The organism is Enterobacter cloacae complex sp. SHL009 (assembly GCF_049237205.1).
In the GTDB taxonomy this organism is placed as follows: Bacteria; Pseudomonadota; Gammaproteobacteria; order Enterobacterales; family Enterobacteriaceae; genus Enterobacter; species Enterobacter cloacae_M.
The window spans coordinates 229287-344629 of record NZ_JBMKIW010000005.1 but is presented as its reverse complement, the minus strand read 5'-3'; the positions used below and the strand labels follow the sequence as shown (position 1 = coordinate 344629).

The following is a 115343-nucleotide window of genomic DNA, read 5'->3' as shown; positions in this document are numbered from 1 at the left end:
CGATACCGAACTGAAGGCCGCGCAGGATTACGACATCTTCCTGCGGATGGTGGTGGAGTATGGCGAGCCGTGGAAAGTGGAAGAGGCCACGCAGATCCTGCACATCAACCACGGGGAGATGCAGATCACCTCGTCGCCGAAGAAGTTCTCGGGCTACTTCCATTTTTACCGCAAGCACAAGGACAAATTTGACCGTGCCAGCCGTAAATATCAGCTCTTTACCCTCTATCAGATCCGCAATAAGCGCATGAACTGGCGCACGCTGCTGACGCTGCTGTCCGTGCGTAACGGCAAGCGCCTGGCTGATGGACTTCGGGGGAAATAATGTTTCTGGAAGATTGCCGCGCTAACAGTTGGAGCCTGCGTCCGTGCTGCATGGTTCTGGCGTACCGCATCGCGCACTTTTGCTCGGTGTGGCGTAAGAAAAGTGTGCTGAACAATATCTGGGCGGCGCCCGTGCTGGTGCTGTACCGCATCATTACCGAATGCTTTTTTGGCTATGAAATTCAGGCCGCTGCCACCATTGGCCGCCGCTTTACCATCCATCACGGCTATGCGGTGGTGATCAACAAGTTTGTGGTCGCCGGGGATGATTTCACCATTCGTCATGCGGTCACCATTGGCAACCGCGGGCCTGACAGCCTGGCCTGCCCGGTCATCGGCAATAACGTCGAGCTGGGGGCGAACGTGGTAATCATCGGTGACATTACGATTGGTAATAACGTCACGATTGGTGCTGGCAGCGTAGTGCTGGACAGCATTCCGGATAACGCGCTGGTGGTGGGAGAAAAAGCCCGCGTGAAGGTGATTAAATGAACATTCTGCAATTTAACGTACGCCTCGCAGAAGGCGGAGCGGCTGGCGTGGCCCTGGATCTGCACCAGCGCGCGCTGCAAAAAGGACTACAGTCTCGTTTTATTTACGGCTACGGCAAAGGCGGCAAGAAAAGCGTCAGCCACGATAACTTCCCGCAGGTGCACAAGCACACGCCGCGTCTGACCTCGGTTGCCAACATTGCGCTGTTCCGCCTGTTTAACCGCGATCTGTTTGGCAACCTGAACAACCTTTACCGCACCGTGACGCGCACGACCGGCCCGGTTGTGCTGCATTTTCACGTGCTGCACAGCTACTGGCTGAATCTGGAAGAGGTGGTGGCGTTTTGTCAGAAGGTGCAAGCCCACAAGCCCGACACCCGATTCGTCTGGACGCTGCACGATCACTGGAGCGTGACCGGACGCTGCGCGTTTACCGACGGCTGCGAAGGCTGGAAAGATAACTGCCAGAAGTGCCCGACGTTAAGCAACTACCCGCCGGTGAAGGTGGATCGCGCGCATCAGCTGGTGGCCGGAAAGCGTCAGCTGTTCCGCGACATGCTCTCGCTCGGCTGTACGTTTATCTCCCCGAGCCAGCACGTGGCCGATGCCTTCAACAGCCTGTACGGGGCAGGGCGTTGTCAGATTATCAACAACGGCATCGACGTAGCGACGGAAGCCATTCTTGCCGAGCTGACTCCGGTGGCCGAAACCGCGGGCAAACCGAAAATTGCTATCGTTGCGCATGACCTGCGTTACGACGGTAAAACCAACCAGCAGCTGGTGCGCGACATGATGGCGCTGGGTGACAAGATAGAGCTTCACACCTTCGGCAAGTTTTCACCGTTCGAAGGGGCCAACGTGGTGAACCACGGGTTTGAGACCGACAAGCGCAAGCTGATGAGCGCGCTGAATGAAATGGACGCGCTGGTGTTCAGCTCCCGCGTGGATAATTACCCGCTGATCCTCTGCGAAGCGCTCTCTATCGGCGTGCCGGTGATCGCCACCCACAGCGATGCGGCGCGCGAAGTGCTGGAAAAGTCCGGCGGGAAAACCTTCACGGAGCAGGAGGTCCTGCCGCTGGTACAGCTGCCGAAGGCGCAGATTGCTGAGATCGTTTTTGGCACAGACCTGGAATCGTTCCGCAACCGCAGCCGCAAGGCCTACAGTGGACAACAGATGCTGGAGGAATATGTCTCGTTCTATCAGAATCTGTAGTTATCTGCTGCTGCCGCTGATCTACCTGCTGGTCAACGTCAAAATTGCCCAGCTCGGCGAAAGCTTCCCGATAACCATCGTAACCTTCCTGCCCGTTCTGCTTCTGTTGTATGTCGATAAAATCAACCTCAAGAAGCTGATGATTGCCTTAGGTCTGGGCACGGGCCTGACGCTGTTTAACTACATCTTTGGCCAGTCGCTGGATGCGAGTAAATACGTCACGTCGACCATGCTGTTTGTTTATATTGTTATTATTATCGGAATGGTCTGGAGTATTCGGTTTAAAACTATTTCTCCGCACAATTATCGGAAAATCCTTAGGTTCTTTTATATTGCCGTTGCGTTAATTGTTATGCTTGCCGCACTGGAGATGGCGCAAATTATTCTCACCGGCGGCAGCAGCCTGATGGAGATAATTTCGAAATATCTCATTTACAGTAACAGCTATGTATTGAACTTCATCAAGTTTGGCGGGAAGCGTACTACGGCCCTCTATTTTGAACCGGCGTTTTTCGCTCTGGCGTTAATCTCAATTTGGCTCAGCATCAAACAGTTTGGTATCAAAACGCCTAAGACCGATGCTATGATTCTTGCAGGAATTGTTCTGTCTGGATCGTTCTCAGGGGTAATGACATTTATCCTGTTTTACCTGCTGGAGTGGGCGTTCCAGTACCTGAACAAAGATGCGATTAAGAACAAACTGCCGCTGGCGATTATCTCCCTGACGGTATTTATGGTAGGCGTGATATTTGCCTTCCCGTACATCTCAGAACGTCTGGGTGATTTGGGAACGGAAGGGTCTTCGTCCTATTATCGCATCATTGGGCCACTGGTGATGGTGGGTTATTCCTTAACCCATATTGATGGGGTAGTAAGATTCGGCTCACTTTACGAATATGTTGCATCATTCGGAATCTTTAACGGTGCGGATGTCGGTAAAACCATAGACAATGGTCTGTATCTGTTAATTATTTATTTTTCGTGGTTCGCCGTACTGTTGACCCTGTGGTATCTGTTTAAAGTTTTCAAAATGATGATTAACGCGTTTGGTGATAACCAGAACTTTCGCGTTCAGCTTTATCTGTTTACTCCGGTGTCGCTGTTTTTTACCGGGTCAATATTTAGCCCGGAATATGCTTTCTTGATTGTCTGTCCGTTTATTCTGCGCAAGGCGCTTAATATTACGAACGTATGACGAAATGAGGTGATTTATGTTTCTTAGCGTCATTACTGTCGCTTTTCGTAATTACGAAGGGGTGGTAAAAACCTGGCGCTCGCTGCGCAACCTGGCGCGCGATCCAAGCCTCACCTTTGAGTGGATTGTGGTCGACGGCGGCTCGAACGATGGCACGGCGGAGTTTCTGGAAAAACTCAACGGTGAGTTCAACTTACGCTACATCAGCGAGAAAGATAAAGGCATCTATGATGCGATGAATAAAGGCATCAACATGGCGCAAGGCCGTTATGCCATCTTCCTGAACTCGGGCGATATTTTCCATGAAGACGTGGCGCTGTTTGCCCGTCAGCTGGCTCGCCAGAAAGAGGACGCCATGTATATTGGCGATGCGCTGCTCGATTTTGGCGACGGACATAAAGTGTGCCGCAGCGCGAAGCCAGGCTGGTATATCTATCACAGCTTGCCGGCCAGCCATCAGGCCATTTTCTTCCCGGTAAAGGGGCTGAAAAAACAGCCTTACGATTTACAGTATAAAGTGTCTTCCGATTATGCGCTGGCAGCCAGCCTGTATAAATCAGGTTATCCGTTCCGTCGAATTAAAGGGCTGGTGTCTGAATTCTCAATGGGCGGCGTGTCAACGTCTAATAATCTGGAATTGTGCCAGGACGCCAAAAACGTACAGCGTAAAATATTACGCGTGCCGGGGTTTTGGGCGGAATTGTCTTATTTATTACGCCTGCGTACCACAGGCAAAACGAAAACCTTATATAACAAAGCCTGAATATAAGGAAACGCAATGCAGGATTTAAAAGGTTTCTCCGTGCCGAAAGGTTTTCGGGGCGGGAACGGTATTAAGGTACAGCTGTGGTGGGCCGTTCAGGCAACGTTATTTGCCTGGTCGCCGCAAATAATGTATCGCTGGCGAGCTTTTTTATTGCGCCTGTTTGGCGCAAAAATCGGAAAAAACGTAGTCATCCGACCTTCTGTGAAAATTACCTATCCGTGGAAATTAACGCTTGGGGATTACGCATGGGTTGGGGATGACGCGGTGTTATATACCCTTGGCGAAATAACGATTGGTGCAAATTCGGTGGTTTCACAGAAGTGTTATTTGTGCACCGGCAGCCACGATTTTATGAGTAAGCATTTTGATATTACCGCTTCGCCTGTTGCGATAGGTGAAAAATGCTGGCTGGCAACGGATGTTTTTGTTGCACCGGGTGTTTCTGTTGGCGATGGCACGGTAGTCGGTGCCCGCAGCAGCGTTTTTAAATCGCTACCGGCAAATAAAATTTGCCGTGGCAACCCCGCAGTGGTGATACGCGAACGCGTTGAAACTGATTAAATTCATAAGTAGAGGAATATAAACATGTCTAAAGTCGCTCTCATCACCGGCGTTACCGGGCAGGATGGTTCTTACCTGGCAGAGTTCCTGCTGGAAAAAGGGTATGAAGTACACGGTATTAAACGTCGTGCATCTTCTTTCAACACCGAACGTGTGGATCATATTTATCAGGATCCTCACGCGGCGAACCCGAAATTCCACCTGCACTACGGCGACCTGACCGATACCTCCAACCTGACCCGTATCCTGCAGGAAGTTCAGCCGGATGAAGTCTACAACCTGGGCGCGATGAGCCACGTAGCGGTCTCCTTCGAATCCCCGGAATACACCGCCGACGTTGATGCCATGGGTACGCTGCGTCTGCTGGAAGCAATCCGCTTCCTCGGCCTTGAGAAGAAAACTCGCTTTTACCAGGCATCCACCTCTGAGCTGTACGGTCTGGTGCAGGAAATCCCACAGAAAGAGACCACGCCATTCTACCCGCGCTCTCCGTATGCGGTAGCCAAACTCTACGCCTACTGGATCACCGTGAACTACCGTGAATCCTACGGCATGTACGCCTGTAACGGCATCCTGTTCAACCACGAATCTCCGCGTCGCGGCGAAACCTTCGTGACCCGCAAAATCACCCGCGCTATCGCCAACATTGCGCAGGGTCTGGAGTCTTGCCTGCACCTCGGCAACATGGATTCCCTGCGTGACTGGGGCCATGCCAAAGACTACGTGAAAATGCAGTGGATGATGCTGCAGCAGGAACAGCCAGAAGACTTCGTGATCGCGACCGGCGTGCAGTACTCCGTACGTCAGTTCGTTGAAATGGCCGCGGCACAGCTGGGCATCAAACTGCGCTTCGAAGGTACCGGCGTGGAAGAGAAAGGTATCGTTGTTTCCGTGACCGGCCACGACGCTCCGGGCGTGAAGCCAGGCGACGTGATTGTGCAGGTTGACCCGCGCTACTTCCGTCCTGCTGAAGTGGAAACTCTGCTGGGCGACCCAACCAAAGCGCACGAGAAGCTGGGCTGGAAACCAGAAACCACTCTGCAGGAGATGGTTTCCGAGATGGTAGCCAAAGATCTTGAAGCAGCGAAAAAACACTCCCTGCTCAAGTCTCATGGCTACGAGGTTGCCATCGCGCTGGAGTCCTGAGAATGACAAAACAACGTATTTTTGTCGCCGGTCATCGCGGAATGGTGGGTTCCGCGATTGTTCGCCAGCTCGAACAGCGCGGTGACGTCGAAGTGGTTGTCCGCACCCGCGACGAGCTGAACCTGCTCGACAGCCGCGCGGTACAGGACTTCTTTGCTAACGAACGCATTGACCAGGTGTATCTGGCCGCGGCGAAGGTGGGCGGCATTGTCGCTAACAACACCTACCCGGCGGATTTCATCTACGAAAACATGATGATCGAGAGCAACATCATTCACGCCGCGCATCTGCACAACGTGAATAAGCTGCTGTTCCTCGGGTCGTCCTGTATTTACCCGAAAATGGCGAAACAGCCGATCGCCGAGAGCGAACTGCTGCAGGGCACGCTTGAAGCGACCAACGAGCCGTACGCGATTGCCAAGATTGCCGGGATCAAGCTGTGCGAGTCCTACAACCGTCAGTACAACCGCGACTATCGTTCGGTGATGCCGACCAACCTGTACGGACCGCACGACAACTTCCACCCGAGCAACTCGCACGTGATCCCGGCGCTGCTGCGCCGCTTCCACGAGGCGACCGCCGAGAACGCGCCGGACGTGGTGGTGTGGGGCAGCGGTACGCCGATGCGCGAATTCCTGCACGTGGACGACATGGCTGCCGCCAGCATTCACGTGATGGAGCTGGATCGCGAGGTGTGGCAGGAGAACACCGAGCCGATGCTGTCGCACATCAACGTCGGTACCGGTGTGGACTGCACCATTCGCGAGCTGGCGCAAACCATCGCGCAGGTAGTGGGCTACAAGGGCCGCGTGGTGTTTGACGCGACGAAACCGGACGGCACGCCGCGCAAGCTGCTGGACGTGACCCGTCTGCATCAGCTGGGCTGGTATCACGAGGTGTCACTGGAGCAGGGTCTGGCCAGTACCTACCAGTGGTTTCTGGAAAACCAGCACCGCTTCCGGGGGTAACGATGTTTTTAAGTCAGGAAGATTTTGCCACGGTAGTGCGTTCCACTCCGCTCATCTCAATTGATTTGATCGTGGAGAACGAACGCGGCGAGTTCTTGCTGGGGAAACGAACCAACCGTCCTGCACAGGGCTTCTGGTTCGTGCCCGGCGGGCGCGTACAGAAGGATGAGACGCTGAGCGATGCGTTTGAGCGTCTCACTCTGGCGGAACTGGGCCTGCAGCTGCCGATGGCAGCGGGCCAGTTTTACGGGGTCTGGCAGCACTTCTATGACGATAACTTTTCAGGCACCGGGTTCACCACGCACTACATCGTGCTGGGGTTCCGCCTGAAGGTGAGTGAGGCAGACCTGCATCTGCCTGATTCTCAGCATGACGACTACCGCTGGCAGACGCCAGAGGCGCTGCTGGCCAGCGACAATGTGCATGACAACAGTCGTGCCTATTTCCTGGCTGAACGTCAGGCCGAGGTGCCGGGCATATGAAGATCCTCGTATACGGAATCAACTACTCGCCGGAATTAACCGGCATCGGGAAATACACCGGCGAGATGGTCGAATGGATGGCGAGCCAGGGACATGACGTGCGGGTCATTACCGCGCCGCCGTACTACCCGGAGTGGAAAGTCGGGGAGCGCTACTCAAGCTGGCGCTACCGTCGCGAAGAGGGTGCAGCGACCGTCTGGCGCTGCCCGCTGTATGTGCCTAAGCAGCCCTCAACGCTGAAACGGTTACTTCATCTGGGCAGCTTTGCCCTGAGCAGCTTCTTCCCGCTGATGGCGCAGCGTCGCTGGAAGCCGGATCGCATCATCGGCGTGGTGCCAACGCTGTTTTGCACGCCGGGCATGCGCCTGCTGGGCAAACTCTCCGGCGCGCGCACTCTGCTGCACATACAGGATTACGAAGTTGACGCCATGCTGGGCCTGGGGATGGCAGGCAAAAGCAAGGGCGGCAAGGTCGCGAAGCTCGCCAGCGCGTTTGAGCGCAGCGGCCTGCACAACGTTGATTACGTCTCGACTATCTCGCGCTCGATGATGAACAAGGCGCAGGAGAAGGGCGTCCCGGCGGAGAAAGTCATTTTCTTCCCGAACTGGTCAGAAGTGGCGCGTTTTCGCGATGTAACTGAGCAGGATGCTCATGCCCTGCGCGCGCAGCTCGGTTTGCCTGAAGATCAAAAAATCATTCTTTACTCAGGCAACATCGGCGAAAAGCAGGGGCTGGAAAGCGTGATTGAAGCGGCCCAGCTGCTGAGTGAACATCCGTGGACGTTTGTGATTGTCGGGCAGGGCGGTGGAAAGGCGCGGCTGGAAAAAATGGCCGGGGAACGCGGCCTGACCAACGTGAAATTTTTCCCGCTTCAGTCTTACGAGGCACTGCCTGCGCTGCTGAAGATGGGCGACTGCCATCTGGTGGTGCAAAAACGCGGCGCCGCGGACGCGGTGCTGCCGTCCAAGCTGACCAACATTCTGGCAGTGGGCGGTAACGCGGTGATCACGGCAGAAGCCGAAACAGAATTAGGCCAGCTGTGTGACAGCTATCCGGGGATTGCCGTGTGCGTGGAGCCGGAATCGGTCCCGGCGCTGGTAACCGGAATTGAGCAGGCGCTTGCCATGCCAAAAGTGAACACGGTGGCACGTGAATATGCCGAACGCACGCTCGAAAAAGAGAACGTGCTGAGCCAATTTATTACAGATATACGGGGATAAATCATGAGTCAAACCACTTTGTATCCGGTTGTGATGGCTGGTGGCTCTGGTAGCCGGTTGTGGCCGCTGTCCCGCGTGCTCTATCCAAAACAGTTCCTCTGCCTGAAAGGGGATCTCACCATGCTGCAGACGACGGTAAACCGTCTGCACGGCGTGGAGTGTGAAAGCCCGGTGGTGATCTGTAACGAACAGCACCGCTTTATTGTTGCCGAGCAGCTGCGCCAGCTGAATAAGCTCACCGAAAACATCATCCTGGAGCCTGCCGGACGCAATACCGCGCCCGCGATCGCCCTGGCGGCGCTGGCGGCAAAACGCAGCAGCCCGGACTGTGACCCGCTGATGCTGGTCCTGGCGGCAGACCACGTTATCCAGCAGGAAGACGCCTTCCGCGACGCGGTGCGTGCGGCGATCCCTTACGCCGAGAGCGGCAAGCTGGTGACCTTCGGCATCGTGCCGGATCTGCCGGAAACCGGATATGGCTATATTCGTCGCGGCAGCGTGACGCCGGGTGAAGGTGACAGCGTGGCGTTTGACGTGGCGCAGTTTGTTGAAAAACCGAATCTGGAAACCGCGCAGGCGTATGTCGCCAGCGGTGAGTATTACTGGAACAGCGGGATGTTCCTGTTCCGCGCCGGACGCTATCTGGAAGAGCTGCGCAAATACCGCCCGGATATTCTGGACGCCTGCGAGAAAGCGATGGCGGTGGTGGACCCGGATCTCGACTTCATCCGCGTGGATGAAGAGGCGTTCCTCGCCTGCCCGGAAGAGTCCATTGACTATGCGGTGATGGAACGTACGGCGGACGCCGTCGTGGTACCGATGGATGCGGGCTGGAGCGATGTCGGCTCCTGGTCCTCCCTGTGGGAGATCAGCGCCCATACCCCGGAGGGTAACGTCCACCACGGCGATGTTATTAGCCACAAAACGGAAAACAGCTACGTCTACGCCGAATCCGGCCTGGTGACCACGGTCGGGGTGAAGGATCTGGTGGTTGTCCAGACAAAGGACGCCGTGCTGATTGCCGACCGTAACGCCGTGCAGGACGTTAAAAAAGTGGTTGAACAAATTAAGGCCGATGGCCGTCACGAGCACCATATTCACCGCGAAGTCTACCGTCCGTGGGGGAAATATGACTCCATCGACGCAGGCGACCGCTATCAGGTGAAACGCATCACCGTGAAGCCGGGCGAGGGGCTGTCGGTGCAGATGCACCATCACCGCGCCGAGCACTGGGTGGTGGTTGCGGGTACCGCTAAAGTCACTATCGACGGTGAAGTCAAACTGCTGGGTGAAAACGAGTCCATTTATATTCCGCTGGGGGCGACACACTGTCTGGAGAACCCGGGGAAAATTCCTCTCGACTTAATTGAGGTGCGCTCCGGCTCGTATCTGGAAGAGGACGATATCGTGCGCTTCCAGGACCGCTACGGGCGGGTGTAGCACTCTGCATTATGCCCGGTGGCGCTGCGCTTACCGGGCCTGCGAATGACAAAAAAATCAATTTGGCCATTAAGTGGTCAGGGCCGACTGTTGCCTGAAAAAGGGGTCATCATGGAAAAATTAACCTGTTTTAAAGCCTACGATATTCGCGGCAAGCTGGGCGAAGAGCTGAATGAAGACATCGCGTGGCGCATTGGCCGCGCGTACGGCGAATATTTAAAACCGCAGACCATCGTGCTGGGCGGTGACGTGCGTCTGACCAGTGAATCCCTCAAGCTGGCCCTGGCGAAAGGGCTGCAGGACGCGGGCGTGGACGTGCTGGACATCGGTCTTTCCGGGACCGAAGAGATTTACTTTGCCACCTTCCACCTGGGCGTGGACGGCGGTATCGAAGTGACGGCCAGCCACAACCCGATGGACTATAACGGCATGAAGCTGGTGCGCAAGGGCGCGCGCCCTATCAGCGGCGACACCGGCCTGCGCGAGGTGCAACGTCTGGCGGAAGCCAACGACTTCCCGCCAGTGAACGAGGCGAAGCGCGGCAGCTACAAAAAAATCAACCTGCAGAAAGAGTACATCGACCACCTGCTGGGCTACATCAACGTGGCGAACCTCAAGCCGCTGAAGCTGGTCATCAACTCCGGTAACGGCGCGGCCGGCCCGGTGGTGGACGCGCTGGAAGCCCGCTTTAAGGTGCTGAACGTGCCGGTAACCTTCGTCAAGGTGCACAACACCCCGGACGGCAACTTCCCGAACGGTATTCCTAACCCGCTGCTGCCGGAGTGCCGCGACGACACCCGCAACGCGGTGATTGAGCACGGCGCGGACATGGGCATCGCCTTTGACGGTGACTTCGACCGCTGCTTCCTGTTCGACGAGAAAGGGCAGTTTATCGAGGGCTACTACATTGTCGGCCTGCTGGCAGAAGCGTTCCTCGAGAAAAACCCGGGCGCGAAAATCATTCATGACCCGCGCCTTTCCTGGAACACCGTCGACGTGGTCTCCGCGGCGGGCGGCACGCCGGTGATGTCCAAAACCGGCCACGCCTTCATCAAAGAGCGCATGCGCGAAGAAGACGCCATCTACGGCGGCGAGATGAGCGCCCACCACTACTTCCGTGATTTTGCCTACTGCGACAGCGGGATGATCCCGTGGCTGCTGGTGACCGAGCTGCTGTGCCTGAAGGGACAGACGCTGGGCGAGCTGGTACGCGACCGTATGGCGGCGTTCCCGGCGAGCGGGGAGATCAACAGCAAGCTGGCGGAGCCGGCCAGGGCGATTGCGCGCGTGGAGCAGCACTTTGCGATTCACGCGCTGGAAATTGACCGTACGGACGGCATCAGCATGGCGTTCCCGCAGTGGCGCTTTAACCTGCGCTCGTCCAATACCGAGCCGGTGGTGCGCCTGAACGTGGAGTCCCGTGCTGACACCGCGCTGATGGAAGCCCGAACGAAGGACATTCTGGCGCTGTTGAATCAGTAATACTTGCCCCTCCCGGTGGGAGGGGGAACCGAATACAGGAACAACGATGACGAATCTAAAAAAACGCGAACGAGCGAGAACGAATGCATCGTTAATCTCTATGGTGCAGCGTTTTTCTGATATCACCATCATGGTCGGTGGATTGTGGGCGGTGTGTCGGATCGGCGGGCTGCCGTTCTTATACATGCATCTGCTGATGGCCCTGATTGCGCTGGTCGTGTTTCAGATGATTGGCGGAATGACCGATTTCTACCGCTCGTGGCGCGGCGTGAAAGTGACCACCGAACTGATGCTGTTGCTGCAGAACTGGACCCTCAGCCTGATCTTCAGCGCAGGCCTGGTGGCGTTCAGCCATGATTTTGATAATCGCCTCGTCACCTATCTCTGCTGGTATTTAATAAGCAGCGTCGGCATGGTGGTGTGCCGTTCTCTGATCCGCTTCGGTGCGGGCTGGCTGCGCAACCGGGGCTATAACCGTCGCTTCGTTGCCGTAGCGGGCGATCTGCCGGTTGGTAAGGTCCTGCTCGACAGCTTCCGCAAAGAGCCGTGGTTAGGGTTTGAAGTGGTCGGGATTTACCACGACGCGAAGCCGGGCGGCGTGCCGTCGGACTGGGCGGGCAATTACGAACAGCTTATTGAAGACGCGAAAGCCGGCAAAATTCATAACGTCTACATCGCCATGCAGATGAAAGACGAATCCCGCATCAAGCAGCTGATGCGCGAGCTGGCGGACACCACCTGTTCGGTGATCCTGATCCCGGACGTCTTTACCTTTAACATCCTCCATTCACGCATTGAAGAAGTGAACGGCGTGCCGGTGGTACCGCTGTACGACACCCCGCTGTCGGGCATTAACCGCGTGCTGAAGCGCGCGGAAGATATAGTGCTCTCTTCGCTGATTTTACTGCTCATCTCCCCGGTGCTGTGCTGCATTGCCCTCGCGGTGAAGCTGAGCTCTCCCGGCCCGGTTATCTTCCGCCAGACCCGCTACGGTATGGACGGTAAGCCGATTATGGTGTGGAAATTCCGCTCCATGAAGGTGATGGAAAACGACAAGGTGGTGACTCAGGCGACGCAGAACGATCCGCGCGTCACCCGCGTGGGGAACTTCCTGCGCCGCACCTCTCTGGACGAGCTCCCGCAGTTTATCAACGTCTTCACCGGTGGGATGTCGATTGTTGGCCCGCGTCCGCACGCGGTGGCGCACAACGAGCAGTATCGCTCGCTGATTGAAGGCTACATGCTGCGCCATAAGGTGAAGCCGGGCATTACCGGCTGGGCGCAGATCAACGGCTGGCGCGGCGAAACCGACACGCTGGAAAAAATGGAAAAACGTATCGAATTCGATCTGGAGTACATCCGTGAATGGAGTATCTGGTTCGATATCAAGATTGTTTTTCTGACCATCTTCAAAGGTTTCGTGAACAAAGCGGCGTACTAAGATGAGCTTACGTGAAAAAACCATCAGCGGGGCGAAGTGGTCAGCGATGGCGACCATCGTCATCATTGGCCTCGGTCTGGTGCAGATGACCGTGCTGGCGCGCATTATTGATAATCACCAGTTCGGCCTTTTGACCGTCTCGCTGGTGATTATCGCGCTGGCCGATACGCTGTCTGATTTTGGTATCGCCAATTCGATTATCCAGCGCAAAGAGATCAGCCATCTGGAGCTAACCACGCTCTACTGGCTGAACGTGGGGCTGGGGATTTTCGTGTTCGTGCTGGTGTTCCTGCTGAGCGATACCATCGCCAGCGTGCTGCACAACCCGGATCTGGCTCCGCTGATGCGCACGCTGTCGTTTGCTTTCGTGGTGATCCCGCACGGGCAGCAGTTCCGCGCGCTGATGCAGAAAGAGCTGGAATTCAACAAGATCGGCATGATCGAGACCAGTGCCGTGCTGGCGGGCTTTACCTTTACCGTGGTGAGCGCCCATTTCTGGCCGCTGGCGATGACCGCTATCCTCGGTTACCTGGTTAACTCTGCCGTGCGTACGCTGCTGTTCGGCTACTTTGGCCGCAAGATCTACCGTCCCGGGCTGCATTTCTCTCTCGCATCCGTCTCGTCCAACCTGCGCTTTGGCGCGTGGCTGACGGCGGACAGCATTATCAACTATGTGAATACCAACCTGTCGACGCTGGTGCTGGCGCGTATTCTTGGCGCGAGCGTGGCGGGGGGCTACAACCTGGCCTACAACGTCGCGGTGGTGCCGCCGATGAAGCTGAACCCGATCATCACCCGCGTCCTGTTCCCGGCCTTCGCCAAGATCCAGGACGACACCGAGAAGCTGCGCGTAAACTTCTACAAGCTGCTTTCCGTGGTGGGGATTATCAACTTCCCGGTGCTGCTGGGGCTGATGGTGGTTTCCAGCAACTTCGTGCCGCTGGTGTTTGGCGAGAAGTGGATCGGCATCATCCCGATCCTGCAGCTGCTGTGCGTGGTGGGGCTCTTGCGCTCCGTGGGGAATCCGATTGGTTCCCTGCTGATGGCAAAAGCGCGCGTCGATATTAGCTTTAAGTTCAACGTGTTCAAAACCTTCCTGTTTATTCCGGCAATTATCGTCGGCGGGCATATGGCAGGCGCCATCGGCGTCACGCTGGGCTTCCTGCTGGTGCAGGTAGTCAATACCGTTCTGAGCTACTTCATCATGATCAAGCCGGTACTGGGCTCCAGCTACCGTCAGTACATCCTGAGCCTGTGGCTGCCGTTCTATCTCTCCTTGCCGACTCTGGTGGTGAGCTACGGCCTGGGCATTATTCTCAGCGTTCACCTGCCGCTGGCCGCGTTGCTGGCGGTGCAGGTTGCCGCGGGCGCGCTGGCATTTGGCGTGATGATTGTGCTGTCGCGCAATGCGCTGGTGGTGGAGATGAAGCGCCAGTTTTGCCGTAACGAAAAAATGAAAACGCTGCTTCGCGCAGGCTAGTTATTTAAGAGGCCATTATGAAATTATTAATTCTTGGCAACCATACCTGCGGCAACCGTGGCGACAGCGCCATCCTGCGCGGTTTACTGGATGCAATTAACACCCTTAAGCCTGAGACCGAAGTGGACGTGATGAGCCGTTATCCGGTCAGCTCATCCTGGTTACTGAACCGCCCGGTGATGGGTGACCCGCTTTACAGCCAGATGAAACAGCACAATAACGCCGCGGGCGTGATGGGCCGCGTGAAGAAAGTGCTGCGTCGTCGCTACCAGCACCAGGTGCTGCTTTCCCGCGTGACCGATACCGGCAAGCTGCGCAACATCGCGATCGCGCAGGGCTTTACCGATTTTGTCCGTCTGCTGTCCGGCTACGACGCCATTATTCAGGTCGGCGGATCGTTCTTCGTCGATCTCTACGGCGTGCCGCAGTTTGAGCATGCGCTCTGTACCTTTATGGCGAAAAAGCCGCTGTTTATGATTGGCCACAGCGTCGGGCCATTCCAGGATCCGCAGTTTAACCAGCTCGCAAACTACGTCTTCGGCCACTGCGACGCGCTGATCCTGCGCGAGTCGGTCAGCCTCGACATGATGAAGCGCAGCGAAATTGACACCTCAAAAGTTGAGCACGGCGTGGACACCGCGTGGCTGGTGGATCACCAGGACGACAGCTTCCAGCCGAGCTACGCGGTGCAGCACTGGCTCGACGTGACGTCGAAACAGAAAACCGTCGCAATAACCCTGCGCGAGCTGGCGCCCTTTGATAAACGTTTAGGTACGACCCAGGCGGCGTATGAGAAAGCCTTCGCCGACGTGGTGAACCGCGTGCTGGACAGCGGGTACCAGGTGCTGGCGCTCTCCACCTGCACCGGCATCGACAGCTACAACAAAGACGACCGCATGGTGGCGCTGAACCTGCGCAGCCTGGTTAACGATCCGTCCCGCTATCATGTGGTGATGGACGAACTGAACGACCTGGAGATGGGCAAGCTGCTCTCCGCCTGCGACCTGACCGTCGGCACGCGGCTGCACTCCGCCATTATCTCCATGAACTTTGGCACGCCGGCCATTGCCATCAACTACGAACACAAATCAGCAGGCATCATGCAGCAGCTCGGTATGCCGGAAATGGCCGTGGATATTCGTCATCTCCTGGATGGTTCCCTTGGCGCGATGGTGGGGGATACGCTCGGCCAGCTGCCTGCGATCAATGAACGCCTGGCCGTGGCGGTGAAAGCCGAGCGCGAGAAGGGCATTGGGATGGTGAAATCGGTACTTGACCGCGTGCGGGAGGGGAAATGAAGGTTGGTTTCTTCTTACTGAAATTTCCGCTGTCGTCTGAAACGTTTGTCCTGAACCAAATCACCGCGTTTATCGATATGGGATATGACGTGGAGATTATCGCCCTGCAAAAGGGCGATACCAAAAATACCCATGCGGCGTATACCCAGTATGGGCTGGAGGCGAAAACCCGCTGGCTGCAGGATGAGCCGTCCGGAAAGCTGAGCAAGCTGCGCCACCGGGCCAGCCAGACGTTGCGCGGGATCCACCGCGCGTCGACGTGGCGGGCGCTGAATGTTTCCCGCTATGGGTCCGAATCCCGCAATCTGATCCTGTCGGCCATCTGCGGGCAAACCGCCCAGCCGTATCGTGCCGACGTGTTTATCGCCCACTTTGGCCCGGCAGGCGTCACAGCCGCGAAGCTGCGCGAGCTGGGCGTGATTGACGGCAAAATTGCGACCATCTTCCACGGTATCGATATCTCCAGCCGCGAAGTGCTGAACCACTACACGCCGGAGTATCAGCAGCTGTTCAGGCGCGGCGACATGATGCTGCCTATCAGCGACCTGTGGGCCGGACGCCTGAAAAACATGGGCTGCCCGGGAGAGAAAATTGCCGTTTCGCGTATGGGCGTGGATTTAACGCGCTTCACACGCCGTCCTGTCAAGGTGCCGGGAAAACCGCTGCAGATCATCTCCGTTGCTCGCCTGACCGAGAAGAAAGGCCTCCATGTAGCCATTGAAGCCTGCCGCCAGCTGAAAGCGCGCGGGGTAGATTTCCACTATCGCATTCTCGGCATTGGGCCGTGGGAGCGTCGTCTGCGCACGCTTATCGAACAGTATCAGCTGGAAGATGTCGTAGAGATGCCGGGCTTCAAGCCGAGCCACGAGGTCAAGGCCATGCTCGACGAGGCGGATGTGTTTCTGCTGCCCTCGGTAACGGGCGCCGATGGCGATATGGAAGGCATTCCGGTGGCGCTGATGGAGGCGATGGCCGTGGGTATTCCGGTGGTATCAACCCTGCACAGTGGGATCCCGGAGCTGATTAAGTCTGACCATTCCGGCTGGCTGGTGCCGGAGAATAACGCGATGGCCCTTGCGGACCGATTAGCAGCCTTCAGCGATATTGACCAGCAGGAGCTGGAGCCCGTGCTCCAGAACGCCCGACAAAAAGTGGAAACCGATTTTAACCAGCAGGTGATTAACCGCCAGTTAGCGAGCCTGCTGCAAACGTTGTAACGCCGAGGATGTATGCTGAAAAAGATTACCCGACGCACTTTTGTCTCTTCTCTCTCCGTTCTGGCGGCCACGCCGCTGCTGTCGTCACGCATCGCGCGGGCGGCAAGCGGCAGAACGGTCTCTGTTAATCAGTACAATAACAACGACTGGATCGCCGCCTTTAAGCAGGCGTTCAATGACGGCGACATCGTCGTGGTCCCCGCCGGGCTCACCTGCGAAAACATCAATACGGGCATTTTCATTCCCGACGGTAAAACGCTGCTGATCCGCGGGGCGTTAACCGGCAACGGGCGCGGCCGCTTTGTTCTGCAGGAAGGTAGCAAAGTGATAGGCGAAGGTGCCGGTCGCACGGAGAACATTACGCTCGACGTTCGCGGCTCTGACTGCGTCATCAAAGGGCTGGCCATGAGCGGTTTTGGCCCGGTGACGCAGATCTACATCGGCGGCAAGAAACCGAGCGTGATGCGTAATTTGCTGATTGATAACATCAGCGTGAGTCAGGCCAACTACGCCATCCTGCGCCAGGGGTTCCACAACCAGGTGGACGGTGCCCGCATCACCAACAGTAAATTTAGCCATCTGCAGGGGGATGCGATCGAATGGAACGTCGCCATCAACGATCGCAATATCCTGATCTCCGATCATGTCATCGACAACATCAACTGCACCAACGGCAAGATCAACTGGGGCATTGGCATTGGCCTCGCCGGCAGCACCTACGATAATGACTATCCGGAGAAGCAAACCGTCAAGAACTTCGTGGTGGCCAACATCACCGGCAGCAACTGTCGCCAGCTGGTGCACGTTGAAAACGGTAAGCATTTTGTTATCCGCAATATCAAAGCCAAAAATATTACCCCCGATTTCAGTAAAAAGGCGGGAATAGATAACGCCACGGTGGCCATTTATGGCTGTGATAATTTCATTATTGATAATGTCGATATGGTGAACAGCGCCGGAATGTTAATCGGCTATGGGGTGATAAAAGGCGATTATTTGTCCATCCCGCAGAACTTCAAGCTCAACAATATTCATCTCGATAATCGACAGCTTGCGTATAAATTGCGCGGAATACAGATTTCATCCGGTAACGCCACATCGTTTGTGGCGATAACCAACGTGGAAATGCAGCGTGCTACGCTTGAACTGCACAACAAGCCGCAGCATCTTTTTTTACGCAACATCAATGTGATGCAGGAAGCCGCTGTGGGTCCCGCCCTGAAGATTAACTTCGACCTGCGCAAGGATGTTCGGGGTAAATTTATGGCTAAAGATGAGACCTTGCTGTCGCTGGCGAACATTAAAGCGGTGAATGAGAAGGGGCAAAGCTCGGTGGATATTGACCGGGTCGACCAGCAGGTGGTGAACGTGGAAAAGCTTAACTTTGCGCTTCCGCACAGATAATCGACAATTAGCTGTTTTGAGACTATTCCTGGGAAAGAAGCGTGATCTATTCAGATTACAACTACAGAAATTTGTAGGGCTAAGGCGTAACATTACCTGAGGATTACGGCAAATCATGCTGGCGAAAACAGGTTTAAGAGCTATAATTCGTCAACCATTTTAAGGTGGAAGAAATAATGATTAATTTGAAAGCAGTCATTCCGGTAGCAGGCTTGGGCATGCATATGCTGCCAGCCACAAAAGCCATTCCTAAAGAGATGCTGCCGATCGTCGACAAGCCAATGATTCAGTACATTGTCGACGAGATTGTTGCTGCAGGGATCAAAGAAATCGTCCTGGTTACGCACTCCTCCAAGAATGCGGTAGAAAACCACTTCGACACCTCTTACGAACTCGAAGCGTTGCTTGAGCAGCGCGTTAAGCGACAGCTGCTGGCGGAAGTGCAGTCTATTTGCCCCCCTGGCGTGACCATCATGAACGTGCGTCAGGCGCAGCCGCTGGGCCTGGGCCACTCTATCCTGTGTGCCCGTCCGGTTGTGGGTGATAACCCATTCATCGTCGTGCTGCCGGACATCATTATTGATACGGCATCTGCCGATCCGCTGCGTTACAACCTGGCGGCAATGGTGGCTCGTTTCAATGAAACGGGTCGTAGCCAGGTGCTGGCGAAACGCATGAAGGGCGATCTCTCCGAGTACTCTGTGATCCAGACTAAAGAACCGCTGGAGACGGAAGGGCAGGTGAGCCGCATCGTTGAGTTCATCGAAAAACCGGATCAGCCACAGACGCTGGATTCGGACCTGATGGCGGTGGGGCGTTATGTTCTGAACGCGGATATCTGGGCCGAGCTGGAAAAAACCGAGCCAGGCGCCTGGGACCGTATTCAGCTGACCGACGCGATTGCCGAGCTGGCGAAGAAGCAGTCCGTAGACGCTATGTTGATGACCGGCGACAGCTATGACTGCGGTAAGAAAATGGGGTATATGCAGGCGTTCGTGAATTATGGACTGCGTAACCTCAAGGAAGGGGCGAAGTTCAGAACCCGTATTGAGAAGTTGCTCGCAAACGACTGATATTCCAGCCACGACTTGAACAAGCGGCAGTCATTATTTTGGTTAGATTTCATCACACCAAAATAATGACTGCCGCTTTTTGTTATTAATTCCATGATTACAGTGGGTTACAGGGTATAAATACGGATCGCTTTGTAGCGATTTGTGCTTGTTTCTGAGGTCATTTAGGACGACAATTAACGCCAGTTTTTGTCTGTATCCAGACAAGAAAAATCATTTAATCAGACATCGCTCAGTGCACTGGTAGCTGTTAAGCCAGGGGCGGTAGCGTGCCTTGTATTCGCAATTGAATATAGAACGGGCAGTCGTGGCCTATACAGTTTCTCGCGATCCTGCACTCTTCGCAGGCAAAAAATATCAGATAGAGCAGATAGGGGAGATCAATGAAAGTATTGGTGACGGGCGGAACCGGGTTTCTTGGTACTGCTTTAGTCCGGACGTTGAAATCATCAGGACACGAGGTGATATTAACAACGCGCAAGCAGGAGAACACTGAACAGGGAATTTACAACCTGGGTGATATCTCAGCCGATACCAACTGGATAAATCTTCTTCAGGGATGCGACACTGTCATTCATACTGCGGGAAGAGCGCATATCCTTAATGATGATGCTCAGGACGCTTTAGCGGAATTTCGCCGTGTCAATCACGACGCGACGATGAAATTAGCGAGAGATGCTGCGACCAGTGGGGTTAAACATTTTATATTTGTAAGCTCAATCGGCGTTAACGGTAATGCCACCTCAGGGATCCCATTTACTGAGGCCTCGGAGCCACAACCCACTTCCGATTACGCCATTTCCAAGCGAGAAGCTGAGCAGAGTCTACTTAATCAATTTGCAGAAAGCGATATGGCGATCACCATTGTCCGCCCTGCATTGATTTGTGGTGAAAATGCACCGGGTAATATACAGCGTCTTTTAAAAATGGTTTCTAAAAACCTACCGTTGCCATTTAAAAATGTTAGGAACAAGCGAGCGCTGGCGTCTCTGGATAATGTCGTCAGTTTCATCAGCGAATGCGTGGTGAATGAGAAATCTAAAAATCAACTCTATTTACTTGCAGATGCAGAACGTCCTTCAACTAAAGATATGATTAATGCCTTTGCTTCAGGAATGGGCATTAAAGCGAAACTGATCTCTTTCCCAACGGGTATCTTCAGGTTATTACTTTCTACTGTTGGTAAACGAGGTATTTACGATCAGCTGTTTGGCGATCTGGAAGTCGATGCCTCTAAATCTCGGGAACATTTAAACTGGACGCCCCCGATAACGCTTTATGAAACGATGAAAAAAACGGCGAAATATTATATCGAAGGTAATAAATAATGATGAATTTTGGGATGGTGATATTCGCTTTTTTTGTCTCATACGCACTGACTTGGGGATTGCGGGGGTATGCCTTAAAGCATAATGTTATTGACCGCCCTAACCAGCGAAGTTCTCATTCTGTACCCACCCCGCGAGGTGGTGGGGTAGCGATCGTCCTGACGTTCCTGGCTGCTTTAGTAGGATTTTATCTTAATCATACGCTTACGTTGGAGAGCTTCCTGGGGTTGTTTATTCCAGGGGGAATTGTTGCCATCATCGGTTTCCTTGACGATCATGGTCATATTGCGGCACGCTGGCGTCTATTGATGCATTTCCTGGCAGCAGCAATTGGCATCTATTTCCTGGGATCCTTCCCTGTCATTACGCTGTTTGGTTACGATCTTTCCTTATCCTGGATTGGTATGATTCTGGGCTGTGTTTATCTGGTCTGGATGTTGAATTTGTATAATTTCATGGATGGAATTAATGGATTAGCCAGCGCTGAAGCAATAACATTTGCCGCATGTAGTGCAATGTTGATTGCTGTAAACCAGTACACGGACGCGCCTGGAAGTATTTTTCCGATAACGCTTGCTCTTATCGGTGCCGCGGCTGGCTTTATTGTCTGGAACTTTCCGAAAGCAAAAATCTTCATGGGCGATGCCGGAAGTGGTTTTCTAGGGATAACCATCGGGCTGATGATCCTGCACATTGCGAAAGTTGACTCGCATTTCTTTATTGCTGAGTTGTGCTTGCTGGGCGTATTTATCGTCGATGCCACAACAACTTTGATGAGGAGGCTCGTAGCAGGTAAAAAGGTCTATGAAGCACATGCCAGCCATGGCTACCAAATCCTCGCAAGAAAATATGGCAGCCACGTTCCGGTGACATCATTGGCGATTGCCGTCAATCTGCTGTGGCTCTTCCCCATTGCCTTTTTTATTGCCTCAGGCAAAATTGATGGTCTTGTGGGGCTGCTCATCGCCTGGTTCCCGCTTCTCGTTGTTGCACTAATATGTGGTGCAGGCGTTAAAGACAAAGAGAGCAACGTCAATGCATGACTTATTGATTTTGGGCGCAGGTGGTCATGGTCGTACGCTGTACGAGACAGCGAGACTGCTGGGATATAGGGATATCGTTTTCCTCGACGATAATACCTCTGCCTGCCAGGAAATTAACCAGCTGATTGTCGGAAAAATTTCCGAGCTTCAGTTACATATCGGTAAGGTCAGTCATGTCGCTATTGGCATCGGAAACAATAAAGTCAGAGAGCAGCTCTATCAGCAACTGCTCGACTTAGGTATTCATCCTGTAACGCTTATACATCCCTTTGCCTTTGTCAGTCCATCGGCGACCCTTGCTGAGGGAACTGTTGTGTTAGCGGGAGCTGTAGTGGGTGCCAACGCAAAATTAGGTTTGGCGACGATTGTGAATAGCCACTCGACAATAGATCACGATTCCATTCTTGGTGATTTCGCTCATTTAGGTGTTGGTGTCCATCTTGCGGGCAGCGCTGTGATTGGGAAATCAGCGTTTCTCCAGGCGGGGACAGTGGGCGGTTATAATACTAAAGTAGACGATTACTCAGTGTGTCCTGCTGGTACTATTTTATAAACTGAATGCAAGCTTTAGTGAGGCGACCAGTTTTTAGTATGCTAAATTATTTAATATCTTTACCCAGAGCAATCAAACGAATTATTACTCTTTCCATAGATATTGTACTGCTCTTATGTGCATTTTGGTTTGCATTTTGGGTACGTATCGATTCAATGACTCCAATATATAGTACGGCGCATTGGTTATTTATATTTTCAATAATTTTCGTCACTCTGGCGATATTTGTTAAATTAGGACTGTATCGGGCCGTAATCCGTTATATTACTGCCAAGATATTATTAGTAGTAACGATGGGGATGGTCATATCGTCCATTTTGCTTATTATCGCAGCGTTCTATACCAACCTCTATTTGCCGAGAACGATTCCTTTTATCTATTTCTCATTCGGTCTGCTGCTTATTGCCGGATCACGGCTTGGAATGAGGATGTTGGTGAATCGTGGGTTGAATCTGGGCACTCGGGTAGTTATTTATGGTGCAGGTGCTTCGGGTCGTCAATTACTGCCTGCGCTGAGCCAGATGGACGAATATTACCCCGTTGCTTTTGTCGACGATAATCGCGCCCTGCAAGGTCAGGTGATTCACGGAGTAAGCGTCTTCGCACCAGAAAAACTGCCCTGGCTGGTTGAGAAATACGAAGCGAAGAAAATTCTGCTGGCCATGCCAAGCGCAAGCCGGGCCAGAAAAAACGAAGTCATTAAAACCCTGGAAGGTCTGCCGTGTGAAGTGCTCTCGATCCCGGGAATGGTCGATCTGGTGGAAGGGAAGGCAAGTATTGATTCCTTGCGGAAAGTCGTTATTACAGACCTGCTGGGCCGCGATCCTGTCTCACCCATTCCGGAACTGATATCCCGTAATATCAACGGGAAAACAGTGATGGTTACCGGGGCAGGGGGGTCTATAGGGTCTGAACTATGCCGACAGATAATTAAAAATAAGCCAAACCAGCTTATTCTGTTCGAATTGTCCGAATTCTCCCTCTATTCCATTGATTCCGAACTGCGTAACCTGAATCTGGGTCAGGATTTTAAAGTTAAAATCTATCCAATCCTCGGAAACGTTCAGGATAAAGAGCATCTCGAAAGGTTAATCAGAGCATTCAACGTCGACACAATTTATCATGCTGCGGCGTACAAGCATGTACCGCTTGTCGAGTTCAACGTACTTGATGGCGTGCGCAATAATATCTTTGGTACGTTGAGTTGCGCTCAGGCCGCGGCAAGTTGCGGTGTTGAAAACTTTGTCTTAATTTCGACTGATAAAGCCGTTCGCCCTACCAACACCATGGGGGCGACCAAGCGCATGGCGGAGCTGGTGCTGCAAGCGCTGGCGAAGGAATCCAGTAAAACCTGCTTCAGTATGGTTCGTTTCGGCAACGTGTTAGGCTCATCAGGCTCAGTTGTGCCGTTATTTGAAAAACAGATTGCTGCAGGTGGACCGGTGACGCTGACTCACGAAGATATCACGCGTTACTTTATGACTATTCCTGAAGCGGCTCAATTGGTTATCCAGGCGGGAGCCATGGGCACGGGCGGCGATGTTTTTGTTCTGGATATGGGGGAACCCGTCAAGATCATCGACCTTGCGCATCGCATGATTACGTTGCAAGGGCTTACCGTTCGCGATGATAAAAACCCTTATGGTGATATCGCGATAAAAACAACGGGTCTGCGGCCTGGTGAGAAACTGTATGAAGAGTTACTTATCGGCGACAATGTATCCGTTACGCAGCACCCGCGTATCAGGACTGCTAACGAGGTGATGTTGCCGTGGAGTGAGATGAGCATTATTCTCCGTGACCTCGACAACGCCTGCTGTCAGTTCGACTACGAGCGCGTGCGAGAGATACTTTTACAGGCACCTGCAGCATTTAATCCAACCGACGGTATCTGCGATTTACTTTGGAATGTAAAGGTAAGTTAAAATAGCAGATTGTCAGTTTCTCCGCCCTGGAAGCTTATCAATAGTTACCTGGGCGACAGCAACTAATTAATTGTTTCTGATAACATTAAGAGCGAAATAAACGTGAAAATTCTGGTCACTGGTGGAGCAGGCTTTATTGGGTCTGCGGTGGTACGACACATTATTAATGATACGCAAGATTCTGTTATTAACGTCGATAAACTGACTTATGCAGGGAATCTTGAATCGCTGGCCGAAGTCTCGCACAGCGAACGTTATCATTTTGAACATGCCGATATCTGCGACAGCAATGCCATGGCGCGTATTTTTGCAGAGCACCAGCCGGATGCGGTGATGCACCTGGCCGCCGAAAGCCACGTTGATCGCTCGATCACCGGCCCGGCAGCCTTTATTGAGACTAACATTGTTGGTACCTATGTACTGCTGGAAGCAAGCCGCCAATACTGGTCAGCGTTAGATGCTGATAAAAAAGCGTCTTTCCGTTTCCACCATATCTCAACAGATGAAGTCTATGGCGATCTTCCGCATCCGGATGAAATGGCCAAGGGAGCTGAACTGCCGCTGTTTACTGAAAAAACGGCCTATGCCCCAAGCAGTCCCTATTCTGCTTCTAAAGCGTCCAGCGATCATTTGGTCCGTGCCTGGCTGCGTACCTATGGTTTCCCTACCATTGTGACTAACTGTTCTAACAATTACGGTCCATATCACTTCCCGGAAAAACTTATCCCGCTGGTCATTCTCAATGCCCTGGAGGGTAAAGCCCTGCCTGTTTACGGTAAAGGAGACCAAATCCGCGACTGGCTGTACGTAGAAGATCACGCCCGTGCGTTATACACCGTGGTAACCCAGGGCAAGATTGGCGAAACCTATAACATCGGCGGCCACAATGAGAAGCAGAACCTTGATGTGGTAAATACCATCTGCTCATTGCTGGATGAAATCGTGCCGAAGGAAGGTTCCTATCGTGACCAGATAACGTATGTGGCTGACCGCCCGGGTCACGATCGCCGCTACGCGATTGATGCAGAGAAAATTGGTCAGGAGTTGGGCTGGAAGCCTCAGGAAACTTTCGAAAGTGGCATTCGTAAAACCGTAGAATGGTACCTGGCGAACACAAAATGGGTAGAGAACGTGAAAAGCGGCAGCTACAAGTCCTGGATTGAAGAAAACTATGGAGATCGCGCCTGATGAATATTCTTCTGTTCGGTAAAACCGGTCAGGTGGGTTGGGAGCTACAGCGTGCTCTGGCACCGCTGGGCAATTTGATTGCGGTTGACGTCCATTCGCAGGAATATTGCGGTGATTTCAGCAACCCTGAAGGCATTGCAGAAACGGTGCGCCGCATTAAGCCTGATGTCATCGTCAACGCGGCTGCACATACCGCCGTCGATAAGGCCGAGTCAGAACCTGAATTTGCTCAGTTGCTGAATGCCACGAGTGTCGAGGCGATTGCCAAAGAGGCCCAAATATTGGGGGCCTGGGTTGTTCACTACTCTACAGATTACGTTTTCCCGGGTAATGGCGATACGCCGTGGCTTGAGACGGACGCCACAGCGCCGCTTAATGTGTATGGCGAGACCAAACTTGCGGGTGAAAAAGCCTTAAGTGAAAATTGCTCACGCCATTTGATCTTTCGGACTAGCTGGGTTTATGCCGGTAAAGGGAATAATTTTGCGCGTACCATGCTGCGACTGGCAAAAGAGCGTTCTGAGCTGTCTGTTATTAACGACCAATTCGGGGCCCCTACGGGTGCTGAATTATTAGCAGACTGCACAGCTCATGCTATTCGGGTTGCCCTTAATAAACCTGAGGTGGCAGGAATTTATCATCTGGTTGCCAGTGGCACGACAACCTGGTATGACTATGCCTCGCTGGTATTTGAAGAAGCGCGTAAAGCAGGAATGGAACTGGCATTAACCCAGCTTCATGGGGTGCCAACAAGCGCGTACCCGACACCTGCAAAACGTCCGGCAAACTCGCGCCTCAATACGTTAAAGTTCCAGCAGAATTTCAACCTCGTACTGCCTCAGTGGGACGTGGGGGTTAAGCGTATGCTGACTGAGTGGTTTACAGCCACAGCGATTTAATAATGATCGGGATGCCTGGGAGTGGGCATCTTATGACTATAGAGATGATGAAATGAAAACGCGTAAAGGTATTATTCTGGCGGGTGGCTCTGGCACTCGTCTGTATCCAGTGACAATGGCTGTTAGTAAACAATTATTGCCTATTTATGATAAGCCGATGATTTACTATCCGCTTTCAACGCTAATGCTGGCTGGTATTCGAGATATTTTAATTATTAGTACTCCGCAGGATACACCGCGTTTTGAACAACTTCTGGGTGATGGAAGCCAGTGGGGGCTGAATCTGCAATATAAAATCCAGCCAAGCCCGGATGGTCTGGCGCAGGCTTTCATTATTGGCGAAGAATTCATTGGTAACGATGATTGCGCCCTGGTGTTGGGGGATAACATTTTCTATGGTCACGACCTTCCTAAATTGATGGATGCAGCGGTTAATAAAGAAAATGGTGCAACGGTTTTTGCCTATCACGTGAACGATCCTGAGCGTTACGGTGTTGTCGAGTTTGATAAAAATGGTACCGCCATCAGCCTCGAAGAAAAACCGCTGGAACCGAAGAGTAATTATGCAGTGACGGGACTCTATTTCTACGATAACAGTGTCGTTGAGATGGCGAAGAATTTAAAACCGTCAGCACGTGGTGAACTGGAAATCACGGATATTAACCGTATTTACATGGAGCAAGGAAAGCTTTCCGTGGCTATGATGGGCCGTGGCTTTGCCTGGCTTGATACAGGGACTCACCAGAGCCTGATTGAAGCGAGTAACTTCATTGCAACTATTGAAGAGCGCCAGGGGCTGAAAGTGGCTTGTCCTGAAGAAATTGCTTACCGCAAAGGATTTATTGATGATGAGCAGGTTAAAAAACTCGCTGCTCCGTTGTCAAAAAACCAATACGGACAATATTTACTGAAAATGATCAAAGGTTATTAATTAATGAATATCATTAAAACAGAAATACCCGATGTGCTAATTTTTGAGCCGAAAGTTTTTGGTGATGATCGTGGTTTCTTTATGGAAAGTTTCAATCAGCGAATTTTCAACGAAGCCGTTGGTAAAGAAGTGAATTTTATTCAGGATAATCACTCTAAATCCAGCAAAAATGTACTTCGTGGTTTGCACTACCAACTACAGCCCTATGCTCAAGGTAAATTAGTCCGTTGTGTCGTCGGTGAAGTTTTCGATGTCGCTGTCGATATTCGTAAAGACTCACCCTATTATGGGAAATGGGTTGGCGTACATTTATCTGCAGAAAATAAAAAACAATTATGGATCCCTGAGGGATTTGCTCATGGATTTTATGTTCTGAGCGATACAGCAGAATTTGTGTATAAAACAACTAATTATTATTCTCCTGAACATGAGCGTTCAATCTTATGGTCAGACAGCGAACTGAACATTGCATGGCCTGTCAGCCACGATTGTTCACCGAGTTTGTCTTCGAAAGATCTTGCTGGTAAAGCTTTTAAAGATTCAGACTATTAATTTCTACTCAGGCCTGTAAATAGCATACAGGCTTTTTTCACATTACTGAGTGTATCATACCAGTGAAAAAAAACATTATACTGCTATTTTTTGTTCAGGCTTCAAACTATTTATTCCCTTTGTTAACCCTCCCATATTTAATGCGAGTGTTAGGGGCTGAAAATTTTGGAATTGTAGCTATGGTCCAGGCGTGGCTACAATACATTATAATTTTTGTTGATTATGGCTTTAACTTTAGTGCGACGTTACTGGTTTCAGTTAATAAGAATAATCAATCCAAAATTGATTCTATTTATACAGCAGTAACTGCTGCTAAGTTAGCGTTATTACTGATAGTTTCATGTATTTTTGCTTTATATGTAATTATTAATGGTACGAGTATATACTCTTATCTGATCCTGTTAGGGATGATATCCGTAATAGGTACAGTTTTATTCCCTGTATGGTTATTTCAAGGGATTGAAAAAATGCAGGGTATTGCAATATGTACAACCATTGCAAAATTCGTATCCCTTATTCTGATTTTCCTTTTAGTAAAAACGCCTGAAGATATGAATATGGCCGTTATAAGCCAATCATCAGGGATGTTTATCTCAGGTATTTTGGCTTGTTTCTTTATAAAAAAACAAAAATTGGCCAAATTTACAAGAGTTCCAATAAAAGAAATCTATTCGGTTTTATCTAAGGGATTTGACCTTTTTGTATCTAATATAACTATAAGTTTTTATACGACTTTAAATATATTAATTATAGGATATTTTGGTGGCCCGACGTTGGCAGGTTATTTCTCAGCAGCAGATAAAATCCGAACTGCAGCGCAAGGTTTGATGAGTCCTGTTCAGCAAGCGATGTTCCCAAGAGTCAGTTCATTGATTAGTGAAGGAAAAACACTCAATGAAATCTGGCACTTGTATGGCAAGAAGTTTATTGCGTTCGGATTGTTAATATCGGTCGCAATGGCTGTCATAGGATACCCTGTATCACTTTATTATTACAGTGAAGAATATCGAATATCGTCGATGATATTGTTGATGATGTCTCCTTTGCCATTTATCGTTTCAGTGGGCGTTGTATATGGACAATGGTGGTTAATACCTAATCATTTCACAAAAGTTGTCAGGAAAACATATCTTGCTGTGAGTTTTATGCATATTATAGTTTCTATACTATTAATGCATCTGACTCCAACATATGGCGTGACAATTAGCGTGATTATTACAGAAATAATTGTTTCGGCTATTTTTGTCTTGGTGAGTTTTAATAGCGAAAAGAATTCAAGATGATTAAACGAAGACCTAGAAATCCATCTTTTTATTTATGCCTGTATGTTGTCTTTGCATTAGTATTATGGGGTTCACAAAGTAGTCTCTACATCACATTTGATTCTGGTTTGATGATCCTAACTGTTTCTTATTTATATTTTTTCTTAGGATGCTATATAGGTAATAAAACAACAAGATTTTATCAGCAAGATAATCTAATAAATAATCAATCGCTCTTTAATATTTCCTTGCAGGTAAAAATTTTACTTGCAATCAACTTCTTCATATTGATTTATCTGGCGTTCCTGTTTAAAAATATAGTGACGAGTGGTATTTCGTTCGCAGAATACAGAGAAAGTTTATTTAAAGATCAATCAATAAAAGAATACTATGGAGCATTTGCAGCTTATTTATTTGTATTTGCAACTCTGGTGCCGCTTTTTGGCATTAGTTATGGTTTGTATTTGAAGATTAATAAAAATAAATCTGCAATCTTATTTTTCTCATTTTTAATGTTGGTAGGAAAAGAAAGTATCTTGATTTCAAGATACTATGTTTTCGCCCCGGTGCTGGCAGCAATATTAATATTATATTGCTATGATAGCAAAATGACTCTGAAGAAGGTTATTTTTGCGCTGGCTGTATTTTTAATTTTGTTATTAGCCATATTCACTTTTAGAGGTGATAGCGACTTAAGTCAAAGCCTTATTAATACTCGCAATTATGCGATTGCAGGTTACTCACTTTTTACTCATGCAATTGATAGCGGTGATACTGATATCTTGTATGAGCTTTCTAGTCCATTTTCATTCTTAGGTATACTTGGCGCTAAGTTTTATGACCAAAGCGCTTTCTTCACAAAAGTACAAGATTTCGTTCTGCTAGGTAGTGCTGGTTATTTTAATGCCTTTTATACATCCTTGTTATTACCCTTCCTGTATTTCGGCAGTATAGGGTTAGCTGTACTCAGTATGTTGTTTGGATATATTGTATCGAGAAATCACAATTGCTTTATCAATAAGAACTCATTCCTTAACTTCAACTCCCTGTTTGCTTTGATTGTTATTTTCTTTTCTCATCAGTTTTTGCCGGTGCAGTTATCCTTCTTTTGGGATTATTTCCTGATTTCGTTATCAGTTCATTTGTTTGTAGTTTGTTATAGAAATATAAGGAGCAATTTTTGAAAACGTTAGCATTTTATCTTCCGCAATTTCATGAGATTGAAGAAAATAATAAATGGTGGGGAGAAGGTTTTACCGAATGGGTCAATGTTAAAAAGGCTACGCCTCTTTTTAAAAATCATAACCAGCCCAGAGAACCTCTGAACGATTATTATTATAATTTGCTCGATGTAGAAACATTAAAATGGCAATCGGAACTTGCAAAAAAGCATAATATTGATGGTTTTTGTTTTTATCATTACTGGTTTAATGGTAAGCGTTTACTGGACAAACCAGCTGAACTTTTACTGGAGAACAAAGATATACATCTCCCGTTCCTTTTTTCATGGGCTAACGAGCCATGGACGCGTAGTTGGGATGGTAGTCATCGAGATGTTATCATGCCCCAAAGTTATGGTGACGAATCAGACTGGCTAAATCACTTTAACTATCTTAAGCCATTTTTCGAAGACGAAAGATACATTAAACATAATGGTAAGCCTGTATTTCTGTTATATCGTTCTGCTAGCTTTGAAAAGTGTAATGAGTGGATTCAGTATTGGCGGAAACTAGCAAAAGAAACGTCTTTCGGTGATATACATTTTGTGTCAACACTTACCTCATTCGCTCAAGATCATCGTAAGCTAGATTTTGATGCCGAGTTAAATTTTGAACCAATGTGTACTTTTGAACACAATATGGGGAAACTTAAACCGATATTGCGAAAAGTGATCGGAAGAATAAAACGTATTTCTAATGAAAAATTAAAAACAAATTACGTTGAGCAGATATTATCTTATCAATCAATTTGGGATAAAATCCTTGAAAAGGATTTTAGTGAAACACATTATTCAGGTGCATTCGTTGATTGGGATAATACGCCAAGGAAAAAAACTAAATCACTCGTGATGAAAGGAAGTAATCCTCAGGTATTTAAGAATAATTTCGATAAACTTTATAAAAAATCTATTGCTGCTAATGTTCCATTCTTATTCATAAATGCATGGAATGAATGGGCTGAGGGTACGTATCTTGAGCCGGATAAAAAAAATGGATATGGTTATTTGAATGCAGTAAAAGATACTGTTGAAAAATACAAAAAAAATTAATAGGTGATTGGTCGTGATTAGTTCTGTAACTGTAACATTTAATCCTGATATACTTTGCTTAGAAAAGCAATTTCTTTCTTTGCAAGGCCAAATAGACAGTGCTGTTATAATTGATAACGGCTCTCGAAATTACGAAGAGATAAAAGATTTAGCAGAAAAATTTAATTTCGTCCTGATCAGTTTTCCCGAGAATATGGGTCTTTCGCATGCGCAAAACATTGGGATAGAAAATGCTATATCTCTCGGTGCCGAATATTTATTACTTCTTGATCAAGACAGTGTATTAGGTGCTAATTTCATCAGTGCCATGAGTAAGATGTACACCCAGAATAACGTTGGTATCCTGGGTCCTTCTTTTTATGATCCGCACACAAACGAATTTTATTGGGGCACTAATTACATCGGTCCATTTATTAAACGAACGCCAATAGAAGAAATAACAGATGTCACCTACGTTATTGCATCTGGCTCTTTCTTTTCTTCTGAAGTTTACGAGAAAGTTGGTAAAATGGAAGAAGCATTGTTCGTGGATTATATTGATGTGGAGTGGGCTCTGCGTGCTAAAAAATTAGGGTATCGCGTTGCAATGACTAATCAGGCGTCAATGGCTCACACGATTGGTGATTCAAGGCTGAATCTGTTAGGACGTAAAATATCTGTTCATAGCCCAATGCGACGTTACTTTTTGGTCAGAAATAGCTTCTTTATGATCAGAAAGTCATATATTCCAGTGGGTTATAAAGTTCGTGAGGTTTTCCTGAATTTTGCTCGTGCTGCAATATCTTTAATTCTTAATAAAGAAAAAAAGAAAACGTTGATGATGATCTTTTACGGTATTTCTGATGGTCTTTCTGGAAGATTTGGACCATTCAAAAGACATTAATACCAGGTGTAGCTGTCTCGTTGCAAGTTAATGAGCGTTAGTAACGATATACTTATCGGACTGTTTCAAAAACTATGAAAATTCTTTATATAATTACACGCGCGAATGAAATCGGTGGGGCTCAGACTCATTTGCGTGATATGACATCTGGTTTAGTAAAGGATGGTCATCAAGTTGAGTTAATCGTTGGAGAGCAAGGCGCTCTGGTTGATGATGTTCGCGCATTAAATGTGAAAGTTCACATTATCCCTGAGCTGGTAAGGGAAATATCGCCTTATAAAGATATTAAATGCGCTTTAATTATACGCAAGATTATAAAAGAATTTTCTCCGGATGTTATTGCACTTCATTCTTCTAAAGCTGGAATTGTAGGGAGGTTGGCAGCTCTTTTTCTGAAAATTCCTGTTGTTTTCACCGTACACGGTTGGTCATTCGCAAATGGTGTTCATGATAAGAAACGTCGCTTGTACATTGTTATTGAACGATTATTCAGTAAAATTACTGATGAAATAATCACAGTCTCTGCTCAAGATAAACAACTTGCAATCGAACATAACGTTGCGTCTGCCAGTCAGCAAACGGTGATCCATAATGGCGTGCCGTTAAAAAGTGCTGCTCCTCATGTTTACCATACTCATGACGTAGTGAAGTTGATTTCGGTAGCTCGTTTTTCAGAACAAAAAGATCATGAAAGCCTATTGAAAGCGTTGAGTCGATTAGAAACAAGAAACTGGGCGTTGACGCTGGTAGGAAAAGGCCCCAGGTTAGATGAGATGAAACAGCTTTCACAGGATCTTGGAATTAGCGAAAATGTACTGTTTACAGGCGAACGTTTAGACGTTGATGCCTTGCTGGCAGACAGTGATATTTTCCTGTTAATTTCTAACTGGGAAGGTTTTCCTATCAGTATTCTCGAGGCTATGCGTGCAGGCTTGCCTGTTTTAGCATCAGACGTTGGTGGCGTTTCTGAATCTGTCATTGATGGCAAAACGGGATATCTCGTTCCTCGTGCAGATATTGATGCTATCAAAAACAGACTCGCTGACTTAATTAATGATAGTGCTTTACGTGTTGAATTAGGCAAGTCAGGGAATGAATTTTTCCTTGAAAACTTCTCATTCAACGCAATGTATAATAAAACGGTTGAACTTTATCAAAAAGCAATTAATAAAAAACATAATACGTAATAGAGTTTATTATATATTGTGACTTAGTTCATTTATAAATAAAATATACCTGCACCTTTTGTGTGGATTTGATATATCCCGTTTTGTGTCGTCTGGCGTGATCAAGGCCACAAATGCCTACCTCTGTCCCTGATTTATGAGTTAAGATTCTTGCAAATTATATCTGTCGGGGTTACCCGACAGTGACCACACCTGACAGGAGTATGTAATGTCCAAGCAACAGATCGGCGTTGTCGGTATGGCTGTGATGGGGCGCAACCTGGCGCTCAACATCGAAAGCCGTGGTTATACCGTCTCCGTTTTCAACCGCTCCCGTGATAAGACTGAAGAAGTAATTGCCGAAAACCCAGGCAAGAAACTCGTTCCTTTCTATACGGTAAAAGAATTTGTTGAGTCTCTGGAAACGCCCCGTCGTATCCTGTTAATGGTCAAAGCAGGCGCGGGTACCGATGCTGCAATTGACTCCCTAAAGCCTTACCTTGAAAAAGGCGATATCATCATTGATGGCGGTAACACCTTCTTCCAGGACACCATTCGTCGTAACCGTGAGCTGTCCGCTGAAGGCTTCAACTTCATCGGTACCGGCGTTTCCGGCGGTGAAGAGGGCGCGCTGAAAGGCCCATCTATCATGCCTGGCGGCCAGAAAGAAGCATACGAACTGGTAGCGCCTATTCTGACCAAAATCGCTGCTGTTGCTGAAGATGGCGAGCCGTGTGTGACCTATATCGGTCCAGACGGTGCGGGTCACTATGTCAAAATGGTGCACAACGGCATCGAATACGGCGATATGCAGCTGATTGCAGAAGCATACTCCCTGCTGAAAGGCGGCCTGAATCTCTCTAACGAAGAGCTGGCTGAAACCTTTACCGAATGGAATAAAGGCGAGCTGAACAGCTACCTGATCGACATCACCAAAGATATCTTCACGAAGAAAGATGAAGAAGGTAAATACCTGGTTGATGTGATCCTGGATGAAGCAGCGAACAAAGGTACCGGTAAATGGACCAGCCAGAGCTCTCTGGATCTGGGCGAGCCGCTGTCTCTGATCACCGAATCCGTCTTTGCGCGTTATATCTCTTCTCTGAAAGAGCAGCGCGTTGCGGCTTCTAAAGTGCTGTCAGGCCCACAGGCTAAACCAGCCGGTGACAAAGCTGAGTTCGTCGAGAAAGTTCGTCGCGCCCTGTACCTGGGTAAAATCGTCTCCTACGCCCAGGGCTTCTCACAGCTGCGTGCGGCGTCTGACGAGAATAACTGGGACCTGAACTACGGCGAGATCGCGAAGATCTTCCGCGCGGGTTGCATCATTCGTGCGCAGTTCCTGCAGAAAATCACCGATGCCTATGCTGAAAACGCAGGTATCGCTAACCTTCTGCTGGCACCGTACTTTAAGAAGATTGCAGACGAGTACCAGCAGGCGCTGCGTGACGTGGTTGCCTACGCTGTACAGAACGGTATCCCGGTTCCAACCTTCTCCGCTGCGGTGGCGTATTACGATAGCTACCGCGCTGCCGTTCTGCCTGCCAACCTGATTCAGGCACAGCGTGACTATTTCGGCGCGCATACTTACAAGCGCACGGATAAAGAAGGCGTGTTCCACACCGAATGGATGGAATAAGTTAACTTACTCGCTTTCATCAAACCCGGAGCCTGTCTCCGGGTTTTTTTATGCAAAAAATGCCGCGCATTATTCGAAGTAGTCTGAATCTCATCCCCCTCGTTGTGATTACTCCTGGTTTGCCTTGACAGTGCTGTTTGCCAGGAGGTACAAAGCCCAACAGTTATGTTTATCGCGATGGTCTGCCGGCCATCAATACAGTTAACTAAAAGAAGTCATTAGCGAATGAAAATAACAATTTCCGGAACAGGGTATGTCGGTCTTTCTAACGGCATTCTGATTGCTCAGAACCATGAAGTGGTTGCGCTGGATATCGTGCAGGCCAAAGTGGATATGCTCAATCAGAAGAAATCGCCGATTGTCGACAAAGAAATCCAGGACTATCTCAGCAACAAACCGCTGAATTTCCGCGCCACGACAGATAAAGAAGATGCATACCGCGATGCGGATTACGTCATCATTGCGACGCCTACTGACTACGATCCAAAAACCAATTACTTCAACACCTCAACCGTAGAAGCGGTTATCAAAGATGTTATTGCGATTAATCCTGATGCGGTGATGGTTATTAAATCGACCATTCCTGTCGGCTTTACCAAATCCATCAAAGAAAAGTTTGGTATTGATAATATCTTCTTCTCGCCAGAGTTCCTGCGTGAGGGGAGAGCGCTTTACGATAACCTGCATCCTTCCCGTATCGTTATTGGCGAACGTTCTGAGCGCGCTGAACGCTTTGCCGCACTGCTGCAGGAAGGCGCAGTGAAGAAAGATATTCCGGTGCTGTTTACGGACTCCACCGAAGCGGAGGCGATTAAGCTTTTCGCAAACACCTATCTGGCAATGCGAGTCGCGTACTTCAATGAGCTCGACAGCTACGCAGAAAGTCTTGGGCTGAACACCCGCCAGATTATTGAAGGGGTTTGCCTCGACCCGCGTATTGGCAACCACTATAACAACCCGTCATTTGGCTACGGTGGCTATTGCCTGCCAAAAGATACCAAGCAGCTGCTGGCAAACTACCAGGCTGTGCCGAATAACCTGATATCGGCGATTGTTGACGCTAACCGGACGCGTAAAGATTTCATCTCCGATTCTATTCTTGCGCGCCAGCCGAAAGTGGTCGGCGTGTACCGTCTGATCATGAAGAGCGGTTCCGATAACTTCCGCGCCTCTTCCATTCAGGGGATCATGAAGCGCATCAAGGCGAAAGGCGTTGAGGTTATTATTTATGAACCGGCCATGCAGGAAGATCAGTTCTTCAATTCCCGCCTGATCCGCGATCTGGATGCTTTTAAGAAGGAAGCGGATGTCATCATCTCGAACCGCATGGCCGAAGAGCTGGCTGACGTCGCTGACAAAGTCTATACCCGCGATCTGTTCGGTAGCGACTAATTCTATTACGTTAAAATAAAAAACCCGGCTGATTTGCCGGGTTTTTTATTTTCAGACCTTATAAAACTCGCGGTACCAGTCAACGAAGTTCTTCACGCCGTCTTTAACCGAGGTTTGCGGTTTGAAACCGATCACGTCATAGAGCGCTTTAGTATCTGCGCTGGTTTCCAGTACGTCCCCTGGCTGGAGAGGCAGCATGTTTTTCTCCGCTTTTTTACCCAGCGCGTCTTCCAGCGCGGTAATGTAATCCATAAGTTCTACTGGCGAACTGTTACCGATGTTGTAAACGCGGTAAGGTGCTGAACTGGTTGCCGGTGAGCCAGTCTCGACGGTCCAGTTTGCGTCAGGATGGGGAATAACATCCTGCAGGCGGATAATTGCTTCAGCGATATCATCGATGTAGGTGAAATCGCGCTTCATCTTGCCGTAGTTATAGACATCGATGCTTTTGCCTTCAATCATCGCCTTAGTAAACTTAAACAGCGCCATGTCCGGGCGTCCCCACGGACCGTATACGGTAAAGAAGCGCAGTCCGGTGGTCGGCAGGTTGTAGAGATGCGAATAGGTGTGCGACATCAGCTCATTGGCTTTTTTGGTCGCGGCATAGAGTGAAACCGGGTGATCTACGGAATCGTCAGTGGAGAAGGGCATCTTACGGTTGAGGCCATATACGGAGCTGGATGAGGCATACAGCAAATGCTGAACGTGGTTATGGCGGCAGCCTTCCAGCACGTTGAGGTGGCCAATAAGGTTGGCATCGGCGTACGCATGCGGATTTTCCAGGGAGTAGCGTACGCCTGCCTGTGCGGCCAGGTGAATAACGCGATCGAACTTCTCGTCAGCGAAAAGCGCAGCCATACCTTCCCGGTCAGCTAATTCCATCTTGTGGAAGGTGAATCGCTCAGATTGTAGCCGTTCCAGACGTGCCAGCTTTAAATTAACATCGTAATAGTCGTTCAGGTTATCAATACCGACAACCTCATGACCGCCCTCAATGAGGCGTTTGCTGACATTCGAACCGATAAAACCCGCTGCACCCGTTACCAGAAATTTCATATCTTTCCTCAAATACCCAACGCTTACAGATGCGATAACGCATCACATGGTGACTATGATAGCGCGAAGGGGGTGAGTTACATAACGCATCTTTCCGATATAACTCATCGGATTCTTATAGAAAAATCCCCAGCAATAGATAAACTATGAAAACACAATTATGTTTGCCCTTTTTCATCTGTTAGGGAATGTATGACGCACAACAACAATAGCCAGGTCATCCGAAGCAATGACCCTGAGCAAATTGATTTACTTGATTTAATGCTGCAGCTGTGGCGTGGGAAGTGGATGATAGCAACGTTTGTTGTTGTTTTTATTACACTTGCTGTCGGTTATCTTACTTTCGCGAAAGAAAAGTGGACCTCAAGCGCAATTATTGCGCAACCTGATGTCGCTCAAATTGCAACATATTCTAATGCGTTGAATATCCTCTACGGTAGCGCTGCACCCTCAATGCTTGATGTTCAAACACGCGCTATTGGTCGTTTCAATTCTTCCTTCTCTGCATTGGCACAGGCACTGGAAAATCAGGACGAACCTGAAAAACTGACAATCGAGCCTGCTGTTAAAGGGGAATCGCTCCCGTTGAGTGTTTCCTATACCAGTACTTCCGCAGAAGCGGCGCAGAAGCAGCTTGCGCAATATATCCAGCAGGTTGATGAGCAAACTTCCAAAGAGCTCACGGTTGACCTGCAAAACAGCATCAAAGAGCAGATTAAAACCCTGAACGATTCTCTGGTAAACCAGGAGAAGGTCGCTCAGGAGCAGAAAGACCTGCGTATTAAACAAATTACCGAAGCGCTGAAAAACGCTGAGGCGGCGAAAATCTCCTCGCCACAGATTCAACAAACTCAGGATGTGACACAGGAAACAATGTTCCTCCTGGGAAGCGTAGGGCTGAAATCGATGATTGAAAACGAAGCCTCTCGTCCCCTGGTCTTTTCTGCTGCATACTATCAGACCAGGCAAAACCTGCTGGACATCCAAAACCTGAACGTAAAGCCGGACACAATACACGTCTACCGTTACGTCATGAAACCGGATCTGCCCGTTCGTCGTGACAGCCCGAAAAAAGCCATTGTGCTGATCCTTGCCGTGCTGCTGGGCGGAATGATTGGTTCCGGTGTGGTATTAGGGCGTAACGCATTACGCAACTATAAGCCAAAAGCCTGATTTGCAGATTAAAAAAAACCGGGGAAAATCCCCGGTTTTTTATTTATGACGCTTTCTAAGATTCTCAATCACCGCCGTCAAATCCAGTTCCTGATCCTGCAGCAGCACCAGCAGGTGATACATCAAATCAGACGCTTCATTCGTCAGTTCCTCGCGGTCATGCACGGTCGCGGCCAGCGCGGTCTCAACGCCTTCTTCACCCACCTTCTGCGCAATACGCTTGGTTCCGCTGGCGTACAACTTCGCGGTGTAGGAACTCTCCGGATCCGCCGTTTTACGCTCTGCCAGCAGCTGTTCCAGTTGATACAGGAACAACCACTGGTGGCTCGTCTCACCGAAGCAGCTGCTGGTGCCCTTATGGCAGGTCGGACCGATTGGGTTTGCCAGCACCAGCAGAGTGTCGTTGTCGCAGTCAGGCGCCATGCTGACCACGTTCAGGAAATGACCCGAGGTCTCGCCTTTGGTCCACAGGCGCTGTTTCGTGCGCGAGTAGAAGGTCACTTTGCCGCTGTCGATTGTTTTCGCCAGCGCGTCCTGGTTCATATACCCCAGCATCAGCACTTCGCCTGAGACGGCATGCTGGACAACCACCGGCAGTAATCCGTCAGTTTTTTCCCAGTCCAGCTGCGCCTGTTGTTGCTCTGTTAACATACCCTGATCTCCACGCCCTGGCCGGCCAGGTACGTTTTTAACTCACCAATATTAATAATCTGTTTGTGGAACACGGACGCGGCCAGCGCGCCGTCCACGTTGGCGTCGCGGAAGGCTTCAAGGAAGTGCTCCATGGTGCCCGCGCCGCCGGAGGCAATCAGCGGAACGTGGCAGACCGCACGGACTTTTTTCAACTGCCCGAGGTCATACCCGTTACGCACGCCGTCCTGGTTCATCATGTTGAGGACAATCTCGCCCGCGCCACGCTTCTGCACTTCCTGCACCCAGTCGAGCGTTTCCCACTGCGTCACGCGCGTGCGGCTTTCATCCCCGGTGTACTGGTTTACGTGGTACTTGCCCGTTGCGGCGTCATACCAGGTGTCGATCCCAACCACAATGCACTGCACGCCAAAACGATCTGCAAGGCGGGTAATGAGCTCCGGGTCGGCCAGGGCAGGGGAGTTGATAGAAATCTTATCGGCGCCAAAGGAGAGAATTTTGGCGGCGTCGTCAGCGGACTTAATCCCGCCCGCCACGCAGAATGGAATGTCGATCACTTCCGCCACGCGTGCCACCCAGCTTTTGTCGACCACGCGGCCATCGCTGGAAGCGGTGATATCATAAAAGACCAGCTCGTCGGCGCCTTCATCGGCATAGCGTTTTGCCAGCGGAACGATGTCGCCAATGATCTCGTGGTTGCGGAACTGCACGCCTTTCACCACCTGGCCGTCACGCACGTCCAGGCAAGGGATTATCCGTTTTGCCAGCATTGAATCGCCTCCGTCACCGTAAATTTGCCTTCCAGTAAGGCCCGTCCCACAATCACGCCCTGCACACCGGTACCGCGCAGCGCGGCCACGTCGCCAATATCACCGATACCGCCAGAAGACTGGAATGCCACCTGCGGATAACGCGCACAGACCTCTTCGTACAGCGAAACGTTAGAACCGGCCAGCGTGCCATCGCGGGAGATATCCGTGCACAGCACGTGCTTCAGGCCGACGGGAAGATAAATATCGACCAGCTCTTCCAGCGTTACGCCGGAGTTTTCCTGCCAACCGCTAACGGCCACCTGCTTGTTACCCTGTTCATCAATACGAACGTCCAGCGCCAGGACCAGGGCATCGGCGCCAAAGCGGCGGAACCAGCCTTTCACGGCCTCAGGATCTTTCACGGCGGTTGAACCCACCACTACGCGGGCCACGCCAGCGTCCAGCAGTGCCGCAACGTCATCTTCCGTACGCACGCCGCCGCCGACCTGGACGGGCACATCAACACCCGCAACAAGTTGTTTAAGCAGCGGGATCTGGCGTTTCGCCGGGTCTTTCGCGCCCGTTAAATCCACCAGGTGCAGTACCTGCGCACCCTGAGCGGCATAATCCTGCAGACGCGGCAGCGGGTCGTTTCCGTAGTCGCGCTGCTGGCCGTAATCGCCCTGATGCAGACGGACAACCGTACCGTCAATTAAATCTAATGCGGGAATAATCATCACATCTCCAGGAAGTTTTTCAGCAGCTGCGCGCCTGCGGCGCCAGAGCGCTCCGGGTGAAACTGCACGCCGAAGAAATTGTCTTTCTGTACGGCCGCCGTGAACGCCTCGCCGTAGGTGCACTGAGCGATCGTATTCACGTTCACCGGCATGGCGTAGCTGTGCACGAAGTAAAAATACGCGCCGTCTTCGATGCCGCGAAACAGCCGGTCGCCCGCTTTGGCGTAAACGCGGTTCCAGCCCATATGCGGCAGAGGCAGGCCGCGATCGGTCATTTTCGGCACGTCTTCATCAATAATGCCCAGCAGGTCGACGCCGTTGCTCTCTTCGCTGCGGCGGCCCAGGATCTGCATGCCCAGACAAATGCCCAGCACCGGCTGGGTACAGGCTTTGATCAGGTCGACCAGCTCGCGTTCGCGAATCTGATCCATCGCCGCCTGCGCGGTGCCCACGCCCGGTAAAAAGAGTTTGTCGGCGCGCAGCACCACGTCCGGGTCACGGCTCACCGCCGGCTCATAGCCGTGGCGCGCAATCGCCGATTTGACGGAGTTCAGGTTGGCGCATCCGGTATCCAGAATGACCACGTTCATTACAGCACTCCTTTCGACGAGGGAAGGGCGTCACCTTCTACGCGAATTGCCTGACGAAGGGTACGGCCAAAGGCTTTGAAGAGGCTCTCCACGCGGTGGTGGTCGTTCTTGCCCTTGGTCTTCAGGTGCAGCGTCAGGCCCATGGTGTAGGACAGTGAGCGGAAGAAGTGCTCCACCATTTCGGTGCTCAGATCGCCCACGCGCTGGTAGGTGAAATCAGCTTTGTATTCCAGGTGCGGACGGCCGGAGATGTCCATCGCGCAGCGCGCCAGACACTCATCCATCGGCAGGACAAAGCCGAAACGGTTAATGCCGCGCTTGTCGCCGAGCGCCAGCTTCAGGGCTTCACCCAGCGCCAGGCCGGTATCTTCTACGGTGTGGTGATCGTCTATATAGAGATCGCCTTTTACCGTAATTTCCATGCGGAAACCGCCGTGGGTGGCAATCTGGTCCAGCATGTGATCGAAGAAACCGACGCCGGTGTGGATCTTGCTGCCGCCTTCACGGTCCAGCCAGACCTTCACGTCAATCTGCGTCTCTTTGGTGTTGCGCTCAACGTGGGAATAGCGGTCGCGTTTTGTCAGCTGTTCGCCAATCTTCGCCCAGTTAAGGTTGTTACGGTCGTAGCGCAGCCCCGCGATGCCCATGTTTTCCGCCAGCGTAATATCGGTGATGCGATCGCCGATAACATAGCTGTTGGTTTTATCAAGCGCATCTTCAGCCAGATAGCGCTCTACCAGCTTCACCTTTGGCTTACGGCAGTCACACTCGTCGGCCGGCATGTGCGGGCAAATCAGCACTTCATCAAATACCACGCCCTGAGAGGTCAGCACCTGCATCATCAGATTATGCGGGCCGTCAAAGTCCACCTGTGGGAAGCTGTCGGTACCCAGACCATCCTGGTTGGTGATCATTACCAGCTTAAAGCCTGCTTTTTGCAGCTTGAGCAGCACCGGGATCACGTCCGGCTCAAAAGCCAGCTTGTCGAATCGGTCGACCTGAAAATCGGCTGGTGGCTCCGAAATAAGGGTGCCGTCACGATCGATGAAAAGGATCTTCTGGGTCATACTTTCTCCGCTTTCAGGGCGTCAATCACGCGCTGGCTCTCTGCACGGGTGCCTACGGTAATGCGCAGGCACCCGCTCAGAGAAGGTTGTTTATTCTGGTCTCGTAAGATAATGCCCTGATCCCATAAAGATTTAAATACGGCACTCGATGCGGTGAAGCGCACCAGGATGTAGTTAGTTTCCGAGTCGAATACCTGCTCCACGCAAGGGATATCCTTCAGGGCGGTCACCAGAAACTGACGTTCCTCCAGGATTTGCGCCACGCGCTTGCGCATCGCATTGATCCCCTGTGGCGTCAGCGCCTGTGCCGCAATATCGGCAACCGGCGTTGAGAGCGGGTACGGGGCGATCACTTTCAGCAGCAGGTCGATGACCTCTTTATTCGCCAGGGTGAATCCGCAGCGCAGACCCGCAAGGGCAAAGGCTTTTGACAGCGTACGCAGCACGACCAGGTGCGGATACTCTTCCAGCCAGCCTGCCAGCGTCGCCTGCGGGCAGAACTCGATGTAGGCTTCGTCGGCAACCACCAGCGCTTTACCGCGCGTCATCTCCAGCAGGGTGCGAATATCCTGCGGGTTGATAATCTGTCCGGTCGGGTTGTTCGGGCTACAGACAAAGACAACTTTTACGCCATCGAGATTGTCGGCAATGCCCTGCAGATCCAGCTGCCAGTTCTCCAGCGCCTGCACGTTGCGGCACGCCACGCCGAAGGTTTCCGCGCTGACGCTGTACATACCGTAGGTCGGCTGGCAGTACATCACCGCGTCTTTGCCCGGTTCGCAGAAGGCGCGGATCAGTAGTTCAATGCCCTCATCAGCGCCGCGACTGACCAGCACCTGCTCCGGCTTCACGCCAGCATACTGCGCGTAGTTTTCAATCACGGCCTTCGGCTGACACTCCGGATAGCGGTTCAGCGTTTGCTGCGACAGCTCAAACTGCACCGCCGTCGGGAATTCGTTGGCGTTCAGCCAGACATCTCCTTTGCCTCCCAGACGACGCGCGGACTGATAAGGCGTCAGGCGACGGACATTTTCGCGGGCTAACTCTTCAATGTTCATGCTTGCTCCTTCAGGGCTGCAACGCGCAGCGTAACGGCATTTTTGTGGGCGGTCAGCCGCTCGGCGGCGGCCAGGGTTTCAATAGTAGACGCCAGTGACGCAAAACCTTCGCGGGAGAGCTCCTGCACGGTCATGCGTTTCTGGAAATCCGCCAGGCCCAGGCTCGAACAGGTAGAGGTGTAGCCATACGTAGGCAGCACGTGGTTGGTGCCGGAGGCGTAATCGCCCGCGGACTCCGGTGACCAGTCGCCGAGGAACACCGAGCCCGCGCTGGTAATGCTGTCAACCAGGTCGCGCGCGTTGCGGGTCTGAATGATCAGGTGTTCCGGGCCGTACTGGTTGGAGATGGTAATACACTGGTCAATGTCGCGCGCCACAATCAGGCGGCTGGCCGCTAGCGCCTGGCGTGCCGTGTCGGCGCGGGGCAGGTCGGCAAGCTGACGCTCCACGGCTTCGCCCACGCGTTTCGCCATATCGGCATCCGGCGTCAGCAGGATGACCTGCGAGTCCGGACCGTGTTCCGCCTGAGAAAGCAGGTCGGAGGCGACGAAGTCCGGCGTTGCGCCGCTGTCGGCAATCACCAGCACCTCAGACGGACCGGCAGGCATATCGATGGCCGCGCCGTCCAGACGCTGGCTGACCTGGCGCTTGGCTTCGGTTACATACGCATTGCCTGGACCAAAAATTTTGTCGACCTTCGGAATGGATTCCGTGCCGAACGCCAGGGCCGAAATCGCCTGCGCCCCACCCACTTTATAGACCGCCTGCACGCCGCACAGTTTCGCCGCGTAGAGGATCTCGTCGGCAATCGGTGGCGGCGAGCACAGCACCACTTTCTGACACCCGGCAATCCGCGCGGGAGTCGCCAGCATCAGTACGGTGGAGAAAAGCGGCGCAGAGCCGCCGGGAATATAGAGGCCGACGGACGCAACCGGGCGCGTTACCTGCTGACAACGCACGCCGGGTAGGGTTTCGACATCCACGGTCTGCAGCTTTTGCGCGTTGTGGAAGGTATCAATGTTTTTCACCGCAACAGCCATGGCCTGCTTGATGTCGTCACCCAGACGATTGCTGGCATCAATGATTTCCTGCTCGGTAACCTGTAATGCACCGACTTCCGTCTTATCAAACTTCGCGCTGTATTCACGCAGCGCGTCATCGCCGCGGGCTTTGACGTTATCCAGGATCTCCGCCACGGTGCGTGAGATGCTTTCTGAGGCGGAAATCGCCGGGCGCATCAGCAGCTCGCGCTTCTGTGCGTCGCTACAGTTGTTCCAGTCGATGATTGTGTTAAAGCTCATGGCCATTACTCCATCATCTTCTCAATAGGCAGCACCAGGATGGAGCTTGCGCCCAGCGCTTTCAGTTTTTCCATGGTTTCCCAGAACAGGGTTTCGCTGCTCACCATGTGCATCGCCACGCGCTGCTGATCGCCCGCCAGCGGCAGGATGGTTGGGCGCTCGGCGCCCGGCAGGAGGGCAATCACTTCATCCAGACGCTCGGTTGGGGCGTGCATCATGATGTATTTAGACTCACGCGCCTGAATCACGCCCTGAATACGGGTCAGCAATTTGTCGATCAGCTGCTGTTTGGCGTCGGCCATCTCGCCGTCACGCTGAATCAGGCACGCTTTAGAGCGGTAGATCACTTCCACTTCGCGCAGACCATTCGCTTCCAGCGTCGCCCCGGTAGAGACGAGGTCACAGATGGCGTCCGCCAGACCCGCACGCGGCGCCACTTCAACGGAGCCGTTCAGCAGGCAGGATTTAAACTGCACGCCTTTCTGGTCGAGATAACGCTTTAACAGGTGAGGGTAAGAGGTGGCAATACGTTTGCCGTTCAGCGCGGCCGGGCCGTCCCACGCTTCGTCAACCGGCGTAGCCAGGGACAGGCGGCAGCCGCCGAAGTCCAGACGACGCAGTGTGAAGTAACGCGGATCTTCGCCCTGCGCGCGGCGGGTCAGCAGCTCTTCTTCCAGCACGTTTTCCCCGATAATGCCGAGGTCAACGACGCCATCCATGACCAGGCCTGGAATATCGTCATCACGCACGCGCAGAATGTCGATGGGCATGTTTTCAGCCAGAGCAATCAGGCGCTGGGTGTGCAGGTTAATTTTAATCCCGCAGCGGGCCAGCAGTTCGCGTGAATCGTCGCTCAAACGGCCTGATTTTTGAATAGCTATGCGTAAACGTGAGTTATCTAACATTCTTTATTCCTCGTTAACCTGTTTTAACCTGTCTGAATTCGGTCCAAAAAAAAGCCCCCGGAAGAAGATCTTCCGGGGGCTTTTTCATGCGTTCATGCACCACTGGAAGATCCAAACGTCTTCCAGCACACATCGCCTGAAAGACTAGTCAGGATGATGGTGATGATGGTGGTGTTTAAATTGAACGCGTGTCATATAAATTCTCGATGAATGCTTATTCATTTGATGTCTTTTAACCTAAACCAGTTGTACGACATATTGCAAGGGCTTTTTTTGATCATTAATTCATTTCATATTGATGCTATGAATTGTGTGTTCTGCCGGGCTGGCGTAGCCTTATAAAAGACGAGTGAGAGTCAGGAGAATTCGCATGAAAAAGGTCGCGATTGTCGGTTTAGGATGGCTGGGAATGCCGCTGGCGATGTCATTAGCCGCGAAAGGCTGGCAGGTGACCGGGAGCAAAACCACGGCGGATGGGGTAGAGGCAGCGCGCATGTGCGGTATTGACGGCGTTGAGCTGCGCCTTGAACCGGAGCTGGTGTGTGATGCTGACGATCTGGACACCCTGATGAACGTCGATGCGCTGGTGATCACGCTCCCCGCGCGGCGCAGTGGCCCGGGCGAGTCGTTTTATCTGCAGGCGATGCAGGAGATCGTCGACAGCGCGCTGGCGCACCATGTTCCGCGTATCATTTTTACCAGCTCGACGTCGGTGTATGGCGAAGTTGAGGGCGTGGTGAAAGAGAGTTCCGAGCGCCGTCCAGTGACGGCGAGCGGTCAGGTTCTGAAAGAGCTGGAAGACTGGCTGCATAATCTTCCCGGCACGCAGGTCGATATTGTACGTCTGGCGGGGCTGGTGGGTCCAGGCCGCCATCCGGGACGCTTTTTTGCCGGTAAGTCTGCGCCAGACGGCCAGCATGTCGTCAATCTTGTACATCTTGACGATGTTGTAGGCGCGATTGAGCTACTCTTACAGGCTCCGAAAGGTGGACACATCTATAATATATGTGCACCTTCTCATCCGGCGCGCAGCACGTTTTACCCGCTGATGGCACGTCAGCTGGGCCTGGCGGCGCCGGTTTTCGGTGAGGCAAAGGATGACAGTAAAGGCAAAATTGTTGATGGCAATCGCATTTGTCATGAGCTGGGGTTTGAGTATCAGTATCCCGATCCGCTGGTGATGCCCATGGAATAAGACCCGCAGCGGAGACGATCGCGCACCAGAAGGGGGCGAGCATGAAACCGCTGCTGGATGTTCTTATTATTCTGGATGCTCTGGAAAAAGAGGGGAGCTTTGCCGCTGCGTCAGCAAAGCTCTACAAAACCCCATCTGCGCTGAGCTATACCGTTCAAAAACTGGAAAGCGATCTCAATATCCAGATCCTCGATCGCTCCGGACACCGCGCACGTTTCACCCGTACCGGACAGATGCTGCTGGAAAAAGGCCGTGAAGTCCTCCATACCGTTCGTGAGCTCGAAAAACAGGCCGTAAAACTCCATCAGGGTTGGGAAAACGAGTTGGTTATTGGCGTGGATGATACCTTTCCGTTTTCACTCCTGACGCCGCTGATTGAAGCCTTCTATCAACACCACAGCGTGACCCGGCTTATCTTTATCAACGGTGTGCTGGGTGGCTCCTGGGATGCCTTAACGCAGGGCAGGGCGGACATTTTCGTCGGTGCACTCCATGAGCCTCCCCAGCTGAGTGATTTTGGTTTTGCCCGGCTGGGCGTGCTGGAGCAGGTATTTGCCGTGGCGCCCCATCACCCGCTGGCTCAGGAACCCGAGCCGCTTAACCGTCGCGTGATTAAAGGCTACCGCGCAATCGTGGTCGGGGACAGCTCTCGTCCGGAATGCTCGGTCTCCTCGCAGCTGCTTGATGAGCAGGAAGCCATTACCGTTTTCGACTTTAAAACCAAGCTGGAACTGCAAATAAGCGGCCTGGGCTGCGGCTATTTACCTCGCTATCTGGCGCAGCGGTTTATTGACAGCGGCGCGCTTGTTGAAAAACAGGTACTTGCTCAAAGCAATAATGAATCGGTGTGGGTAGGCTGGAATGAACAAACTGCCGGGCTTGCAAGCGCCTGGTGGCGAGACGAGATTTTAGCAAATAGTGCTATCGCCGCCGTTTACTCTCAGCCCGGCGTCCAGAAATCAGCCAGTTAGTAAAAAGAAAATTGTCCCATGCTTTGCAAAGTATTGCCTTTTGTATCCGATGTGGGGCAAAATGCGGCCGCTGCAACCAAATGAATAATCGACGATATAAAAGGCGTCGGTTATTTTTTTTTGCATGTACGAAACGAAACTAAAAACCAAGAGGCCGGGCTTCGTACCGGATAGATATTTACTAAAATCCGACAGTTGTTGTCGCTGAGGAAGAAAGAAATGGGGCAATTTTTCGCTTACGTGGCGGTTATCACCGTAAAGGAGAATAACTATGTCGCATAACGCAACTCCAAACACCTCTCGCGTGGAATTACGTAAAACGCTTACGTTGATTCCGGTTGTTATGATGGGCCTTGCCTATATGCAACCGATGACGCTGTTCGATACATTCGGTATCGTATCAGGCCTCACAGACGGTCATGTGCCGACGGCTTATGGCTTCGCGCTGATTGCGATCCTCTTTACCGCGCTGAGCTACGGTAAACTGGTGCGTCGCTATCCGTCTGCCGGTTCCGCCTACACCTATGCCCAGAAATCCATCAGCCCGACAGTTGGCTTTATGGTGGGCTGGTCTTCGCTGCTCGACTATCTGTTCGCGCCGATGATCAACATTCTGCTGGCAAAAATTTATTTTGAAGCGCTGGTGCCGTCGATTCCATCCTGGATGTTCGTCGTGGCGCTGGTGGCCTTTATGACTGCCTTTAACCTGCGCAGCATTAAGTCCGTTGCCAACTTTAACTCCGTGATCGTTGTGCTTCAGGTTGTCCTGATTGCCGTTATTCTTGGCATGGTGATTTACGGTGTGTTCCACGGTGAAGGTGCCGGCACTCTGGCGAGCAGCAAACCGTTCTGGTCTGGTGATGCCCATGTGATCCCGATGATTACCGGGGCAACCATTCTGTGCTTCTCCTTTACCGGTTTTGACGGCATCAGCAACCTGTCTGAAGAAACGAAAGATGCAGAGCGCGTGATCCCTCGTGCAATCTTCCTGACAGCGCTGATTGGCGGTCTGATCTTTATTTTCTCGACCTATTTCCTGCAGCTGTACTTCCCGGATATCTCCCGCTTCAAGGATCCGGATGCGTCTCAGCCGGAAATCATGCTCTATGTGGCGGGTAAAGCGTTCCAGGTTGGCGCGCTGATCTTCTCCACTATTACCGTACTGGCGTCCGGTATGGCCGCGCATGCAGGCGTTGCGCGTCTGATGTACGTGATGGGCCGCGATGGCGTATTCCCGAAAAGCTTCTTCGGCTACGTTCATCCAACCTGGCGAACCCCGGCGATGAACATCATCCTGGTCGGTGCCATTGCGCTGCTGGCGATTAACTTTGACCTGGTGATGGCAACGGCGCTGATTAACTTCGGTGCGCTGGTGGCGTTCACCTTTGTTAACCTGTCGGTTATCTCTCAGTTCTGGATCCGTGAAAAGCGTAACAAGACGCTGAAAGATCACTTCCAGTATCTGTTCCTGCCGATGTGCGGTGCCCTGACCGTGGGCGCGCTGTGGGTTAACCTGGAAGAGAGCTCGATGGTGCTTGGCCTGATTTGGGCGGGTATCGGCCTGATTTACCTGGCCTGCGTCACGAAGAGCTTCCGTAACCCGGTTCCACAGTACGAAGACGTCGCGTAATGACTCGCCGGGTGGCGCTAGCGCTTGCCCGGCCTACAAAACGACACACCCGTAGGCCTTTGCCAGCGGGCAAAAAAGCCGGAGACATCGCCTCCGGCTTTTTTTATACCCCTCGCTCAGACAATCTCTTGAGCGTACTGGAACAGGGATTTCAACAGCGCCTGTTTCTCAGCATTCCCTTCATACTGGCCATAAAGCATTTCCAGCTCCTGGGCATAGCTGTTAAGAAACTCCTGGGTAAAGACATTGCGACGATGCTGCAGCCAGCGATCCTGCTCTGCCTCGTCCAGCGTGCCGGGGAAGTTACGCGCGCGGTAGTTAAACATCAGCTTTTCGATGCGTTTATCGGCGAAAGTAATATCCAGCGCCGGTAAGTTACGCGGCTCGGTTTGCAGAACGATATTCATCGCCGCGCGGTCGGCATCGCTGAAGAAGCCGTTGTAGAGCTGGGCATCCACGTTTTCAGACGGCACGAACGGCTCCGCCTCGGCAAAGATAGCAACCACTTTCTCGCGCACCTGCGGGTTTTCGCGCAGCACTTTCAGGTTATCAAGGCAGTGCTGACGGTTAATGCCCAGTCTGTCCGCATCTTCCGGGCGCAGCGTATTCGCCTGCGCCAGTACCGGACATTTATTGATATGCACCAGTTTGACCGGCACCGCAGGCAGATCGCCGAGCTCATTTTTCGGGGTGTAAAGCCGTTCGCGCAGGCTGTCGCTGTCGAGCTCCAGCAGCGGCGAAATATCGCCGGCTAAATCCACCATGATGACCGCATTACGGTTGTCCGGATGCCAGGCCAGCGGGGCAACCCAGCTGGTATTACCGCGCCAGGCGCCAAACATGCCGGAAATATGCACCAGGGGTTTCATCTGCGGCACGTCGATAAGGGTCATGAGCTTCTGCTTGCTGCGGTGGCTCAGCAGATACTCAAACAGCCGGGGCTGCGCGTTTTTCACCAGCTTCGCCATGGCAATGGTGGCATAGACGTCCGCCATCGCGTCGTGGGCATTGCTGTGATCGATGCCGTTGGCGCGCGTCAGGTGTTCCAGCCGGAAGCTGGTCAGCCCTTCCTCATTTTCAGGCCAGTTAATGCCCTCAGGACGCAGGGCATAACAGGCGCGCATGATGTCGAGCAAATCCCAGCGTGAATTGCGGTTCTGCCAGCTCCAGGCATAGGGATCGTAGAAGTTGCGATAAAAAACGTTGCGCGTCACTTCGTCATCGAAGCGGATGTTGTTGTAACCGACCACGCAGGTATTGGGGACGGTAAACAGATCGTGGATGCGTCGGGCGAATTCTGCCTCGTTAACGCCTTTCTCGCGCGCTTCCTGAGGAGTGATCCCGGTGACCATGACCGCCCCGGGCTGCGGCAGGTAGTCATCAGCCGGTTTGCAGTAAAAGACCTCAGGCTCGCCAATAATGTTGAATTCGTCGTCGGTACGAATGGCGGCAAACTGCGCCGGTCGGTCCAGCGCCGGGTGCGTGCCAAAGGTTTCGTAGTCATGAAATAAAAAAGTCGGGCGAGCGGCAGAGTCAGACACCAGTAATACCATCCTGTTAAAAAATGACGTCACTATGGTAAACGATCGTGCGGTTCAGACCGAATAAAAAGCACCGCCGTGACGCAAATTTGCGCGCCAGCTTCAGAGAAAAATCTGCGTTCTGTCACATTTTTTTGCAATTAAGCCAGGTAACGACATCAGAACTCCCGTAAAAAGGTCATCGATTTTTAATGACCTGAGGATATACCGTTGAAACGCCGTCTGTTTATTGCTGTTTCTTTACTCGCTTCGAGTGTCTCATCTGCTTTTGCGGCCGAACCACTGGATTTTTCGCCGCAGCCTCCGGCCATTCAGGCTGGCTCCTGGGTGCTGATGGACTACACGACTGGTCAGATCTTAACGGCGGGCAACGAACATCAACAACGCAATCCGGCGAGCCTGACCAAGCTGATGACGGGGTATGTGGTTGATCGGGCCATTGATAGCCATCGCATTACGCCGGACGACATTGTCACCGTCGGGCGTGACGCGTGGGCAAAAGGCAACCCGGTTTTTGACGGCTCGTCGCTGATGTTCCTGAAAGAGGGCGATCGCGTCTCGGTGCGTGATTTAAGCCGCGGTCTGATCGTCGATTCCGGCAATGACGCCTGCGTGGCGCTGGCCGATCACGTGGCGGGCGGTCAGCCGCAGTTTGTGAAGATGATGAACGACTACGTGCAGAAGCTGAACCTGCGCGATACGCACTTTGAAACCGTCCACGGGCTGGACGCGCCGGGCCAGCACAGCTCGGCCTATGACCTGGCCGTACTTTCCCGGGCCATCATTCACGGCGAGCCTGAGTTTTACCATATGTACAGCGAAAAGAGCCTGACCTGGAACGGGATCACCCAGCAAAACCGTAACGGCCTGCTGTGGGATAAAACCATGAACGTGGACGGGCTTAAAACGGGGCACACCTCGGGAGCGGGCTTTAACCTGATTGCCTCCGCCGTTGACGGGGAGCGTCGTTTAATCGCGGTGGTGATGGGGGCGGACAGCCCGAAGGGGCGTGAGGACCAGGCCCGGAAACTGCTGCACTGGGGGCAGCAGAACTTCGATACGGTGCAAATCCTGCACAACGGTAAAAAAGTGGGGACAGAGCGTATCTGGTACGGCGATAAGGAGCAGGTAAAACTGGGTACCGACCAGGACTTCTGGCTGGCCCTGCCGAAAGCGGAAGTGCCGAACATCAAAGCCAAATACGTGCTGGATAAAAAAGAGCTGGAAGCGCCGATTGCTGCGCATCAGCGGGTCGGGGAGATCCAGCTCTATGACCGTGACAAGGTGGTGGCGCACTGGCCGCTGGTGACGCTGGAAGCCGTTGATAAAGGTGGACTGTTCTCTCGCATGAGCGATTATCTCCACCACACGCTTTAACCGCTGATGGGCAGACTGGCAGGGTTGCGAGTCTGCTCACATAATAAACACTCCTCGTTTGCCGATAATAGTAATCCAGCCTTATAGTGTATAAATATACAGTAATAAATGGAGGCAGCATGGACTACAGCATCAAGCAGCAACATAAACGTAAGATTGCCGGTTTTCATTTGGTCGGACCGTGGGAACAAACGGTAAAACAGGGCTTTGAACAGCTGGTGATGTGGGTGGACGGGCGCCACATTGAGCCGCTGGAGTGGGTTGCGGTCTATTACGATAACCCCGATGAGGTCCCGGCAGAAAAACTGCGCTGCGATACGGCCGTTACGGTGCCGGACGATTTCGTTATTCCGGAAAACAGCGAGGGCGTCATGATGACGGAAATCGCGGCCGGGGATTATGCCGTGGCGACGGCGCGCGTGGAAAACTACGACTTCGCCACGCCGTGGTATCAGTTCTTTAATTCCCTGCTGCAGGACAATAAGTACCAGATGGCGCTCAAACCCTGCTTCGAGCGCTATCTTAATGACGGCAATGCAGACGGCTACTGGGATATCGAAATGTATATCGCGGTAGAGCATAAAACGGCTTAAGCCTGCTAAATGAAGGGTTTTTCAGCCGGGAGCGATCCGCCCGGCTGAAAACACAGTACAATTGTGATTTGCCGTGTAGCTGGAGAGCGGGTGTGCGTCCCGACAAATCATTAACCCCTTTTGAAATTCGGTTGTACAAACATTACCGCGTGGTGCACGGATGTCGCATCGCGCTGGCGTTTGTATTGACGTTTGTACTGGTCCGTTTGCTGGATGTTCCGGAAGGGACGTGGCCGCTGATCACCCTGGTAGTGGTAATGGGGCCCATCTCGTTTTGGGGGAACGTTGTTCCGCGCGCCTTCGAGCGAATTGGCGGGACGGTTTTAGGCTCGGCCCTTGGGCTTATTGCCCTTAAGCTGGAGCTTATCTCGTTTCCGGTGATGCTGGCATGGTGCGGTGCCGCCATGTTCCTGTGCGGCTGGCTGGCGTTGGGCAAAAGACCGTATCAGGCCTTGCTGATTGGGATTACTCTCGCGGTGGTTGTCGGTGCGCCCGCCGGGGATATGACCACGGCGCTGTGGCGAAGCGGGGATGTCATCCTGGGGTCACTGCTGGCCATGCTCTTCACCGGTATCTGGCCGCAGCGGGCTTTTCTGCACTGGCGTATTCAGATGGCGAACTACGTCACCGCCTTTAACCGCGTCTATCAGGCCGGTTTTTCCCCGAATCTGGTCGAACGTCCCCGGCTGGAAAAGCATCTGCAAACGATCCTCAACGATGTGGTCAAAATGCGCGGCCTGATCACGCCTGCCAGCAAAGAAACCCATATTCAGAAATCGATTTTCGAAGCCATCCAGACGGTAAGCCGCAACCTGGTCTGCATGCTTGAACTGCAGATCAACGCGCACTGGGCCTCGCGTCCCAGTCATCTGTTGATGCTTAATGCACAGACTCTCAAAGAGACCCAGCAGATGACGCAGCAAACGCTGTTGACCATTGCCCATGCGCTCTATGAAGGGAACCCGCAGCCGATACTGGCCAACAGCGAGCGGCTGAATGAGATCGTCGCGGAGCTGAAGCAGTTAATCAATGAACGCCAGAGCGATAACGTGGCGGAAACGCCTATTCATGGCTACGTCTGGCTGAGCATGGAACTGGCGCGGCAGCTTGAGCTGTTATCGCACCTTATTTGCCGGGCGCTGCGCAAATAAAAGGCTTATGTGACGCCTGCTGCTTCGATTCAGCAGCAATTGGGGTTATGATAGCTTTAAACGATATACTCATTGTCATTCGCAGCCGCTGTCAGTAAGGTTATTGTTACAACGGTTGCCTTAACGAATCCGAATCTCACATTATCAGGGGTGTAAAAATGGAAACTACCAAGCCTTCGTTCCAGGATGTTCTGGAATTCGTCCGCCTGTTCCGCCGCAAAAACAAGCTGCAGCGTGAAATCCAGGACGTTGAGAAGAAGATCCGTGACAACCAGAAACGTGTTCTGCTGCTCGACAACCTGAGCGACTACATCAAGCCAGGTATGAGCGTTGAAGCTATTCAGGGCATCATCGCCAGCATGAAGAGCGACTATGAAGACCGCGTTGATGACTACATCATCAAAAATGCTGAGCTGTCCAAAGAGCGTCGTGACATCTCTAAAAAGCTGAAAGTGATGGGCGAAATCAAAAACGGCGAAGCAAAAAGCGAGTAATCGCAGCGAATAGTGAAAAAGGCTCTCTGATGACAGAGAGCCTTTTTTTATGATTCAGAACGCGGCTGTAGCTGATAAATCCAGGCCTGAACCTGCTTGCCTTCAAGAGTGGTCACCGTGACCTCAACCCGATCGTAGCCGTCTTCAAATTCGTCCAGCATTTGCCAGTTTGCGGCAAGGTTATCCGAGATAAACAGATAGCCTTCGACGCGGGGGCCGTCAGGGTGGAGCACAATTCCCGGGAAGTCCGCCGCGGCGCCCCAGCCGCGTTCGTAAAACGTGCCGGATACGGAACCGGCCAGCCATTCGCCGCCGATGTTTTCAAGAATATGCGCATTAGAGTGGCCCGGGCGCAGCGTGCCGTAGACAAACAGAGCGTTCATTTTCCCTCATCCGCAAAGCAAAAAGCCTGCTTTAAAAGCAGGCTTTTTAAATTTGGCTCCTCTGACTGGACTCGAACCAGTGACATACGGATTAACAGTCCGCCGTTCTACCGACTGAACTACAGAGGAATCGTTGTGGAGGCTTATCTTAGCGGCGAAAAAAGTTTTGTCAAACCTGATCTTAGGGAAAATCGACTGATTGCTGATTCTGTCGTCAGTTTGTTGTAAATCCACACATCTTTTTCTGGAAAATACTTTGCAGGATTAGCATTTGTCCCCCATCATTTGAAATGGAGTTTCAACTTTTCTCGCTAAGGTCCATTTTGAACGTCACTGCCTCCTTACGCCAGGCGATAACTCGCACGCCATGGTATGCAAAACGTAAAAGCTATCGTGTCCTGTTCTGGCGTGAAATCACCCCTCTTGCCGTGCCTATCTTCCTGGAAAATACCTGCGTTCTGCTGATGGGGGTTTTGAGCACCTTCCTGGTGAGCTGGCTGGGAAAAGAGGCGATGGCTGGGGTTGGGCTAGCGGACAGCTTTAACATGGTGGTGATCTCGTTCTTTGCCGCCATAGACCTGGGGACGACGGTGGTGGTGGCCTTTAGCCTCGGCAAGCTTGATCCCAAACGTGCACGCGAGGCGGCCCGCCAGTCGCTGATGATCATGACCATTTTTTCGATCGTTCTGGCGGCGGTGATCCACTATTTCGGTAAAGAGATTATCGATTTTGTCGCCGGGGAGGCCACGAACGAGGTTAAAGACCTGGCGCTGACCTACCTGGAAATGACTGTCTTAAGCTATCCGGCGGCGGCCATTGCGCTGATTGGCAGCGGCGCGCTGCGCGGGGCGGGCAACACCAAAATTCCGCTGCTGATCAACGGCGGGATGAATATCCTGAATATCATTATCAGCAGCGTGCTTATCTATGGCGTGTTCTCGTGGGAGGGGCTGGGGTTCGTCGGTGCCGGACTGGGATTAACAATTTCACGCTATATCGGTGCGGCAGCCATCATCGGGGTACTGATGGCGGGGATTACCCCCTCGCTGCGTCTGACGCTGAAAAGCTATTTCCGCCCCTTTAATTTCGCCATTATCTGGGAAGTGATGGGGATCGGCATTCCCGCCAGCATTGAATCGGTGTTATTCAACGGCGGGAAGCTGCTCACGCAGATGTTTGTCGCCGGGATGGGCACCGACGTTATCGCCGGTAACTTTATAGCCTTCTCTATTGCCTCGCTGATTAACCTGCCGGGTAACGCGTTGGGTTCGGCATCGACCATTATTACGGGTAAGCGGCTCGGGAAAGGGCAGATAGGCCAGGCGGAGCGGCAGCTGCGGCACGTGTTCTGGCTGTCGACCATTGGGCTGACGCTGATCGCCTGGGGAACCGCGCCGTTTGCCGGGCTGATGGCCTCGTTCTATACCCACGAAGACGACGTTAAAGAGGTTGTTAAGATCCTCATCTGGCTCAACGCGGCCTTTATGCCCATCTGGGCGGCCTCATGGGTATTGCCCGCCGGGCTGAAAGGAGCGCGCGATGCCCGCTTTGCGATGTGGGTATCGATGCTCGGCATGTGGGGATGTCGCGTTGTCGCGGGGTATACGCTCGGGGTGATGCTCGGATGGGGGGTGGTCGGCGTCTGGCTGGGGATGTTCCTCGACTGGGCCGTGCGGGGCGCGCTGTTCTACTGGCGGATGGTTAGCGGGCGCTGGCTGTGGAAATATCCGCGAAAGAATGCCTGACAATTGCGCGAAGTGGAGAATAATTCGGCAAACGATCGGAAATATGCATTCTGCCTTTGACATCATGGGGGAGCATCGATAATATGCGCCCCGTTCACACGATTCCTCTGTAGTTCAGTCGGTAGAACGGCGGACTGTTAATCCGTATGTCACTGGTTCGAGTCCAGTCAGAGGAGCCAAATTTAAAAAGCCTGCTTTTAAAGCAGGCTTTTTGCTTTTCTGCGCAAGGGAAATGCAAAACGGCAACCTTGTTGCCGTTTTTAGTGTGTGCACCCTCTCCCGTGGGAGAGGGTTGGGGTGAGGGCACCAGACCGCACGAAATTACACACCAATCGGCGCTGTCGCTTCCACCAGCCACGGACGCGCATCGCTATTCACCAGAGGTGAAAGCACCTCGCGTACCTGCCGGTGATACGCATCCAGCCACTGCTTTTCCTGCTCGCTCAGCAGATGCAGCTCAACCTGACTTAAGTCGATCGGGATCAGCGTCAGCGAGGCAAATTTGCAGAACCCCGGACGGCTCTCCACAATCTCAACCTGGTTTTCAATACGAATACCGTGGCTGTCGCCCAGATAGTAGCCCGGCTCGATAGTCATGATATTGCCCGCCACCAGCGGCCACGAATTGACCTTTTTGGCGATGCGATGCGGGTTCTCGTGGATCAGCAGCTGGTGCCCCACGCCGTGTCCCGTACCGTGATCGTAATCCAGCCCCATCTCCCACAGCGGGCGACGCGCAAACGCATCCAGCTGATGCCCCTGAGTCCCGGAAGGGAACTGCAGAGTAATGAGCGACAGAAAGCCTCTCAGCACGGCGGTGTAGTGCAGGCGCTGCTGCGGATCGACTTTCCCCCACGCCAGCGTGCGCGTGGCGTCAGTGGTGCCGTTAACATACTGGCCGCCGGAATCGTTCAGGTAAAAATGGTCATGGCCGATGGGCTTATTGCTGGCCTCGCTCGAGTGATAGTGGCACATCGCCGCATTGCTCGAAGAGGCGGAGATGGTTGCAAAACTCTGCTCGATGAACCCGGGCTGCTGTTGACGGAACGCAAGCTGCTGCGCCTGCGCGTCCAGCTCGGTGAGCGGTTTTCCTGCCGCCTCGCGCCGCGGCACTTCACGGCTCAGCCAGGCGAGGAAGTTGACCCACGCGGCCCCGTCCTGGTGATGGCACTCGCGATAGCCTGCCAGCTCGACCGGATTTTTAGTCGCTTTCATCAGGGTGATGGGGTCAGTCCGCCAGACAATTTCTCCCCGTGGCTCAACGGCGAAGCGCAGGGCCACCGGCGCGGAATCGGCATCAATCATCACCCGTTTGCCTTCAGCAATCTGCTGGCAGCGTTCAATAAAGGTATCCTGCGGGGCAACGGCGAACGCACTGCGCACACCGTCAGGCAGTGCGCTGAGCTTATTGTCGTTAACAAACCACTCAACGCTACCATCACGGCTGAGCAGCGCGAAGGAAAGAGGAACCGGGCTAAAGGGGATATCTGATCCACGCACGTTTAGCAGCCAGGCGATGTTATCCGGCAGCGTCACGGCGAGGAAATCAGCATTGTGTTCTGCCAGCACGGCGGCGACGCGCTGACGTTTGTCCGCGCTGCGTTCACCGCTGTGTTCAACCGGCATCTCACGGATAAGCCCCGCCGGTGCGGCAGGGCGATCGGTCCACAAGGTGTCAAACGGCGAGGCCTTCAGAGGCACCAGCTCGCACGACGTGGCTGACAGCTGCTCAAACTCTGAATTGGTCATCAGCAGCGCGTCAAAACCGATGCGCGTTCCTGCCTCAACGTTTTCTGCCAGCCATTCTGCCAGCGGCTCGTTGTGCAGATGGTGGATCTCAACCTCATCCGTATTGACCTGAACGCGTGCCTGAACCTGATAGCGCCCGTCGACGAACAGCAGCGCTTTGTTTTTCAACACTAGCGCCACGCCGGCCGAACCGTCAAAGCCCGTCAGCCAGGCCAGCTTTTCGTCGTAGGGCGCGCAGTATTCGCTCTGCCAGGCATCCGCGCGCGGGACGATCATCCCGTCGAGTTGACTGGCTTTAAGCCAGTGGCGCAGGGCAGAGAGCGGTGATGTGCTGGACATTGTTTTTCCTTATCGTTATTAGCGGAACGGCGGCTCGTTGAAGGTGCGCAGCTTGCGCGAATGCAGCTTGTCGCCCTCCGCGCGAAGTAAATCAATCGCACGAATACCAATCTGCAGGTGCTCTGAGATAGCCCCTTCGTAGAAACGGTTGGCCTGGCCCGGCAGCTTAATTTCGCCGTGCAGCGGCTTATCGGAGACGCACAGCAGCGTGCCGTAAGGGACGCGGAAGCGATACCCCTGCGCGGCGATGGTGGCGCTCTCCATATCGATCGCCACCGCGCGGCTCAGGTTGAACCGCAGCGCGGAGGCGGAGTAGCGCAGCTCCCAGTTGCGGTCATCCGTTGTGACGACCGTACCGGTGCGCAGGCGCTGTTTAACCTCTTCACCCGGCATGCCGCTGACCTCTTTGGTCGCGTCATACAGCGCGCGCTGTACTTCGGCGATGCTCGGGATTGGGATATCCGGCGGCAGCACCGCATCAAGCACGTGGTCATCGCGCAGATAGGCGTGGGCCAGCACGTAGTCGCCAATCAGCTGGCTTTCGCGCAGGCCGCCGCAGTGGCCAATCATCAGCCACACGTCCGGGCGCAGTACCGCCAGATGGTCGCAGATGGTCTTGGCATTTGACGGGCCAACGCCGATGTTAATCAGGGTGATGCCCTGACCGTCTGCGGTGATCAGGTGCCAGGCGGGCATCTGGTGCTTTTTCCACGCCAGGTCGGAGATCGCCTGCTCGGGGGCTTCGGTTTCAGCGGTGATCCAGATCCCGCCCGCGCAGGACAGCGCGATATACGGGCTTTCCGGGTCGAGGATCTGGCTGCAGCCCCAGCGGACAAACTCATCGACGTAACGGGTGTAGTTGGTAAAGAGCACGAACGGCTGGAAATGTTCGACTGGCGTACCGGTGTAGTGGCGCAGGCGCGCCAGGGAGAAATCGACCCGGCGGGCATCAAAATGCGACAGGGGAGAAAATTCTGCCGGATGATAAATCCCGTCGGCCGTCTCATCGCCAATCTGTGAAAGCTCGGTGGTCGGGAAGTGGCGGGTCAGCCCCGCGCTCATGGAGCGGTCAAGAGTTAACGCCGAACCGTCAATCACGTAGGGATAGGGGATCTCATGCTGGGAGGGCTCAACGGCAATGTGCGCGCCGTAATCCTGGTACAGCAGCGTGAGTTGTTCTTCAAGATACGGGCGGAACAGCGCAGGGCGGGTGACGGTGGTGCTGTAGCAGCCGGAGTGGGTAAAGCGCGCGTAGGCGCGGGTTTTGGGATTACTGCTGGCGCTGCCGTCCCAGGTCACAGAGAGCGATGGATAAACAAAAAGGCCCTCGGTTCTGGCCTTTTGGTCGGGAAGTTTCCCTGTTTCGATATATTCGCTGATGGCGCCGCGCAGCGCGTTGACGGACTGTTCATACAGCGCGTCGAGTTTTTCCAGCGCCTGAGCCGGGGTCAGGCTGGAGCCCTTATTATTCATCTCTGTCTCCTTGTTCCACAGGTGTGCGACTCTACCCGATAGTATGTCACACGCCTGTGAAACAAAAGGGAGATCAGCGGTGGCTCGTCTCTTTCATCAGCAGCGCCGTTGCCGCCGACAGCAGGCAGCCGGCGAGCAGATAAATCGCCACGCTGTGCCAGTTGCCGCCGGAGAAGGTCACCAGCGCGGCGGCAATAAACGGCGTAAATCCGCCGCCGACCACGCTTGCCACCTGGTAGCCCACTCCCGCGCCGCTGTAGCGGTAGCTTGCGCCAAACAGCTCGGTGAACATCGGCTGCTGCACGCACACCACCATGTCGTGAGCGATGTTGGCGAGCATGATGGCGAAGAAGACAATCCAGAAGATCGACTGCGCCTCCAGCGCCATAAAGAATGGCCAGGCGCTGAGGGTGCCAATCAGCGCCCCGGTGATGTAAACGCGACGGCGGCCAAACCTGTCCGCCAGCCACGCGAAGCAGGGGATTGTCAGGCAGCTGATCCCGCCGACCAGCAGGCCGATATTCAGGAACAGCTCGCGCGGCAGACCGAGATTCTGCGTCGAGTAGTTCAGGGCAAACGCGGTGACGATATACATCGTCAGCAGCTCGCACAGGCGCAGGGCGATAATTTTCAGAAAAGCGCCAGGGTGCTGAACCAGCGCTTCCATCACAGGCAGACGCTTTTTGGCGAGCGGTTTTTCCAGCTGTTGTTTTTCAAACTCAGCCGACTCCTCCATCCCGTTACGGATCCACAGCGCAGCGATGACCAGCACGATGCTGAAGATGAACGGAATGCGCCAGCCCCAGCTCAGGAACTGCTCGTCGGTAGTAAGCTGGCTGATTAGCGATACCAGCCCGGTGGAAAGCAGAAGGCCTACGCCGTACCCGACCTGTACGCCGCTGCTGTAAAACGCTTTTCTGTGCTTCGGCGCGCTCTCAACGGACAGCAGCGCCGCACCGCCCCATTCGCCGCCTACGGCGAAGCCCTGGATGGCGCGCAGGGTGACCAGCAGTACCGGTGCCCACCAGCCGATAGAGGCAAACGAGGGGAGAATACCGATAAGCGCGGTGGCGATCCCCATCATCCAGACGGTGAGCATCAGCATGCGCTTGCGGCCGAGACGGTCGCCGAAGTGGCCGAAGATCACACCCCCCAGCGGGCGAAACAGAAAGCCAACGCCGAAGGTGGCAAACGCGGCGAGCGTGCCCATCGCAGGGCTGACCTGGGGGAAGAATTCGCGGTTAAACACCAGCGCGGCGGTAATGCCGTAAAGCAGAAAATCATACCAGTCGACGACGGCACCCGCGAAGCTGCCGAGTGCGGCGCGGCGGGCACGATTGAGCGAAGGGGTCTCCTCGTTGGGACGATCGGAGATGAGGGTGGAGTCCATAGTTGTCCTGTCCGTACTAATTTTTAATTATTGGTATAAGAAAAGGTCACTCACATTGCGCCGTTATATAAACGGAACCTATGAGACTACCGCGACAAAACGCCCGAGAAAACGTTTTTATCTTTCCTGAAGGTGCTGAATAAATAAATTTCATCTTCGCCTGCAGCGAGATAATTGTGTCTTCTGGCTCCGTTACAGGCTGAATGGTTTACAGTAATAGTGACCGCGCGTGAGTTAAGCTGAGGGAATAACGATGCAACGCACCTTTTCGGCATTCTGGATGATTCTGTTTTTATTCGTCGCACCGCTTCATGCGGAGCCCAACGTCTATGGTGAACAGCGTATCAGCGGCTGGTGGAACGCGCTGACGGACGATATTTCGCAAACCTGGGAGCAGCCTCAACGTTACGATCTGTACCTGCCGTTTCTGAGCTGGCACGCTCGCTTTATGTACGACAAAGAAAAAACCGATAAGTACAACGAAATGCCGTGGGGCGGTGGCCTGGGCGTTTCCCGCTATAACGAAGAGGGCAACTGGAGCGCGCTTTTCGCGATGATGTTCAAGGACTCGCACAACGAATGGCAGCCCGCGATGGGCTATGGCTGGGAGAAGGGCTGGTATCTGGATAATGCCAAAGATTTCCGCCTTGGGCTCGGTGCTGCAGCGGGAATCACGGCGCGAGATGATTTTGCAAACTATGTACCGCTACCGTTCATTTTCCCGCTGTTCTCTGCCGGCTACAAGCGCGTTACCGTCCAGTTCACCTATATTCCTGGAACCTATAACAACGGCAACGTGCTTTTTGCCTGGCTGCGCTTAGGCTTTTAAAGGGTGATCACCTTTTTTGCCACGGCGTTAGACAATACCAGCATGGAGAAGAGAACAGAGGTGACGAACGTAAGCACAATCAGCGCCAGCTTCATACCGAGAGAGGTCACCGGTATGAGCGCCGTCAGCAGATGAAACACCGAGTAATGCACAATGTACACGCCGGTCATCGTTTTGCTGATGGCGGCCAGAATGGACTCTTTAAATTCAGCATTGCGGCGAAAGCGCACGCCGTTTGCCGCAATCACCAGCGCGATGATCAAAATGTAAATTTGAGAGCCGGTGAGAATAAAGGCGTTTCTGTCCGCCTTGAACAGCGCGAAGAAGAAGTGGCGCTCGTAAAACCAGGTGAAGAGGTAGATAAACGGGATGGCGACAACCGCCGCCCTGACCACATTTTTGCGGCTAATCCACTCGGCGACTTTCGGGTCGCAGAAGAGTTGCCCCGTCAGATAAAACAGCAGCCACGTCCACAGCCGATACTGTGGTGAAAGAGAAAGGACATGCGTTTCAGGATAAAGCGCCGATAGCAGATCGTATCCGTAGGAAAAGAGCAGCAGGGCGGCAATCGCGCCGCAGAACAGCGCTCGCCGCTGGCTGAGCCACTCCACCGCCGGGTGGAAGGTGTAAATCACCACAAACGCAAACACGAACCAGGGCTGGATTAAATAGCCGCGCTGATAGGGCTCCCACAGGTAGTAGATCGTTATCCAGAACAGAAAAACAATCACCAGGCTTTTAATTTTACCCAGCTGCCAGCGGGTGCCGTGCCGGGATTGTCCGTCGAGATAGCCCGCAACCACAAAAAACAGCGGCGTGGCAATTGTCGAGATAAAGGTTAAAAACCCCAGGATCCAGTGATAGTCATAATCATAATGATCCCAGGTATTATAGATGGTGAAGAAGGTGACCGCCGTCATACAGCCCAGCGTTTTGATAATGTTCAGCCCTGTCGCATTCATTGTTGTTTGGCTTCGTCCTTACGATGGAAACACGCATAAATCACGGGGAGTACCAGCAGCGTCAGGATTGTAGCAAATCCCAGTCCAAACATAATGACAACGGCCATGCTCTGGAAGAAAACGTCCAGCAGCAGCGGAGCCAGGCCCAGTACGGTCGTGAAAGCGGTGAGCAGGATAGGGCGCAGGCGCGAGGTGGCGGCGTACACGATCGCCTCGTGCTGGTCCTTTTGCGTTTTCTGCTGTTCGATCTCTTCCACCAGCACGATGCCGTTACGGATGAGCATGCCGCTCAGGCTCAGCAGGCCAATCAGCGCCATAAAGCCGAACGGGATACCGGTAATCAAGAATCCAGGCGTGACGCCAATCAACGCCAGCGGCACGGTCAGCCAGATGGCGACGGCATTTTTTACCGAGCTGAACATCAGTACGGTGATAACAAACATCACCAGATACCCGAGAGGTAGCGTAGTGAATAGCCCCTGCTGCGCTTCGCTGGAGTTTTCCGCGTCGCCCCCCCACTCGATGCTGTAGCCGTGTGGCAGGCTAAGGGCATCAATCTGCGGCTTCACGCGGGCGAGAATGTCCCCGGAGGTTTGCTGGCTCAGCGGGTCCGGGTCCGTCTGCACCGTCAGCACCCTCGAGCGGTCGCGTCGAAGGATGAGCGGATCTTCCCACTCCAGCGAGAAGCGGCTGACGACGTTACTCAGCGGGATATACTGCTGCCGCGTCTGGCTCCACACCAGCACGTTGTTCAGGTGATTGGCGTCCAGCCGTTCGCTCTCAGGCGGGCGCACCACGACCGGGAGCAGGTCGCTGCCTTCCCGGTACAGCCCCGCCCGGCTGCCGGAGAAGTTCATCTCCAGCGCGTTATCAACGTCCTGCTTATCTACGCCAAGCTCACGGCCCAGGGCGGCAACGTACTGTGGGCGGATCACCTTGCTGCGGTTTTGCCAGTCGTTCCTGACGCTGCCCGTGGCCGGGTCGCGGGTGAGGATGTCGTCCACCTGGCTGGCAATCAGGCGCAGCCTGTCAGGGTCGGGGCCTTTAATGCGCACCTCAATGGCGCTGTCGCCGGAGGGGCCAAACATGACGCGTTTGGTACTGGCGTTGACCTGCGGATAGTTTCGCGCGATGTACTCGTCAACGTGGCGCGTCAGGGCGGAGATGTTGCGCTGGTCGTCCATGCGCACCATGATCTGCGCATAGTTGCTGTACTGGCGCTGTCCGCTGTAGGTCAGAATGAAGCGCATACTTCCCTGACCAATGGTTGAGACGGTGGTCTCCACGCCCGGCTGGCCATTGATCGTCTTTTCAATATCGCTGGTCATTTTCTCAGTCCACTTGATATCGGTACCGTAGGGTAGCCACAGGTCGACAAAGAAAATCGGCGTATTAGACGACGGGAAAAAATTTTGCCGCACGGCGCCGAAGCCCCAGACAGAGGCTGCCAGCAGCGCAGCCATCACAATGAGCGTCGGTGCCTTATGGTGCAGCAGCGCGTTAAGCAGGCGCTGGTAGGCGCGGTAGAGGCGTTTGTCGTAAGGATCTGACTCGTCGGTTTTATCGGGCGCGCTGTCGTTTTTAAACAACCACCACTTAATCAGCACCGGGGTGAGGGTGAGCGCCGAGAACCAGCTCAGCATCAGGGAAATCAGGAGCACCTGGAACAGGGATTTACAATATTCCCCGGTGGAATCCTGCGACAGCCCGATAGGGGCAAACGCCAGTATGGCAATCACCGTCGCCCCCAGCAGCGGCAGGGCGGAGCGGCGGATGATGTAGTTCACGGCGGTCAGCAGTGGCGAGCCCTGCTGTCGGGCAATCAACACCCCTTCGACAATCACGATGGCGTTATCCACCAGCATGCTGAGGGCGATAATCAGCGCCCCGAGCGAGATGCGCTGTAGCTCAATGCCACACAGATACATAATCAGCAGCGTGCCCAGCACGTTAAGGGCGAGAGAAACCGCGATGATGATCCCGCTGCGTACGCCCATAAAGATCAGCAGCACGCCGATGACAATCGCCAGCGCCATCAGGAAGTTAATAATAAAACCGTTAACGGAGTGGCCCACTTCGGCTGCCTGATCGTAAAACAGATTTATCTGTATGCCTGCCGGTTTTTCCGCCGACATCTGGCTTAGCTTCGCCTCCAGCGCGTGGCCCACGTCGATAACGTTCACGCCGGGAATAAACGAGACGCCCATGGTGACGGCTTTTTTGCCGTTGGCATGGTAGATACTGGCCGGCGATTCGTTCAGCCCGCGCGACAGCGTGGCGATATCCCGCAGACGCGTCGCCGCCCCGGTGCCGGAAGGCGTGATGATGATATCCGCCAGTTCATCAAGATTCTCGAACTCACCGGTCGGGTGCAGGCGAATGGATTCGGTGCCGGAGGTGATTTCTCCTGCGCTGGAAACGACGTTAAGTCTGTTGAGCAGGGCGGAAAGCTGGTTCAGCGTAATGCCGCGCGCGGCCATTTTGGTCAGGGAGATATCGATGTTGACCTGTTGGCTAATCGCCCCGCCGATGGCGACCTTCGCGACGCCGGGTATCAGAATTAACTCCCGGCGCAGCTGCTCCGCATATCTCACCAGTTCAGGATTACTGAATTCATCTCCGGAAATGGCGAAGAAGAAGCCGAACACGTCGCCGAAATCGTCATTCACAAAGGGCGTGACGACGCCGGGCGGAAACTGACGCGAGGCATCGCCTACGCGGCGTCGCAGTTCATCCCAAATCTGCGGCAGCTCGTTCGAGTGATAGCGAGAAGCGATGTTAACGGTGATTTGCGACAGACCGTTTGAAGAGATGGAGCTCACGTTGTCCAGATAAGGCAGCTGCTGAAGGGCATTCTCCAGCGGAAGCGTCACCTCCTCTTCAACCTGCTGAGCGGATGCGCCGGGGTAGTGGGTGACCACCACTGCGGTTTTGATGGTAAAGGCGGGATCTTCCAGCCTGCCGATATTCAACAGGGCAAAAATACCCCCGATGCCCAGCAGCAGGATCGTTAGCCAGACGCGAACAGGGTTATTAATAAATTGACGAGAGATATCCATTACAGTCCCCGTTCACGCGTCCAGATACGTACCGGCTGGTTAGCATGGAGCTCCCCAACGCCCGCGGCCACCACGCGTTCGCCTGCCTTAAGCCCGCTGGTAATCACCACCCCTTCGGTGCTCACTTGCCCCACGCTGACCTTGCGGTCTTCGAGATGGAGCGCGTCGCCTTCGCCCGTCACGACCCAGACGTGCGGCTCGTTGCGCGGGCTGTTGTTCGGGTTAAAGACTGCCTCAACCGGTACGACCAGCGCCTGAGCGTCCGCGCCCGCCGGGAGGTTGGTTAAATTGATGGTCACCGTACCGCTTACGCCGCCGACGGCGGGAAAATCATCTGGCCGCGGCATGGTCAGTATCACCTGCCAGGTCAGGGTATTGCTGTCGCTGCTGCCCGAATGCTCTTTGTAGACGGCGGTAAATTCCCGATCCGGCATGGCGTTAATTTTCACCACGGGGCGATACTGCGCGTTGCGGATATCAAAGGCCTTAAACAGGTTTTCAGGGATACTGAACACCACGTCCAGCAGATCGGTACGGGTTAACGTGGCAATGGGCTGACCGGCAGACACCACCTGATGGTTTCGGACATGTACGCTGGCCGCCGTCCCGCTGAAGGGGGCGACGAGCGTCATCTGATTCAGCTCTTCCCGGGCAATCTGTAGCGCCGCATTCGCCGAATCGCGGTTCGCACGCTGCACGTCCATTTCTGCTTTCGAAATCGCCTGACGACCCGCCAGCGTCTGGAAGCGATCGAACTGCCTCTGGGCCAGCGTCGCCGCCGTTTGTCTGTCGTTAACCCGCTGCTGGGCTTCACGGGCGTTCAGTCTGGCAAGCTGTTGCCCCTGCTTGATGGCTGCGCCCTGACGCACATCGAGCGCTTCAATTTGACCGGCGCGCTTGAAGGAAAGGTCTGTGGCATCGCCCGATTCAATGCGGGCGGGAAAAACGCGCTGCCGGGCGTGACCGGGAACCGTCACCTCCGCCACTTTTACCATCCTGGGCAGGGGGGCGGCTTGCTTCGGTTTCGGGTCGCACGCCGTGAGCGTTAACAAAACGAACGGTAAAAGAGAGAGGTAGCGGTTCACTGTATTCCCCTAATAAATAACTGTTTTATTTATTCCATCACCTGGACAGGGGGTGACACTATTCTGCCAGAACAGTGACGACCATATAGGTAAATAAACCAATCGCCGTGCTGGCGATAATGGCAAGTGCAATAAACATACCCAGGCGGATCAGGCTTAAACCATACATACATTCCTCCATGAGCCGGGAGCGGTGGCTGACTATGAGCATAGTCGGCGAAAAGATAAATGTTAAATAACCATTATCAGTGGGGAAGCGCTAAACCTGATATTCCTGTGCTACGTTTAATATTATCCATCTTTTTTACCGTAGCTGGCATTAAGGGCAACCCCCTGCATTTAATGCGTTTTTTTGCTTCATTCACTCTCGTGTTGGTTATAAAAAGGATGCTCGATATGTATAAAAACATTCTCGTTCCGGTGGATGTCTACGAGACAAGCCTGGCGGATAAGGCGTTGCAGCATGCACAGTTTCTGGCGCAAAGCGCATCGGGTGACATTCATTTGCTGCACGTCATGCCCAAGTTTTCAGCCGAACTGACGCGTGGTTTTATTTCAGATGCGCGCAAAATGGATGAATATATGATTAATAATTCGAAAGAAAAGCTGTCTGACCTGGTCAAAAAAGTAAATCTGCCAGAAGAGCGTGTTCATCTCCACGTCCGTAGCGGGAATGTTCGTGATGAGGTTATTAAGCTGGCGGATGAACTTGCCGTCGGCGCGATTATTGTCGGCTCGCGAAATCCAAATATTCAAACCCATTTGTTAGGATCTGAGGCGGCAAGTATTGTTCGTTACGCTCATGTTCCTGTTTTCGTTATTCGTTAATTACAGAGAAGCAAGGTGATTTCTGAATAGAACCTGAGGAAGGAACGATGAAAACAGGAAAACCTGAACGTCCGTATTATCAACAAACCGTTGACGAAACCCTGTCGAATATCCACTCCACCCTGGAAGGCCTCAGCGGCACAGAGGCATCAGCCCGACTTCAGCAGCACGGTGAGAATGCGTTACCGCAAAAAAAGGGCAAACCCGCCTGGCTGCGCTTCCTGGCGCATTTTAACGACGTATTGATTTACGTGCTGCTGGTGGCCGCGTTGCTTAAGCTCTTTATGGGCCACTGGGTAGACATGTTTGTGATCCTTGGGGTTGCCATCATTAACGCGCTGATTGGCCATATCCAGGAGAGCAATGCTGAAAAATCGTTGCAGAGCATTCGCAATATGCTCTCCAGCGAAGCCGTGGTGGTACGACAGGGGAATCATGAAACGATCCCCACTACGGCGCTGGTCCCGGGAGATATCGTGGTGATCCGCGCCGGGGATCGTATCCCTGCGGACCTGCGCGTGATTGAAGCGCATAACCTTCGCGTGGAGGAGGCCATCCTGACCGGCGAATCCACCGTTGTTGAGAAAAACAGCGATGCGTTAAGCGGGGAACTGCCCTTAGGTGACCGGTATAATCTGCTCTACTCGGGCACCACCGTCAGCTCCGGCGGCGGTAAAGGCGTTGTGGTAGCGACCGGGGGGGAGACCGAGCTGGGCCACATCAATCAGATGATGTCCGACATTGAAAAGCACCGCACGCCGCTGATGGTGCAGATGGACAAGCTCGGTAAGACCATCTTCATCACTATCCTGGTGATGATGGTGGCGCTGTTTGTCTTTAGCCTCCTGTTCCGGGATATGCCGGTTTCTGAACTGGTGCTGTCGCTTATCAGCCTCGCCGTTGCCGCCGTGCCGGAAGGCCTGCCGGCCATCATCTCCATCATCCTTTCGCTTGGCGTACAGGCCATGGCGCGCCGCAAGGCCATCATTCGCAAGCTGCCTACGGTTGAAACGCTGGGGGCGATGACGGTCATCTGTTCGGATAAAACCGGCACCCTGACGATGAATGAAATGACGGTCAAAGCGGTGATAACCGCTGACACGACCTATCGCGTGGAGGGCGACAGCTACGAACCGGTGGGGAATATTCACCCCGTAGATGACCCAACGCCCGTCAGCGTGACGCAGGGTTCCCTGCTGGAACGCTACCTGCGCACCATTGACCTTTGTAATGACAGCCAGCTGATCAAAGACGAGCAGGGGCTGTGGAAAATCACCGGGGGCCCAACCGAGGGCGCGCTGAAGGTGCTGGCGGCGAAAATCCCGCTCCCTCCGGTCGATACCGAAATGCGCAGCAAAATCCCGTTTGATTCACAGTATAAATACATGTCCACCCTGTACCGGCTGGGTGATGAAGAGGTGATTTTAATCACCGGCGCGCCGGACGTCCTGTTCCGCCTCTGCCAGTACCAGCAGACGAATGACGGGCTGCAGCCGTTCGATCAGCCTTACTGGGAAGGGAAGATTGAAGAGTATGCCCGGGAAGGTCTGCGCATGGTGGCCGCGGCCTGGAAACCTGCCCGCGAGGGGCAACGCGAGCTGGATCACCCGGACCTGCATGACGGCGTGATCCTGCTGGGCATTGCCGGAATGATGGATCCGCCGCGTCCGGAGGCCATTACCGCCATTGCCGACTGTCTGCAGGCCGGGATCCGCGTGAAAATGATCACCGGCGACCACCCGCAAACGGCCATGAGCATTGGGCAAATGTTGGGGATTGGTAACGCCGCAAGCGCTGTTACCGGACGTGAGCTGGAAGCGATGGACGATCGTCAGCTGAGCGACGCCGCGCAGCAGTACGATATTTTCGCCCGAACCAGCCCGGAGGATAAATTCCGCCTTGTGCAGGCCCTGCAAAGTAAGCAGGAAGTCGTGGGCATGACCGGGGATGGCGTAAATGATGCCCCGGCGCTCAAGCGGGCGGATGTGGGTATCGCCATGGGGATTAAGGGGACGGAAGTGACCAAGGAGGCCGCCGACATGGTGTTAACGGATGACAACTTTGCCACCATTGCCAGCGCGGTGCACGAGGGACGCCGGGTTTACGACAACCTGAAAAAGACCATTCTGTTCGTTATCCCCAGCAACATCGCGCAGGCTCTGCTGATCATCATCGCGCTGCTGGCGGGGAACCTGATCCCGCTGACGCCGGTCCTGATCCTGTGGATGAACATGGCCACGTCAGCAACGCTGTCGTTTGGCCTGGCGTTTGAAGCGGGTGAGAAGGACATCATGAACCGGCCACCGCGCAAGGCTAATCTCCATGTGATGGACGGCTATGCCATCTGGCGCGTGGTGTTTGTCGGTCTGATGATTGCCATTAGCGCCTTCGTGCTGGAAGCCTGGCTACAGCCGCGCGGCTATTCGGCGGAATTTATCCGCACCGTGCTGCTGCAAACCCTGGTGACCGCGCAGTGGTTCTACATGCTTAACTGCCGCGTGAATGACGGCTTCTCGCTGAGCAAAGGCCTGCTGGCGAATAAAGGGATTTGGATCGTGAGCGGCGTACTGCTGGCGCTACAGCTTCTTATCATTTACGCACCGTTCATGCAGATGCTGTTTGGCACCGAAGCGCTGCCGTTCCGCTACTGGGTCATCACCTTCCTGATTGGTTTTGTGATGTTCCTTATTGTCGAGGCGGAGAAAGTGCTGACGCGCAGGTGGCGCAAAACCGAAGCGTAATAGCGTAAACTGAGAAAGCCTGCCTGAGTCCGGGCTTTCTCTTTTTTGAGCGCAGAAAACTATGATTCGACTTACCTGGTTCGTCCTTACGCTGTGTGCCGCTGTACCCGGTGCGTTTGCCGTAACCTATACGCTTCCGCCGGAAGGCAGTCGTCTGGTGGGAACCCCGATTATCATCACCGTTCCTGAAGGTAACACGCTGCCTCTGGAAGCCTTTGCCGCGCAGCACGGGCAGGGGCTGAGCAATCTGCTGGAAGCGAACCCGGGCGTAGATCCTTTTTTGCCTAAATCCGGCACCCGGCTGGTGATCCCTCAGCAGCTGATTTTGCCCGACACCGTCCGCGAGGGCATTATCGTGAATGCTGCGGAAATGCGTCTCTACTATTATCCGCCTGGCGGTAATACCGTTGAAGTTCTGCCCATCGGCATAGGTCAGGCCGGACGCGAAACCCCGCGTAACTGGGTGACGGCCGTTGAGCGTAAGCAGGAGGGGCCAACCTGGTCTCCGACGCCGAACACGCGCCGTGCCTATGCGGCGGAAGGGAAAACGCTTCCGGCATTCGTGCCCGCCGGGCCGGATAACCCGATGGGGCTGTATGCCATTTATATCGGCAGGCTGTATGCCATTCACGGCACAAACTCGAATTTCGGCATCGGGCTGCGGGTGAGCCAGGGCTGTATCCGTCTGCGCAATAACGACATCAAGTATCTTTTCGATAACGTTCCCGTAGGTACCCGCGTGCAGCTTATCGATCGGCCTGTAAAGATGACCACGGAGCCGGACGGCAGCCAATGGGTGGAAGTTCACGAGCCATTATCACGCAACCGCGCGGAGTTTGAGTCAACCCGGAAAGTGCCGCTGCCTATTTCAGACGCGCAGCGAACGCAGCTGATAAACGAGGGCGCGGGCGCTGAGCTGGAACGGCGGTCGGGGATGCCGGTGAAGCTTGACATGTAGAGGCATAGTGCGGGCTGGTTCCCTCACCCCAACCCTCTCCCACGGGAGAGGGGGCACACACGAGCCCCGGAGGTCGGGTAAGGCGAAGCCGCCACCCGACAATTTTCGAGATGCAGAAAAGCAAAAAGCCTGCTTTAAAAGCAGGCTTTTCAGATTTGGCTCCTCTGACTGGACTCGAACCAGTGACATACGGATTAACAGTCCGCCGTTCTACCGACTGAACTACAGAGGAATCGTGTGAACGGGGCGCATATTATCGACCTGCGTTCGCCTTGTCAAAGGGTGGATCAACGCCTTTTGATCGTTTGCTGACAAAATCGGCAAAGTGATGTTTTTGACAGCGGAATGCACCGTCATGGTGCGGGTATACCCCTAATGGGGCAGATCATAAACTGCTGTTTCGGTAATAAAACCCCCCTCTGTAATTAGGTTTCCTTATTTTCAGGCGCTTAGCGAACAATTTAGACCGCCTGGTAAAAGTGGCATTCATATTGCAAAACCTGTTCAACAACGACAGCCGGTTCCGGCACAGCATTTCGAACAGGGGGCAAAATGAACTTAAGACGACTGAAATACTTCGTAAAAATCGTCGATATCGGCAGCCTGACTCAAGCGGCAGAAGTGCTGCATATCGCGCAGCCTGCGCTGAGCCAGCAGGTGGCTACTCTGGAAGGCGAGATGGATCAGCAGCTGTTGATCCGCACCAAACGCGGCGTCACGCCAACGGAAGCAGGCAAGATCCTGTATACCCATGCGCGCACCATCCTTCGCCAGTGTGAACAGGCGCAGCTGGCGGTGAATAACGTGGGCCAGACCCTGAGCGGACACGTTTCTATCGGCCTGGCGCCGGGAACTGCCGCGTCCTCTATTACCATGCCGCTGCTGCAGGCCGTTCGCGCCGAGCTGCCTGAGGTGCTGGTCTACCTGCACGAAAACAGCGGCTCCGTGCTGAATGACAAACTGCTCAACGGCCAGCTGGATATGGCGGTCCTTTACGATCGCTCCCCGGTCGCCGGCATCACCAGCCAGCCGCTGCTGAAAGAAGATCTCTACCTCGTGGGCACCCGCGACTGTCCGGGCCAGAGCGTAGACCTTACCGCCGTGGCAGAGATGAACCTTTATCTGCCGCGCGACTACAGCGCCGTGCGCGTGCGCGTGGACGAAGCGTTCTCCCTGCGCCGCCTGACGGCCAAAATCATCGGCGAAATTGACTCAATTTCCACGCTCACAGCGGCCATTGCCAGCGGGATGGGGGTGACCGTGCTGCCGGAATCCGCAGCCCGCTCGCTGTGCAGCGCGGCAAACGGCTGGATGGCGCGGATCACCACGCCTTCCATGAGCCTGCCGCTGTCGCTGAACATGTCTGCTCGCGGTTCGCTGTCGCCGCAGGCGCAGGCGGTAAAAGAAATTTTGATGTCGCTGGTCAGCAAGCCGTCGCTTGAGAACCGTGAACTCCTGCTCGTGAGCTGATATTCCATAAAAGCATAAGATGCTGGTTTTTATTATTTGTTCTGCAGCGCGGCTGACTCTAACAATAGAGCTATGTCAGATGCGCCGGAGTGAATCGTGAATTTCCAGCAACTTAAAATTATCCGTGAGGCGGCCAGGCGGGACTACAACCTGACCGAGGTCGCCAATATGCTTTATACCTCTCAGTCCGGCGTCAGCCGCCATATCCGCGAGCTGGAAGAGGAGCTGGGCATCGAGATCTTTATCCGTCGCGGCAAGCGGCTGCTCGGCATGACGGAGCCGGGTAAGGCTCTGCTCACCATCGCTGAGCGGATCCTCAACGAGGCCAGCAACGTGCGTCGTCTGGCGGATCTCTTTACCAATGACGCTTCGGGCGTACTCACCATCGCCACCACCCACACCCAGGCGCGCTACAGCCTGCCGCCGGTGATTAAAGCGTTCCGCGAACTTTTCCCCGACGTCCGTCTGGAGCTTATCCAGGGCACGCCGCAGGAAATTGAAGTGCTGCTGCAAAACGGTGGGGCGGATATCGGCATAGCCAGCGAACGCCTGAGCAACGACCCGCTGCTGGTGGCGTTCCCCTGGTTCCGCTGGTACCACAGCTTATTACTCCCGGTCGATCATCCGCTCAATCAGGTCTCTCCCCTGACGCTGGAAGACATTGCGAAATGGCCGCTCATTACCTACCGCCAGGGGATCACCGGACGCTCGCGTATTGATGAAGCCTTCAACCGCAAAGGGTTAACGCCGGACGTGGTGCTGAGCGCGCAGGATTCTGACGTGATCAAAACCTACGTCGAGCTGGGTCTGGGCATTGGTCTGGTGGCGGAACAGTCCAGCGGAGAACGCGAGGACGGGAACCTGGTGCGTCTTGATACGCGTCACCTGTTTGACGCTAACACCGTATGGCTTGGCCTGAAGCGCGGGCAGCTGCAGCGCAACTACGTGTGGCGCTTTATCGAGCTCTGCAACGCCGGGCTGTCGGTGGATGAGATTAAACGCCAGGTGATGGAACCGGAAGAAGTGGCGATTGATTATCAGATTTAGGCGCTGGTTTGCCCGGTAGCGCTGCGCTGACCGGGCTCATCGCTTAGTTGAACGGATATTTTTTAAAGACCGCCTGTGATTCAAATGATTCGGCAGCCGCCTGAATCTCTCTAAAATCCGCTGCGTTAACGACGTGCGGAATCATCGACTGAATAAACGTCCAGACAACCGTGCTCGTGACGGCAACCTGATCGGGATCGGCGGAGGCCGGACGCGTCTTCAGCAAGGCATTCCATTCCCTGCAGGCCGCCAGCAGCTGGGTTGTAATGCGTTCGACCCATAAAGCGTGCTGCTTTTCCAACGGGCGCTGGTGGTGTTCATACACATTTTGCACTGCTTTCTCCGCGGCGGCGAGGATAAAGCCCAGCGTCTGAAGATCGTTTGCCAGCGCATCCGGCGCGACGGGCAGGAGCCTCCGCTCGGGTGCGGCCTGAGCCTCGAAATAATTCAGTATCAGCGACGAATCCATCAAACGTACTCCGTTATCCAGAATCAGCGTGGGCGCTTTTACCGCGGGGTTGATTCGGGAGAACGCTTCGAAAGTGCTAAAGACCGACAGCGGTTGGCTTTCAAACTCAACGCCATAAAGCTCAAGGGAGATCGCCACGCGCCGTACATAAGGTGAATCCATCATGCCAACAAGCTTAATCATCGTTCCCGTTTTCCTGTCTCTGTGAAATAACGCGTCATTGAAGAGGATGAACAGACAGTACAATATAAACTTCCTGGCGAATATCTTCCGTATCTTACCGTAAAGGTTAGTATTACTGACATGTTGGCAAGTTGCCGTTATACATCCAGCGCGGATAAGGGAGAGCTTTCATGTCGGATTTTCCACCCATTGCCAGTTTGCGAAGCTTTGAAGCCGTCGCCCGTCTTGGCAGCGTGACGCTGGCGGCGAAAGAACTCCATGTTACCCATTCCGCAATCAGCCAGCAGATCAAACTGCTGGAGGAGATGGTGGGCGTAAAGCTCTTTATCCGTCAGGGACGCGGGGTGCAGATCAACGAAGAAGGGCGGCTATATGCCTTACAGGTACGCGAGGCGTTGAACCATATTGCGGATGCCACCCGGCTTGTACAGGTGAAACCGAGAAAGCAGGAGCTGACGCTGGCGATGGTGCCGTCTTTTGGATGCCACTGGCTGTTGCCGCGTCTGGAACGCTTTCGGGCGAAATATCCGCTTATCACCCTTCGGATCCAGGCCAGCCTGACGGTCACCAGCCTGCAGCAGGAGGGGATAGACATCTCGATACGGATGGGGAAAGGAAACTGGGAAGGGAGTGAAAGCCAGTACCTTTTTTCCGATGAGCTTATTGTGGTGGCCGCGCCTGGCTATAACGACGGTGTGTTGCCCGCTACGCCGGCTGAGATTGCAAAAAGTCATATTATTTTTTCCATGGAGTCGTGGAAAACGTGGTGCGTGAATGCGGGGCTGGAGAAAGAGATCGTGCCTGGCGGTTTATGCATTAACGACTCCAATATCATTATCGAAGCTGTTCGGCTCGGGAAAGGGATCGCGCTGGAGCGCCGCTCTCTGGTTCAGGATGCCATCACCCGGGGTGAACTGGTCCAGCTAACCTCCATTACCGCGCCGTATCCCTGGCCTTACTGGCTGGTGACAGCGCGGTCAACGGAGACGAAGCCGGAGGTGGCTCTTTTTGTCGCATGGCTGGATGAGGAGGTGGCGGTCTGGCGGCAGTTGACGGGCTGCTGAACTTTTTTCGATGCTGCTCGTAACAAAATGAATATCCAACAAGGGATACACAGAATTACTCCGGCACGCGTTCAGTCTTTCCGTAACCCCACAAGATTCTGCTTTTCCATCTCTGCATAATCATCGCTATAGCTTTGCATGTATATAGTTTTTGATCTATATTGGATGGGAGGCCTTGTGTCGGCAATTAACACGACGGACAGGTTTGATCGCTGGTTTACTTCGCTTGAAGATACCGAACGCGCCAGCGTACTTGCAGCCCTGCTTGTTTTGCGAGAGAAGGGGCCGGGTTTATCGAGACCCTACGCCGATACGCTTAAAGGCTCTCGTCACAGCAACATGAAAGAGCTACGTATTCAGAGTAAGGGCGATCCCTTGCGGGCGTTTTTCGCCTTTGATCCAAACCGCACGGGTATCGTGCTTTGTGCGGGCAATAAGGTCGGCAATGAAAGGCGATTCTACGATGAGATGCTTCTCGTTGCTGACCGGGAATTCACTCACTGGCTGAATACATTAAAAGAGAGGGAATAGCGCGATGGGAAGAACCCTTGAGCAGCTTATAGCGGATGAAAAGCCGGAGGTTGTCGCCAGCGCTCAGGCGATAGCAACGGATATTTTGCTCAACATTCATCTTGCTGAGTTACGCGAGAAAGTACAAAAAACGCAGGTAGAAATGGCGCAGGCGTTGGGTATCAGGCAACCTACCGTTGCGGTAATGGAAAAGCCCGGGCGCGATTTGAAACTCTCTTCTCTCAAGCGCTACGTTGAGGCGGCGGGCGGAAAGCTGCGGCTTGATGTGGAGCTGCCGGATGGCTCGCACTATGAGTTCGTGCTGTAGGGCAGAAAAGCAAAAAAACCTGCTTCAAAACCGCCAGCATGACCGTCACTCGCGGTGATGAACGAATAGATGCAATTACTTATGGGTAGAAGTGGGGACATGCTGCTGCATCAATTCAACGATCCAATCAATAAAAACGCGCAGTTTGGCGTTAACGTGGCGGTTCGGCGGAAATGCCAGATACAGGGGCATTGGATCAATACGCCAGTCTTCAAATAGCGGAATCAAGGAACCACATGCCTGATGCGCTGCCGCCATATAGACGGGTAGCGCAATCACGCCTAATCCCGCGAGCCCGGCTTCGAGGTAGGCGTTGCCATCATCCACTGCAAGCACATAGCTTCCCGTGATTTCAATACGTACACTCTCACCGTTCAGTACCAGAGGATCAATCTTACCGGTGCGTGAGGACAAGAATCCCACTATGCGATGGTCCGTGTTTTCCAGCTCTCGCGGGTGCGCAGGGGCGCCGAGGCGTTCCACGTAGCTCGGTGCGACGTAAACACCGATTTGCAAATCGCCAACATGGCGTGCGATCAGGGACTGGTCATTGATTCCCCCGCCGCGCACGACGCAATCCACGTTGTCGCCGATCAGATCCACCACCCGGTCACTCACGCCCATGTCGAACTGGATATCAGGGTAGCGCACGTGAAAAGCCGGTAGCGCGGGCACCAGCACCAGGCGGGCGAGAGGAGTGGGCACATCTACCCGTAGCCGTCCTCTGGGCGTAATTGCCGCACTGGACAGGCTGTTTTCAGCATCTTCCATGTCCGCCAGCAGGCGGATGACGCGCTCGTAGTAGACCGCGCCATCAGGAGTCACACCGAGCCTGCGGGTGGTGCGATGGAGCAGCTTTACGCGCAGGCGAGCTTCGAGCTGCTGAATAAGCTGCGTCACCGTGGTTTTGCTCATATGAAGCGTTTGGGCAGCCCTGGTGAAACTGCCAGCCTCCACCACGCGAGCAAAGGCGCGCATCGCATCGAAACGATCCATCCCAGGTCCTCTCTTTTCGCAGATTGTTTGGATATTACAAACAATGATGAACAAAGTCGCTTGTTTATCCGCCCGATCTGGCACCTGTAAAGTGTCTTTATGTTCACCGGGCAGATTTCGCCCCATTACAGAGGCACAAACATGACAACACGCGAAGCCGTTTTTCCATTAGGACGACAGGCGCTCTACGAGCGTAATCGCTATTCACCCGCCATCAAATCTAACGGCTTCCTGTTTGTTTCGGGACAGGTAGGTAGCCGGGAGGATGGTTCGCCTGAAGAGGATCTCAACGCGCAGATCCGGCTGGCATTCGATAACCTTAATGCTGTTCTCGCAGCTGCGGGCTGCACGTTCGATGACGTGGTTGACGTTACCCTCTTTGTCGTCGATCCCGAGTCAAACCTCGACGCAATCTGGAGTATCCTGCCAGAATATTGGGGGGAAGCGCCTTACCCTACGTTGACTGGGATCGGCGTGACGTGGCTGTACGGATTCCAGTTTGAGATTAAGGTGATTGCCAGGCTGCCCTAAGCGACAGGAGCTTTTTGCCATACGGCAAATTATCCGAACGCAGAAAAGCAAAAAGCCTGCTTTAAAAGCAGGCTTTTCAAATTTGGCTCCTCTGACTGGACTCGAACCAGTGACATACGGATTAACAGTCCGCCGTTCTACCGACTGAACTACAGAGGAATCGTGTGAACGAGGCGCATAGTAGCGGCCTCGGTACGCCTTGTCAAAGGGTGAAAACGCACTTTTCTTTCGTTTGCCGACAATTTCAGCAAATCGCTGATTTTATAGCAAATTCGCGTTGAAATTACACAGCAAAATGCGCCGCCCGCAGGCGGCGCTCAGGATCAGAACAGTACGGAGTAGTTCAGACCAAAGGTACGTCCGCGGCCTTTATAGGTATACAGCCCCGGCGCACCGTAGGTTGGGCTATACAGCCCCGGCGCGCGCTGGCCCCAGGCGGTGGTGTAGTCTTTGTCCAGCAGGTTTTCCACGCTGAAGCTGACCTTACCCACCGGCAGGGCGTAGCTGCCCAGGAAGTCGACCGTGTTATAGCCATCGATCTTCTTGCCGTCGGAGTCTGACACGTCAAAGGTCTGCGTGCTCTGCACGCGCAGGGTCCAGTCGCCCGGCGCCCAGTTGACCCATGCGCTGGCTTTCGACGGGCTTGCGCTGTCAACCGTCAGCTTCTCCCATTTCCCGTTTTCGCGCGTTTCAGACTTGATGGCGTTAAAGTTAGCACCGGTGCTCCAGTCGCTGTCGGTGAAGAAATAGTCCACCTGACCTTCCACCCCGTAGATACGACGCTTGTCGTCTTCCAGGTTGATGGTCATATCCGTCTTGTTGATGGTGATGGTTTTATCCGAGAGCGAGTAATACGCCGCGACCTGCGTGCGCAGGTTATCGCCGGTGTAGCGCCAGCCCAGCTCATAAGCGTTGACCTTGATACCGTCCAGCGTCGAGTCGTTCACGTTGACGCTGTTCAGCAGGCGATAGTGACCGTTGCTGAGCTGATAGGTGCCGGAGCCGTAGTACTTCGCCAGGTCCGGAATTTCGAAGCCCTGGGAGAAGTTAAACCACAGCTGCTGCTGTTCGGTCAGGCGACCGAGGATCCCGGCGTTAAACAGGAAGTTATTGTAATCGGTTTTCCCACCCGGCACCGCATCGGCGGAGGTGGCTTTCCCGGTGGCGATGGCCTGCTGCTGGGTATAACCGACAAAGTCGTCCACCTTGTTCTCGGTGTACTGATAACGCACGCCGCCGCTCAGGGTGATGGCGTCAATGTCGTAGCTGGCCTGCAGGAACGGGGCGAGGTTGGTGATGCTGTAGCCCGGGTAACGGCCCACGTTGTAGGCGTTATCCAGCTCCATGCCGCCGCTCGCCGCAGCCTTGCTCAGGTTAAAGAACTGCTGGTTGGCATCGAAGGTTTCGTGGTCGGCATCCACACCCCAGGTCAGCGTCAAATCGTCCACCGGCTTGCTGTTCAGCGTCAGCTTGCCGCCGTAAAAATCGGTTTTCTGCTGGGACGCGCCGATGCTGCTCACCACGCCTTTGGTCAGGGTCGGGAACGGATAATAGGTCAGGCTCTCGTCGCGATAGTAAATCTGCGCGACCAGATCCTGGCCCCAGAAGTCGGTATTGGAATACTGCAGGTTAATCAGATGGCGCTCGGTACCCGGTACGCGGTCAGAATCGAGATTATCTTTGTTGTACGCGGTCGCATCGCCCGTTACCGCCGAGAAGTTCTTCCCGAGATACAGCCCATGCTTGCCGTCGGACTCGCTCTTGTAGTACTGCGTCGTCAGCTGCAGCTGCTGACGATCGTCAATGTTGATGGTGCCTGTGCCCATCACATCAATACGGTCGGAATACTGGAGGCCGGTCTGGGTGTTATCGATAATCACCTCGTTGCCTTTGCCGTCATACCAGCCGCCGTAGCGCTGATACGACACCGACAGACGACCGGAGGCGTTGTCGTTGCCGCCGCTTACGGCTGCCGACACGTTCTCATCGTGATCGTTGTGGCTATTAAACCCGCTTTTTGCCCCGGTCTGGAACTCAACCTCGGTCTCCGGCTGGCCCTTTTTGGTGACGATGTTCACCAGGCCGCCGGTGCTGCCGCCGCCGTAGAGCGAGGTGGCGCCGGAGATCACTTCGATACGGTCAATGTTGAACGGATCGATAGAGTCCAGCTGGCGGCTGTCGCTGCGGGACGAGTTCAGGCGAACGCCGTCCACCATCACCATCATGGAGCGGCCGCGCAGGTTCATGCCGTAGTTGGTACGGCCCTGGCTGCTGACGTCCATGCCCGGGATCAGCTGCGCCAGCACCTCTTTAATCTCTTTCCCGCCCTGAACCTGCTGTTCAATTTCAGCCCGTTCAATGACCCAGGTGGTCTGCGCCATCTCCGCCACGCTGCGGTGCGCGCGGCTGGCGGAGACAACGATATTTTCTTCCTTTTGTTCTTCCGCCCACGCAGAGGTAGAAAGCATTGCAAGCAAGCAAGGATTTAAAACCCAAAGATGAGAACGTTTCATTGTTATGTTGATCCTGATTGTGTGTGTCAGTACTCGGTGGTTTTTGCTAATGATTTAAAAACCGGGCTGCTGTCCGGGCTGGTGGTTGTGCGCCAGTGGATAACGCCGGGTGTGGTGGCCAGCTCAAACGGCTCGTCGGCATGCGCGCGATTAAGAATTCGCGCCGCGCGCCAGGCCATCAGGCTGAGCTGGGGTTCGGCAATGCCGAGACGGTGCATCCCGGCGTTCACGGCGAACAGGCGGTTGCTCTGCGGGCCGTCCCATTCGAGGGTGAAATCGTTGTTAATGCAGAAGGCTTCGTCCGTGTCCAGATGCAGGCGGTGAGACAGCGGCGCCAGGAACGCGGGCTGCACGGCGCGGTAGCCGGTGGCGAAAATCACCACGTCGCTCTCCAGCTGCTCGCGGCCGCCGTCGAGGTGATGCTGAATGCTCAGGCGATGTCCGTTTTCCTGGCGCGTCAGGGCCGTCACCGAGCGGGACGGCATCAGGTGCGCCCAGGGTTTTTCACGCAGCACTTCGAAGCGGTGGTACATGGCGCGGTAAATCGCCAGCAGGGACTCGGTTGTGATGCCGTCGGAGGTCATCTTCTGCTCGTGCAGCATCTGACGTCGGGCCTCTTCGCCCAGCGTGGAGAAGCTGTCCACGTACTCCGGCGTGAAATACTCGTTGGCAAAGGCGGCTTCATCCAGCGCGTTATAGTTATTGCGGCGCGATACCCAGTTCAGGCTCAGCGGCTGGCCCCATTCGCCGCGGAAGATATTCAGGAACAGGTCGGCCCCGCTCTGGCCGCCGCCGACGACGGTGACGCGCTTGCCGGTGAGATCCGGCGTGCGCAGCATCATCTCGCTGGCGTGGAAACAGGTATCGTCCTGCGTCGTAACGCAGTCAGGCAGGTTGATCTGTTTGCCAATACCCACGCAGACGTGGCGCGCCAGGAAGCGGTCGCGCTGGGTCACCACCTCAAAGAGGCCGCTTTTCTCATCAAAGCTCACCTGCTGGACCTGCTGGCTGAAGGACAGATTGGTGAGGTTTTCCGCCGCCCAGCACAGGTAGTCCGCAAACTCTTCGCGGGAGACGGTGCGCTGCTCGGTGGTCAGGAAGCGGTAGAACTTTTTGCGCTGCACCAGGTAGTTCAGGAAGCTGTGGCGGTTGGTCGGCTCCACGGCGCTGACTAGATCCTTCAGGAAGCTGGTTTGCATGTGGCAGTCCGGCACCATCATTCCCGGGTGCCAGGAGAAGTGCGGTTTACGCTCAAGGAACAGCGAGCTAAAGCCGTCCAGCCCTTCGGCCAGAGCGGCGATGCTGAGGTTAAACGGGCCAATACCAATGCCGATGAAATCATAGGTTTTCATTGCGCTGACTCCCGGGAGGCGAGAAAAAGAGGGTTATCAAGATCGGTGACATAGTTCGGCAGCATGCGGCTGCCGCCGTCGTGTTCGGAGAAGGTCAGTTTGACCGGGTTGAGGATCACGCGAATAATCTGCGGCTTGAAGAGATCGAATTTGGCGAAGCGCTCTGCCAGATCCGGGTGCGCCGCCATATACTCCCGTAAAACTCCGGCCAGAATCTGGTAGAAGCGCGTTTCGCTCACGCCGCATTGCAGGGTGAGGCGCGAGATAAAGCGCAGCACCGTCACAAAGTTGCCGGTTTGCAGGTCGTGAATGATGTAATCCGCGCTCAGGCGCGCCGTGACGGCCTTCACCTGCTCCGGCAGGCTCTGGGCCTGCGGGAAATCCTCATCCACCAGGCGCATATCGCCCTGGAAATCCTTCAGCAGGATGCGCTGCGGGACGTAATCCTTCATCACCACAGTCACGTTCTGGCCGTGGGCGATCAGCGCCACGCCGTAGCGGCAGAGCAGGTGATAGAACGGGATCACCGTTGCCTCAAACAGCTTTTCCAGCCATGCGTCGGCGCTTAGCCCCGAGCGTTTAATCCACGCGTCGATCAGCGGGCGCCCGGCATTGTCGGTTTCCATCAGCGCGGCCATCAGCACCGCCTGTTCACCGTCTTCTAAATAACAGGACGGATTCTCGCGCCAGATCACCCCCAGCATCTCCTGATAGCGGTAGGGCGCTTTCGGCAATGCGGCATAGCCCGGATGCGAAAGATAGCCGGCAGCGGGTTCGCCAAGCACCTGCGCACCGGAGCGGATCAGCGTGGCGTCGGTGGCAAACTGCTGCTGAAGCCAGCGCGAGGCCAGCGGCCCGGCAGCAATGTATTTGCCCGGGATGCCGCGATAGCAGGAGGTGTTGTAGATGGTCAACGGAAGCTTGATGTCATACGGCGCGCGACGGCTGGCGTTGGTGAGCGTGCGCAGGGACTGCTGCGCCAGATACTCGTCGCCAAATTCGCCCAGCTCAATCATCTCTCCTCGCGCCAGCTGGGCCAGGAAATGAACGGCGATCTTCTGCTGCCACTGCCACGGGTGCAGCGGCAGTGGCAGCCAGCCGTCGTTGAGACCCAGCGCCTGCCAGCGGGCGTCAAAGCGGGCGCGCTCGGCGTTGTCCATGGCGCTCGCCAGCAGAGCGTTGATCTCGCAATCGGCGTCGCTGCTCCAGACCAGATGCTCGCGCTGAACGGCGACCCAGTGCAGGCGAAAACGTCCGCGATACTCGGGCGCGTACTGACGCAGCGCGTCCAGGCCCCAGCCGCGGCGACCTTTGTTGAAAATAAACTTCGGGTGACCGCTCATCAGACACTGTAATTCGTCCGGGTCGAGGTGGATCAGCGCGTCCGCGTCCAGCGCTTCACGCGCCTGCAGCAGCTGCATGTCGCCGCGCAGCGTGGCGTAGAGATCTTCCATATGCTCTGCCGTTTGCGCGTCGCTCATCTCCAGCACCGTCGCCAGCTGCAGCAGCGCGCGTTCCGCTTCGACGGCTTCGCCGCTGGCGGCGATCAGGCTGTCCGGGTCGATATGCAGCCAGCCCCAGATCCCGCGCGCGGCGCGAAACTGCCAGGACTCGGTGCCCATAGTGATGCGCCAGCCGTCCGACGAAACCGGCTCAGCGCGCAGGGTGCGTTCGTACTCCAGCTCGGCGAGGATCTTCGCCACCATCTCGCGGTTCACTTTCTGCCAGAGCGCGTTCACAGTTCCACCTCGCTGAAGAAGCGGTGGCGCTGGCTCATGATCAGGCGCGAGCGCTTGTGCGGGAAGTCGAACTCTTTCACCGTCTCGAAACCGGCGGAGGCCAGATGGCGGAACAGGCGCTGGTTGTCGAAGCGCGGCTCGGCCACGATGCGCGCGGTGCGCGGTTCATCGAGATACAGATAGTGGCTCAGGCCGCGCAGCCAGCTGCGGATGTACTGCGCGCCGCGCCAGTTCTCTTCGCCCACCAGCATGTGCAGGCCGCGGTCAAACGGCTGCCAGCGGTAGTGGCGGCCAATGCGGTCTTCCGCCGCCCAGTAGAGCTCAAAATAGCCGAACGGCTGGTCGTCGAAGCAGCCGATAACCGGGTAGCAGTACGTCGAGTCAAGCTGACGGCGCAGGTAGCTTTCCTGCTCCGCCTGCGGGCCCGCCATCTCCCAGAAGGCGTTCACGCGCGGGTTGTTCATCCATTGGGTAAAGCGCTCGCCGTCCAGCGCCACGTCGACCACGCGGAAGCTGAGGGTGCGCTTAATTTGCGGATCGTAGCGACGGTATATTTCGCCCTGCGGGCGGTGAGGACGCAGCGGGAAGTACAGCTGACGGCTCTCATCAAACTGCATCCCGCCGCTGGCCTGCGGCCGTTCGCCTTTCAGCCACAGCGGCAGCTGCCAGAAGGTTTCGCGTGCCAGATAGTCCCCGTGGGCCAGGCTAAACAGCGCCTGCGCCTGGGGGTCATCCTGCCAGGTCGCCCAGGGCAGGGTAATGCCGGTCAGCGCGGGTGCGGCAACAAACAGCTGATCCAGGGCTTCGACCAGCCAGCCGTCCGGGAGCCCATTCAGACGCTCCAGCACCGCGCTGCCGTCGAGACCCAACGTCAGCGGCAGCGCGCGATCCGTTGCGGTGCAGCGAAAGCCGTAGCCGGAATGGACGATATTCGCGATTGCCATTACGCCTTCTCCTTGTAAAACGGGTTGCTAAAGTCGAAATAGATCACCGCCGGATCGGCGATGGTGTTTTCATTGCGATCGTGCAGGTAGCAGAAGAAGTTGCCTTTGCAGTTCCAGGTCGGGCTGTCGAGCACGTAGTCGAGGCAGCGGGTCTGCTTTGCCGTGCGGCGCAGTTCGGCCAGCGCGTCGCGCACGCGGGACATCAGGTTCTCCTCGCTGTCAAAACCGGCAGCGGCGAGGGCGGCGGTGACGGCAAGGGTAGAGTTCAGCAGCAGGTAATAAGGGAAGTAGCGCAGCAGCTGGCTCTCACCGAAGCGGTTTTCCACCTCCGTTTCGCCCGCCTCTTTCAGCCACGCGTCGGCCCCTTCGGTCCACGCGCTGCCCTGGCAGTCGCGGTAGATCAGCCCGACGGGGAAATCCTGCTGCATCTCAACGAGGATATTTTGCTGGTGCGCAAGCAGGACCAGACCGTAGTCCGCCTCGGCGCTGAACAGCGGGAGCAACACGCGGTCGCAATAGGCGTCCAGCCAGCAGCGGGCGGCCTGGGCGAGCGGTAAATCCAGACGCTGGTTCAGACGGCGCACCGCGGAAGCCAGCAGGCTGTCGCCGCCGTCCGGCGCGGCCTGGGTCAGGCTCACCAGCACGTTGGTCTGGGTGTCTGGCGTATCGAACAGCAGATTGACGCGCAGGGCCATCAGGCTCTCTTCCTGAATAACGCCGCTTTCGTCACGCAGCCCCGCCCAGCCGTCCTCCTGCATCACGCGCATGGTTGGGTAGCGAGCCTGTAAATCTTGCCAGCGTTCCGTTTTCGCCAGGCGCGCCAGGCGCATTCCGCGCTTAACCTCTTTGACCGACAGCGTGCGCACGGAGTTGGTCAGGCGCACGCTGAGGGAGAACTTAATCATGTCGCTGTTGGTTTCGCTGTACAGCGAGCGGGAGGAGCTGGTAGGCAGCCACTGCGCGCCCGCTTCGCCCAGATCCTGCAATGACCCGTTTTCCGCCAGACGCTGGCACCAGTCCTGCTCCAGCAGATAGTCGGCCTGCCATGGATGCATCGGCAGCAGCCAGCGGGTGTCGGTGAAGTGGCCGAGCAGCTCAGGCGCGCTCTGGGCCGCGAAGCGCAGCAGACGCTCGCGCAGGGAGACGTTCAGGCTGTCGCCGGCAACGAGCGTACTCTCAACGGCAAACCAGCGCAGCGGGAAGCGGGAGGCGAAATCGGGCAGATAGCGACGCGCCTCGGTTTCGTTGAACGGCTCGTGCGACTTCGGTGCAGGGTGAAACGCGTGGCCGACCAGCAGCGCCTGTTCCGCGTCGGCAAACGTCAGCGGCTTATCGCGCAGGTTTGCCCAGCTGTGGCGCAGATCGATCGCCTGCCAGGTGTGCGCATGGCTTTCCAGAACGCGCTGCTTAAAACGCGCCAGCGTATCGGCATCCAGCGAGCCTTGAACTGATGGTTTTTCAAGAATTAAATCAACCAGTTGGTCAAATGTGACGGCGTCACCGTCATCACTGTTGCTCTGAATAAGCGTTGCCGGGAAACGGTACTGATGATGCTGGGTGGGAGAGAAATAGCGTACCGGAACCCGTAGCGCCTGGGTTTGGGACAGCGGGATATGAATGTTCGGTAACGCATCCGCAGCGGTAGCGGGGAGATAGCGCCAGTCCTTCGTTTCGCGCAACAGGGCGTTTAAAAAACATTGGGCTGCAACGTCTGTACCGGCAGAGCGGGGCAGAGCACGCATAGATGTACCTCATTCCATGATTGATAATAATTCTCGTTATGATATTCATTCTGTTTACAGTCGCAACCATTTTTGCAATATTTGTTTTCATAAACTTCATAATTTCCACACATTTATTGACACTATGTTCACATTCTCATGCGCGCTGACTCTGAAACCTTGACGGAGAACGTCACTTCAAAAGCTAACTGGCCCCTGGCGTTATGTGCGGGTTTATTAGGTATCGGGCAAAACGGCCTGCTGGTGATGCTCCCGCAGCTGGTGACCCTGACCGGGCTGTCGCTCTCGGTCTGGGCCGGTCTGCTGATGTTCGGATCCATGCTCTTTTTACCGGCCTCGCCCTGGTGGGGACGCCAGAGCGAGCGACGGGGATGTAAGGCCGTGATGCTGGCCTCGCTGAGCGGCTATCTGGCCAGTTTCGCCGTCATGGCGCTGGTGGTCTGGGCGATGGCGGCCGGAAGGCTGGATACTTTCTGGGGACTGGCGGGACTGATTCTTTCGCGTCTGCTTTACGGACTGACGGTCTCGGGGCTGGTGCCTGCGGCCCAGACGTGGGCTATTCAGCGTGCGGGGCTGGAGAAAAGAATGGCGGCGCTGGCGACGATAAGCTCCGGCCTCAGCTGCGGACGTCTGCTCGGCCCGCCGCTGGCGGCGCTAATGCTCAGCGTCAGCCCGGTGGCGCCGCTCTGGCTAATGGCGATCGCGCCGTTAATCGCGCTGCTGCTGGTGCTTCGCGAAGCCGCAGACCCGCCGCTGCCGCCGGTGGCGCACCAGGCGACCCGCCTGCAGGCCTCGATGCTGCCGTTCCTGCTGCTGGCGCTGCTGCTGGCGGCGCTGGTGAGCCTGATGCAGCTTGGCCTGTCACCGCATCTTAGCCCCTTGCTGGAGGGCAACGCCCGGGAGATCAGCCATCATGTTGCGCTTCTGCTGAGCCTGGCCGCGCTGGCCACGCTCGCGGCGCAGTTTCTGGTGGTCCGCCCGCAGCATTTCACCCCGGTGACGTTGCTCTGCATCGCGGCGGTGCTGATGGTGGCCGGGCTTGGGCTGATGACCGTCGCGGGTTTAACGCTGTTCTACGTGGGGATTGTTATCACTTCACTCGGGGCGGCGATGGCCACGCCGGGCTACCAGCTTCTGCTGAACGACAGGCTGACCACCGGGAAAGGGGCGGGCGTTATCGCCACCAGCCACACGTTAGGCTACGGCGTCAGCGCGCTGCTGGTGCCCGTGGTGACGCGCTTTTACGGCGAGCAGTCTTTGACGGTGGCCGCGTGGGGAATGGCAGTGCTGTTTTTAGCGTTGAGCATAGGGGTACGCTCAACCGAGCGGACCCCTTCTGAAAAGCCTTAATGGATCTGGCGGGAGGAATGGCCGCCAGACTCCTCATTTTGCCGCAGACGCTGGAGCGGATCCTGCTGATAAAACTGGCAGAAACGCTGCCACAGCGCCGGGAAGCGGGGCGCGAAGAGTTCGGGCGCGCTGAAGAAATACTCCGAGAGCACCGCAAAGCACTCGGCCGGGTCGGTTGCCGCATAGGCGTCAATGCTGGCCGCGCTTTCGCCCACCAGGTCTATTTCATCCTGAATGTTATCCATCGCCGCGTGCAGATCGTGCTCCCAGCCCGCCACCTCGCGAAGCGGGATCAGCGGAACTCCGCTGGCGCGATCGCCGTTGCGGGTATCGAGCTTATGCGCCACTTCATGGATAACCAGATTAAAACCGGACGCATCGAACGAGTCCTGAATGTCGAGCCAGTTCAGGATAATCGGCCCCTGCTGCCAGCTTTGTCCGGACTGCACCACGCGCTGGTTGTGCACCAGCCCGATATCGTCCTGCCATTCGTCATCCACCACGAACGGCGCAGGATAGATAAGCACCTCGTGGAAACCGTCCAGCCACTCAATGCCGAGCTCAAGCACCGGCAGACAGAAAAGCAGGGCGATACGCGCGTTTTTCAGGGGATCGAGTTCGAAACCCTGCAGTGGAACCAGACGTTTTTGCTGTAAAAAACGATCCGCCAGCTGAACCAGTTTCGCTTGTTCATCCGGCTTAAGATTAGCCAGAACAGGGATCGTCAGCGCGTCATCCCATGGCAGCGCCATATCCCGGCCAGCTTCATTCGTTTTCCAGGGCCACTTTATCATCGCTTTGCTCGCAAACTCGTCACTTGAACAAAAATGGGAAAGTCAGGTTTGGTTAAGATGCCAGAAAATCGCTCACTGCGACAATTCCAGCCTGAATAAACTATCATTCGTACGTAGCGGTGGGTAGCGGTTTACGGGCATCACCTTCATTTTGTGAAGTCTGTCGTAGCCTTAACCCACAGGTTCAGTGAAGAAATCAGTACGGTATTGAAAAGATGAGCGATTTCAAAGGTAACAAGCAGAGCCTGCCCAGCCGTGCGTGCGCGCACTGCCAGCGGCCCATGACGTGGCGCAAGAAATGGGCGAAATGCTGGGATGAGGTCAAATACTGTTCCGAGCGCTGTCGTAGGAGCCACCGTTGACCGAACTGCGCCTGATCCTCGGCGATCAGCTTAATCCGCACCACAGCTGGTTTGATGCCTGCAATCCAAATGTCATTTACGTGATGCTGGAGCTGCGGGCAGAAACCGCGTACGTGCTTCATCACGCTCAGAAAGTGATCGCCATTTTTGCGGCCATGCGCGCGTTTGCCACTGCGTTAAAGGAGAAGGGGCATCGGGTGAGGTATGTCCGGCTCTCTGACGACTCAAACCGCGGCGCGCTGGAAGACAATCTCAACGCGCTTGTCGCGCATTACGGCGCCGACAGGGTGATATGGCAGGAGCCCGACGAATGGCGCCTGGATACGCAGCTGCAGGCGTGGGCGAAAGCGGCGTCCGTCGAAACGGCCTGCGTCAGCAGCGAGCATTTCTTCACTACCCGTGAACAGGTGAGCGCGTTCTTTGCGACGCGCAAAAGCTGGCGAATGGAGTACTTTTACCGGGAAATGCGTCGTCAGCACGGTGTACTGTTAACCTCAGAAGGCGAGCCGGAAGGGGGGAAATGGAATTATGATGCCGAAAACCGCAAACGCTGGTCCGGCGAGCCGCCCGCACCGGAGGATTCGCGTCCGCGCCACGATTATTCAGCCTTATGGGCGGAGATCCAGCGCTGCGGCGTAAAGACCTTCGGCGAACCGCAAGCCGGGAATTTTCGCTGGCCGCTCAACCGTTCGGAAGCCAAAGCCGGGCTGGATGAATTTATCGCTCACGTGCTCCCCCAGTTCGGCGCCTGGCAGGACGCGATGCACGCTGAGGAACCTTTTCTGTTCCACTCGTTAATTTCATTCGCGCTGAATACCAAAATGCTTAATCCGCGGGAAGTGGTAGCTGCCGCCCAGCAGGCATGGCGTTCGGGCCATGCGCCGCTGCCTGCCGTTGAAGGGTTTATCCGACAAATTCTCGGCTGGCGGGAGTACGTGCGCGGGATCTACTGGTCGCAGATGCCGGGCTATCGGGAGCTGAATGCCTTAGACCAGCACGCCCCGCTGCCGGACTGGTTCTGGACCGGCAAGACGCAGATGCGCTGCCTGGCGCATGCCGTTGGACAGTCGCTCACCGAGGCTTACGCCCACCATATCCAGCGCCTGATGGTCATCGGGAACTTTAGCCTGCTCAGCGGCCTGTCGCCGCAGGCGGTTCATGAATGGTATCTGGGGGTCTACATTGATGCCTTTGAATGGGTAGAGCTGCCCAATACCCTCGGGATGAGCCAGTTTGGCGATGGCGGATTGCTGGCCAGTAAGCCCTACGTTTCGAGCGCGTCGTACATTCACAAGATGAGTAATTACTGTCAGGGGTGCCGGTATCAGCACACCCAGCGTACCGGAGAGCTGGCGTGCCCCTTCAATGCCCTTTACTGGGATTTCTTTGCGCGCAACCAGGCGCGTCTGGGTAACAATCCCCGCCTGGGCATCGTCTTTAAACAGCTTGTGGACATGAAGGAAGAGGAGCGGCAGGCCATTGCCGATCGCGCCGGGTATGTTCGCCTGCATCTCAACGAGCTCTGACGTATTTCAACACCGCGCCGGTTGCGGTGGGTCAATAAGACGCTATTATTTTTGACTTTGCTGCGTATTCCCCGACAGGACATCCAGACGCTATGCCCGTGAATTTTGACCTTAACGATCTTTATGCTTTCAGAGCGTTAGTGGAATACGGTAACTTCCGTGTCGCCGCTGAATCTATATGCTTATCCCAGTCGGCGCTAAGCCGCAGGATTGAAAAGCTGGAAGCCGCGCTGGGAAACCGGCTGTTCGATCGTACCACCCGCCGCGTGGCCCTGACGCTATACGGGCAAAACTTTGCTGAACGCTCCGCGCAGCTGCTCGACAACGTTGAGTCAATGCTGGCGGATGTCGATAAGGTCAGCGAAGAGCGGACGGGGCTGATCACGGTTGCCACGGTCCCGTCCGCGGCCTGTTACTTTATGCCCGATGTGATCCGTCGTTTTCAGTCTCGCTATCCGCGCGTTCGCATTAAGCTCATCGACAGCAGCGCGGGGAATGTGATTGACGCCGTGGCCCGAAGCCAGGCGGATTTTGGTATCAGCTTCGCAGGAAACCTGCCGTCTGACATCGAATTTTTCCCGCTGGTGGAGGATGTCTATGTTGCGGCGTGCCGAAAGGATCACCCCCTGGCGCAGAAGAGTCATCTTACGTGGCAGGCCTTTTACCAGCAGGATTATATCTCCCTCGATAAAACGTCAGGTAACCGTAACCTGCTCGATCGGATGCTGGGGGATATCGTTCCCGAACGCCCCAGCGTTTGCGAAACGCGCCACGTTACCACGATGCTCGGTATGGTAGAGGCGGGGATCGGCATTGCTGCCGTTCCCGCCATGTCGATGCCGACGTCAGAGCACACGCTGCTGACGCATCTGCCGCTGGTGGCGCCGGAAGTGAAACGCACCGTGGGGCTTATCCGGCGCCGGGGGCGCATCCAGTCCTATATTGCGGCTGAACTGGAAAAACAGATCACCGAGCAGTATCGCCGGACGTAACGGGGATCATTCCCGTCTTCTGGATGACGTCCCTGGAGGGCGGTGAGGCGAGATAGGTTAGCAGCGCTTTCCCCTCCGCGGGATATTCTGCGTGACGGGTGACCGCACCCGCGAAGCGCGTGATGTACTGCAGATTATCCGGGATTTTCCCGATAAAGGTGACGCCCTGAACCGGCAGCAGCTCGCTCACCTGCTGGAAACCGACGGTGTATTTTCCTTTCGCCACTTCTGAGGCGACCGGGATACGCTCGACCATTGTCGCTTTATCCGCCACTTCCTTTTCAATCCCCAGCTTTTTGAACAACGTCTGGCTGACGTACCTGCCGCTGGCGCTGTCAGAGTAGGCGATGGAGCTGGCCTGCAGCAGCGTTTTACGCAGAGCCGCCTCGCTGCTGATATCAGGGACATCCGCCCCTTTTTTCACCACCATGCCAACGGGGGAGTCCGCGAGTTCCGTTCGCGAACCCGTCCGGGTCTGGCCGGCTTTTTCGAGCTTCTCCAGCGCATCGCCCACCATAATCACCACATCGGCTTTCTCGCCGCGCGCCAGTCGGTTTGGGATCGCCTGCGGCGTAGCGCCCATTGAGGGTCCGGGGATAATCACGATTTTATCCCCGGTCCGGCGTTCATAGTCCGGGGCCAGCTTTTCCAGGGCGGCCTTGAAGCCGCCTGAAATCATGACCTTCACGTCCTGGGCACAGGCATTAACGCTCAGAAGCGCCAGCACCAGCGCGCTGGCGGTAAAGCGATAGGTGCGTTTCATACTGCCCCCTGTGACTTGACGGTGTTTTGCAGCGATACCGCGCGGCGGCGGTAGAGGTAGAGCGTGGCCAGCAGGGCGCACACGGCGGCGAAACTCATCCAGTAGCCAGGCGAGGCTTTGTCACCGGTGTATTCAATCAGCGCGGTGGACATGACCGGGGTAAAGCCGCCAAAGACCGCCGTTGCCAGGCTGTAAGCCAGAGAGAACCCCGCCACGCGCACTTCAGCAGGCATAATCTCCGTCAGGGCCGGGATCATCGCGCCGTTGTACAGGCCGTAGAGGAAGGAGAGCCACAGCAGCACGATCAGCATCATGGAGAAGCTGGGCGCGCTCGCCAGCAGCGTCAGGGCAGGGTAGCTGGTCGCCAGCGCAAGCAGGGCCATGGCAATCAGCACCGGCTTGCGCCCGAAGCGATCCGACAGCGCGCCGCCCACCGGCAGCCAGATGAAGTTAGAAATCGCCACCAGGAGCGTGACCAGCAGGCTGTCCGAGGCGCTGAGCATCAGCACCTTTTTGCCAAAAGTGGGGGCGTAGACGGTGATCAGGTAGAACGCGGTGGTGGTCATCGCCACCATCAGCATGCCTGCGACCACCACCTGACAGTTGCCGAGCAGCGTTTTAAAGACCTGACGCATCTCCAGATGCTGGCGGCGCGCGCTGAACTCTTCCGTCTCCTCCAGCTTGCGGCGCAGGAAAAAGATAAACGGCACGATTAAGCAGCCGAACAGGAACGGGATGCGCCAGCCCCATTCGCGAATGGCGCTCTCCTCCATCAGGGCATTCAGGGCAAAGCCCATCGCCGCGGCGACCATAATGGCGACCTGCTGGCTGCCGGACTGCCAGCTGGTGTAAAACCCTTTGCGCCCCGGCGTGGCGATTTCAGCCAGATAAACCGAGACGCCTCCAAGCTCCGCACCGGCGGAAAAGCCCTGCAGCAGACGGCCCGTCAGCACCAGCAGCGGCGCCCACAGACCGATGCTTTGATAAGAGGGGATAAGCACGATCAGGAACGTCCCCGCCGCCATGATGGAAAGCGTGACGATTAGCCCCTTTCTGCGCCCCACCTTGTCGATATATGCGCCAAGCACGATGGCGCCTATTGGACGCATCAAAAAGCCCGCGCCGAAGACGGCGAAGGTCATCATCAGCGACGCAAATTCACTGCTTGCCGGGAAGAACGTGTGGGCGATGTAGGTGGCATAGAAGCCGAAAAGAAAGAAATCGAACTGCTCAAGAAAGTTGCCGGACGTCACGCGAAGTATGGCGCCCGCTTTCGAGCGTACGGTTGCAGGTGAGGTTGAGGAAAACATGGTTATCTCCAGTTTATTGTTGACGTTTTACGCGTCTGTTTTTGAAAACTGGATCAGGATGAGGAAATAGATAAGCGCAAATGCCGCATCGGCTGATGCACTTTTTGCATGAATAGCCTTCGCGGGATAAATACAATTAATGATAACAATAACTTAACAATTAATTGATTTTTTATTCACCACGTTTTGCTAAGTGGCTGATATCACGGTTTTGTGACATGACGCAGGCGCATGTCTTTCTGCGACTGCCGGGCAGCGTTGTGCCACCCGGACTGTCTCGACCTAGCGCTGTGAACAACCCGCGCACTGTTTGTTCTGGATCTGCTGGAAGAAATCGTTGCCTTTGTCATCCACCAGGATAAACGCCGGGAAGTTCTCGACTTCAATTTTCCAGATGGCTTCCATTCCCAGCTCCGGATACGCGACGCATTCCAGGCTCTTAATGCTGTTTTGCGCCAGCACCGCCGCCGGGCCGCCAATGCTGCCCAGGTAGAAGCCGCCGTGTTTATGACAGGCGTCGGTTACCTGCTGGCTGCGGTTGCCTTTCGCCAGCATGATCATGCTCGCGCCGTGGGATTGCAGTAAGTCCACATACGAGTCCATACGGCCAGCCGTGGTCGGGCCGAGTGAGCCAGACGCGTAGCCTTCCGGCGTTTTGGCCGGGCCTGCGTAGTAAATCGGATGATCTTTAACGTACTGGGGCAGTTCTTCACCGTTGTCGAGCAGCTCTTTCAGCTTCGCGTGGGCAATATCGCGCGCCACGATGATGGTACCGTTCAGCGACAGGCGGGTAGAAACCGGGTGCGCGGAAAGCTGCGCCAGGATCTCATTCATCGGCTTGTCCAGATTGATGCTCACCACGTCGCCTTCGCCCTGCTGGCGCAGTGATTCAGGAATATACTGGCCCGGGTTGTGTTCCAGCTTCTCAATCCAGATCCCGTCGCGGTTGATCTTCGCTTTGATGTTGCGGTCTGCGGAGCAGGAGACGCCCATGCCGATTGGGCAGGAGGCGCCGTGGCGCGGCAGGCGGATCACGCGGATATCGTGTGCGAAGTATTTACCGCCGAACTGCGCGCCGAGGCCGAGGTTCTGCGCTTCCTGGAGCAGTTCCTGTTCGAGCTGAACATCGCGGAACGCCTGGCCGTGTTCATTACCTTCCGTCGGCAGCGCGTCGTAGTAGCGCGTGGAAGCGAGCTTCACGGTTTTCAGCGTGGCTTCCGCTGACGTACCGCCAATCACAAACGCGATATGGTAAGGCGGGCAGGCCGCAGTGCCCAGGGTGCGCATCTTCTCAACCAGGTAGTTTTTCAGCTTCGCCGGGGTGATCAGCGCTTTGGTTTCCTGATAGAGGTAGGTTTTGTTGGCAGAACCGCCGCCTTTTGCCATGCACAGGAATTTGTATTCGTCCCCGTCCACGCTGTAGAGATCGATCTGCGCGGGCAGGTTGGTGCCGGTATTCACCTCTTTATACATGTCCAGCGCCGCATTCTGCGAGTAGCGCAGGTTATCTTCAATGTAGGTGTTATACACGCCCTGGCTCAGCGCCGCTTCGTCACCGCCGCCGGTCCAGACGCGCTGGCCTTTTTTGCCCATGATGATCGCGGTGCCGGTATCCTGGCAGGTTGGCAGAACGCCTTTTGCGGCAATTTCAGAGTTACGCAGGAACTGCAGGGCAACGTATTTGTCGTTCTGGCTGGCTTCCGGGTCGTTGAGAATGGCGGCAACCTGCTTCTGATGGGAAGGACGCAGCATAAACGCGGCATCGTGGAAGGCCTGCTGCGCCAGCAGGGTCAGGGCTTCCGGCTCCACTTTCAGCACTTCCTGACCGTCGAATTCGGCAACGGAGACGTGCTCTTTGGTCAGCAGGTAGTATTCGGTGTCGTCATGGGAAAGAGGGAAGGGGTTCTGATAAAAAAACGGTTTATTCGACATAGTATTGCTCCACAAAAATAAAACCGCCGGAGGAAACGTCCGGCGGTCAGGAATCAGAACATCATGGACATCCACGGATAACCAATCAGCAGCAGGGCCGCCAGGAAGATGGCACCGAAGATGGTGCCGAGGCGCCAGTAGTCTTTGGTTGGCAGGTAGCCGCTACCGTAGTAAATCGGGCTTGGGCCAGTACCGTATGGGGTGATGATCCCCATCACGCCCAGCGAAGTCACCATCAGCAGAACGAACACTTCCATATTCATGCCAGGGATGGTGGAGGCGATGGTCAGCATCGCTGGCAGCAGCGCCGTAGTGTGCGCTGTGGTGCTGGCAAACAGGTAGTGCAGCAGGTAGAACGCCAGCAGCAGAACGATGGTCGCCACGCCCGGAGAGATACCGCTCATCAGCAGACCGCCTTCTTTACCTAACCAACTGATAAAGCCGGTAGAGGAGAGGCCATCCGCCAGTGCCACCAGGGTAGCGAACCAGACGAAGGTGTTCCATGCGGCCTTGTTACCGGTGATATCGTTCCACTCCAGCACGCCGGTCCACAGCATCAGACCGACGATGAGCAGGGCCGCCATGGCAGGCTCAATCCACGCGGCGGCGAAGATCCACATCAGCAGAGCACAGCACACGAACACCAGCAGCAGAATTTCGTTGCGGGACAGTTTGCCCAGTTTTTCCAGCTCGCGGGTCGCCCACAGCGGCACTTCGTTATTCACTTTGACTTCTGGCGGGTAGAACCAGTAGGCCAGCAGCGGCATGGTCAGAATCAGCAGGATACCCAGCGGCAGGAAGGCGAGGAACCAGGTGCCCCAGGAGATATCAATCCCAACCGTACTTTTCACCAGCGCCAGGGCCAGCAGGTTTGGCGCGAGGGCGGAGAGGAACATTGAGCTGGTGATACAGGCGGCGGTGATCGCCACCCACATCAGGTATGAACCAATCTTACGCGCGCTTGGGTCATTAGGTTTTGAACCGTACAGCGGCGGCAGGTTAGCGATAATCGGGTAGATGGTCCCGCCGCTGCGCGCGGTGTTGGACGGGGTGAACGGTGCCAGCAGCAGGTCCGCAAACGTAATGGCGTAACCGAGCGTCAGGCTGCGACGGCCGAGGTACTTCACCAGAATCAGCGCCAGACGGCGGCCGAAGCGGGTTTTGTCATAGCCTGCGGCGAACATAAAGGCACCGAAAATCAGCCATACGGTAGAGTTACCAAACCCGCTCACCGCCCATTTAAAGGAGGCGCCCGCCAGTTTGAATTTCGGGTCAGCCAGCTGATCGGGGCTGAACAGCACCCACTGGCTGCACAGGGCGATGGCGACCACGCCGGTCAGGCCGATCACCGCACCCGGCAGCGGTTCGAAGATCAGACCGACGATCACGCCGACAAAGATGGCGAAGTAGTGCCATGCGTAAGGCGGCAAGCCGTCAGGAACGGGAACAAACAGCAGCAGTACGGCGACGATGACGGGTAGCGCCATCATCAGCAATCGTTTTGCGTTTCCATTTGATGCCTGGTTCGCCACAGGGGGCGTTACAGCAGTTTTTGTATTCATAGTTTCACGTCTTAAGTTGTCAAAAATTCGGTCACAATGAAAAAGCACTTTATTTAGTTTCTTTGCTTTTTTTAGTTATTAAAGGTGCTTTCTTGTATTTTCAGTAATAGCGATTTAACGCGTTTTCGTGTGCGCTAAATTAAAAAATGATGATGTTTTTATATTGCGCTTTTGAATGTCATAACTATTGATCGCGATCAAAAAAATAGAATTGCAGCGTTATTTTTATGCTTTTATTAATAACCACTCTGGCGTATGTGGTTATTGCCTGTTTTTGGCATATTTTTTTTATCATTTTTTTAACAGGTAAGATTGTGGTGTGTTTTTATCACATTGTTTTTATTAATCTTAAGTTTGTTTTGGTGAATTGGTTTTACCATTAATCATTTAACGAATTTTAAATTATTGTGAATGGCTGAATTACAATCTCTAACACCAATGTGTTATTTGTGTTATCGAAGGGATTAAATAGTTTTTTAACTAACGTAATAACTTTAGAAACTAAAAAAATCATTATATTAATATCATGACATCGGCAAATAACGACGAAATAAAAAATCAATCCGATAACGAATTCTTAATTTTTAAAAGTTTGGAGTTTCTATTATGAGCACTAACGAACGCATTCTTAGCCCTTTCACATTACCAAATGGTACTGAACTGAAAAACCGTTTGTTAATGGCCCCTATGACAACCTGTACCGGCTATTTTGACGGCACCGTCACCAGCGAGCTGGTGGAGTACTATCGTGCCCGTTCCGGCAGCATTGGCACCATCATTGTGGAATGCTGCTTCGTCGACGATCTCGGTCTCGCCTTCCCGGGGGCCATCGGTATTGATAATGACGAGAAAATCGCCGGGCTGGCGAAAATCGCAGAAGCCATTAAATCCAAAGGATCTAAGGCGCTACTGCAGATCTACCACGGCGGCCGCATGGTTGACCCGAAACTGATCGGTGGCCGCACCCCGGTTGGCCCGAGCGCCGTAGCCGCGCCGCGTGAAGGTGCCGCAACGCCGGTTGCTCTGACCGCAGAAGAAGTGGAAGGCATGATCGGCAAGTTTGGTGAGGCGGTGCGTCGCGCCATCCAGGCCGGTTTCGACGGCGTGGAAATCCACGGGGCAAACACCTATCTGATTCAGCAGTTCTACTCACCGAATTCAAACCAGCGCGATGACGAGTGGGGCGGCAGCCGCAATAACCGCGCGAAGTTCCCGTTGGCCGTGCTGGACATTACCCACAAAATGGTGCGCCAGTACGCGGACGACGCGTTTATTATTGGCTACCGCTTCTCCCCTGAAGAGATGGAAGTCCCGGGCATCCGCTTTGACGACACCATGTACCTGCTGGAAAAACTGGCGGCGCGCGGCGTGGACTATCTGCACTTCTCCGTCGGCGCGACCCTGCGTCCTTCCATTGTCGACACTCAGGATCCAACTCCGCTTATCGAAAAATACTGCGCGATGCGTTCTGAAACGCTGGCGCAGGTTCCGGTCATGGGCGTGGGCGGCGTGGTGAATGCTTCCGATGTGAATGAAGCGCTGGATCACGGTTACGACCTGATTGCCGTTGGCCGCGCCACCATCGCTTATCCGGACTGGACAGACCGCATTGCGGCCGGGGAAAGCCTGGAGCTGTTTATGGACAGCAGCAAACGCGAAGAGCTCAGCATTCCTGAACCGCTGTGGCGCTTCTCGCTGGTAGAAGCGATGATCCGCGACATGAGCATGGGCGAATCCAAATTCAAACCGGGTACCTTTGCTGAGAAAGTGCAGGATGACGCTAACGAACTGGTGATTAACGTCAGTCTGGAAACCGACCGCATTGCGGACATTGAGCTGGCCTCCGGCCCGAGCGAAGACGTTGAGTTTGTGACCAGCTTTGAAGAGATCCGTACCCGCATTCTGGATGCCAACACCCCGCACGTGGATGCCATCACCGGCGCAACCAGCCAGAGTGAAGCGGTGAAGAAAGCGGTCTCTAAAGCGATGCTGAAATCCAGCAAAGCGCTGGCCGCGGAAGAGGGCGTCGACCCGAACGAAACCCGCAGCGTGGACGTGGTCGTTGTCGGCAGCGGCGGCGCCGGTCTGGCGGCAGCGATCCAGGCTCACGACGAAGGCGCGAGCGTGCTGATTGTCGAGAAAATGCCGACCATCGGCGGGAACACCATTAAAGCCTCTGCCGGTATGAACGCCGCCGAAACCCGCTTCCAGCGCGTGAAGGGCATTCAGGACAGCAAAGAGCTGTTCTATCAGGAAAGCCTGAAAGGCGGCGGCAACAAGAACAACCCGGAACTGCTGCGTCGCTTCGTCGAAAACGCGCCGCAGGCAATTGAGTGGCTGGCAACGCGCGGCATCATGCTGAACGACATCACCACCACCGGCGGGATGAGCATCGACCGTACTCACCGTCCAAAAGACGGTTCAGCGGTGGGCGGCTACCTGATCAGCGGCCTGGTGCGTAACGTCAACAAACGCAACATCGAGGTGATGCTGGATACCTCCGTCAGCGACATCATCTTCGAGAACGGCGAAGTGACCGGCGTACGTCTGACCACCGAAGAGAACGAAACCGTCACCGTTGCAACCAAAAGCGTGATTGTCGCTACCGGCGGCTTCAGCGCCAACAGCCAGATGGTGGTGAAATATCGTCCGGATCTGGAAGGGTTCGTCACCACCAACCACAAAGGGGCAACCGGCGGCGGCATCGCGCTGCTGGAGCGCATCGGGGCGGGTACCGTGGATATGGGCGAAATTCAGATTCACCCAACCGTTGAGCAAAACACCTCGTACCTGATTTCCGAATCCATTCGCGGCGGCGGGGCGATTCTGGTCAATCAGAAAGGGGAACGCTTCTACAACGAAATGTCGACCCGCGATAAGGTTTCGGCGTCAATCATCGCGCTGCCGGAGAAATACGCATACATCGTCTTTGACGAGCACGTACGTGCCAAAAACAAAGCCGCGGATGAGTACATCGCGAAAGGTTTCGTAACCAGCGCCAGCTCGCCAAAAGCCCTGGCTGAAGCGCTGGGGATGGATCACCATGCTTTCCTTGCGACGCTGGAACGTTACAACGGCTTCGTTGAGAAACAGCACGATGACGATTTTGGTCGTACCACCGCGCTGCGCGCGCCTATCAACGAAGGGCCGTTCTACGCCATTCAGATTGCACCGGGCGTGCACCACACCATGGGCGGCGTGACCATCAACACCGAAACCTGCGTGCTGGACAGCAACCACAACGTGCTGCCAGGCGCGTTTGCGGCCGGTGAAGTGGTCGGCGGGATCCACGGCGGTAACCGTATCGGCGGTAACGCAGTGGCAGATATCATTATTTTTGGTACGCTTGCAGGACATCAGGCGGCTATGCGTTCGAAAAAGCAGTAAGACCCCTGTGTTGTAGGCCGGATACGCCCAGCGCTATCCGGCATTTTCCCCGGCGGCGCGGTGCCTGCCGGGGCTACATCTGAGGACTCCAGTCATGCCTGATGACCATCGCGTTTACAGTTATTCCGCCGTCCTGATGGGCTCACCCATTCTCCTGAAACTCTTCTCCCACGACGAAGCCCTCGCGTCCCGCGTGTTTCGCCTGATCAAACAGTACGAAGATCTGCTCACCGTCAACCGCGCGCACTCGCAGGTGATGGACATTAACCATGCGGCTGGCCAGCATCCGGTTACCGTCAGCCGGCCGGTGTTTGAGCTGATCCGCTGTGCAAAAGCGGCAAGCCTGTTCAGGGACAGCGCCTTTAACCTGGCGATAGGTCCGCTGGTGAAGCGCTGGAAAATTGGCTTTCAGGGGGACAGCGTTCCGCCTGCGGAGGACATTGCGTCGCTGCTGGCGATAACCCGTCCTGAAGATGTCCTTCTTGATGAGGCCAGCAGCAGCGTGTTTCTGACCAGAGCGGGGATGGAGATCGATCTGGGGGCCATTGCCAAAGGCTATATCGCCGACAGGGTGCGTGATTACCTGCATAAAGAGGGCGCTGAGCTGGGGCTGATCAACCTCGGTGGAAACATTCAGACGTTAGGCTCGCCGGAAGGGGGCTGGAGCGTGGGGCTGAAAAAACCGTTCGCGGGGGATGCGCTGATCGGCACGATGACCGTAGAGAACCTGTCCGTCGTGACGTCTGGAACCTACGAGCGCTACTTTGAGCAAAACGGCAGGCGCTATCACCATATTCTCGATCCGCGCACCGGGTATCCGCTGGACAACGAGCTGGACAGCGTGACGATTGTTTCGAAAGACTCTATCGACGGCGATATCTGGACCACGCTGATGTACGGCATGGGGGTAGAGAAGGGCTGCGCTGTGCTGCGCTCTCGTCCTGATATCGAAGCGATTTTTGTGACCAAAACAAAAGAAGTGGTGATCTCATCGATGCACCACTTCCGTTTTACCTTGCTGGATAACGACTACCGCGTTACTGACAGTATTGCTTGAGCAGGCCGGTCTGCTCCGGCTGGAGACGATAGCGATACACCGGACGCCCGGTGGCACCGTAGTGAATGCTGGTGAACAGAATGTTGATTTGCGCGAGCCAAATCAGGTATTTACGGCAGGATACGCGGGAGATATTGACGGCGTTAGCCAGGTCATCGGTAGAAAATTCCGTCTCCGGGTGAGCGTCAATCCACTGGCAAATCGTGCGCAGCGTTTGCGGCGTTAACCCCTTCGGCAGCTTTTTACTGTCCGCCAGCTCCGGCGCCCCGCCGTGGATCAGCCGGTCGACGTCGGCCTGCTCATAATACTGGTGCGAACCCATCAGGCTGTGCTTTGCCTTCCAGCCGTTCAGCGCCTCTTCAAAGCGCGGGAACTGGAACGGCTTAATCAGATAATCCACCACGCCGTAATGGATAGAGGTCTGGATCGTGGCGGCGTCAGCAGCCGACGAGATCATAATCACATCGATTGGGCGCCCGGATGCGCGAATAACGGGCAGCAGATCCAGCCCGTTATCCTGCTGCATATAGACATCCAGCAGCACCAGATCGACAGGGTGCCCGGGGTTATTAATTATGGCCTCGGCCTGGTTTAGCGTGGAGGCGACGCCGCAGCAGCTAAAACCTTCAACACGGTTGACATACAGACGGTTGAGGTCGGCTACCATGGCGTCATCATCGACAATTAATACATTTATCACGCGATATTCCTCTCGCTATCCCAGGGGATGTGAACAAAAAATTGGGTAAAAACGCCGGGCTCAGACTCGACGGTGATATCGCCGCCGAGGTTCTGGATTTGCTGGCGCGCAAGGAACAGCCCAACGCCGCGGTTTTCACCTTTTGTTGAGAAGCCCTTAGTAAAAATAGCCTCCAGCTGAGCGGGATCAATGCCGGGGCCATCGTCGCTCACTTCGCAGCTGAGCCAGCCGTTCTGATAATGCAGCAGCAGGCCGATCTCACCTTCCTGCTGTCCTTCCATCGCGTCGAGCGCGTTTTCAATGAGGTTACCCAGCACGGTGATCAGCACCGCAACCTGCTCTTCGCTCGCGGTATCCGGTATCTGGCATTCATCCGCCAGCGTCAGGGTGACGCCCGCTTCTTTCGCCCGATTGATTTTACCCAGCAGGAACCCGGCAATAACCGGGGATTTTACCTTGCTCTGTATCGTACCGATATCCGTCTGGTAATTATGTGCCGTCTGGATGATGTACTCTTCCAGCTTGTCGTAGCGCTTCATGTGCAGCAGGCCCAGGATCACATGCAGTTTATTCATAAACTCGTGCGTATGGCTGCGCAGGGCATCGACGTAGTTAACCATGCCATCAATACGCTGCATCAGCTGGCTGATTTCCGTTTTATCACGGAAGGTGGTGATGGCGCCGATCACCCGATCCTGGCTTTTAACGGGCACCATATTGCACAGCAATAGACGCCCGTTACAGCTGATCTCCTGATCCTGGCGCGCGGCGCCCGTCTTTGAGACTTCGCGCAGGCTGGCCAGCAGGGGGGCGCTGGCGTTTTCGGTCTGCTTGCCGGAAGGGAGAAGCAATATTTCTCTGGCGGTCTGGTTGATCATCGTCACGCGCCCGTGAATATCGACGGCCAGCACCCCCTCGCGAAGCGACTGCAGCATCGCCTGACGCTGTTCGAACAAGGCGGAAATTTCGTAAGGTTCGAGCCCGAACAGGATGCGTTTCAGTACCCGCACCAGACCCCAAATCGCCATGGAGCTCATAAATATACTGAACAAAATGGTCCAGACAGCGTTTAGACGCCCGCGGGCAATCTGATCTTCCACTTTTTTGAGGGATATACCGACTACCACCACGCCGATCTGGTCGTGCTGGCTGTCGTAAACGGGGGTGAAGACGCGAAGCGCTTCGGCGAGGGCGCCACGGTTTACGGAGACATTCTCTTTACCTTCCAGCGCAGGTTCCAGGTCGTTGCCAATAAAGTGCAGGCCGATGAGGGCTTCGTTCGGGTGCGAGTAGCGAATTCCCCGCATGTCGGTCACCACGGTGAGCAGCAGATCGTTGCGTTGGGTGACGGCTTTGGCGATGGGCTGAATGATGTCCGCCTGGGGTGGCTGCATCAGGCCGCGCTGGATCTCCGGGCTGTTGGCCAGCGTTCTGGCGATACCCAGAGCCGTATCTTTAACATCATCGCGGGTCGCCCGGGTGATTTGCACGGAGTAGAGCGCAAAAACCACCAGCAGCACAGAGGCAATAATCGCGCACACCATCAGCGTGACCAGGGTGTTCAGCTTCATGGGGCGCTTACGCGTCGTAAGGAAAGGCTGCAAATCGCTCATCAACACTCCGCGATAATTAAGAAAGGGGTAATTATCGCCGATGACGCGCTTTTCTTAAAGCCATGTAAAGGCGTGGATTTGGTCCCCTTTTCGTGACCCTCCTCGCAGGTCGTCTATATAAAACACTTTATAGTGTGTGGGTACTCATAATAAGGAGGCTGTTTATGAGCGTTATGCTTACCGGTTCGGTCAAGGAAAGACGGCACGCCAGCACGATGAATATTGATAGATTGTCCACGCTGGACATGCTGAAAGTCATTCACCAGGATGATGCACTCATTTCTGCTGCTATTACCCCCTGTCTAGATGCTATTGCCCGCGTGGTGGACAACGCCGCCGCGACGCTCAGCCACGGCGGTCGCCTGATTGTTGCTGGCGCGGGGCCGTCAGGGCGCGTAGCGCAACAGGTTGCCGATGAATATGCGCCGGGCAAAACTCCTGTTATGGCCGTTACGGCACAAGAAGGGGAAGGGAGCTACGAGCGCGGCGTTGCCGATCTGCAGGCCATCAAGTTTGGTGAACACGATATGATGCTGGCCGTGACCGTCAGCGGAAAAACGCCGTGGGTCTGGGGGGCAATGCGCCATGCGTGGTCGCTGGGTTCACCGGTCGCCATTGTTACAGGTGATGCGCAAAGCGAAGCCGCGCAGCTGGCAAGCATGGTTATCGCTCCGGAGCTGGGGGCCGATGTCGTCGCAGGCTATATCAACACTAAAGCGGGGATCGCGCAAAAAATGATCCTCTCGATGATCGCCACCGGGCTGGCCGTCCGCACCGGACGGGTTTACAGCAACCTGCGCGTGGATCTTGAGGCAAGCGCGACCAAATGGGCTGAACGGCAAATTGCGATTGTAATGGAAGCGGGGGGATGCACTCGGGCCGAGGCAAAAGCCGCGCTGGCGAGCTGTAACCATAACTGTAAAACGGCGGTATTGATGGTGCTAACAGGGCTGGATGCATGGAAAGCCCATGAGCTGCTGGCGCAGAATAACGGGTTTATTCGCGTGGCGCTGCAGGAAGCGCCGTAATGACAGCGAAGAAATAAAAAGGCCGCTATTGCGGCCTTTAGTATTTTGGGGATTAGAACTGGTAAACAAGACCTGCTGCTATGATGTCATCGGTGCTGATGCCATTCGCCTTGTAGAAATCGTCACCTTCATCCAGCAGGTTGATTTTGTAGTCAACATAGGTGGACATATTTTTGTTGAAATAATAGGTCGCACCCACGTCCGCATATTTCACCAGATCTTTATCACTTCCGTAGTAGGAATTCAGATCCTTACCTTTAGACATCAGGAAAGAGACCGCAGGACGCAGGCCAAACTCAAACTGATACTGCGCGGTGGCTTCGACGTTCTGTGTTTTATTAGCGACAGCATATTCCTTATTGCCGTAAGGCGTCATATTGCGGGTTTCCGCATACATGGTTGCGAGATAGATATTGTTGGCGTCGTATTTCAGGCCAACGGTCCAGACGTCAGCCTTGTCACCACCAGCCGTTGTTTTGGTAACCTGATCGTTGGTACGGTCAGATGAGGCATATGCCGCAGCGGCGTTGAATCCCATACCGAAATCGTAGGAGGTTGAAATACCCCAACCATCACCGTTTTCTTTGCGGATATTACGGCTATTGTTGGTCCCTTCCTGATCGTTAGAGGCACTTTCATTATTGCCCTGATACTGAACCGCGAAATTCAGGCCCTGAGCCAGACCAAAGAAATCATTATTACGGTAGGTTGCAACACCGTTTGTACGGCCGGTCATAAAGTTATCGGTATAGGTATAGGAATCTCCGCCGAACTCAGGCAGCATATCGGTCCAGCCTTCAACATCGTAAACCACGCCGTAGTTACGACCGTAGTCGAATGAACCGTATTCACCAAATTTCAGACCAGCGAAGCCAAGGCGTGTCCATGACTGATTGCCTGAGTTCTCTGTTTTGTTAGCCTGAATATTATATTCCCACTGGCCATAGCCGCTCAGCAGGTCGTTGATCTGCGTTTCGCCTTTGAAGCCCAGACGAACGTAGCTTACGTCGCCATCTGAACCCGTGTCGTCAGAGAAATAATGCAGACCATCTACTTTACCGTACAGGTCGAGTTTATTGCCATTGCTGTTGTAAACTTCAGCCGCATTTGCTATGCCTGCAATTAATAATGCAGGTGCAATAATTGCCAAAACTTTTCTTTTCATTATATATTCCCTTGAAAGATAATTTATATGAATATATGTAATCACTCTCCGAAATTACAGGATGGATACTATTCCAGGATGTGTTATTTAGTTCTAAAAACAAATGTAATTAAAACCTTTTAAATATTACTAAATATTTCAATTGATCTCTTTATTTTTCTTGTGAATTAGTTGCTTGAATTTATATGGTGTAATTATTATTAAGTATTTCAAATTTCTATTTTTTAATTGGTTTAATTTGCCTGTGTTATAATTCTTTCTCTTTTAGACGACAGGACATGACGATGGAACTTGCCCGGTGGCAGCAACGATTTGAGCGCTGGCTCGAGGAAAACCACAGCACCGACGATACCGCACATGATATTTCGCATTTTCGTCGGGTCTGGATGACGGCGCAAAAAATCATGGCTGACCAGGCGGTGGAGCCGCTGGTGATCCTGACCGCATGCTATTTCCACGATATTGTCAGCCTGCCGAAAAACCATCCCGAACGCGGCCGGTCATCCCAGATGGCAGCGCGCAGGACGTGTGACATTCTGCGCCGCGACTTCCCTGATTTTCCGCCAGAGCACGCAGCCAGCGTCGCGCACGCGATTGAGGCGCACAGCTTCAGCGCCGGGATTGCGCCGCAGAGCATGGAAGCCAAAATTGTGCAGGACGCAGACCGACTGGAAGCGTTAGGCGCTATCGGTCTGGCGCGCGTCTTTGCCGTCTCGGGCGCGCTGGGCGTGCCGCTTTTTGATGCTGACGATCCCTTTGCCGATGCGCGTATCCTTGACGATCGTGCGTTTGCCCTGGACCATTTTCAGACCAAGCTGCTGCGATTGCCTGATACAATGCAAACGGAAATGGGCCGCGAGCTGGCACGTCACAATGCCGATTTCCTGATCCAGTTTATGGCGAAACTCAGTGCCGAATTACACGGCGACTGCATCGGGCTGGATAGCCAGGTGTTGAGCCGCTTCCGTCGCAGTTTGCGCTAATGAACTGTGGTAATCTGTTCCCAGTCTTTACTCTCCGGTTAAAAGAATGCAGGAAAATCTATCAGTGACAGAGCCCGCGCCCGAGCAGGCTGAGAAATCAACGGCAACGGTGCAGGCGTTGCTGCACCAGCTGTTGGATATCTATGATGCTAAAACGCTGGCCAATATGCTGGTGGCGCACGGCGAGAGCCACTGGAGCCCGGCGATCCTTAAGCGTCTGCTGACCAGCGAACGCGCAGGGCGTCGCCTGAGTGAAGGCGAGTTTCGTTATCTGCAAAACCTGCTTCCGCGTCCTCCTGCCGCGCATCCGAACTATGCCTTCCGCTTTATCGATCTGTTTGCCGGTATCGGCGGTATCCGACACGGTTTTGAAGCTATCGGCGGACAGTGCGTGTTTACCAGCGAGTGGAACAAGCATGCCGTCCGGACCTACAAGGCCAACTGGTACTGCGATCCGCACGAGCATCATTTCAACGCGGATATCCGCGATGTGACCCTGAGCCATAAAAGCGGCGTGAGCGATGAACAGGCCGCCGAGCATATTCGCCAGACGATCCCGGCGCATGACGTGCTGCTGGCCGGCTTCCCTTGTCAGCCCTTCTCGCTGGCCGGTGTTTCCAAAAAGAATGCACTCGGACGCGCCCACGGTTTTGCCTGCGATACCCAGGGAACGCTGTTTTTTGATGTGGCGCGCATCATCGATGCCTGCCGCCCGGCCATCTTTGTGCTGGAAAACGTCAAAAATCTAAAGAGCCACGACGGCGGAAAAACCTTCCGCATTATCATGCAGACCCTGGATGAGCTGGGTTATGACGTTGCCGACTCGCAGGACATGGGCGCGGACGATCCCAAAATCATTGATGGGAAACATTTTCTGCCCCAGCATCGCGAACGTATCGTGCTGGTGGGGTTCCGCCGCGACCTCAATCTCAAGGGTGATTTCACCCTGCGGGATATCCCGTCTCTGTATCCAGAGCGTCGTCCTACCGTGGCCGATCTGCTGGAACCTGTCGTTGACGCGAAATTTATTCTTACCCCGGTGCTGTGGAAATACCTCTACCGCTATGCCAAGAAACATCAGGCGAAGGGCAACGGCTTCGGTTTTGGAATGGTAAACCCCAACGATCCGCACAGCGTGACCCGCACGTTGTCCGCTCGATACTATAAGGACGGGGCAGAGATCCTGATCGACCGAGGCTGGGACAAGGCGCTGGGTGAAAAAGATTTCGACGATCCGCACAACCAGCGTCACCGTCCGCGACGCTTAACGCCGCGGGAATGCGCCCGGTTAATGGGATTTGAGACCCCGCAGGGCTACCGCTTCCGCATTCCGGTTTCGGATACTCAGGCGTACCGCCAGTTTGGTAATTCGGTGGTGGTTCCCGCGTTCGCGGCCGTGGCAAAACTGCTGGCCTCGCGCATCAGACAGGCGGTGGCACTCCGTCAGGGTGAGGCCGTCAATGACGGATGTTCACGATAAGGCCACGCGCAGCAAAAATATGCGTGCCATCGGCACGCGTGACACCGCCATCGAAAAGCGCCTGGCCGGGCTGCTGACGCAGGCGGGGTTTGATTTCCGCGTGCAGGATCCCGCGCTTGCGGGTCGCCCGGATTTCGTCATCGACGCCTGGCAGTGCATCATCTTTACCCACGGCTGTTTCTGGCATCACCACGACTGCTACCTGTTTAAAGTCCCCGCGACGCGCACCGATTTCTGGCTGGATAAAATTGGCAAGAACGTCGAGCGCGACCGCCGGGATCTCAGCGCGCTGATTGCGCAGGGCTGGCGGGTGCTGATCGTCTGGGAGTGCGCGCTGAGAGGCAGATTAAAACTGAACGATACCGATCTGACCGAACGGCTGGAAGAGTGGATCTGCGGCGGCGGCCAGACCGCGCAGATCGACACGCAGGGTATTCACCTGCTTAAGGTTTCTCCACCTCGCAAGGCGTGACCACAGGTTTTGCGGGCAGTAAATATTTGCCCAGGGTGACCAGCACGACGGCAAACACGATGATCCCTAAAGCAATCCATTCCACAGGTGAGAGCGTTTCTCCCCCCAATCCCGTTCCGAGCAGCACGGCCACGACCGGGTTGACGTAGGCATAGCTGGTCGCGACAGCCGGGGAGACGTTGCGGATCAGGAACATATAGGCGTTAATGGCGATGATGGAACCAAACAGCGCCAGGTAGCCTACCGCCAGAAAGCCCGACAGAGGCGGCAGGGTCGTCAGCTTTTCTCCCGTCAGCGTGGAGGCGAGTAGCAGCACAATTCCGGCGGCAAGCATTTCAATCGCCCCCGCCATCATGCCGGTCGGCAGTTCGATACGCGAACCGTAGACGGAACCAAACGCCCAGCTCATCGAGCCAATCAGGATGATGATTGCGCCCCACGGATTCCCGCTCAGGTTACCGCCGCTGTTCAGCAGAATGATACCGGCAAGGCCAATACCAATCCCCAGCCATTCCAGCTTGCGGGTGCGGATACCAAAAAGGCGGCTAAAGCAGAGGGTAAATAGCGGTACGGTGGCAACGACCACGGCGGCGATCCCGGACGGTACGTTCTGGTGCTCGGCAATCGTTACAAACCCATTTCCCACCGCCAGCAGCAGCAGGCCGATCAGGGCGGCATTCATCATCGGGCGCAGCGGGGGAAGCTTATGCCCGCGCAGCAGCAGGAAGGCCAGCAGCAGCACGCCAGCCGAGAGAAAGCGGATGCCAGCCATCATCAGTGGCGGCCAGCTTTCCACGCCGATGCGAATGACAAAGTAGGTTGAGCCCCAGATGATGTACAGCGAAAAGAGTGCCCCAATGAGCGGTAGCAATTGCCGGAAACGCATAATCCCTCACGACGAAATAAAAAGGTCGCTGATAGTAAACGCGAAAACTATCGCGCTGGCGAGCCCTTTAATTGTGTAGCTGATGTGAATTTTTTGTTGACGCGAGGTGGGTGTTTCCGGGTTTGCGCTTTTGCTCCATACTATTCACCTAATTACCAAAAAATGAAGGATTAAGATTTTGGCAGGAAGTAGCTTATTAACATTGCTGGATGATATTGCGACCTTACTGGATGATATTTCAGTGATGGGGAAACTGGCGGCGAAAAAAACCGCAGGCGTGCTGGGAGATGATTTATCGCTTAACGCCCAACAGGTGAGTGGGGTAAGAGCTAACCGTGAACTGCCGGTGGTGTGGGGCGTGGCAAAAGGCTCCTTCCTGAATAAGGTGATTCTGGTGCCGCTGGCGCTGCTGATCAGCGCGTTTATTCCCTGGGCCATCACGCCGCTGCTGATGATTGGCGGGGCGTTTCTCTGCTTCGAGGGCGTAGAGAAGGTCCTGCACTCCTTTAGCGCGCGCAAGCAGAGCGATACGCCGGAGATGCGCCAGCAGCGTCTTGAAGCGCTGGCCGCTCAGGATCCGAAAACCTTCGAGCGCGATAAGGTCAAAGGCGCTATTCGGACCGACTTTATCCTGTCCGCGGAGATTGTCGCCATTACGCTGGGCATCGTGTCTGACGCGCCGCTTCTGAATCAGGTTCTGATCCTCTCCGGCATCGCCATTCTGGTCACCGTCGGCGTCTACGGCCTGGTGGGACTGATCGTCAAGCTGGACGATATTGGCTACTGGCTGGAAGAGAAAACGAGCGCGGTGGCAAGAGGCATCGGCAAAAGCCTGCTGGTGCTGGCCCCGTGGCTGATGAAGAGTTTGTCGGTGGTAGGCACGCTGGCGATGTTCCTCGTGGGTGGCGGGATCGTGGTTCACGGTATCGCGCCGCTGCACCATGCTATCGAACATTTTTCCTCGGCGCAGGGGGCCGTTGTCGCGGCAATTCTGCCCACGCTGCTGAATCTGGTGCTGGGCTTTATCATTGGCGCTATCGTGGTTGCGGCAGTTAAGCTGGTTGAAAAAATACGCGGCACGTCGCACTAATTGTTACCCGTTGTGGGATGCAAAAAGACCATTCCTCGTCTAAATTGAAACAGTTTCACCCTGATACAGGAGGCAGGTATGGTCTTTTTGGTCAGTGATGAAGTTAAGCCTAAGAAGGGTGGCCCACGTATGATTGTGACCGGCTATTCCAGCGGAATGGTGGAATGTCGGTGGCACGATGGCTATGGCATCAAGCGGGAAGCATTTCGTGAAGATGAGCTTCAGCCGGGGGACGGGCAGCACCAGCGGGACAAGGCTTAATCACATAACGCCCGGCTTTGCCGGGCGTTTTTATCTCCAGTACCGGGTGTAAGGCAGCGATCAGGGAGTGTGTGTGCAGCGCGATACCTTTGTTGTAAGAGAATCCTTTTTGCAATGGCTGCATAAGCGTAGCAATCCGGGGTTGATTGTTAATCTCTGTTTTCTGGTGGTTCTGGTATTTTCCACCCTACTGACCTGGCGTGAAGTGGTGGTACTGGAAGAGGCCTACATCTCCAGCCAGCGCAATCATCTGGATACGGTGGCCAGTTCTCTGGACCGGCAGCTGCAGAACAGCGTGGACAGGATGCTGTTTTTCCGTCAGGGCATGCATGATGCGATCGAGACGCCGCTGGCCTTTGAAGTCTTACAGGATGCGGTATCACGCTTTAATACCGTCCGCATGCTCCCAACCTGGCAGATTGCCGTTGATAAAAAGCGCACGCTTCCCATAAACGGGGTCTCGGATGTGTTCGTGGATAAAACCACGCTTCTGAATCGGGATGCTGAGCGCATCAGTCATGAAATTTCTGCCGCGCTCGAAGTGGGGTATCTGCTCAGGCTGGCGTCGTCGAGAGCGCAAACGGAAGCGCGCGTGATCTACGTCTCCCGCGCGGGATTTTTCATTTCCACGGATACGCCGGACCAGGCGGGCGACATTACCTCCCGCTATTACCATCTTGTCACGCAGTCCTGGTTTACCCAGCAGTCAGAGCGGAACAATCGCGCGCGCGCGGTGCGCTGGTTTATCTCTACCCCGTCATCCTGGACCAATGATGAACGTACGATCACCGCCAGCGTTCCCATCTATTTCGATCGTTACTGGTATGGCGTTGTGGCGATGGATTTTACGTTGGGCACCATGCAGCGTCTGCTGGCCGATGCGACGGAAGACCGAACGGAAGGGGAGTATCAGCTGTACGATACCCGGCTCAATATGATCGCCACCTCTGCCCGTACGGAAAACGCGGTTAATCATTTTGACGAACGCGAAACGGCGCAGATTGCGCAGGCGATTGAGCACGCTACCGGCGGCGGGATCCGCCTCGGAAGCCGTTTTGTGAGCTGGGAGCGGCTCGATCACTTCGACGGCGTTGTCCTGCGGATCCACACCCTGCACGAAGGGGTACAGGACGACTTCGGCAGCATCAGCATCGTGCTGGCGCTGCTGTGGGCGCTCTTTACCGCCATGCTGTTGATCTCGTGGCTGGTGATCCGCCGCATGGTGAGTAACATGTACACGCTTCAGCACTCGCTCCAGTGGCAGGCCTGGCATGACCCGCTTACCCGGCTGAATAATCGCGGCGCGCTGTTCGACCGGGCAAAATTGCTGGCGGAAACCTGTCGCCAGCAGTCGCTGCCGTTCTCGGTGATTCAGATCGATCTCGACTGTTTTAAAAACATCAACGACCGCTTCGGCCATCAGGCCGGGGATAAAGTGCTCTCCCACACGGCAGGACTGATTGCCAGCGCGCTACGCAAGAATGATGTGGCAGGGCGCGTAGGCGGGGAAGAGTTTTGCGTCGTCCTGCCGGGGATCGGCCTGGAGGAGGCGAGAAGCGTCGCGGACCGTATTCGCTGCCGCATCAACAGTAAGGAGATCCTGGTGAAGAAGAGCACGACCCTGCGCGTCAGCGCGTCGCTGGGGGTCAGCAGCGCGGATGAAGCGGGAAACTACGAGTTTGAACAGCTGCAGTCCGTGGCGGACGTCCGGCTGTATCAGGCCAAACAGAGCGGGCGTAACCGGGTCGTCTGGCGGGATTAAGAAAGGAAATGATCCAGCCCCTCCTGCCAGCCCTCCGGGCCGGGCTGTCGGGTGTGATAAACCCGGGCGGGGTTATCGTCCCGTAGCGTGATGCCCTCACGGTTAATGCCCTTAATCACTACCGCGAAGTCAACGCTGTCGAGCAGCGGCGCATCATTGGGACCGTCGCCGAGCCCCAGCGTGGTGGGTTCAATCTCTTCCAGCTCGCGGTATTGCTCAATTAGCCAGTTTACCGCAACGTCTTTGCCGCAGCGGGCGTCCAGCACATGCCAGAAGCGCGCGCCCTGCAGGCATTTCAGTCCGACATTCGCCAGCTCCTCTTCAAACTGAACCATTTTCTCGTCGGTATCGCGCCAGATGAGCGTGACGGACGCTTCATGCTTGCGGGCAAGCGCCGAACGGTAGCGCGTCAGTCCGGTCCACTCGCTGATAACGTGCTCATCCACGTCGTCAAAGGTAGTGAATTTATAGCCCGTCTGCAGGCGAATTTGCTCGATTCGCGGGCGAATATCCTGGTGCGTCATCCCCCTGATCTGGCGCTGAATCTTATCCCAGCGCACGTCAGGCTGAATCACCGCGCCGTTCTCGGCAATAAAAGGCAAGCCTTCAAGCCCCAGATCCAGCTGGAGATCCAGCATCTCTGCCGCGGTCTTGCTGCTGCAAAGAATGACCGGAACCTGATTATCCAGCAGCCTGTCCAGCCAGGGCATGGCGGGTTGCCACTCATAGGTGTGAATATCCAGCAGTGAACCATCCAGGTCAGAGAAAATCAGCAATGTATCCCGCAGTGAAGGCATAGCGACTCCTGGTAACAGATGCGTTTCGCCCTAAGAAAATTCCTAAAAAATGATTGAGGCGAAAACCGCAGATAAGAGGGATTCCCCAGGCAAACCCGCATTCGGCGTGTGTTATTGCTCATAACTAAAAGCATTATGTTAAAAATATTATATTCATCGTAAGAATATATGCTTGTCAGCCAAATTCGTTGGGGATAGTGTGGCATGTACATCAGATTTCCTGGTGTAACGAATTTTCAAGTGCTTCTTGCATAAGCAAGTTTTGATCCCGGTCATCCCCATGACCGGGATTTTTTTCGCCCTACCGATTGGCTTCAGACACGCTAAAGTCGTGAATATCAAGCTCGAAGGCCTCCGCCAGCTCGCGATAGGTGTGATAATCCCTTCCGTTGACAATGACGCGGTCCGAATTGTCGTCCGACCGGCGGACTTCTGACTCACTGATCTCATTGATGGCGGCCAGCAGGGCATCGACATCCACCTCGACTTCGCGCTTGATGGTGTCGCTGTACTCTTTATCGGTCTTCATTACGGGGTTCCTCATTCAACCGTGTCCAACGTTAAGTATAGACTGTGCATAAAAACGCCAATCACATCGGGCGGCGATGTGCGTTTTTGCGTTTTGTTCTACACTGGCTCAAAACCAGAGGAGGAATGTATGAAGGTCAACGATCGGGTAACCGTTAAAACGGACGGTGGGCCGCGCCGCCCGGGTGTAGTGCTGGCAATTGAAGAGTTTAGCGAAGGCACAATGTACCTGGTATCGCTTGAAGACTACCCGCTCGGCATCTGGTTTTTTAACGAACTGGGGCATCCGGACGGTATTTTTGTCGAGAAGGCGGAGTAGCACGGCGTCGGGTAGCACATCGCGTGCCCGACAACCTCTCCAGAAGCAAAAATCTCTGGCCAGGCCAGAGATCAAAGGTAGGGTGCACAGGTCTTAAGCGACTAACGCATGTTGACGAAAATCCCGTTCGTCACATTATCGGTCAGGCGTACCACGTGGTAGATCACTTGCTTATTATGCGTTTTAATTTTCCTTTTAATATTTCCTTTGTGTGACGAAACGGTTTTCGCTTTAATATTCATCTGGTCAGAGATCTGAATAGTTCCTTGTCCCGCCATCCACATTCGCAGCATACTTGATTCAGTCCTGCTTAATGATAGGGT

The 115343-nt window shown here is 54.5% G+C and carries 104 protein-coding genes, 4 tRNA genes and 1 other annotated feature (2 of these 109 cut by a window edge); of the genes, 68 read left to right on the top strand and 40 right to left on the bottom strand.

The features are described 5' to 3' along the window. The 33 genes from wcaA to ugd all read left to right on the top strand — a co-directional run. A protein-coding gene (gene wcaA, locus ACOTZC_RS14630) for a colanic acid biosynthesis glycosyltransferase WcaA (RefSeq protein WP_023312403.1) crosses the window boundary here: on the top strand, positions 1 to 325 show its 3' end. Its footprint begins 518 nt before the window's first position; only the last 325 of its 843 coding nucleotides appear in the window; the start codon falls outside the window, past its left edge; the stop codon is at positions 323 to 325. Beyond that, the gene (wcaB, locus tag ACOTZC_RS14625) at positions 325 to 816 is read left to right on the top strand and encodes a colanic acid biosynthesis acetyltransferase WcaB (RefSeq protein ID WP_045403001.1); all 492 of its coding nucleotides are present in this window, start codon (positions 325 to 327) and stop codon (positions 814 to 816) included. Before wcaA ends, wcaB begins: the two co-directional genes overlap by 1 nt. Further along, entirely contained in the window at positions 813 to 2030 is a 1218-nt protein-coding gene (wcaC, locus tag ACOTZC_RS14620; RefSeq protein WP_252040197.1) for a colanic acid biosynthesis glycosyltransferase WcaC, read from the top strand. Before wcaB ends, wcaC begins: the two co-directional genes overlap by 4 nt. Beyond that, positions 2005 to 3225, top strand: coding sequence for a colanic acid polymerase WcaD (gene wcaD / locus ACOTZC_RS14615; protein ID WP_322408113.1), 1221 nt, complete (start codon positions 2005 to 2007; stop codon positions 3223 to 3225). Before wcaC ends, wcaD begins: the two co-directional genes overlap by 26 nt. A 16-nt stretch (positions 3226 to 3241) precedes the next feature. Further along, the gene (wcaE, locus tag ACOTZC_RS14610) at positions 3242 to 3988 is read left to right on the top strand and encodes a colanic acid biosynthesis glycosyltransferase WcaE (RefSeq protein WP_033145980.1); all 747 of its coding nucleotides are present in this window, start codon (positions 3242 to 3244) and stop codon (positions 3986 to 3988) included. A 15-nt stretch (positions 3989 to 4003) separates the two neighbouring features. After that, positions 4004 to 4552 carry a colanic acid biosynthesis acetyltransferase WcaF gene (gene wcaF, locus ACOTZC_RS14605; protein WP_421635837.1) on the top strand — a complete coding sequence of 183 codons (549 nt, stop codon included), beginning with the start codon at positions 4004 to 4006 and terminating at the stop codon, positions 4550 to 4552. 24 nt (positions 4553 to 4576) lie between these two features. Further along, complete coding sequence (gene gmd / locus ACOTZC_RS14600) at positions 4577 to 5698, top strand: GDP-mannose 4,6-dehydratase (RefSeq protein WP_421635836.1); 1122 nt, start codon at positions 4577 to 4579, stop codon at positions 5696 to 5698. A gap of 2 nt (positions 5699 to 5700) precedes the next feature. Next, entirely contained in the window at positions 5701 to 6666 is a 966-nt protein-coding gene (gene fcl, locus ACOTZC_RS14595) for a GDP-L-fucose synthase (protein WP_013097874.1), read from the top strand. A gap of 2 nt (positions 6667 to 6668) precedes the next feature. Next, a complete protein-coding gene (locus tag ACOTZC_RS14590; RefSeq protein ID WP_047174547.1) occupies positions 6669 to 7148 on the top strand; it encodes a GDP-mannose mannosyl hydrolase in 480 nt (159 codons plus the stop codon). Further along, entirely contained in the window at positions 7145 to 8368 is a 1224-nt protein-coding gene (gene wcaI, locus ACOTZC_RS14585; RefSeq protein ID WP_023312397.1) for a colanic acid biosynthesis fucosyltransferase WcaI, read from the top strand. The genes ACOTZC_RS14590 and wcaI overlap by 4 nt, the downstream gene beginning before the upstream one ends. Positions 8369 to 8371: 3 nt before the next feature. Continuing rightward, a complete protein-coding gene (cpsB, locus tag ACOTZC_RS14580; protein WP_421635835.1) occupies positions 8372 to 9808 on the top strand; it encodes a mannose-1-phosphate guanyltransferase in 1437 nt (478 codons plus the stop codon). 111 nt (positions 9809 to 9919) lie between these two features. Continuing rightward, positions 9920 to 11290: a colanic acid biosynthesis phosphomannomutase CpsG gene (gene cpsG / locus ACOTZC_RS14575; protein WP_163353988.1), complete on the top strand. Its 1371-nt coding sequence runs from the start codon at positions 9920 to 9922 to the stop codon at positions 11288 to 11290. Positions 11291 to 11336: 46 nt separating this feature from the next. Further along, the gene (gene wcaJ, locus ACOTZC_RS14570; RefSeq protein WP_163353987.1) at positions 11337 to 12731 is read left to right on the top strand and encodes an undecaprenyl-phosphate glucose phosphotransferase; all 1395 of its coding nucleotides are present in this window, start codon (positions 11337 to 11339) and stop codon (positions 12729 to 12731) included. A 1-nt stretch (position 12732) separates the two neighbouring features. Then, positions 12733 to 14211, top strand: a complete 1479-nt coding sequence (gene wzxC / locus ACOTZC_RS14565; protein ID WP_421635834.1) for a colanic acid undecaprenyl disphosphate flippase WzxC — start codon at positions 12733 to 12735, stop codon at positions 14209 to 14211. Between the two features lie 17 nt (positions 14212 to 14228). Further along, positions 14229 to 15509 (top strand): colanic acid biosynthesis pyruvyl transferase WcaK, encoded by a 1281-nt coding sequence (gene wcaK / locus ACOTZC_RS14560; RefSeq protein WP_045403025.1) that lies wholly within the window; start codon positions 14229 to 14231, stop codon positions 15507 to 15509. Continuing rightward, positions 15506 to 16726 carry a colanic acid biosynthesis glycosyltransferase WcaL gene (gene wcaL / locus ACOTZC_RS14555; protein WP_126303439.1) on the top strand — a complete coding sequence of 407 codons (1221 nt, stop codon included), beginning with the start codon at positions 15506 to 15508 and terminating at the stop codon, positions 16724 to 16726. The genes wcaK and wcaL overlap by 4 nt, the downstream gene beginning before the upstream one ends. Before the next feature lie 12 nt (positions 16727 to 16738). Next, positions 16739 to 18130 (top strand): colanic acid biosynthesis protein WcaM, encoded by a 1392-nt coding sequence (wcaM, locus tag ACOTZC_RS14550; RefSeq protein ID WP_126303438.1) that lies wholly within the window; start codon positions 16739 to 16741, stop codon positions 18128 to 18130. Positions 18131 to 18306: 176 nt separating this feature from the next. Beyond that, positions 18307 to 19203, top strand: coding sequence for a GalU regulator GalF (gene galF, locus ACOTZC_RS14545; protein WP_029742022.1), 897 nt, complete (start codon positions 18307 to 18309; stop codon positions 19201 to 19203). Positions 19204 to 19586: 383 nt separating this feature from the next. Beyond that, positions 19587 to 20531: an NAD-dependent epimerase/dehydratase family protein gene (locus ACOTZC_RS14540; RefSeq protein WP_045403034.1), complete on the top strand. Its 945-nt coding sequence runs from the start codon at positions 19587 to 19589 to the stop codon at positions 20529 to 20531. Next, positions 20531 to 21574 (top strand): MraY family glycosyltransferase, encoded by a 1044-nt coding sequence (locus tag ACOTZC_RS14535; RefSeq protein WP_045403037.1) that lies wholly within the window; start codon positions 20531 to 20533, stop codon positions 21572 to 21574. Before ACOTZC_RS14540 ends, ACOTZC_RS14535 begins: the two co-directional genes overlap by 1 nt. After that, a complete protein-coding gene (locus tag ACOTZC_RS14530; RefSeq protein ID WP_047174554.1) occupies positions 21567 to 22127 on the top strand; it encodes a sugar O-acyltransferase in 561 nt (186 codons plus the stop codon). The genes ACOTZC_RS14535 and ACOTZC_RS14530 overlap by 8 nt, the downstream gene beginning before the upstream one ends. Before the next feature lie 38 nt (positions 22128 to 22165). After that, positions 22166 to 24052: a nucleoside-diphosphate sugar epimerase/dehydratase gene (locus tag ACOTZC_RS14525; protein ID WP_047174555.1), complete on the top strand. Its 1887-nt coding sequence runs from the start codon at positions 22166 to 22168 to the stop codon at positions 24050 to 24052. Positions 24053 to 24154: 102 nt separating this feature from the next. Then, on the top strand, positions 24155 to 25240 hold the full coding sequence (gene rfbB / locus ACOTZC_RS14520; protein ID WP_045355505.1) for a dTDP-glucose 4,6-dehydratase: 1086 nt from the start codon (positions 24155 to 24157) through the stop codon (positions 25238 to 25240). Further along, positions 25240 to 26139, top strand: a complete 900-nt coding sequence (rfbD, locus tag ACOTZC_RS14515) for a dTDP-4-dehydrorhamnose reductase (protein WP_163353984.1) — start codon at positions 25240 to 25242, stop codon at positions 26137 to 26139. The genes rfbB and rfbD overlap by 1 nt, the downstream gene beginning before the upstream one ends. 52 nt (positions 26140 to 26191) lie before the next feature. Next, entirely contained in the window at positions 26192 to 27070 is an 879-nt protein-coding gene (gene rfbA / locus ACOTZC_RS14510) for a glucose-1-phosphate thymidylyltransferase RfbA (RefSeq protein ID WP_047174557.1), read from the top strand. Positions 27071 to 27073: 3 nt separating this feature from the next. After that, on the top strand, positions 27074 to 27622 hold the full coding sequence (rfbC, locus tag ACOTZC_RS14505) for a dTDP-4-dehydrorhamnose 3,5-epimerase (RefSeq protein ID WP_041909150.1): 549 nt from the start codon (positions 27074 to 27076) through the stop codon (positions 27620 to 27622). Positions 27623 to 27684: 62 nt separating this feature from the next. Further along, complete coding sequence (locus ACOTZC_RS14500; RefSeq protein ID WP_049121756.1) at positions 27685 to 28905, top strand: oligosaccharide flippase family protein; 1221 nt, start codon at positions 27685 to 27687, stop codon at positions 28903 to 28905. After that, entirely contained in the window at positions 28902 to 30068 is a 1167-nt protein-coding gene (locus ACOTZC_RS14495) for an O-antigen polymerase (protein WP_074165612.1), read from the top strand. Before ACOTZC_RS14500 ends, ACOTZC_RS14495 begins: the two co-directional genes overlap by 4 nt. Further along, positions 30065 to 31153, top strand: coding sequence for a glycoside hydrolase family 99-like domain-containing protein (locus ACOTZC_RS14490; protein ID WP_049121752.1), 1089 nt, complete (start codon positions 30065 to 30067; stop codon positions 31151 to 31153). Before ACOTZC_RS14495 ends, ACOTZC_RS14490 begins: the two co-directional genes overlap by 4 nt. A gap of 13 nt (positions 31154 to 31166) precedes the next feature. Beyond that, complete coding sequence (locus ACOTZC_RS14485; RefSeq protein WP_421635833.1) at positions 31167 to 32036, top strand: rhamnosyltransferase; 870 nt, start codon at positions 31167 to 31169, stop codon at positions 32034 to 32036. A gap of 74 nt (positions 32037 to 32110) precedes the next feature. After that, positions 32111 to 33223, top strand: a complete 1113-nt coding sequence (locus ACOTZC_RS14480; protein WP_045629816.1) for a glycosyltransferase family 4 protein — start codon at positions 32111 to 32113, stop codon at positions 33221 to 33223. A 208-nt stretch (positions 33224 to 33431) separates the two neighbouring features. Then, entirely contained in the window at positions 33432 to 34838 is a 1407-nt protein-coding gene (gndA, locus tag ACOTZC_RS14475) for an NADP-dependent phosphogluconate dehydrogenase (RefSeq protein WP_028013772.1), read from the top strand. A 225-nt stretch (positions 34839 to 35063) separates the two neighbouring features. After that, complete coding sequence (gene ugd, locus ACOTZC_RS14470; RefSeq protein WP_045403072.1) at positions 35064 to 36230, top strand: UDP-glucose 6-dehydrogenase; 1167 nt, start codon at positions 35064 to 35066, stop codon at positions 36228 to 36230. Between the two features lie 51 nt (positions 36231 to 36281). Here the strand turns inward: ugd and ACOTZC_RS14465 are convergent, their stop codons facing one another. Beyond that, positions 36282 to 37286, bottom strand: coding sequence for an NAD-dependent epimerase (locus tag ACOTZC_RS14465; RefSeq protein ID WP_045403074.1), 1005 nt, complete (start codon positions 37284 to 37286; stop codon positions 36282 to 36284). A gap of 192 nt (positions 37287 to 37478) precedes the next feature. On the opposite strand from ACOTZC_RS14465, the gene wzzB reads away from it, so the two are divergent. Beyond that, the gene (gene wzzB, locus ACOTZC_RS14460; RefSeq protein ID WP_045403077.1) at positions 37479 to 38459 is read left to right on the top strand and encodes an LPS O-antigen chain length determinant protein WzzB; all 981 of its coding nucleotides are present in this window, start codon (positions 37479 to 37481) and stop codon (positions 38457 to 38459) included. A 39-nt stretch (positions 38460 to 38498) separates the two neighbouring features. Here wzzB and hisIE read toward each other — a convergent pair whose 3' ends face one another. The 9 genes from hisIE to hisL form a co-directional block, all read right to left on the bottom strand. Next, the gene (gene hisIE, locus ACOTZC_RS14455) at positions 38499 to 39110 is read right to left on the bottom strand and encodes a bifunctional phosphoribosyl-AMP cyclohydrolase/phosphoribosyl-ATP diphosphatase HisIE (protein WP_047173629.1); all 612 of its coding nucleotides are present in this window, start codon (positions 39108 to 39110) and stop codon (positions 38499 to 38501) included. After that, positions 39104 to 39880: an imidazole glycerol phosphate synthase subunit HisF gene (hisF, locus tag ACOTZC_RS14450; protein WP_047173630.1), complete on the bottom strand. Its 777-nt coding sequence runs from the start codon at positions 39878 to 39880 to the stop codon at positions 39104 to 39106. Before hisF ends, hisIE begins: the two co-directional genes overlap by 7 nt. Next, positions 39862 to 40599 (bottom strand): 1-(5-phosphoribosyl)-5-[(5-phosphoribosylamino)methylideneamino]imidazole-4-carboxamide isomerase, encoded by a 738-nt coding sequence (gene hisA / locus ACOTZC_RS14445; protein ID WP_045403084.1) that lies wholly within the window; start codon positions 40597 to 40599, stop codon positions 39862 to 39864. Before hisA ends, hisF begins: the two co-directional genes overlap by 19 nt. Then, complete coding sequence (hisH, locus tag ACOTZC_RS14440) at positions 40599 to 41189, bottom strand: imidazole glycerol phosphate synthase subunit HisH (protein WP_023312368.1); 591 nt, start codon at positions 41187 to 41189, stop codon at positions 40599 to 40601. Before hisH ends, hisA begins: the two co-directional genes overlap by 1 nt. Further along, a complete protein-coding gene (gene hisB / locus ACOTZC_RS14435; protein ID WP_248201066.1) occupies positions 41189 to 42256 on the bottom strand; it encodes a bifunctional histidinol-phosphatase/imidazoleglycerol-phosphate dehydratase HisB in 1068 nt (355 codons plus the stop codon). Before hisB ends, hisH begins: the two co-directional genes overlap by 1 nt. Continuing rightward, positions 42253 to 43314, bottom strand: a complete 1062-nt coding sequence (gene hisC / locus ACOTZC_RS14430; RefSeq protein ID WP_049121745.1) for a histidinol-phosphate transaminase — start codon at positions 43312 to 43314, stop codon at positions 42253 to 42255. The genes hisB and hisC overlap by 4 nt, the downstream gene beginning before the upstream one ends. Then, complete coding sequence (gene hisD / locus ACOTZC_RS14425; RefSeq protein WP_045403243.1) at positions 43311 to 44615, bottom strand: histidinol dehydrogenase; 1305 nt, start codon at positions 44613 to 44615, stop codon at positions 43311 to 43313. Before hisD ends, hisC begins: the two co-directional genes overlap by 4 nt. Before the next feature lie 5 nt (positions 44616 to 44620). Continuing rightward, on the bottom strand, positions 44621 to 45520 hold the full coding sequence (hisG, locus tag ACOTZC_RS14420; protein WP_000886595.1) for an ATP phosphoribosyltransferase: 900 nt from the start codon (positions 45518 to 45520) through the stop codon (positions 44621 to 44623). Positions 45521 to 45565: 45 nt separating this feature from the next. Continuing rightward, positions 45566 to 45689: a sequence feature (His leader region), on the bottom strand. Further along, entirely contained in the window at positions 45665 to 45715 is a 51-nt protein-coding gene (gene hisL / locus ACOTZC_RS14415; protein WP_001364200.1) for a his operon leader peptide, read from the bottom strand. Its footprint overlaps the feature before it by 25 nt. Positions 45716 to 45890: 175 nt before the next feature. Here hisL and ACOTZC_RS14410 point away from each other — a divergent pair, with 175 nt between their 5' ends. The 4 genes from ACOTZC_RS14410 to plaP all read left to right on the top strand — a co-directional run bounded on the left by ACOTZC_RS14410 (position 45891) and on the right by plaP (position 49316). Next, positions 45891 to 46715 (top strand): SDR family oxidoreductase, encoded by an 825-nt coding sequence (locus tag ACOTZC_RS14410; protein WP_023312364.1) that lies wholly within the window; start codon positions 45891 to 45893, stop codon positions 46713 to 46715. Positions 46716 to 46756: 41 nt separating this feature from the next. Then, entirely contained in the window at positions 46757 to 47686 is a 930-nt protein-coding gene (locus ACOTZC_RS14405; RefSeq protein WP_049121742.1) for a LysR substrate-binding domain-containing protein, read from the top strand. A gap of 219 nt (positions 47687 to 47905) precedes the next feature. Beyond that, complete coding sequence (gene yoeI / locus ACOTZC_RS14400) at positions 47906 to 47968, top strand: membrane protein YoeI (protein WP_099458931.1); 63 nt, start codon at positions 47906 to 47908, stop codon at positions 47966 to 47968. Continuing rightward, entirely contained in the window at positions 47958 to 49316 is a 1359-nt protein-coding gene (plaP, locus tag ACOTZC_RS14395) for a putrescine/proton symporter PlaP (protein ID WP_023312362.1), read from the top strand. The genes yoeI and plaP overlap by 11 nt, the downstream gene beginning before the upstream one ends. A gap of 116 nt (positions 49317 to 49432) precedes the next feature. On the opposite strand, the gene sbcB is transcribed toward plaP, so the two are convergent. Then, on the bottom strand, positions 49433 to 50869 hold the full coding sequence (gene sbcB / locus ACOTZC_RS14390; protein ID WP_421635844.1) for an exodeoxyribonuclease I: 1437 nt from the start codon (positions 50867 to 50869) through the stop codon (positions 49433 to 49435). A gap of 198 nt (positions 50870 to 51067) precedes the next feature. Between sbcB and dacD the strand changes: the two genes are divergently transcribed. The 4 genes from dacD to ACOTZC_RS14370 all read left to right on the top strand — a co-directional run bounded on the left by dacD (position 51068) and on the right by ACOTZC_RS14370 (position 54472). Continuing rightward, on the top strand, positions 51068 to 52234 hold the full coding sequence (gene dacD, locus ACOTZC_RS14385; protein ID WP_023312360.1) for a serine-type D-Ala-D-Ala carboxypeptidase DacD: 1167 nt from the start codon (positions 51068 to 51070) through the stop codon (positions 52232 to 52234). Between the two features lie 119 nt (positions 52235 to 52353). Further along, positions 52354 to 52827 (top strand): DNA gyrase inhibitor SbmC, encoded by a 474-nt coding sequence (gene sbmC, locus ACOTZC_RS14380; protein ID WP_023312359.1) that lies wholly within the window; start codon positions 52354 to 52356, stop codon positions 52825 to 52827. Positions 52828 to 52919: 92 nt separating this feature from the next. After that, positions 52920 to 53978: an FUSC family protein gene (locus ACOTZC_RS14375; protein ID WP_023312358.1), complete on the top strand. Its 1059-nt coding sequence runs from the start codon at positions 52920 to 52922 to the stop codon at positions 53976 to 53978. A 158-nt stretch (positions 53979 to 54136) separates the two neighbouring features. Further along, positions 54137 to 54472 (top strand): DUF496 family protein, encoded by a 336-nt coding sequence (locus ACOTZC_RS14370; RefSeq protein WP_008499467.1) that lies wholly within the window; start codon positions 54137 to 54139, stop codon positions 54470 to 54472. A gap of 47 nt (positions 54473 to 54519) precedes the next feature. Here the strand turns inward: ACOTZC_RS14370 and ACOTZC_RS14365 are convergent, their stop codons facing one another. Next, complete coding sequence (locus tag ACOTZC_RS14365) at positions 54520 to 54855, bottom strand: gamma-glutamylcyclotransferase family protein (RefSeq protein ID WP_045356739.1); 336 nt, start codon at positions 54853 to 54855, stop codon at positions 54520 to 54522. A 53-nt stretch (positions 54856 to 54908) separates the two neighbouring features. Then, positions 54909 to 54984, bottom strand: a tRNA-Asn gene (locus ACOTZC_RS14360). Between the two features lie 161 nt (positions 54985 to 55145). Here ACOTZC_RS14360 and emmdR point away from each other — a divergent pair. Next, positions 55146 to 56600: a multidrug efflux MATE transporter EmmdR gene (gene emmdR / locus ACOTZC_RS14355; protein ID WP_123244567.1), complete on the top strand. Its 1455-nt coding sequence runs from the start codon at positions 55146 to 55148 to the stop codon at positions 56598 to 56600. Between the two features lie 103 nt (positions 56601 to 56703). Further along, positions 56704 to 56779, top strand: a tRNA-Asn gene (locus ACOTZC_RS14350). Positions 56780 to 56921: 142 nt separating this feature from the next. Here ACOTZC_RS14350 and ACOTZC_RS14345 read toward each other — a convergent pair. From ACOTZC_RS14345 to shiA, 3 genes are all read right to left on the bottom strand, one after another. Further along, positions 56922 to 58688 (bottom strand): aminopeptidase P family protein, encoded by a 1767-nt coding sequence (locus tag ACOTZC_RS14345; protein WP_047173636.1) that lies wholly within the window; start codon positions 58686 to 58688, stop codon positions 56922 to 56924. A gap of 18 nt (positions 58689 to 58706) precedes the next feature. After that, entirely contained in the window at positions 58707 to 60161 is a 1455-nt protein-coding gene (locus tag ACOTZC_RS14340; protein ID WP_023312354.1) for an AMP nucleosidase, read from the bottom strand. A gap of 73 nt (positions 60162 to 60234) precedes the next feature. Continuing rightward, a complete protein-coding gene (gene shiA / locus ACOTZC_RS14335) occupies positions 60235 to 61551 on the bottom strand; it encodes a shikimate transporter (RefSeq protein ID WP_045403105.1) in 1317 nt (438 codons plus the stop codon). A gap of 253 nt (positions 61552 to 61804) precedes the next feature. On the opposite strand from shiA, the gene pagP reads away from it, so the two are divergent. Continuing rightward, on the top strand, positions 61805 to 62380 hold the full coding sequence (gene pagP, locus ACOTZC_RS14330) for a lipid IV(A) palmitoyltransferase PagP (RefSeq protein ID WP_045403108.1): 576 nt from the start codon (positions 61805 to 61807) through the stop codon (positions 62378 to 62380). Here pagP and ACOTZC_RS14325 read toward each other — a convergent pair. The 3 genes from ACOTZC_RS14325 to ACOTZC_RS14315 are packed head-to-tail and all read right to left on the bottom strand — an operon-like array spanning position 62377 to position 67486. Then, positions 62377 to 63342, bottom strand: coding sequence for an acyltransferase (locus ACOTZC_RS14325; protein ID WP_045403111.1), 966 nt, complete (start codon positions 63340 to 63342; stop codon positions 62377 to 62379). The two genes, pagP and ACOTZC_RS14325, sit on opposite strands and share 4 nt — an antisense overlap. Then, the gene (locus tag ACOTZC_RS14320) at positions 63339 to 66401 is read right to left on the bottom strand and encodes an efflux RND transporter permease subunit (RefSeq protein ID WP_045403114.1); all 3063 of its coding nucleotides are present in this window, start codon (positions 66399 to 66401) and stop codon (positions 63339 to 63341) included. The genes ACOTZC_RS14325 and ACOTZC_RS14320 overlap by 4 nt, the downstream gene beginning before the upstream one ends. Next, the gene (locus ACOTZC_RS14315; RefSeq protein WP_047173638.1) at positions 66401 to 67486 is read right to left on the bottom strand and encodes an efflux RND transporter periplasmic adaptor subunit; all 1086 of its coding nucleotides are present in this window, start codon (positions 67484 to 67486) and stop codon (positions 66401 to 66403) included. Before ACOTZC_RS14315 ends, ACOTZC_RS14320 begins: the two co-directional genes overlap by 1 nt. A gap of 396 nt (positions 67487 to 67882) precedes the next feature. On the opposite strand from ACOTZC_RS14315, the gene ACOTZC_RS14310 reads away from it, so the two are divergent. From ACOTZC_RS14310 to ldtA, 3 genes are all read left to right on the top strand, one after another. Continuing rightward, positions 67883 to 68314: a universal stress protein gene (locus tag ACOTZC_RS14310; RefSeq protein WP_029741859.1), complete on the top strand. Its 432-nt coding sequence runs from the start codon at positions 67883 to 67885 to the stop codon at positions 68312 to 68314. Positions 68315 to 68361: 47 nt separating this feature from the next. Then, entirely contained in the window at positions 68362 to 71055 is a 2694-nt protein-coding gene (locus ACOTZC_RS14305; RefSeq protein ID WP_045620731.1) for a cation-transporting P-type ATPase, read from the top strand. Between the two features lie 61 nt (positions 71056 to 71116). Next, positions 71117 to 72013: a L,D-transpeptidase gene (ldtA, locus tag ACOTZC_RS14300; RefSeq protein ID WP_248161978.1), complete on the top strand. Its 897-nt coding sequence runs from the start codon at positions 71117 to 71119 to the stop codon at positions 72011 to 72013. A 156-nt stretch (positions 72014 to 72169) separates the two neighbouring features. Here ldtA and ACOTZC_RS14295 read toward each other — a convergent pair. Next, a tRNA-Asn gene (locus tag ACOTZC_RS14295) sits at positions 72170 to 72245 on the bottom strand. Positions 72246 to 72565: 320 nt separating this feature from the next. Between ACOTZC_RS14295 and nac the strand changes: the two genes are divergently transcribed. Continuing rightward, positions 72566 to 73483, top strand: coding sequence for a nitrogen assimilation transcriptional regulator NAC (gene nac / locus ACOTZC_RS14290; RefSeq protein WP_064790942.1), 918 nt, complete (start codon positions 72566 to 72568; stop codon positions 73481 to 73483). Between the two features lie 96 nt (positions 73484 to 73579). Next, positions 73580 to 74530 (top strand): HTH-type transcriptional regulator Cbl, encoded by a 951-nt coding sequence (gene cbl, locus ACOTZC_RS14285; RefSeq protein WP_010432106.1) that lies wholly within the window; start codon positions 73580 to 73582, stop codon positions 74528 to 74530. 43 nt (positions 74531 to 74573) lie between these two features. On the opposite strand, the gene ACOTZC_RS14280 is transcribed toward cbl, so the two are convergent. Continuing rightward, the gene (locus ACOTZC_RS14280; RefSeq protein ID WP_057060296.1) at positions 74574 to 75182 is read right to left on the bottom strand and encodes a glutathione S-transferase family protein; all 609 of its coding nucleotides are present in this window, start codon (positions 75180 to 75182) and stop codon (positions 74574 to 74576) included. A 170-nt stretch (positions 75183 to 75352) separates the two neighbouring features. On the opposite strand from ACOTZC_RS14280, the gene ACOTZC_RS14275 reads away from it, so the two are divergent. From ACOTZC_RS14275 to ACOTZC_RS14265, 3 genes are all read left to right on the top strand, one after another. Then, positions 75353 to 76246 carry a LysR substrate-binding domain-containing protein gene (locus tag ACOTZC_RS14275; protein ID WP_045356719.1) on the top strand — a complete coding sequence of 298 codons (894 nt, stop codon included), beginning with the start codon at positions 75353 to 75355 and terminating at the stop codon, positions 76244 to 76246. A 177-nt stretch (positions 76247 to 76423) separates the two neighbouring features. After that, positions 76424 to 76777, top strand: a complete 354-nt coding sequence (locus ACOTZC_RS14270; protein ID WP_139061122.1) for a type II toxin-antitoxin system RelE/ParE family toxin — start codon at positions 76424 to 76426, stop codon at positions 76775 to 76777. Positions 76778 to 76781: 4 nt separating this feature from the next. After that, a complete protein-coding gene (locus ACOTZC_RS14265) occupies positions 76782 to 77084 on the top strand; it encodes an XRE family transcriptional regulator (protein WP_029741460.1) in 303 nt (100 codons plus the stop codon). A 75-nt stretch (positions 77085 to 77159) separates the two neighbouring features. Here the strand turns inward: ACOTZC_RS14265 and ACOTZC_RS14260 are convergent, their stop codons facing one another. Then, the gene (locus tag ACOTZC_RS14260; protein WP_348564171.1) at positions 77160 to 78080 is read right to left on the bottom strand and encodes a LysR family transcriptional regulator; all 921 of its coding nucleotides are present in this window, start codon (positions 78078 to 78080) and stop codon (positions 77160 to 77162) included. A gap of 141 nt (positions 78081 to 78221) precedes the next feature. On the opposite strand from ACOTZC_RS14260, the gene ACOTZC_RS14255 reads away from it, so the two are divergent. Continuing rightward, positions 78222 to 78611 (top strand): RidA family protein, encoded by a 390-nt coding sequence (locus tag ACOTZC_RS14255; RefSeq protein WP_023312340.1) that lies wholly within the window; start codon positions 78222 to 78224, stop codon positions 78609 to 78611. Between the two features lie 83 nt (positions 78612 to 78694). Here the strand turns inward: ACOTZC_RS14255 and ACOTZC_RS14250 are convergent. From ACOTZC_RS14250 to ACOTZC_RS14225, 6 genes are all read right to left on the bottom strand, one after another. Further along, positions 78695 to 78770, bottom strand: a tRNA-Asn gene (locus ACOTZC_RS14250). Between the two features lie 164 nt (positions 78771 to 78934). Beyond that, positions 78935 to 81124 (bottom strand): TonB-dependent siderophore receptor, encoded by a 2190-nt coding sequence (locus tag ACOTZC_RS14245; RefSeq protein WP_048977175.1) that lies wholly within the window; start codon positions 81122 to 81124, stop codon positions 78935 to 78937. 26 nt (positions 81125 to 81150) lie between these two features. Continuing rightward, a complete protein-coding gene (locus tag ACOTZC_RS14240) occupies positions 81151 to 82476 on the bottom strand; it encodes a lysine N(6)-hydroxylase/L-ornithine N(5)-oxygenase family protein (RefSeq protein WP_421635832.1) in 1326 nt (441 codons plus the stop codon). Continuing rightward, positions 82473 to 84215, bottom strand: coding sequence for an aerobactin synthase IucC (gene iucC, locus ACOTZC_RS14235; RefSeq protein WP_421635831.1), 1743 nt, complete (start codon positions 84213 to 84215; stop codon positions 82473 to 82475). The genes ACOTZC_RS14240 and iucC overlap by 4 nt, the downstream gene beginning before the upstream one ends. Next, a complete protein-coding gene (locus tag ACOTZC_RS14230) occupies positions 84212 to 85159 on the bottom strand; it encodes a GNAT family N-acetyltransferase (protein WP_047173644.1) in 948 nt (315 codons plus the stop codon). The genes iucC and ACOTZC_RS14230 overlap by 4 nt, the downstream gene beginning before the upstream one ends. Continuing rightward, positions 85159 to 86901, bottom strand: coding sequence for an IucA/IucC family protein (locus ACOTZC_RS14225; RefSeq protein ID WP_421635830.1), 1743 nt, complete (start codon positions 86899 to 86901; stop codon positions 85159 to 85161). Before ACOTZC_RS14225 ends, ACOTZC_RS14230 begins: the two co-directional genes overlap by 1 nt. Before the next feature lie 138 nt (positions 86902 to 87039). Between ACOTZC_RS14225 and ACOTZC_RS14220 the strand changes: the two genes are divergently transcribed. Further along, positions 87040 to 88251, top strand: a complete 1212-nt coding sequence (locus ACOTZC_RS14220; RefSeq protein WP_047173646.1) for an MFS transporter — start codon at positions 87040 to 87042, stop codon at positions 88249 to 88251. Here ACOTZC_RS14220 and mtfA read toward each other — a convergent pair. Then, positions 88248 to 89045: a DgsA anti-repressor MtfA gene (gene mtfA / locus ACOTZC_RS14215; RefSeq protein WP_023312333.1), complete on the bottom strand. Its 798-nt coding sequence runs from the start codon at positions 89043 to 89045 to the stop codon at positions 88248 to 88250. The two genes, ACOTZC_RS14220 and mtfA, sit on opposite strands and share 4 nt — an antisense overlap. A gap of 215 nt (positions 89046 to 89260) precedes the next feature. Between mtfA and ACOTZC_RS14210 the strand changes: the two genes are divergently transcribed. The 3 genes from ACOTZC_RS14210 to ACOTZC_RS14200 all read left to right on the top strand — a co-directional run bounded on the left by ACOTZC_RS14210 (position 89261) and on the right by ACOTZC_RS14200 (position 91925). Beyond that, entirely contained in the window at positions 89261 to 89407 is a 147-nt protein-coding gene (locus ACOTZC_RS14210; protein ID WP_065454001.1) for a DUF2256 domain-containing protein, read from the top strand. After that, positions 89404 to 90933 (top strand): cryptochrome/photolyase family protein, encoded by a 1530-nt coding sequence (locus ACOTZC_RS14205; protein WP_126811308.1) that lies wholly within the window; start codon positions 89404 to 89406, stop codon positions 90931 to 90933. The genes ACOTZC_RS14210 and ACOTZC_RS14205 overlap by 4 nt, the downstream gene beginning before the upstream one ends. A gap of 92 nt (positions 90934 to 91025) precedes the next feature. Further along, complete coding sequence (locus tag ACOTZC_RS14200; protein WP_023312331.1) at positions 91026 to 91925, top strand: LysR family transcriptional regulator; 900 nt, start codon at positions 91026 to 91028, stop codon at positions 91923 to 91925. Here ACOTZC_RS14200 and ACOTZC_RS14195 read toward each other — a convergent pair. The 4 genes from ACOTZC_RS14195 to ACOTZC_RS14180 form a co-directional block, all read right to left on the bottom strand. Next, on the bottom strand, positions 91900 to 92688 hold the full coding sequence (locus tag ACOTZC_RS14195) for a substrate-binding domain-containing protein (RefSeq protein ID WP_163353967.1): 789 nt from the start codon (positions 92686 to 92688) through the stop codon (positions 91900 to 91902). The genes ACOTZC_RS14200 and ACOTZC_RS14195 overlap by 26 nt on opposite strands. Beyond that, positions 92685 to 93998 (bottom strand): MFS transporter, encoded by a 1314-nt coding sequence (locus tag ACOTZC_RS14190; RefSeq protein ID WP_421635829.1) that lies wholly within the window; start codon positions 93996 to 93998, stop codon positions 92685 to 92687. Before ACOTZC_RS14190 ends, ACOTZC_RS14195 begins: the two co-directional genes overlap by 4 nt. A gap of 282 nt (positions 93999 to 94280) precedes the next feature. Further along, positions 94281 to 95930, bottom strand: coding sequence for a class I fumarate hydratase FumA (gene fumA / locus ACOTZC_RS14185; RefSeq protein ID WP_045356690.1), 1650 nt, complete (start codon positions 95928 to 95930; stop codon positions 94281 to 94283). A 53-nt stretch (positions 95931 to 95983) separates the two neighbouring features. Next, positions 95984 to 97492: an anion permease gene (locus tag ACOTZC_RS14180; RefSeq protein WP_072254576.1), complete on the bottom strand. Its 1509-nt coding sequence runs from the start codon at positions 97490 to 97492 to the stop codon at positions 95984 to 95986. A 606-nt stretch (positions 97493 to 98098) separates the two neighbouring features. Here ACOTZC_RS14180 and ACOTZC_RS14175 point away from each other — a divergent pair. Both ACOTZC_RS14175 and ACOTZC_RS14170 read left to right on the top strand, forming a co-directional pair. Beyond that, positions 98099 to 100879, top strand: coding sequence for a flavocytochrome c (locus tag ACOTZC_RS14175; RefSeq protein WP_421635828.1), 2781 nt, complete (start codon positions 98099 to 98101; stop codon positions 100877 to 100879). A 94-nt stretch (positions 100880 to 100973) separates the two neighbouring features. Beyond that, positions 100974 to 101936 carry an FAD:protein FMN transferase gene (locus ACOTZC_RS14170; RefSeq protein WP_213751453.1) on the top strand — a complete coding sequence of 321 codons (963 nt, stop codon included), beginning with the start codon at positions 100974 to 100976 and terminating at the stop codon, positions 101934 to 101936. Here the strand turns inward: ACOTZC_RS14170 and dcuR are convergent. Then, positions 101917 to 102636 carry a two-component system response regulator DcuR gene (dcuR, locus tag ACOTZC_RS14165; RefSeq protein ID WP_023312324.1) on the bottom strand — a complete coding sequence of 240 codons (720 nt, stop codon included), beginning with the start codon at positions 102634 to 102636 and terminating at the stop codon, positions 101917 to 101919. The two genes, ACOTZC_RS14170 and dcuR, sit on opposite strands and share 20 nt — an antisense overlap. Further along, positions 102633 to 104249: a sensor histidine kinase gene (locus tag ACOTZC_RS14160; protein ID WP_045403177.1), complete on the bottom strand. Its 1617-nt coding sequence runs from the start codon at positions 104247 to 104249 to the stop codon at positions 102633 to 102635. The genes dcuR and ACOTZC_RS14160 overlap by 4 nt, the downstream gene beginning before the upstream one ends. Positions 104250 to 104413: 164 nt before the next feature. On the opposite strand from ACOTZC_RS14160, the gene ACOTZC_RS14155 reads away from it, so the two are divergent. Beyond that, positions 104414 to 105277 carry an N-acetylmuramic acid 6-phosphate etherase gene (locus ACOTZC_RS14155; RefSeq protein WP_213751454.1) on the top strand — a complete coding sequence of 288 codons (864 nt, stop codon included), beginning with the start codon at positions 104414 to 104416 and terminating at the stop codon, positions 105275 to 105277. Positions 105278 to 105329: 52 nt separating this feature from the next. Here ACOTZC_RS14155 and ompC read toward each other — a convergent pair whose 3' ends face one another. Further along, the gene (ompC, locus tag ACOTZC_RS14150; RefSeq protein WP_047173653.1) at positions 105330 to 106442 is read right to left on the bottom strand and encodes a porin OmpC; all 1113 of its coding nucleotides are present in this window, start codon (positions 106440 to 106442) and stop codon (positions 105330 to 105332) included. Between the two features lie 284 nt (positions 106443 to 106726). Between ompC and ACOTZC_RS14145 the strand changes: the two genes are divergently transcribed. From ACOTZC_RS14145 to ACOTZC_RS14135, 3 genes are all read left to right on the top strand, one after another. Next, a complete protein-coding gene (locus ACOTZC_RS14145) occupies positions 106727 to 107425 on the top strand; it encodes a phosphohydrolase (RefSeq protein ID WP_421635827.1) in 699 nt (232 codons plus the stop codon). A 64-nt stretch (positions 107426 to 107489) separates the two neighbouring features. Further along, positions 107490 to 108905: a DNA cytosine methyltransferase gene (locus tag ACOTZC_RS14140; RefSeq protein WP_045403190.1), complete on the top strand. Its 1416-nt coding sequence runs from the start codon at positions 107490 to 107492 to the stop codon at positions 108903 to 108905. Beyond that, positions 108886 to 109377, top strand: coding sequence for a very short patch repair endonuclease (locus tag ACOTZC_RS14135; protein ID WP_047173118.1), 492 nt, complete (start codon positions 108886 to 108888; stop codon positions 109375 to 109377). The genes ACOTZC_RS14140 and ACOTZC_RS14135 overlap by 20 nt, the downstream gene beginning before the upstream one ends. Here ACOTZC_RS14135 and yedA read toward each other — a convergent pair. Then, complete coding sequence (gene yedA, locus ACOTZC_RS14130) at positions 109349 to 110263, bottom strand: drug/metabolite exporter YedA (protein ID WP_023312317.1); 915 nt, start codon at positions 110261 to 110263, stop codon at positions 109349 to 109351. The genes ACOTZC_RS14135 and yedA overlap by 29 nt on opposite strands. A gap of 178 nt (positions 110264 to 110441) precedes the next feature. Between yedA and ACOTZC_RS14125 the strand changes: the two genes are divergently transcribed. The 3 genes from ACOTZC_RS14125 (at position 110442) to dgcQ (ending at position 113376) form a co-directional block, all read left to right on the top strand. Next, positions 110442 to 111353: a DUF808 domain-containing protein gene (locus tag ACOTZC_RS14125; RefSeq protein ID WP_023312316.1), complete on the top strand. Its 912-nt coding sequence runs from the start codon at positions 110442 to 110444 to the stop codon at positions 111351 to 111353. Between the two features lie 78 nt (positions 111354 to 111431). Beyond that, complete coding sequence (locus tag ACOTZC_RS14120; RefSeq protein ID WP_023312315.1) at positions 111432 to 111614, top strand: YodC family protein; 183 nt, start codon at positions 111432 to 111434, stop codon at positions 111612 to 111614. 73 nt (positions 111615 to 111687) lie between these two features. Next, positions 111688 to 113376 carry a cellulose biosynthesis regulator diguanylate cyclase DgcQ gene (dgcQ, locus tag ACOTZC_RS14115; protein ID WP_213751457.1) on the top strand — a complete coding sequence of 563 codons (1689 nt, stop codon included), beginning with the start codon at positions 111688 to 111690 and terminating at the stop codon, positions 113374 to 113376. On the opposite strand, the gene ACOTZC_RS14110 is transcribed toward dgcQ, so the two are convergent. Together ACOTZC_RS14110 and yodD are read right to left on the bottom strand one after the other, a co-directional pair. After that, positions 113373 to 114173 (bottom strand): mannosyl-3-phosphoglycerate phosphatase-related protein, encoded by an 801-nt coding sequence (locus ACOTZC_RS14110; RefSeq protein ID WP_248193839.1) that lies wholly within the window; start codon positions 114171 to 114173, stop codon positions 113373 to 113375. The two genes, dgcQ and ACOTZC_RS14110, sit on opposite strands and share 4 nt — an antisense overlap. Positions 114174 to 114474: 301 nt before the next feature. Further along, a complete protein-coding gene (gene yodD / locus ACOTZC_RS14105) occupies positions 114475 to 114702 on the bottom strand; it encodes a YodD family peroxide/acid resistance protein (protein WP_008500310.1) in 228 nt (75 codons plus the stop codon). A 129-nt stretch (positions 114703 to 114831) separates the two neighbouring features. On the opposite strand from yodD, the gene dsrB reads away from it, so the two are divergent. Continuing rightward, the gene (gene dsrB / locus ACOTZC_RS14100) at positions 114832 to 115020 is read left to right on the top strand and encodes a protein DsrB (RefSeq protein ID WP_013097741.1); all 189 of its coding nucleotides are present in this window, start codon (positions 114832 to 114834) and stop codon (positions 115018 to 115020) included. A gap of 101 nt (positions 115021 to 115121) precedes the next feature. Here dsrB and rcsA read toward each other — a convergent pair whose 3' ends face one another. Next, positions 115122 to 115343, bottom strand: partial view of a transcriptional regulator RcsA gene (gene rcsA, locus ACOTZC_RS14095; RefSeq protein WP_008500313.1) — the final stretch only. The gene runs 402 nt beyond the window's last position; the window shows 222 of its 624 coding nt (coding positions 403–624); its start codon lies beyond the right edge, outside the window; it ends in the stop codon at positions 115122 to 115124.

Excerpts from the sequence above, each read along its gene's own strand:
- ACOTZC_RS14110 (WP_248193839.1), bottom strand. The coding sequence starts at position 114,173 with ATGCCTTCACTGCGGGATACATTGCTGATTTTCTCTGACCTGGATGGT.
- ACOTZC_RS14245 (WP_048977175.1), bottom strand. The coding sequence starts at position 81,124 with ATGAAACGTTCTCATCTTTGGGTTTTAAATCCTTGCTTGCTTGCAATG.
- dsrB (WP_013097741.1), top strand. The coding sequence starts at position 114,832 with ATGAAGGTCAACGATCGGGTAACCGTTAAAACGGACGGTGGGCCGCGC.
- hisG (WP_000886595.1), bottom strand. The coding sequence starts at position 45,520 with ATGTTAGATAACTCACGTTTACGCATAGCTATTCAAAAATCAGGCCGT.
- ACOTZC_RS14525 (WP_047174555.1), top strand. The coding sequence starts at position 22,166 with ATGCTAAATTATTTAATATCTTTACCCAGAGCAATCAAACGAATTATT.
- ACOTZC_RS14135 (WP_047173118.1), top strand. The coding sequence starts at position 108,886 with ATGACGGATGTTCACGATAAGGCCACGCGCAGCAAAAATATGCGTGCC.
- ACOTZC_RS14590 (WP_047174547.1), top strand. The coding sequence starts at position 6,669 with ATGTTTTTAAGTCAGGAAGATTTTGCCACGGTAGTGCGTTCCACTCCG.
- wcaL (WP_126303439.1), top strand. The coding sequence starts at position 15,506 with ATGAAGGTTGGTTTCTTCTTACTGAAATTTCCGCTGTCGTCTGAAACG.
- cpsB (WP_421635835.1), top strand. The coding sequence starts at position 8,372 with ATGAGTCAAACCACTTTGTATCCGGTTGTGATGGCTGGTGGCTCTGGT.
- ACOTZC_RS14195 (WP_163353967.1), bottom strand. The coding sequence starts at position 92,688 with ATGAAACGCACCTATCGCTTTACCGCCAGCGCGCTGGTGCTGGCGCTT.
- wcaF (WP_421635837.1), top strand. The coding sequence starts at position 4,004 with ATGCAGGATTTAAAAGGTTTCTCCGTGCCGAAAGGTTTTCGGGGCGGG.
- ACOTZC_RS14365 (WP_045356739.1), bottom strand. The coding sequence starts at position 54,855 with ATGAACGCTCTGTTTGTCTACGGCACGCTGCGCCCGGGCCACTCTAAT.
- ACOTZC_RS14280 (WP_057060296.1), bottom strand. The coding sequence starts at position 75,182 with ATGATTAAGCTTGTTGGCATGATGGATTCACCTTATGTACGGCGCGTG.
- ldtA (WP_248161978.1), top strand. The coding sequence starts at position 71,117 with ATGATTCGACTTACCTGGTTCGTCCTTACGCTGTGTGCCGCTGTACCC.
- ACOTZC_RS14530 (WP_047174554.1), top strand. The coding sequence starts at position 21,567 with ATGCATGACTTATTGATTTTGGGCGCAGGTGGTCATGGTCGTACGCTG.
- mtfA (WP_023312333.1), bottom strand. The coding sequence starts at position 89,045 with ATGATAAAGTGGCCCTGGAAAACGAATGAAGCTGGCCGGGATATGGCG.
- ACOTZC_RS14230 (WP_047173644.1), bottom strand. The coding sequence starts at position 85,159 with ATGGCAATCGCGAATATCGTCCATTCCGGCTACGGCTTTCGCTGCACC.
- wzxC (WP_421635834.1), top strand. The coding sequence starts at position 12,733 with ATGAGCTTACGTGAAAAAACCATCAGCGGGGCGAAGTGGTCAGCGATG.
- ACOTZC_RS14410 (WP_023312364.1), top strand. The coding sequence starts at position 45,891 with ATGAAAAAGGTCGCGATTGTCGGTTTAGGATGGCTGGGAATGCCGCTG.
- ACOTZC_RS14260 (WP_348564171.1), bottom strand. The coding sequence starts at position 78,080 with ATGGATCGTTTCGATGCGATGCGCGCCTTTGCTCGCGTGGTGGAGGCT.
- ACOTZC_RS14160 (WP_045403177.1), bottom strand. The coding sequence starts at position 104,249 with ATGAGCGATTTGCAGCCTTTCCTTACGACGCGTAAGCGCCCCATGAAG.
- ACOTZC_RS14275 (WP_045356719.1), top strand. The coding sequence starts at position 75,353 with ATGTCGGATTTTCCACCCATTGCCAGTTTGCGAAGCTTTGAAGCCGTC.
- ACOTZC_RS14180 (WP_072254576.1), bottom strand. The coding sequence starts at position 97,492 with ATGAATACAAAAACTGCTGTAACGCCCCCTGTGGCGAACCAGGCATCA.
- ACOTZC_RS14305 (WP_045620731.1), top strand. The coding sequence starts at position 68,362 with ATGAAAACAGGAAAACCTGAACGTCCGTATTATCAACAAACCGTTGAC.
- ACOTZC_RS14120 (WP_023312315.1), top strand. The coding sequence starts at position 111,432 with ATGGTCTTTTTGGTCAGTGATGAAGTTAAGCCTAAGAAGGGTGGCCCA.
- galF (WP_029742022.1), top strand. The coding sequence starts at position 18,307 with ATGATTAATTTGAAAGCAGTCATTCCGGTAGCAGGCTTGGGCATGCAT.
- hisF (WP_047173630.1), bottom strand. The coding sequence starts at position 39,880 with ATGCTGGCAAAACGGATAATCCCTTGCCTGGACGTGCGTGACGGCCAG.
- plaP (WP_023312362.1), top strand. The coding sequence starts at position 47,958 with ATGTCGCATAACGCAACTCCAAACACCTCTCGCGTGGAATTACGTAAA.
- ACOTZC_RS14220 (WP_047173646.1), top strand. The coding sequence starts at position 87,040 with ATGCGCGCTGACTCTGAAACCTTGACGGAGAACGTCACTTCAAAAGCT.
- wcaE (WP_033145980.1), top strand. The coding sequence starts at position 3,242 with ATGTTTCTTAGCGTCATTACTGTCGCTTTTCGTAATTACGAAGGGGTG.
- ACOTZC_RS14540 (WP_045403034.1), top strand. The coding sequence starts at position 19,587 with ATGAAAGTATTGGTGACGGGCGGAACCGGGTTTCTTGGTACTGCTTTA.
- rfbD (WP_163353984.1), top strand. The coding sequence starts at position 25,240 with ATGAATATTCTTCTGTTCGGTAAAACCGGTCAGGTGGGTTGGGAGCTA.
- ompC (WP_047173653.1), bottom strand. The coding sequence starts at position 106,442 with ATGAAAAGAAAAGTTTTGGCAATTATTGCACCTGCATTATTAATTGCA.
- sbcB (WP_421635844.1), bottom strand. The coding sequence starts at position 50,869 with ATGGTATTACTGGTGTCTGACTCTGCCGCTCGCCCGACTTTTTTATTT.
- gndA (WP_028013772.1), top strand. The coding sequence starts at position 33,432 with ATGTCCAAGCAACAGATCGGCGTTGTCGGTATGGCTGTGATGGGGCGC.
- ACOTZC_RS14345 (WP_047173636.1), bottom strand. The coding sequence starts at position 58,688 with ATGTCCAGCACATCACCGCTCTCTGCCCTGCGCCACTGGCTTAAAGCC.
- ACOTZC_RS14210 (WP_065454001.1), top strand. The coding sequence starts at position 89,261 with ATGAGCGATTTCAAAGGTAACAAGCAGAGCCTGCCCAGCCGTGCGTGC.
- ACOTZC_RS14155 (WP_213751454.1), top strand. The coding sequence starts at position 104,414 with ATGAGCGTTATGCTTACCGGTTCGGTCAAGGAAAGACGGCACGCCAGC.
- ACOTZC_RS14405 (WP_049121742.1), top strand. The coding sequence starts at position 46,757 with ATGAAACCGCTGCTGGATGTTCTTATTATTCTGGATGCTCTGGAAAAA.
- ACOTZC_RS14465 (WP_045403074.1), bottom strand. The coding sequence starts at position 37,286 with ATGAAATTTCTGGTAACGGGTGCAGCGGGTTTTATCGGTTCGAATGTC.
- wcaI (WP_023312397.1), top strand. The coding sequence starts at position 7,145 with ATGAAGATCCTCGTATACGGAATCAACTACTCGCCGGAATTAACCGGC.
- ACOTZC_RS14310 (WP_029741859.1), top strand. The coding sequence starts at position 67,883 with ATGTATAAAAACATTCTCGTTCCGGTGGATGTCTACGAGACAAGCCTG.
- ACOTZC_RS14190 (WP_421635829.1), bottom strand. The coding sequence starts at position 93,998 with ATGTTTTCCTCAACCTCACCTGCAACCGTACGCTCGAAAGCGGGCGCC.
- wcaK (WP_045403025.1), top strand. The coding sequence starts at position 14,229 with ATGAAATTATTAATTCTTGGCAACCATACCTGCGGCAACCGTGGCGAC.
- ACOTZC_RS14225 (WP_421635830.1), bottom strand. The coding sequence starts at position 86,901 with ATGCGTGCTCTGCCCCGCTCTGCCGGTACAGACGTTGCAGCCCAATGT.
- ACOTZC_RS14145 (WP_421635827.1), top strand. The coding sequence starts at position 106,727 with ATGGAACTTGCCCGGTGGCAGCAACGATTTGAGCGCTGGCTCGAGGAA.
- hisC (WP_049121745.1), bottom strand. The coding sequence starts at position 43,314 with ATGAACATTGAAGAGTTAGCCCGCGAAAATGTCCGTCGCCTGACGCCT.
- wcaM (WP_126303438.1), top strand. The coding sequence starts at position 16,739 with ATGCTGAAAAAGATTACCCGACGCACTTTTGTCTCTTCTCTCTCCGTT.
- ACOTZC_RS14325 (WP_045403111.1), bottom strand. The coding sequence starts at position 63,342 with ATGAATGCGACAGGGCTGAACATTATCAAAACGCTGGGCTGTATGACG.
- hisA (WP_045403084.1), bottom strand. The coding sequence starts at position 40,599 with ATGATTATTCCCGCATTAGATTTAATTGACGGTACGGTTGTCCGTCTG.
- wzzB (WP_045403077.1), top strand. The coding sequence starts at position 37,479 with ATGACGCACAACAACAATAGCCAGGTCATCCGAAGCAATGACCCTGAG.
- wcaD (WP_322408113.1), top strand. The coding sequence starts at position 2,005 with ATGTCTCGTTCTATCAGAATCTGTAGTTATCTGCTGCTGCCGCTGATC.
- ACOTZC_RS14255 (WP_023312340.1), top strand. The coding sequence starts at position 78,222 with ATGACAACACGCGAAGCCGTTTTTCCATTAGGACGACAGGCGCTCTAC.
- ACOTZC_RS14370 (WP_008499467.1), top strand. The coding sequence starts at position 54,137 with ATGGAAACTACCAAGCCTTCGTTCCAGGATGTTCTGGAATTCGTCCGC.
- ACOTZC_RS14265 (WP_029741460.1), top strand. The coding sequence starts at position 76,782 with ATGGGAAGAACCCTTGAGCAGCTTATAGCGGATGAAAAGCCGGAGGTT.
- ACOTZC_RS14480 (WP_045629816.1), top strand. The coding sequence starts at position 32,111 with ATGAAAATTCTTTATATAATTACACGCGCGAATGAAATCGGTGGGGCT.
- hisD (WP_045403243.1), bottom strand. The coding sequence starts at position 44,615 with ATGAGCTTTAACACAATCATCGACTGGAACAACTGTAGCGACGCACAG.
- yodD (WP_008500310.1), bottom strand. The coding sequence starts at position 114,702 with ATGAAGACCGATAAAGAGTACAGCGACACCATCAAGCGCGAAGTCGAG.
- pagP (WP_045403108.1), top strand. The coding sequence starts at position 61,805 with ATGCAACGCACCTTTTCGGCATTCTGGATGATTCTGTTTTTATTCGTC.
- shiA (WP_045403105.1), bottom strand. The coding sequence starts at position 61,551 with ATGGACTCCACCCTCATCTCCGATCGTCCCAACGAGGAGACCCCTTCG.
- fumA (WP_045356690.1), bottom strand. The coding sequence starts at position 95,930 with ATGTCGAATAAACCGTTTTTTTATCAGAACCCCTTCCCTCTTTCCCAT.
- hisIE (WP_047173629.1), bottom strand. The coding sequence starts at position 39,110 with ATGTTAACAGAGCAACAACAGGCGCAGCTGGACTGGGAAAAAACTGAC.
- ACOTZC_RS14170 (WP_213751453.1), top strand. The coding sequence starts at position 100,974 with ATGCCTGATGACCATCGCGTTTACAGTTATTCCGCCGTCCTGATGGGC.
- rfbA (WP_047174557.1), top strand. The coding sequence starts at position 26,192 with ATGAAAACGCGTAAAGGTATTATTCTGGCGGGTGGCTCTGGCACTCGT.
- nac (WP_064790942.1), top strand. The coding sequence starts at position 72,566 with ATGAACTTAAGACGACTGAAATACTTCGTAAAAATCGTCGATATCGGC.
- ACOTZC_RS14175 (WP_421635828.1), top strand. The coding sequence starts at position 98,099 with ATGAGCACTAACGAACGCATTCTTAGCCCTTTCACATTACCAAATGGT.
- fcl (WP_013097874.1), top strand. The coding sequence starts at position 5,701 with ATGACAAAACAACGTATTTTTGTCGCCGGTCATCGCGGAATGGTGGGT.
- hisH (WP_023312368.1), bottom strand. The coding sequence starts at position 41,189 with ATGAACGTGGTCATTCTGGATACCGGATGCGCCAACCTGAACTCCGTC.
- ugd (WP_045403072.1), top strand. The coding sequence starts at position 35,064 with ATGAAAATAACAATTTCCGGAACAGGGTATGTCGGTCTTTCTAACGGC.
- yedA (WP_023312317.1), bottom strand. The coding sequence starts at position 110,263 with ATGCGTTTCCGGCAATTGCTACCGCTCATTGGGGCACTCTTTTCGCTG.
- ACOTZC_RS14495 (WP_074165612.1), top strand. The coding sequence starts at position 28,902 with ATGATTAAACGAAGACCTAGAAATCCATCTTTTTATTTATGCCTGTAT.
- ACOTZC_RS14535 (WP_045403037.1), top strand. The coding sequence starts at position 20,531 with ATGATGAATTTTGGGATGGTGATATTCGCTTTTTTTGTCTCATACGCA.
- wcaJ (WP_163353987.1), top strand. The coding sequence starts at position 11,337 with ATGACGAATCTAAAAAAACGCGAACGAGCGAGAACGAATGCATCGTTA.
- wcaC (WP_252040197.1), top strand. The coding sequence starts at position 813 with ATGAACATTCTGCAATTTAACGTACGCCTCGCAGAAGGCGGAGCGGCT.
- cpsG (WP_163353988.1), top strand. The coding sequence starts at position 9,920 with ATGGAAAAATTAACCTGTTTTAAAGCCTACGATATTCGCGGCAAGCTG.
- emmdR (WP_123244567.1), top strand. The coding sequence starts at position 55,146 with ATGGAGTTTCAACTTTTCTCGCTAAGGTCCATTTTGAACGTCACTGCC.
- ACOTZC_RS14320 (WP_045403114.1), bottom strand. The coding sequence starts at position 66,401 with ATGGATATCTCTCGTCAATTTATTAATAACCCTGTTCGCGTCTGGCTA.
- ACOTZC_RS14340 (WP_023312354.1), bottom strand. The coding sequence starts at position 60,161 with ATGAATAATAAGGGCTCCAGCCTGACCCCGGCTCAGGCGCTGGAAAAA.
- rfbC (WP_041909150.1), top strand. The coding sequence starts at position 27,074 with ATGAATATCATTAAAACAGAAATACCCGATGTGCTAATTTTTGAGCCG.
- gmd (WP_421635836.1), top strand. The coding sequence starts at position 4,577 with ATGTCTAAAGTCGCTCTCATCACCGGCGTTACCGGGCAGGATGGTTCT.
- ACOTZC_RS14200 (WP_023312331.1), top strand. The coding sequence starts at position 91,026 with ATGCCCGTGAATTTTGACCTTAACGATCTTTATGCTTTCAGAGCGTTA.
- wcaB (WP_045403001.1), top strand. The coding sequence starts at position 325 with ATGTTTCTGGAAGATTGCCGCGCTAACAGTTGGAGCCTGCGTCCGTGC.
- sbmC (WP_023312359.1), top strand. The coding sequence starts at position 52,354 with ATGGACTACAGCATCAAGCAGCAACATAAACGTAAGATTGCCGGTTTT.
- ACOTZC_RS14240 (WP_421635832.1), bottom strand. The coding sequence starts at position 82,476 with ATGAAAACCTATGATTTCATCGGCATTGGTATTGGCCCGTTTAACCTC.
- hisB (WP_248201066.1), bottom strand. The coding sequence starts at position 42,256 with ATGACCCAGAAGATCCTTTTCATCGATCGTGACGGCACCCTTATTTCG.